Origin of the sequence: Nitrincola tapanii, from assembly GCF_008368715.1 — a bacterium.
GTDB classification, from domain to species: Bacteria; Pseudomonadota; Gammaproteobacteria; order Pseudomonadales; family Balneatricaceae; genus Nitrincola; species Nitrincola tapanii.
This window is the reverse complement of the sequence record NZ_SMRS01000001.1, coordinates 461,372-547,768: the sequence shown is the minus strand read 5'-3', so window position 1 is coordinate 547,768 and position 86,397 is coordinate 461,372. Positions and strand designations below refer to the sequence as shown.

Annotated in this window: 78 protein-coding genes and 1 tRNA gene (1 of these 79 running past the window's edge); 16 read left to right on the top strand and 63 right to left on the bottom strand. The window is 50.4% G+C overall.

What is annotated here, in order from left to right; all coding sequences use genetic code 11:
• Positions 1-388 precede the first annotated feature (388 nt).
• From murI to E1H14_RS02490, 41 genes are all read right to left on the bottom strand, one after another.
• Entirely contained in the window at positions 389-1,294 is a 906-nt protein-coding gene (gene murI / locus E1H14_RS02690) for a glutamate racemase (protein ID WP_235017366.1), read from the bottom strand.
• On the bottom strand, positions 1,287-2,717 hold the full coding sequence (gene der / locus E1H14_RS02685) for a ribosome biogenesis GTPase Der (RefSeq protein ID WP_149389891.1): 1,431 nt from the start codon (positions 2,715-2,717) through the stop codon (positions 1,287-1,289). Before der ends, murI begins: the two co-directional genes overlap by 8 nt.
• 63 nt (positions 2,718-2,780) lie before the next feature.
• Entirely contained in the window at positions 2,781-3,932 is a 1,152-nt protein-coding gene (bamB, locus tag E1H14_RS02680) for an outer membrane protein assembly factor BamB (RefSeq protein WP_149389890.1), read from the bottom strand.
• Positions 3,929-4,579, bottom strand: coding sequence for a YfgM family protein (locus E1H14_RS02675; protein WP_149389889.1), 651 nt, complete (start codon positions 4,577-4,579; stop codon positions 3,929-3,931). The genes bamB and E1H14_RS02675 overlap by 4 nt, the downstream gene beginning before the upstream one ends.
• Positions 4,580-4,596: 17 nt before the next feature.
• Positions 4,597-5,847 (bottom strand): histidine--tRNA ligase, encoded by a 1,251-nt coding sequence (gene hisS / locus E1H14_RS02670; protein ID WP_407670228.1) that lies wholly within the window; start codon positions 5,845-5,847, stop codon positions 4,597-4,599.
• Positions 5,848-5,905: 58 nt separating this feature from the next.
• On the bottom strand, positions 5,906-6,820 hold the full coding sequence (locus E1H14_RS02665) for a RodZ domain-containing protein (protein ID WP_149389887.1): 915 nt from the start codon (positions 6,818-6,820) through the stop codon (positions 5,906-5,908).
• The gene (gene pilW, locus E1H14_RS02660; protein ID WP_149389886.1) at positions 6,817-7,587 is read right to left on the bottom strand and encodes a type IV pilus biogenesis/stability protein PilW; all 771 of its coding nucleotides are present in this window, start codon (positions 7,585-7,587) and stop codon (positions 6,817-6,819) included. The genes E1H14_RS02665 and pilW overlap by 4 nt, the downstream gene beginning before the upstream one ends.
• Positions 7,588-8,730 (bottom strand): 23S rRNA (adenine(2503)-C(2))-methyltransferase RlmN, encoded by a 1,143-nt coding sequence (gene rlmN, locus E1H14_RS02655; RefSeq protein WP_149389885.1) that lies wholly within the window; start codon positions 8,728-8,730, stop codon positions 7,588-7,590.
• Between the two features lie 72 nt (positions 8,731-8,802).
• Positions 8,803-9,210 (bottom strand): nucleoside-diphosphate kinase, encoded by a 408-nt coding sequence (gene ndk / locus E1H14_RS02650; protein WP_149389884.1) that lies wholly within the window; start codon positions 9,208-9,210, stop codon positions 8,803-8,805.
• 93 nt (positions 9,211-9,303) lie between these two features.
• Positions 9,304-9,726 (bottom strand): DUF2802 domain-containing protein, encoded by a 423-nt coding sequence (locus E1H14_RS02645; RefSeq protein ID WP_235017365.1) that lies wholly within the window; start codon positions 9,724-9,726, stop codon positions 9,304-9,306.
• Positions 9,726-10,448, bottom strand: coding sequence for a hypothetical protein (locus tag E1H14_RS02640; RefSeq protein ID WP_149389883.1), 723 nt, complete (start codon positions 10,446-10,448; stop codon positions 9,726-9,728). The genes E1H14_RS02645 and E1H14_RS02640 overlap by 1 nt, the downstream gene beginning before the upstream one ends.
• Complete coding sequence (locus E1H14_RS02635) at positions 10,445-11,230, bottom strand: ParA family protein (RefSeq protein WP_149389882.1); 786 nt, start codon at positions 11,228-11,230, stop codon at positions 10,445-10,447. Before E1H14_RS02635 ends, E1H14_RS02640 begins: the two co-directional genes overlap by 4 nt.
• Positions 11,231-11,264: 34 nt before the next feature.
• Positions 11,265-12,404 (bottom strand): protein-glutamate methylesterase/protein-glutamine glutaminase, encoded by a 1,140-nt coding sequence (locus E1H14_RS02630; protein WP_149389881.1) that lies wholly within the window; start codon positions 12,402-12,404, stop codon positions 11,265-11,267.
• A gap of 24 nt (positions 12,405-12,428) precedes the next feature.
• A complete protein-coding gene (locus E1H14_RS02625) occupies positions 12,429-14,495 on the bottom strand; it encodes a chemotaxis protein CheA (protein WP_149389880.1) in 2,067 nt (688 codons plus the stop codon).
• A gap of 13 nt (positions 14,496-14,508) precedes the next feature.
• Positions 14,509-15,309 (bottom strand): protein phosphatase CheZ, encoded by an 801-nt coding sequence (locus E1H14_RS02620; RefSeq protein ID WP_149389879.1) that lies wholly within the window; start codon positions 15,307-15,309, stop codon positions 14,509-14,511.
• Between the two features lie 24 nt (positions 15,310-15,333).
• Positions 15,334-15,705: a chemotaxis response regulator CheY gene (cheY, locus tag E1H14_RS02615; protein ID WP_235017369.1), complete on the bottom strand. Its 372-nt coding sequence runs from the start codon at positions 15,703-15,705 to the stop codon at positions 15,334-15,336.
• Positions 15,706-15,792: 87 nt separating this feature from the next.
• Positions 15,793-16,503, bottom strand: a complete 711-nt coding sequence (locus E1H14_RS02610) for an RNA polymerase sigma factor FliA (RefSeq protein WP_149389877.1) — start codon at positions 16,501-16,503, stop codon at positions 15,793-15,795.
• 26 nt (positions 16,504-16,529) lie between these two features.
• Positions 16,530-17,348, bottom strand: a complete 819-nt coding sequence (locus E1H14_RS02605; RefSeq protein ID WP_200834005.1) for a MinD/ParA family protein — start codon at positions 17,346-17,348, stop codon at positions 16,530-16,532.
• A gap of 12 nt (positions 17,349-17,360) precedes the next feature.
• On the bottom strand, positions 17,361-18,779 hold the full coding sequence (flhF, locus tag E1H14_RS02600; protein ID WP_149389876.1) for a flagellar biosynthesis protein FlhF: 1,419 nt from the start codon (positions 18,777-18,779) through the stop codon (positions 17,361-17,363).
• Between the two features lie 39 nt (positions 18,780-18,818).
• Positions 18,819-20,924: a flagellar biosynthesis protein FlhA gene (gene flhA / locus E1H14_RS02595; protein ID WP_149389875.1), complete on the bottom strand. Its 2,106-nt coding sequence runs from the start codon at positions 20,922-20,924 to the stop codon at positions 18,819-18,821.
• Positions 20,925-21,101: 177 nt separating this feature from the next.
• The gene (gene flhB, locus E1H14_RS02590; protein WP_149389874.1) at positions 21,102-22,235 is read right to left on the bottom strand and encodes a flagellar biosynthesis protein FlhB; all 1,134 of its coding nucleotides are present in this window, start codon (positions 22,233-22,235) and stop codon (positions 21,102-21,104) included.
• A gap of 2 nt (positions 22,236-22,237) precedes the next feature.
• On the bottom strand, positions 22,238-23,023 hold the full coding sequence (fliR, locus tag E1H14_RS02585) for a flagellar biosynthetic protein FliR (protein ID WP_149389873.1): 786 nt from the start codon (positions 23,021-23,023) through the stop codon (positions 22,238-22,240).
• Positions 23,024-23,027: 4 nt separating this feature from the next.
• Complete coding sequence (gene fliQ, locus E1H14_RS02580) at positions 23,028-23,297, bottom strand: flagellar biosynthesis protein FliQ (protein WP_149389872.1); 270 nt, start codon at positions 23,295-23,297, stop codon at positions 23,028-23,030.
• Positions 23,298-23,311: 14 nt separating this feature from the next.
• Positions 23,312-24,016, bottom strand: coding sequence for a flagellar type III secretion system pore protein FliP (gene fliP, locus E1H14_RS02575; RefSeq protein ID WP_235017364.1), 705 nt, complete (start codon positions 24,014-24,016; stop codon positions 23,312-23,314).
• A gap of 38 nt (positions 24,017-24,054) precedes the next feature.
• On the bottom strand, positions 24,055-24,522 hold the full coding sequence (gene fliO, locus E1H14_RS02570; RefSeq protein WP_149389870.1) for a flagellar biosynthetic protein FliO: 468 nt from the start codon (positions 24,520-24,522) through the stop codon (positions 24,055-24,057).
• 5 nt (positions 24,523-24,527) lie between these two features.
• Positions 24,528-24,926: a flagellar motor switch protein FliN gene (gene fliN, locus E1H14_RS02565; RefSeq protein ID WP_235017363.1), complete on the bottom strand. Its 399-nt coding sequence runs from the start codon at positions 24,924-24,926 to the stop codon at positions 24,528-24,530.
• A 114-nt stretch (positions 24,927-25,040) separates the two neighbouring features.
• On the bottom strand, positions 25,041-26,024 hold the full coding sequence (fliM, locus tag E1H14_RS02560) for a flagellar motor switch protein FliM (RefSeq protein ID WP_200834004.1): 984 nt from the start codon (positions 26,022-26,024) through the stop codon (positions 25,041-25,043).
• Between the two features lie 15 nt (positions 26,025-26,039).
• Positions 26,040-26,555: a flagellar basal body-associated FliL family protein gene (locus E1H14_RS02555; protein ID WP_149389869.1), complete on the bottom strand. Its 516-nt coding sequence runs from the start codon at positions 26,553-26,555 to the stop codon at positions 26,040-26,042.
• A 71-nt stretch (positions 26,556-26,626) separates the two neighbouring features.
• Positions 26,627-28,495, bottom strand: coding sequence for a flagellar hook-length control protein FliK (locus E1H14_RS02550; RefSeq protein WP_160142004.1), 1,869 nt, complete (start codon positions 28,493-28,495; stop codon positions 26,627-26,629).
• A 145-nt stretch (positions 28,496-28,640) separates the two neighbouring features.
• Positions 28,641-29,087, bottom strand: coding sequence for a flagellar export protein FliJ (gene fliJ / locus E1H14_RS02545; protein WP_149389867.1), 447 nt, complete (start codon positions 29,085-29,087; stop codon positions 28,641-28,643).
• Positions 29,084-30,457 (bottom strand): flagellar protein export ATPase FliI, encoded by a 1,374-nt coding sequence (gene fliI, locus E1H14_RS02540; protein WP_149389866.1) that lies wholly within the window; start codon positions 30,455-30,457, stop codon positions 29,084-29,086. Before fliI ends, fliJ begins: the two co-directional genes overlap by 4 nt.
• Positions 30,457-31,224, bottom strand: coding sequence for a FliH/SctL family protein (locus E1H14_RS02535; RefSeq protein ID WP_149389865.1), 768 nt, complete (start codon positions 31,222-31,224; stop codon positions 30,457-30,459). Before E1H14_RS02535 ends, fliI begins: the two co-directional genes overlap by 1 nt.
• Positions 31,225-31,231: 7 nt before the next feature.
• The gene (gene fliG / locus E1H14_RS02530; protein WP_235017362.1) at positions 31,232-32,224 is read right to left on the bottom strand and encodes a flagellar motor switch protein FliG; all 993 of its coding nucleotides are present in this window, start codon (positions 32,222-32,224) and stop codon (positions 31,232-31,234) included.
• Positions 32,217-33,893, bottom strand: coding sequence for a flagellar basal-body MS-ring/collar protein FliF (fliF, locus tag E1H14_RS02525; RefSeq protein ID WP_149389863.1), 1,677 nt, complete (start codon positions 33,891-33,893; stop codon positions 32,217-32,219). Before fliF ends, fliG begins: the two co-directional genes overlap by 8 nt.
• Before the next feature lie 19 nt (positions 33,894-33,912).
• Positions 33,913-34,278, bottom strand: a complete 366-nt coding sequence (gene fliE, locus E1H14_RS02520) for a flagellar hook-basal body complex protein FliE (RefSeq protein WP_149389862.1) — start codon at positions 34,276-34,278, stop codon at positions 33,913-33,915.
• 188 nt (positions 34,279-34,466) lie between these two features.
• Positions 34,467-35,093, bottom strand: a complete 627-nt coding sequence (locus E1H14_RS02515; protein ID WP_149389861.1) for a 3'-5' exonuclease — start codon at positions 35,091-35,093, stop codon at positions 34,467-34,469.
• A 3-nt stretch (positions 35,094-35,096) separates the two neighbouring features.
• Positions 35,097-36,938: a putative nucleotidyltransferase substrate binding domain-containing protein gene (locus E1H14_RS02510; protein ID WP_149389860.1), complete on the bottom strand. Its 1,842-nt coding sequence runs from the start codon at positions 36,936-36,938 to the stop codon at positions 35,097-35,099.
• A gap of 21 nt (positions 36,939-36,959) precedes the next feature.
• Positions 36,960-38,576, bottom strand: coding sequence for a sodium:solute symporter family transporter (locus E1H14_RS02505; protein WP_149389859.1), 1,617 nt, complete (start codon positions 38,574-38,576; stop codon positions 36,960-36,962).
• 28 nt (positions 38,577-38,604) lie between these two features.
• A complete protein-coding gene (locus tag E1H14_RS02500; RefSeq protein ID WP_149389858.1) occupies positions 38,605-39,126 on the bottom strand; it encodes a hypothetical protein in 522 nt (173 codons plus the stop codon).
• A gap of 98 nt (positions 39,127-39,224) precedes the next feature.
• Complete coding sequence (locus tag E1H14_RS02495; protein WP_149389857.1) at positions 39,225-40,994, bottom strand: sodium:solute symporter family protein; 1,770 nt, start codon at positions 40,992-40,994, stop codon at positions 39,225-39,227.
• Between the two features lie 6 nt (positions 40,995-41,000).
• Complete coding sequence (locus E1H14_RS02490; RefSeq protein ID WP_149389856.1) at positions 41,001-41,261, bottom strand: DUF4212 domain-containing protein; 261 nt, start codon at positions 41,259-41,261, stop codon at positions 41,001-41,003.
• Positions 41,262-41,564: 303 nt separating this feature from the next.
• On the opposite strand from E1H14_RS02490, the gene E1H14_RS02485 reads away from it, so the two are divergent.
• Positions 41,565-45,500, top strand: coding sequence for a hybrid sensor histidine kinase/response regulator (locus tag E1H14_RS02485; RefSeq protein ID WP_149389855.1), 3,936 nt, complete (start codon positions 41,565-41,567; stop codon positions 45,498-45,500).
• Positions 45,501-45,649: 149 nt separating this feature from the next.
• Here E1H14_RS02485 and E1H14_RS02480 read toward each other — a convergent pair whose 3' ends face one another.
• From E1H14_RS02480 to E1H14_RS02460, 5 genes are all read right to left on the bottom strand, one after another.
• Positions 45,650-46,309 carry a response regulator transcription factor gene (locus E1H14_RS02480; protein ID WP_149389854.1) on the bottom strand — a complete coding sequence of 220 codons (660 nt, stop codon included), beginning with the start codon at positions 46,307-46,309 and terminating at the stop codon, positions 45,650-45,652.
• Positions 46,310-46,423: 114 nt separating this feature from the next.
• Positions 46,424-48,379 (bottom strand): acetate--CoA ligase, encoded by a 1,956-nt coding sequence (acs, locus tag E1H14_RS02475; protein WP_149389853.1) that lies wholly within the window; start codon positions 48,377-48,379, stop codon positions 46,424-46,426.
• Between the two features lie 192 nt (positions 48,380-48,571).
• Positions 48,572-49,969, bottom strand: a complete 1,398-nt coding sequence (locus E1H14_RS02470) for a sigma-54-dependent transcriptional regulator (RefSeq protein ID WP_149389852.1) — start codon at positions 49,967-49,969, stop codon at positions 48,572-48,574.
• A gap of 8 nt (positions 49,970-49,977) precedes the next feature.
• Positions 49,978-51,003 (bottom strand): sensor histidine kinase, encoded by a 1,026-nt coding sequence (locus E1H14_RS02465; RefSeq protein ID WP_149389851.1) that lies wholly within the window; start codon positions 51,001-51,003, stop codon positions 49,978-49,980.
• A complete protein-coding gene (locus E1H14_RS02460; RefSeq protein ID WP_149389850.1) occupies positions 51,000-52,430 on the bottom strand; it encodes a sigma-54 interaction domain-containing protein in 1,431 nt (476 codons plus the stop codon). Before E1H14_RS02460 ends, E1H14_RS02465 begins: the two co-directional genes overlap by 4 nt.
• Before the next feature lie 395 nt (positions 52,431-52,825).
• On the opposite strand from E1H14_RS02460, the gene E1H14_RS02455 reads away from it, so the two are divergent.
• The 6 genes from E1H14_RS02455 (at position 52,826) to fliW (ending at position 58,382) form a co-directional block, all read left to right on the top strand.
• Entirely contained in the window at positions 52,826-54,424 is a 1,599-nt protein-coding gene (locus E1H14_RS02455) for a P-loop NTPase family protein (RefSeq protein ID WP_149389849.1), read from the top strand.
• A 145-nt stretch (positions 54,425-54,569) separates the two neighbouring features.
• Positions 54,570-56,174: an AAA-like domain-containing protein gene (locus E1H14_RS02450; protein ID WP_149389848.1), complete on the top strand. Its 1,605-nt coding sequence runs from the start codon at positions 54,570-54,572 to the stop codon at positions 56,172-56,174.
• Positions 56,175-56,225: 51 nt separating this feature from the next.
• Positions 56,226-56,609 (top strand): Rpn family recombination-promoting nuclease/putative transposase, encoded by a 384-nt coding sequence (locus tag E1H14_RS13205; RefSeq protein WP_235017361.1) that lies wholly within the window; start codon positions 56,226-56,228, stop codon positions 56,607-56,609.
• A gap of 347 nt (positions 56,610-56,956) precedes the next feature.
• Positions 56,957-57,352, top strand: a complete 396-nt coding sequence (mntA, locus tag E1H14_RS02440; protein ID WP_149389847.1) for a type VII toxin-antitoxin system MntA family adenylyltransferase antitoxin — start codon at positions 56,957-56,959, stop codon at positions 57,350-57,352.
• Positions 57,342-57,770 (top strand): type VII toxin-antitoxin system HepT family RNase toxin, encoded by a 429-nt coding sequence (gene hepT, locus E1H14_RS02435; protein WP_149389846.1) that lies wholly within the window; start codon positions 57,342-57,344, stop codon positions 57,768-57,770. Before mntA ends, hepT begins: the two co-directional genes overlap by 11 nt.
• A 156-nt stretch (positions 57,771-57,926) precedes the next feature.
• The gene (gene fliW, locus E1H14_RS02430; RefSeq protein WP_160142003.1) at positions 57,927-58,382 is read left to right on the top strand and encodes a flagellar assembly protein FliW; all 456 of its coding nucleotides are present in this window, start codon (positions 57,927-57,929) and stop codon (positions 58,380-58,382) included.
• 69 nt (positions 58,383-58,451) lie between these two features.
• Here fliW and fliS read toward each other — a convergent pair whose 3' ends face one another.
• The 4 genes from fliS to E1H14_RS02410 all read right to left on the bottom strand — a co-directional run bounded on the left by fliS (position 58,452) and on the right by E1H14_RS02410 (position 63,445).
• Positions 58,452-58,841, bottom strand: a complete 390-nt coding sequence (gene fliS, locus E1H14_RS02425; protein ID WP_149389844.1) for a flagellar export chaperone FliS — start codon at positions 58,839-58,841, stop codon at positions 58,452-58,454.
• Between the two features lie 30 nt (positions 58,842-58,871).
• On the bottom strand, positions 58,872-60,905 hold the full coding sequence (gene fliD / locus E1H14_RS02420) for a flagellar filament capping protein FliD (protein WP_149389843.1): 2,034 nt from the start codon (positions 60,903-60,905) through the stop codon (positions 58,872-58,874).
• A 34-nt stretch (positions 60,906-60,939) separates the two neighbouring features.
• Complete coding sequence (locus tag E1H14_RS02415; protein ID WP_149389842.1) at positions 60,940-61,326, bottom strand: flagellar protein FlaG; 387 nt, start codon at positions 61,324-61,326, stop codon at positions 60,940-60,942.
• Positions 61,327-61,435: 109 nt separating this feature from the next.
• Positions 61,436-63,445: a flagellin N-terminal helical domain-containing protein gene (locus E1H14_RS02410; protein WP_149389841.1), complete on the bottom strand. Its 2,010-nt coding sequence runs from the start codon at positions 63,443-63,445 to the stop codon at positions 61,436-61,438.
• Between the two features lie 242 nt (positions 63,446-63,687).
• Here E1H14_RS02410 and E1H14_RS02405 point away from each other — a divergent pair, with 242 nt between their 5' ends.
• Complete coding sequence (locus E1H14_RS02405; RefSeq protein ID WP_149389840.1) at positions 63,688-64,014, top strand: hypothetical protein; 327 nt, start codon at positions 63,688-63,690, stop codon at positions 64,012-64,014.
• 16 nt (positions 64,015-64,030) lie between these two features.
• On the opposite strand, the gene flgL is transcribed toward E1H14_RS02405, so the two are convergent.
• The 13 genes from flgL to E1H14_RS02340 all read right to left on the bottom strand — a co-directional run bounded on the left by flgL (position 64,031) and on the right by E1H14_RS02340 (position 78,137).
• Positions 64,031-65,911, bottom strand: a complete 1,881-nt coding sequence (gene flgL / locus E1H14_RS02400; protein ID WP_149389839.1) for a flagellar hook-associated protein FlgL — start codon at positions 65,909-65,911, stop codon at positions 64,031-64,033.
• A 12-nt stretch (positions 65,912-65,923) separates the two neighbouring features.
• Entirely contained in the window at positions 65,924-67,930 is a 2,007-nt protein-coding gene (gene flgK, locus E1H14_RS02395; RefSeq protein WP_149389838.1) for a flagellar hook-associated protein FlgK, read from the bottom strand.
• 64 nt (positions 67,931-67,994) lie between these two features.
• Positions 67,995-69,023, bottom strand: coding sequence for a flagellar assembly peptidoglycan hydrolase FlgJ (gene flgJ / locus E1H14_RS02390; RefSeq protein ID WP_149389837.1), 1,029 nt, complete (start codon positions 69,021-69,023; stop codon positions 67,995-67,997).
• Positions 69,024-70,127, bottom strand: a complete 1,104-nt coding sequence (locus tag E1H14_RS02385; RefSeq protein ID WP_149389836.1) for a flagellar basal body P-ring protein FlgI — start codon at positions 70,125-70,127, stop codon at positions 69,024-69,026.
• A 54-nt stretch (positions 70,128-70,181) separates the two neighbouring features.
• Positions 70,182-70,865: a flagellar basal body L-ring protein FlgH gene (gene flgH / locus E1H14_RS02380; RefSeq protein ID WP_235017360.1), complete on the bottom strand. Its 684-nt coding sequence runs from the start codon at positions 70,863-70,865 to the stop codon at positions 70,182-70,184.
• Positions 70,866-70,907: 42 nt separating this feature from the next.
• A complete protein-coding gene (flgG, locus tag E1H14_RS02375) occupies positions 70,908-71,693 on the bottom strand; it encodes a flagellar basal-body rod protein FlgG (protein WP_149389835.1) in 786 nt (261 codons plus the stop codon).
• 15 nt (positions 71,694-71,708) lie between these two features.
• Positions 71,709-72,452: a flagellar basal body rod protein FlgF gene (locus E1H14_RS02370; RefSeq protein WP_149389834.1), complete on the bottom strand. Its 744-nt coding sequence runs from the start codon at positions 72,450-72,452 to the stop codon at positions 71,709-71,711.
• A gap of 151 nt (positions 72,453-72,603) precedes the next feature.
• Positions 72,604-74,628, bottom strand: coding sequence for a flagellar hook-basal body complex protein (locus E1H14_RS02365; protein WP_149389833.1), 2,025 nt, complete (start codon positions 74,626-74,628; stop codon positions 72,604-72,606).
• Between the two features lie 14 nt (positions 74,629-74,642).
• Complete coding sequence (locus E1H14_RS02360) at positions 74,643-75,314, bottom strand: flagellar hook capping FlgD N-terminal domain-containing protein (RefSeq protein WP_149389832.1); 672 nt, start codon at positions 75,312-75,314, stop codon at positions 74,643-74,645.
• 21 nt (positions 75,315-75,335) lie between these two features.
• Positions 75,336-75,773 (bottom strand): flagellar basal body rod protein FlgC, encoded by a 438-nt coding sequence (gene flgC, locus E1H14_RS02355; protein WP_149389831.1) that lies wholly within the window; start codon positions 75,771-75,773, stop codon positions 75,336-75,338.
• Positions 75,774-75,775: 2 nt separating this feature from the next.
• A complete protein-coding gene (gene flgB / locus E1H14_RS02350) occupies positions 75,776-76,183 on the bottom strand; it encodes a flagellar basal body rod protein FlgB (RefSeq protein WP_149389830.1) in 408 nt (135 codons plus the stop codon).
• A gap of 157 nt (positions 76,184-76,340) precedes the next feature.
• The gene (locus E1H14_RS02345; RefSeq protein ID WP_149389829.1) at positions 76,341-77,180 is read right to left on the bottom strand and encodes a CheR family methyltransferase; all 840 of its coding nucleotides are present in this window, start codon (positions 77,178-77,180) and stop codon (positions 76,341-76,343) included.
• Positions 77,181-77,198: 18 nt separating this feature from the next.
• Positions 77,199-78,137, bottom strand: coding sequence for a chemotaxis protein CheV (locus E1H14_RS02340; protein ID WP_149389828.1), 939 nt, complete (start codon positions 78,135-78,137; stop codon positions 77,199-77,201).
• 63 nt (positions 78,138-78,200) lie between these two features.
• Between E1H14_RS02340 and flgA the strand changes: the two genes are divergently transcribed.
• The 8 genes from flgA to E1H14_RS02300 form a co-directional block, all read left to right on the top strand.
• Positions 78,201-78,896 carry a flagellar basal body P-ring formation chaperone FlgA gene (flgA, locus tag E1H14_RS02335; protein ID WP_160142002.1) on the top strand — a complete coding sequence of 232 codons (696 nt, stop codon included), beginning with the start codon at positions 78,201-78,203 and terminating at the stop codon, positions 78,894-78,896.
• 113 nt (positions 78,897-79,009) lie between these two features.
• Entirely contained in the window at positions 79,010-79,321 is a 312-nt protein-coding gene (flgM, locus tag E1H14_RS02330) for a flagellar biosynthesis anti-sigma factor FlgM (protein WP_149389826.1), read from the top strand.
• A gap of 38 nt (positions 79,322-79,359) precedes the next feature.
• Positions 79,360-79,845, top strand: a complete 486-nt coding sequence (locus E1H14_RS02325; RefSeq protein WP_149389825.1) for a flagella synthesis protein FlgN — start codon at positions 79,360-79,362, stop codon at positions 79,843-79,845.
• A 101-nt stretch (positions 79,846-79,946) separates the two neighbouring features.
• A tRNA-Arg gene (locus E1H14_RS02320) sits at positions 79,947-80,022 on the top strand.
• Positions 80,023-80,273: 251 nt separating this feature from the next.
• Positions 80,274-82,784 carry an EcoAI/FtnUII family type I restriction enzme subunit R gene (hsdR, locus tag E1H14_RS02315; RefSeq protein ID WP_149389824.1) on the top strand — a complete coding sequence of 837 codons (2,511 nt, stop codon included), beginning with the start codon at positions 80,274-80,276 and terminating at the stop codon, positions 82,782-82,784.
• Positions 82,785-82,870: 86 nt separating this feature from the next.
• Positions 82,871-84,343: a type I restriction-modification system subunit M gene (locus tag E1H14_RS02310; RefSeq protein WP_149389823.1), complete on the top strand. Its 1,473-nt coding sequence runs from the start codon at positions 82,871-82,873 to the stop codon at positions 84,341-84,343.
• On the top strand, positions 84,340-86,202 hold the full coding sequence (locus E1H14_RS02305; RefSeq protein WP_149389822.1) for a restriction endonuclease subunit S: 1,863 nt from the start codon (positions 84,340-84,342) through the stop codon (positions 86,200-86,202). The genes E1H14_RS02310 and E1H14_RS02305 overlap by 4 nt, the downstream gene beginning before the upstream one ends.
• A gap of 10 nt (positions 86,203-86,212) precedes the next feature.
• On the top strand, positions 86,213-86,397 hold the start of the coding sequence (locus tag E1H14_RS02300; RefSeq protein ID WP_149389821.1) for an RNA-directed DNA polymerase. The gene runs 3,799 nt beyond the window's last position; the window shows 185 of its 3,984 coding nt (coding positions 1-185); it begins with the start codon at positions 86,213-86,215; the stop codon falls past the right edge of the window.

The following is an 86,397-nucleotide window of genomic DNA, read 5'->3' as shown; positions in this document are numbered from 1 at the left end:
ACCAATTCATGCTCAGGAACTATTACATCTCAATGAATATCATTGGGTTGCTTGTCCTGATTAAGCTGTATGCTCAATCTCAACAAGCGCCCACACGCATTACCTGATCGATTGTTAAAGAGCGGCTTGGCCAACCTCCTCAGCGAGGAGTCGTCTCAAGCGAGGTACGTATTCTAGCGACCTCGTCCGAAGAGTCAAGCTTTATTTTCAATCCCGTGTAAGTTTTTTCTTCACCGCGATTGCGCTTAACACTTCCGAAGCAACTTATTCTTGTTTGAAAACAATGAACTAAACTGCTTCTATCGCTGAGAGAATCTCTGTCTCCAACCGAGGCCGGAAGGCTTCGTCTCAAGCGAGGCGCGAATATTACAGAGACCCTTTAGGTCGGTCAAGTAATATTTTTAACTTTTTTGAAAAGCTTCTTTTCTAGCATAGCCGCGGCATGGTGCTGAATATCAACTAACTCAACGCTGGATGCTTCAATAGCTTCACAATAGAAGTTACGTGCTACACGCACAAAGCGCTCTGGGCCATCTGTGACCAAAAAACGCACTTGACCTATTCCATTGGCATCATTTAACGCATGACGCTGAGCAAGTGCATGATATAGCGCCTCGGCAGCAGTATCCGCCGAGTCCACCAGTCGCACCTGCGCGCCCACCACTTTGCTGATGGCATCCTTCAAAGCAGGAAAGTGTGTACATCCAAGCACCAAGGTATCCAGCGCAGGTTGCGTTCCAAACTCAGTAAATAAAGGCTGCAAGGAGCGCTCAATAATCGCCTCGACCAACTCGCCATCGTGCCAGCCCTCTTCCGCCAGCGCTACAAAAAGCGAGCATGCTGCCGCACGAATATGCGCTTCGGGACGAATTTTAAGAATCGCTTTTTGATAAGCCTGATTATTCACCGTACTTTCAGTGGCAATCACACCAATACGCGCTTCAGAACTGAGCTGACAAGCCGCTTCTGCTCCTGGCTCAATCACACCCAACAAACACAAGCCAGGATACTGAGCACGCAAAGGCTCTAACGCAACAGCCGAAGCCGTATTACACGCGATGACTAAAGCTTTGATGTCATACTCCATCAGAGTATGTAAGGCTTGTTCAGCGTAGCGCACAATTGAGAGCGCACTCTTGGTTCCGTAAGGTACACGTGCCGTATCACCCAAATAGATGACATTCTCATTTGGTAAGCGCTGGCGTATTGCATTCAGCACCGTCAGCCCCCCTACCCCGGAATCAAATAAAGCGATCGGCCGCTGATCGATTTCAGTCAGATCGGGATTAATCACGCTTCTGTGCCCGCTTTTTAGCACGCTTTTTCAGATCGCGAATATGCTCCATATTGCGTTCTTTTTTCGCCTTCTGACGTGCGGTGAGCAGATTCCGTTTACCCGCATAAGGGTTATCACCTGTTTTGAATTCAAAACGTATGGGGGTACCGCGAATTTTGAGTATTTTAGTAAAGCGATTTTCTAGATAACGTTTATAAGACTGCGGCAAAGAATCAGTCTGATTACCATGCACCACAATGATCGGAGGATTAGACCCTCCCTGATGGGCATAACGTAGCTTAATGCGATGATTATTCACGCTCGGGGGTTGGTGATCAGCCACGACATCTTCAAGCAGGCGTGTCAATTTATTGGTTGACCACTTCGCCATGGCACAGTCATAAGCCTCATGAACCGAAGCATAAAGCTCTCCCACACCTGTGCCGTGCAAAGCTGAGATAAAATGCATGCGTGCGAAGGCAACAAACTCAAGGCGGCGGCGTATCTGCTCACGTACCTTTTCTTTGTCATCATGACTCATGCCATCCCATTTATTCAATGCAATGACCAGCGCACGACCGGCATCGATTACAAAGCCTAAAAGATGCAGATCTTGTTCTGTCACACCCTCACGCGCATCAATCACCATTACCACAACATTGGCATCACGTATCGCTTGCAGGGTTTTGACAATCGAAAATTTTTCGACCGCCTCTGTGATATGTTTACGCCGACGAATACCGGCGGTATCAATCAGAGTGTATTTTTGCCCTTCGCGCTCATAAGGGATATAGATACTATCCCGTGTTGTTCCCGCCTGATCGAAGACTACCACACGCTCTTCACCCAAAACTCGATTCACAAGCGTAGACTTGCCAACATTAGGGCGGCCAATGATGGCAATACGCATTGAGCGCTCTTCTTCGAGCGCCTCGTCCTGCTCAGCATCGGTTGGAAAAGGTGCCAACACCTCTTCAATCAGCGATAAAACACCACGACCATGCGCCGCAGCTATTGGTTTCGGGTTCCCCAATCCAAAACCATAGAAATCCGCCATCGCGGTATCTGGATCAATACCATCGGTTTTGTTCACAACTAAATGACAGGGTTTTGCACTCCGACGTAAATGATCGGCAATCATCTCGTCTGCTGGATTTAAACCCGCACGACCATCCACCAAGAAAAACACGATATCGGCTTCTTCAATTGCCATCAGGGATTGGCGAGCCATGACCTGATCGATCCCAGCCTCATCACCACTAATCCCCCCTGTATCGATGACCAAATAACTCTGATCACCTAAACGGCCTTCGCCATATTTACGATCCCGCGTTAAACCGGGCAGATCTGCCACTAAGGCATCACGAGTGCGGGTTAAACGGTTAAAAAGGGTTGATTTCCCAACATTTGGACGCCCTACCAGGGCAATAACGGGTAGCATTGCTTATTTCCAGAATAAAAAGGCGGCTGTCCTAAGGAGAGCCGCCACTGTCACTAAATACAGTTAGTTAAGCCGCAGAGCCATTAAGCGGCCTGCATTACTTAACACATATAGAATGTCATCACGTACGAGCATATCGCCACGCACACCCGATGAATCCACTCGATAACGCGCTACAAAACGACCATCCACCTGAGACATAAAGTGTAGATAACCTTCTTGGTCAGCAACCACCACCGCACTCGCCAGTGTGCTAGGTGTCGATAGCTGACGATTATCTAGCCCTGTTTGTGTCCAGACACTGGCACTTGTTGCCGCATCCAGCGCGTGAACGCGATCATTATCCGCAGCAACGTAGATATTGCCAAACCCTGTCGCCAAACCACGATGGGATGAAATATCTTGAGCCCACAGAATTTGCGAATTAAACGGGTTGATCGCAAGTAAACGTCCTTGATAGCCGACAACATATAATACATTGTTCAAAATCAGAGGGCGGCCATCTATATCTGCCATACGTTCCAGTTCTGAACGGCCTTCTGCCAAAGAAACCCGCTGCTCCCAGATCATCGCTCCGTTTGCATTACTGATAGCAATCAGCTTGCCATTTGCAAAGCCTGCAAAGGTCACATCTGAAGTCAGCAAGGGAGTACCGGTACCCCGCAGCGTCAAGGCAGGCATTTGTGCATCAAAAGTCCAGCGTAGAGCACCTGTTTGACGATCCAACGCGACAATACGTCCACTCACCAACTGCACCACTACCAGTTCACGGTTTAGCTGCGCTTGCGCAGTGACTTCAGACCCGACAGCTGTACGCCATAACACCGAACCATCATTACCACTTAAAGCAATGACATCACCGGAGCGAGAACTCAAAATTACCTGCCCGAATCCAGCACCCACGCCACCGATAATTGGCTCTTTTAGATTTTGCGTCCAAGCACGCGCACCAGTCATACGATCAAAGCCGCTGACCACCCCCTTGCTATCCGCAGCATAAATCCGGTCAGCATCTATTGAGGGCGTCATTTCATGGAAGGCACGACCTGGACCTGAACCGACCTGGGCACTCCAGACGACCTGAACTTGACTTTCTGTTTGAAAATCAACAAGTGGCGCCGGGCGCACCTCGTCTTTTTTTCCACCCCAGAAACCACAACCCGTCAGCAAACTCACCAGAACCAGACTGACTGTCGTTTTAACCAGAGATCTCATGATGCCTCTCCAAGGTTATCGCGTTTCATTTGTAAAATTGGACGCTCCGTTGCAGCCGGTATCGCGAGCGCACGCTCGTAGGCCGTTAATGCCTGAGCTTCATCGCCAAGCTGCAAGTATAGATCCCCCAGCACTTCCTGATACTGCGCTTCGAAAGCACCGGCATCAAACTGGGTTAAGAGTATCAAAGCTTCATCCTGACGCTGTAACTGCATCAAGACACGCGCTTTTCGTAACTGAGCAACACGATGAAGATCCAGCTCAAGCTTCGCACTTAACACCCAATCCAATTCTGTCAAAGCCGCTGCGTAATCCCCTTCTTCTGCCTTCACACGCGCCATCAAAAGGGCCGCATAACCCGCATAGGTAGACTTAGCATGATCTGCCTTCAGCAGATCTGCCATCTGTTGAAGGCCGGTTAAATCACGGGCCGAACCTTCATCTAACTGCATCACCACACTTTGAATCAGATTTTGATAGAGCGCAGAGGCATTCGCCGCTTGATTTGCTTCACGCTTTTGCCAGGTTTGCCACCCAAAAAACAGTACCAGAGCGACCGCCACCCCTAATAACAAAGATTTTCCATACTCATGCCACCAGCGCTTAAGTGCTTCAAGCTGTTCTTCTTCTGTGCGCAATTCCGCCACGGCTCAAACTCCCGCTATTAAGATTTAAATCGATTATTAAGATAACTGCTCAGCGCTTGCCAAGAAATAGCCTGCTGCTCCTCACCTGAGCGCAGAGGCTTAGCGGTCACTCGCTGCTGACTCAGCTCATCTTCGCCGAGCAAGAGTGCAATCTCAGCACCCGATTTATCTGCACGCTTCATCTGGCTCTTAAAACTTCCACCCCCGCAACCCAACAAAACCCTCAAACCCGTTTCGTTGCGTAAACCCTCGGCCAATTGCATTGCGGCCTTAGATGCCTCGGCTCCGAGTGGCAAGAGATAAATATCGGCTTGCTGTAAGCGTTCAGCCGCCAAACCGGCTTCACTTTCCAGCAATAAAATCAGACGCTCGACACCCAAAGCAAAACCCACCGCAGGCGTTGCACGCCCACCTAGCTGCTCAACCAAACCATCGTAACGACCGCCTGCACAGACTGTCCCCTGCGCACCTAAACGATCGGTGACCCATTCAAATACTGTTTTACCGTAATAGTCCAGACCACGTACCAGACGCGGGTTAATCACGTAAGGAATACCCGCTGCATCCAGGTATTCGCAGAGCTGCTGAAAATGCTGACGAGACTCGTCATCTAGGTAAGCATGGAAATCTGGCGCCTGATGCAACAGCGCCTGAGTCTTAGGATCTTTACTGTCTAGAATTCGCAATGGGTTACTCTGCAGACGCCGACGACTATCCGCATCCAGCTCATCCACATGCTTAGACAAAAACGCAACCAAATCTTCTTTATAAGCCTGACGTGCCACGCTGCTACCGAGCGAGTTCAGCTGTAAACTCACGGCTTGATCTACGCCTAATTTTTTCCAGAGTCGTGCACCGATGAGAATTAATTCGGCATCGATATCCGGTCCCTGCATACCGAAAGTTTCCACTCCTATCTGGTGAAACTGACGATAACGCCCTTTCTGTGGACGCTCATAACGGAACATAGGGCCGGCATACCACAACCGCTGCACTTGATTAAACAGCAGGCCGTGCTCTTCACAGGCTCGCACACAGCTCGCCGTACCTTCTGGACGCAGAGTCAAACTTTCATCATTGCGATCGGCAAAGGTGTACATCTCTTTTTCAACGATATCCGTCACTTCACCGATGGAGCGCTTAAATAGATCGGTTTGCTCAACGATAGGTGTACGGATCTCCTGGTAACCATAGGAAGAAAGTACGCTTTGTGTACTTTCTTCTAGAAACTGCCACCAAGGTGTTTGTTCTGGCAGTATGTCATTCATACCGCGAATGGCTTTTATCTTGGCCAAATCAATACCTGCTTAATCAACTACACGAAATTCAAGGGCGTGGGAGGGTAAAACGAGCCACATTACCCGAAGCTAAGGCCTTTAAATCCACCTTCTGTCCGGCGTAAGCCATAAAACTCACCGCTTCAACACGGCCAATCACCAAAGATAGAGGTTCAACCCCTTCAAGCTGAACCACCGCTCCAGGACGTGCCACTTGTGAGTAGAGGGTTTGACCGGAAGCATCGCGTATCTGCACCCAACACTCATCGGTAAACCGCATCTCCAAACCTGCGAAGCTTGAAACCTCTTCAGCTACGTCAGCTTCTGAGATTCGATCTAGAGTTTCAGGTGTCAGTGCTTCGACAGCGGGCTCTTCATTAGCTACAGACGCATCATCATGATTACTGAGCTCCTCTCCATTGTCTGGGTCGGATAAGACTTCAGCAGGTGTGTCCGACTCACCCGACTCGAGCACATCCTCATCAAAAACCTCTGCCGACCTACTTATCTCCTGAGGCGTAAGCGGATTAACAGGTAACGTATCTGTTGTTGTAATACCGTATTGTTGGCGTGACCACCAAATGACAGTCGCCACCAGAGTCAAAACAAAAACCCATGTGATGAGTTTGATCCAGGGCGAGCGCCCGAGTTCAGCATTCGGGATACTGGTTGTTGAGCGAATCTGCGAAGGCGCCAAATGGATTCCAGGCATATGCGCAAACAACTCTACATATTTCTCTGCGCTCAAACCCAAGCGTTTCGAGTAATTACGAATATACCCACGCATAAACACAGGATTGTGGAAGGTTTCAGGCTGACCTGATTCAATCAAACGAATGACTTTAGGCGTAAGATTCAGCTCTTTACAAACTTGATCAATACTTAAACCCAACTCTTCTCTTGCCTTCTGAAATACCTGGCCAGGAAAGGAGACTTGATTAGGATCCAGCGCTTCACTGCTCACAGTGCAGACTCCTTAAACATACGATATTCATCAGAATCCGGATAAAGATTACGCAATAACAACCCGTAGGTCGCCGCTAAACCTGCATTACGCTCCATACGTGCTATACGCACACCGACCCACAAACTACGCGCCGTATGTTGAGCACGTCGCGCATCAACAAGTTCACGAAAACGATTAAACCACTGTGCCGCTTCGGTATTCTTATCTTGCTCCAAGAGCAAGTCCGCTAACTCAGCCATAGCGATAGGTCGATTACGAGACAGATCTAATGCCCGACGATAGGCATGCTCCGCTGCCGTGAGCTGACGAGTTTGTCGATAGCATTGACCTAGGTTTTCAAACGACTGGGCACGTGAAGTGTAGAAAGGATCTTCAGTGGCTTTAGAAAACTGTTTACAGGCCTCTTCAAAACGCGACTGAGCAAATAAAAAGGCACCGTAGTTGTTGTGGATCATTGCGTTACCGCTATCTAACTCGGCCGCTCGCTTAAAGTAACGCTCAGCCAGTGCATCTTCTCGCTCAGACTGAAAGACCAGTGCCATGGCATTATTAGCCGGCGCGTAACGCTCACTCAACGAAAGAGCTCGTTGCAATGAGATTTTTGCATTAGCCGTGTCACCTACCTGTAGATATTGCAGTCCCAACTGAGTATAAGCTTGAAGCGCCGCATCAGGAGACGTTTCTGATACATTGCTGGCTTGCCTTGAGGCACATCCAGTTAGAGTCAACGCCGCAATGATTAGCCAGACCAGGATCGGTTTCACTCAACTCTCCCGATGAATGAGATTCAATGTCGAAAGATCCTGTTGTACCACAGCTTGATATTTTTGACTACGCCGCGTGCGGTCATCAACCTGGCCGACTAACTGACCACAGGCCGCATCCACGTCATCACCCCGAGTCTTGCGGACCGTTGTAACGATATTGGCGTTAATTAAAATCTGCTTAAATGCCTGTATCGCTTCCGCACTAGGCCGCTCATAACCGGAGTTAGGGAAGGGATTAAATGGAATAAGGTTCAGCTTGCTTGGCATTTTACGTAAGAGTTTCACGAGCTGACGTGCGTGTTCAGGTTGATCATTCACACCGGCTAGCAACGTATACTCAACGGTAATCACGCGTCTGTCATTCAAGTGCTTAAGGTAGTTATTACAAGACTCGATCAACTCGGCAATCGGATAACGTGCGTTAACAGGAACTAATTCCGTACGCAAAGCATCATTTGGTGCATGCAAAGAAACCGCTAAGGACACATCCGTTAATCCGGCCATACGATCCAGCGCAGGCACTACACCCGCCGTACTCACGGTGACACGACGCTTAGACAAGCCATAAGCATTGTCATGCATCATCAACTCTGTTGCGTCCATGACATTATCAAAGTTGAGCAACGGCTCACCCATGCCCATAAACACCACGTTAGTCACACGTCGCTCATCTGCGGGGTCAAAAGGCCCAAAAGAGCGTATTGCCACACGCAATTGCCCGATGATTTCTGCAGTGGTGAGATTACGGTTAAATCCTTGCTTGCCCGTCGAACAGAAGCTGCAATCCAAAGCACAACCCACCTGTGAAGAAACACAGAGGGTCTTACGCGATCCTTCTGGAATCAGAACCGCCTCAATACTGGAGCCACCATCCATACGGATGACCCACTTACGTGTTCCATCGGCAGAAAACTTTTCTAAGACGATTTCAGGCTCACGAATATCGGCGACTTCAGCTAAACGCTGACGTAACGCTTTACTGATATCGGTCATTTCATCGAAGCTGCTTGCCCCACGCTGATGCAACCACTTCAACACTTGAGTAGCACGGAAACGCTTTTCACCCAAGGATTCAAAAAAGGCTTCAAGCTTAGAGGGAGAAAGACCGAGAAGATTGATTTTGCGTTCAGTCGCAGACATGTGTGTACCTAAAACTTGGATGTCACTGGATCGGCAGTGAAACACTACCGACCCCATGCTTTCCTGGCTGAATTAACCTGGAAAGAAATATGCAATCTCACGTGCTGCAGACTCTGGGGAATCAGAACCGTGCACAGCATTAGCATCAATAGAGGTGGCAAAGTCACGACGAATGGTGCCTTCAGCCGCTTCTTTAGGGTTAGTCGCCCCCATTAAATCACGGTTCAAACGCACGGCGTTTTCACCTTCCAAAACCTGAACAACCACGGGACCCGAGGTCATGAATGCAACCAGATCTGCGAAGAAAGGACGCTCTTTGTGCTCCGCATAAAAACCTTCAGCTTCCTCTTTGCTGAGGCTCTTCATCTGCATTGCAACCACTTTTAAACCTGCCTGTTCAAAGCGCGACAAAATGGCACCGATTGCATTCTTGGCGACGGCGTCAGGTTTAATGATTGAAAGCGTACGTTCAATTGCCATGTTTACATGTCCTAAATTAAAACTAAGGTCGATAAAAGGGGGCAATTATACGTGATGCACTGCACAGATAACAGCGACTGAAGAAGTGTTCACTTAGGGTTTATGGCTGATTTTATCTTGTGTTTGCAGTTCGCGGTGTAAAAGCGCCATCAATTCTGCTTCAGGCCGCCCGATACCACAGGTTTTGATCAGATCTTCGACCCCTGCACCCATCTCCATGAGACGAGCTGCTTGATTGTAGGCTAAAACACCTGGATCACGATTTTCCAACTCAACCTGCTTTTCAGCCGTTAGATTTAATTTTTCTTCAATCTCTAACAAACGCTTACCCATGCCGATGGAGCTACCGGTAAAGCCCTGTATTTCGTTACGCAAAACATTAATTAACACCTGGTGCTGCTGTTCTTGTTTGCGCAAGCGCAGACGCACCCACCAAGCAAGCGCCACCAGCAGCAATAAAGTGATGACCATCAGGATGATCATCCCGATGGCCAACCCAGGCAGTTCGTTCCACATCAAACAACCATCACCTCAAATTCATCCATTAGCTGGCGCGTATCCATTACAGCACAGCGCTGCGCCAAGCAGGTGCCTTTTAACCAGGCGCGCCGCGACAAATCCTGATTCAAATTAATAGCGGAGCAAGGCAGATCAACTGAAGACAGTATCTCATTACAGGCTAAAGCCCAACGCCCCCCCGACAAAACAATCAGATCATGGTAGCCCGAAGCTTCTAAAGAGTAGGTGTCCGGTATAATCCATAGTCCAGTATCCACGACTCTGACCGCGGCTCCTTGACGCTCAAACTGACCGATAAGCCAGTCGTGTTTGCTATCGATCTCTAAACTGATACTGGAGATGCAGAAGGTCGAGTCTATTTCATCCAATGGAATCGCTAACTTTAACCCCTGTACACTGACCAGCATGCAACGCAAGACGGGCTCAGCACTGGCCGCTATCATACCAACCGGTTGAAGCTCTGGCTCTGGCTCTGGCTCTGGCTCTGGCTCTGGCTCTGGCTCTGGCTCTGGTAGATCGTTAACCATCTCTGCTCTACGCTGCAGCTTAATATCACTCGCCAGCTCTACTGGAGGCTCTTCTGGGGAAGCAACGGCTGGCAACTCGAGAGAATTCTCCTGAGGATCCAGCGGCATCTCTTCTTGATTGACGGCAGAAGTTTCTGGCTCACTCAGTAAGGCTGACAAGTACTCAAAAACAACTTTCTTTTGATCTGTCATCCGCTTTGCCCCGCTTTACGCACTTCTAACAACTGTCTTAGCAAACGCGCATAAGCATGCACACCACGACTTCCGGCATCTAATGAAGAGGGAACTAACCCCTTGATACTCGCATTACGGAATTTAGTATCGACCGGAATGACTGCCCCTGAGACCTGATCAGGATAACGTTGATAAAGCTCACGCAAGCTACTCACCGATGCCTGAGTGCGGCGATCATAAAAAGTCGGGATAATCGTATGCGTCAATTTTTGTCGACGCGCACGATTGACCATTTCAATGGTCCGCACCATCCGCTCTAAACCACGAAGCGCGAGATACTCGGTTTGCACCGGCACGAGCAGATGCTGACAAGCCGCCAGGGCATTCACCATCAAAACACCTAGAACAGGTGGGCTATCGATTAATACAAAATCATAACGATCCTGCAGAAACCTGAGAGCTTTGGCCACTTGCAGCCCCAATCCTTCTTTACCTACTGCCTTACGCTCAAGTGTCGCCAGCGCTGTGGACGCAGGCATCAAATCAATCGATTCATGGGACGTTTTAAGGATTAAAGAATTCACTTGAGGTGCTGTCAGCGCTGGCTGCTCGAAGAGATCATAAACACTGCGCTCAATTTCATCGGGATCAAAGCGAAAATAGCTTGTCAGTGATCCATGCGGATCAAGATCAACCAGCAACACACGGTAACCGACCTCTGTGAGCAAACCCGCCAAGGTCACGACCGTTGTTGTTTTCCCCACGCCACCTTTCTGATTGGCTACAGACCATACCCGCATGCTTATTTCCTAAAATTCATCAAAATCGCATCGTTTATTTACGTGTCGCCAACAGATCCGCGATATCATCTAGATCCAACACAGCATCCGCCAGGCCTGCATTGACAACGGCTTGCGGCATACCATAAATCGTACAAGTTTCTTTACTTTGCGCCCAAATACTCGCACCCGACTGCTTTAATAAGCGCGCACCGTCACAGCCATCTGCACCCATACCCGTTAAAATAATGGCCAAGACTTTAGACTGATAAGTTTTAGCGGCAGAGGCATAAGTCACATCTACGCTCGGCTTATAAATTAAACGCTCATCTCCCGCCATGATGCGTACACGATCCGCCTGACGCGGATCTAGGATCATCTGAAATCCTCCCGGGCACAAAAGCGCCACACCCGGTTGGAGACGATCACCGTCTACGGCTTCTCGCACCTGAATTGCCGCTTGCTGATTTAATCGCTCAGCAAATACCTTGGTAAAGGTGCCCGGCATATGCTGCACCAATAAAATGGGATAAGGAAAACTAGCAGGTAAAGCACAAAGCACTCGCTGTAAAGCAGCGGGTCCGCCGGTTGAAGCTCCAATCACCACTACACGGCAATCCGGAAATTTCGCGCGTGCAGAGCCGGACTTAGACATGGATGCAGAGCTGCTGCGCGCGGCGAGTGTTGAGGGTGTTGCAGAAACCGGAGCAGTCACCGCATCCGGTTTAAAGACATGCATGCTGCCGGTCGACGCCGGGATGGGCCGTGAGTCAAACACTGAGCGCGTAAAACTGCGCTTGGAGCTACCCAATGCCACCACACGATCTATCAGATCCTTACGCAATTGGCTTGAACGATCCATCCAAGCACGAATATCTTTGGGCAGATAATCCGCCGCACCCGCTTCTAACGCTTGTAAGGTAACACGAACACCCTCGTGAGTGAGGGAGGAGAGCATCAATACATTCGTTGGCGCTTCACGCATAATTTGACGTACCGCTTCGATGCCGTTCATCTGTGGCATCTCAACATCCATGGTAATCAAATCCGGTTTGAGTAAACGCGCCTTCTCCACGGCTTCTTTACCATTCACGGCGGTGCCGAGAATTTGAATACGCGGATCACTTTTTAACGCATCTTCAATACGATTACGAAAAAAGCTCGAATCATCTACGATTAATACTTTGACAGTCATACAGCATCCCCTGATCTGTCACGCTCAAGTCGCTGCGTAACGTTTCAACAAATTAGGGATATCAATGATCAAAGCAATTCGACCATCACCGGTTATCGTTGCACCAGATAAACCTGGAGTTCCATGCAGAATCGAGCCTAACGGCTTAATCACCACTTCCTCCTGACCCACCAACTGATCGACGACAAATCCCACCCGCGTTGTACCAACGGACACAATCACGACGTGTCCCTGCTCCGGCAATGGCTCATACTCACAGCCCTTCACCATCCAACGCTTCAGGTGAAACAGAGGCAAAGCCTGATCACGTACAATGATGACCTGCTGTCCATCCACAATATTCGTTTTGGTGAGATCAAGATTGTAAATTTCATTGACATTGACCAACGGCAAGGCAAACGCCTGATCCTCAAGCGTCACCATTAGGGTTGGCATAATCGCTAGGGTCAAGGGCACTTGAATGGCAATTTGTGTTCCCTGCCCCATGACGGAGTCGATCGCCAAGGTACCGTTGAGCTGGGTGATCTTAGTTTTCACCACATCCATACCCACACCACGCCCAGAAACATCTGAGATTTCATTCTTGGTCGAGAAACCGGCATGGAATATCAGATTAAAACACTCATGATCACTGAGTCGCGCAGCCGACTCCGAATCCAACATACCGCGCTGCACCGCAAGACGACGCAGCTTTTCTGGATCCATGCCCGCTCCGTCATCACGAATGATCAGCAGGATATGATCCCCTTCCTGCTCAGCAGAAAGCAGAACATGTCCCTCACGTGGTTTACCCATGCGCTCACGCTCAGCCGGCGACTCAATGCCATGATCCACAGCATTGCGCACCAGGTGAATCAAAGGATCGGCTAAAGCTTCAACTAGGTTCTTATCCAGATCAGTTTCTTCACCGCGTAACTCTAACTGTATCTCTTTGTTTAAGCTGCGGGATAGATCGCGGATCAAGCGCGGGAAGCGGCCAAAGACCTTCTTCACCGGCTGCATGCGTGTTTTCATCACCGACATCTGTAAATCGGCAGTCACCATATCCAAAGTGCCTAAGGCTTTGGACATCTCCTCATCATCACCGGCACCGCCCAAACGCACTAAGCGATTGCGCACCAAAACCAGCTCACCCACCATGTTCATGATTTTGTCCAACAATGCCGTATCCACACGTACATTGCTTTCCTGCACCACTTTTTGAGGCTGCAATCCCGAAACCTTGGGAGTTTCCGGCAGGATCACGGGGTCCAGCTCCTCAGCAGGCTTAACGGTCAACTTAGGCTCCGCAGAAGCGGCCGTTGGAACTTCAGGCTCATGGGGTTTGACATGCGCAAATGCCCCTTGGCCAGCCGCTTGCAACTGGTCCAGCAAGGATTCAAATTCATCTTCGGAGATCTCATCGCCACTGGCAGCCACCGTTTCAGAGGGCATGGCCTGCGATTTACCTGGCGCACCACCGGAACCATGCAACTGATCCAGTAAGGCTTCAAACTCATCTTCCGTGATCAAATCATCATCGCCTGAGGTCACCGAGCTAACGGCTTCTTCTGGTGCCGCCCCTGCCAGTTCACTCAGCAGAAAATCAAACTCATCATTCGGTGTATTAGGATTCACGGGGCGCTCCACGTCAGCCCGCACAGGCTGAGGCGCCGTGGGCGGCTCAATCACAGTTTTTTTAGGGACCACCGGTTCAGGCTCACCTCCTTGGGTGAACGCGACCAAACGTTGCATCAACTCAGGCGAAGCAGGTACGGGCTCCTCTCCGCTGCGCACGTTATCAAACATATGATTCACAGCGTCCAGAGCCTGCAATACCACGTCCATCAAAGTAGCCGAAACCTTAAGCTCACCATTACGCAGCAAGTCAAACAGGTTTTCCGCCTTATGACAGCAGTCCACCATGGCATTCAACTGCAAAAAACCGGCACCACCCTTAACTGTGTGGAATCCACGAAAAATAGCATTGAGCAAATCACGATCATCTGGACGCTGCTCCAGCTCAACCAACTGCTCTGATAGCTGTTCCAGTATTTCACCGGCCTCTACGAGGAAATCTTCTAGAATTTCCTGATCTACATCGAGACTCATAGAGATCTCCTACTTAAAAACCAAGACTGGATAACAATTCGTCCACTTCGTCCTGATCGGACACGGCACTTTTTTGTTTGGTGCGCGCTTGCGGCCCCTGAGCAGCAATATCCTCACTCTGTTGAGATGCTTCCGCATCCTCACCCGCCAGGAGCTCAAAACCGCTCAAGCGCTCAACCTTAGCTGCCATCTCCATCAACTTGACCAGTTGAATTTCGACTTGAGTCATCAGCGTGATGACACGGCGAATCAACTGACCGGTAATGTCCTGAACGCTTTGTGAGACAAGAATATCGGTGAGAACCGAGCGCAACTGCTCAATCGTTTTTTCAGACTCATCCTTGACGGCACAGGTACGATCATAGACACCATCTAACGCTTTAAACTCACCTTCTAACTGCCCCACCAGGAGCAGAAGATCACGAAAGCGTTCCGATTGGTTATCTAGACGATCCACCAGACTTAACGACACATCAACACGATCCATCGTTTCATGAGAAGTCTTTTCGGTGAGTTCAATGACATAAGCCAAACGGTCTGAGGCGTCCGCCATAGCAGGCAAACTGTCATCCGCGTTTGAACTCATTTTTTCATCAATATCTGAGGAAAAGGCCTTAATCGCTTCGTGTAATCCGCGCGTTAAATGACCTACTTCATTATAAAAAACTTGGTGACGTGCTTGTTGCAGCTCATTGATCAGTTCTATTGCACTAGCCAGATTCCCCTGTTCAAGGGTTGTAACCAATGCTCGGGCTTTCTGCTGTAAAAAAGCTTCCAAACCCTCAAACTCTATCGTGGCGACTTTATTATTCATCCTGTCACTCTCTTCAGGCAGGTCTCATTCGAGTCGTTCGAAGATCTTCTCGATTTTTTCCTTGAGCACCACCGCTGTAAAAGGTTTGATTACATATCCATTCACACCCGCCTGAGCCGCAGCAATGATCTGCTCACGCTTCGCTTCAGCCGTAACCATTAACACAGGGATATGTGACAAAGCGGGATCCGCTCGCACCGTCTTTAACAGATCTATGCCGGTCATGCCTGGCATATTCCAGTCGGTGATCAGAAAGTCGATACGACCTTGCTGCAAAATCGGCAATGCCGTTTTGCCATCATCAGCCTCTTCAACATTCGTGAATCCCAGATCACGCAGCAGATTTTTGATGATACGTCGCATGGTCGAAAAATCATCGACCACCAGTATCCGTATGTCTTTTTTCAAGACACTTTCCCCCAGCTTTATAACTCAAAGACACTGATAGACTTACCGATTCAGAATCGGCCTTTATATTTACGTTTACTGCCAGTCCTTCAGCCGGCTACGCAACCTAAGCGCAGCCTGAGAGTGAATCTGACTCACTCTCGACTCGCTGACTCCCAGAATACTACCGATTTCCTTAAGATTCAGCTCTTCATCGTAATAGAGTGCAAGCACTAAGCGCTCACGCTCGGGTAAACTTTCCAAAGCCGCGACCAAGGAAGCACGAAAACCCTGCTGTTGCACAGCAATTGCTGGGCCTTGGTCCTCTGCCTCAAGCTGTAAGGCAGAATGATCTTCATCCTGCTCCGTCAGCTCATCAATACTAAATAGCCGACTTTCCATCGAATCTTGCAGAAAGGCATGATACGACTGAATCGACACCCCCATTTCGGCTGCCACCTCTGCATCGGTCGCATCACGCCCGGTCCGCGCTTCTACGGCCTGGATCGCTTCAGCGACACGTCGACCATTACGATGCACAGAACGCGGCGTCCAATCACCCCGCCGAACCTCATCTATGATAGCCCCACGGATACGGATACCCGCATAGGTCTCAAAGCTGGCCCCTTTGCTCGGATCATACTTACGCGCCGCTTCGAGTAGACCAATCATGCCTGATTGCAAAAGATCATCCAAAGTAACACTAGCCGGCAAGCGCGCCATCAGATGCTGAGCGATACGCTTGACCAGAGGAGCATACTGCGCGATCAAGTCTTGGCTCGAGTTAAATTCAAGCTGGTTATACATGCCGCTTCTTCGTCAGCTGAGAGCGTTTAGGATTGCTGCACTAAACGCTCTACGAAAAATTCCAGATGCCCTCTTGGGCTTTTGAGTACTGGCCAGCCATCGACCCGATTTGCCAACTGCCTATAAGCTAAAGCAGCTCGACTTTTCGGGAAGGCCTTTAAAACAACCGTTTGTTTCTGAACTGCTTTTCGAACCGATTCATCATAAGGGATTGAGCCTACATATTGAAGGGTTACATCTAAAAAGCGATCCGTGACCGTGAGCAATTTGCTGAACATATTGCGCCCTTCTTGGTCAGAATGCACCATATTTGCCAAGACACGGAAACGATTCACTCGATAATCACGGTTCAACAACTTAATCAACGCATAAGCATCGGTGATGGATGTCGGCTCATCACAGACCACCACCAACACCTCTTGAGCCGCACGCACAAAACTCACTACCGAATTTGAGATACCTGCCGCAGTATCTACAACCAAAACATCCATCATATCGGCAATATCATTAAAGGCATGGATCAATTCGGCATGTTGATGTTCAGAAAGCGCCGTCATCTCTTGTGTACCGGAGGATGCAGGGACAATCCACATTTTTTCCGCAGCCTGCACCAACACCTCTTGCAAGCTACAACGCCCCTCCAACACATCCGCTAGGGTTCGCTTAGCGCGCAACCCGAGCAGGACATCGACGTTCGCTAAACCTAAATCGGCATCCATCAAAACCACACGCCGCCCCATTTCACTCAGTGCGACCGATAGATTGACCGAAACGTTAGTCTTGCCAACCCCACCTTTACCTCCGGTCACGGCGATCACTTTTACTGGGTGAGCCTCTTTTATCATCCCTTATCCCTACTAACCGGCTCGATAATTGACAGAGGCCTGGGGCGCACCACTCGCACCTTGCCGTTCAGCAGTGACAACTGCTCGACTGACCAAATCTCCACGTGTGGCCACGACTAGATCATCCGGTATCTTCTGCCCATCTGTGATATAGGCGATAGGCAGCTGCTTTTCAATGGCCAAACTCATCGCCTCACCCAGACTACCGGACTCATCTAATTTACTGAGAATGCAGGCATTCAGTCCCAATTCCTGGTAGTTTTTCCAAGCATTTTCCAAAAGCTGGCGCTGACTGGAACAAGACAACACTAAAAGCTTTTTCAATCGCAGCGATACCGAAGAAAGCATATCCAGCTGCACGCGTCCCATCGGATCCTGAGCGTTCATACCGGCCGTATCAATCAAGACCAAGCGCTTACCACGCAGCGATAAAAGCACCTCTTCGAGATTATGGTTTTCATCCACCACTCGTACAGGCACATCTAAAATTCGACCAAAAGTACGCAACTGCTCATGTGCGGCAATACGAAAACAATCCGTGGTGACCAATGCCAGCCCCGAACTGCCATGCTGCAACACATAGCGCGCCGCCAACTTGCCGATGGTGGTGGTTTTGCCGACACCTGTTGGCCCAACAAATGCGATCATTCCACCACGCGCGATAAACTCTTCACCCACCACTGGAATTGAATCCGTTAAGCGCGCCAGCAAATTGCGCCAGGCTTCCTCGAAGGACAAACCAGTTTCAAGGCTAGCCAACAGCTGTCGAGACAGCGCCTGACTCACGCCCAAACGCTCCAGCTGCTGAGCCAAGTCTCGATGCTGGGGATCACGCCAAATCTCCTGCGAGGCCGCCGGCATCTGCATCTGCTTAAGCTGCTGTTCAAGCAAAGCACGTAGCTGATGTATTTCTTGCTGCATCCCGCGAACCACATCATCCGAAGGCAAATGCACACTCGGCTCCGTACGCCCATCCGGTACAAGGTCCCAGGGGTTTTCGGATAAATCAGGAAGTGGTGGTTTCTGACGACTCTCTTGTCGCGCTTTTAATGACTGTAGAATAAAGCGCAGATCTTCATCATCTTCATCTTCGATCTGACGATTAGCCTGGATGTCCTGCGGTATTTGCGGCTCTTCCGCACGCTGACGCGCCTGCGCAATGCGCAATTGAGCTTTTTGCATTTCGGCAACAAGATCGGCATCTGGCATCTGGCGCTTAGATTCAGGACGCACCATTTTCGCCGCCTGGGCTTGACGATTGCGTCGAATTTCGGCCTGTGCCATCTCATAATCTTCTTCGCGTGCGGCGACTAGCTCAACTCCCCCCGCAACCCGGTGGTTAGAAATAATGACGGCATCTGCGCCTATCTCCTCTCGGACGCGGCGCATTGCTTGACGCATATCTGGAGCGAAGATGCGTTTAACCTTCATATCCTTCCCTTATTCGGCACTCGAGTTGATCTCAGCCATCTAGCCATGATTTCCACCCACTGTTGCAACAATGGTGACACGCTTACTCTCAGGGATCTCTTGATACGAGAGCACATGAATCTGATGATCCCCATAACGCACAAATCTCGCCATCAATGGCCGCACCGGAGCCGCCACGAGCAAAATAGAAGGCTTACCCATCATCTCTTGCTGTTGCGCAGCCTGACCCAAAGAGGTCTGCAAGCGCTCGGCCATGCCCGGCTCAAGCACGAGCGTTTCATCATTTGGCTGACCCTGCTGCATAGAACCCAGTAACATCTGCTCTAGCGCCGGATCCAAAGTAATCACCGGCAGCTCAATATCGGAGCCATTGATACTCTGTACTATAAGCCTAGACAAGGCGACTCGTACAGCCGCTGTCAAAGAGAGCGGATCCTGAGTCCGATCCACTGCATCAGCCAAAGCCTCTGCGATGGTTCGAAAGTCTTTGAGTGAAACCTGTTCCATCAATAGATTTTGCAAAACCTTTAGAAGCGTACTGATCGACAGTCGCTTAGGAACCAGCTCTTCCACCAGTTTAGGACAAGATTTGCCCAGCACATCGAGTAGCTGCTGCACCTCTTCGTGCCCTAACAAACCATGCGCATGACTCTGTAAAATCTGATTTAAATGGGTCGCCACCACCGTACTGGCATCCACCACCGTATAACCCAGCGTTTGCGCATGCTCTTTCTGGCTTTTCTCGATCCAAACGGCATCCAAGCCAAACGCCGGATCCTTAACCGCCACGCCTTTCAAAGAACCAAAAACCTGCCCCGGGTTAATCGCCAACTCACGATCAGGATACACCTCGCCCTCACCGGTAATCACTCCCATCAAGGTAATACGATAAGCGCCTGGCATTAAATCCAAGTTATCCCGAATATGCACCGACGGCACCAGAAAACCTAGATCTTGTGAGAGTTTTTTACGCACGCCTTTGATGCGTCCCAACAACTGCCCACCCTGCATCTTATCTACCATGGGAATCAAGCGATAACCGACTTCCAAGCCGATCATGTCCACCGGCATCACATCATCCCAGTTGAGATCACGCTGTTCTTCTTCAGGTCTCGGCGTGCTCGGCAGATCGGCCTCATCCACCTCCTGTTGCTGCGCCTGTTGCTGACGCCGATAAATCATCCAACCTGCACCCGCTGCCGCCGCTGCCAGACTGATAAAAGCGAAGTGCGGCATCCCCGGCACGATGCCCATAATAAAAATCACCGCCGCCGCCACCATCAAAGCACGCGGCGATGCAAACATCTGACTGAAGACCTGACTGCCCATCGCCTCAGATGAGTTGGCTCGCGTCACCATCACCGCAGCCGCTGTTGAGAGCAACAGAGAAGGCAACTGTGCAACCAGACCATCTCCTATGGTCAAGAGCGAGTAGTTGCGCATCGCCGTATCAAAATCTAAGTCATGCTGCACCATGCCAATGGCTAAACCACCGAGAAGGTTAATCACCAGGATTAAAATCCCCGCGACAGCATCACCTCGAACAAATTTCGAAGCACCGTCCATCGCTCCATAAAAATCGGCTTCCTGGGTGACTTCCTGGCGTCGTGCGCGCGCCTCATCCTGACTGATCAAACCGGCATTCACATCGGCATCTATAGCCATCTGCTTACCCGGCATGGCATCCAGGGTAAAACGCGCACTCACTTCAGAGATACGACCCGCACCCTTGGTTACAACTACAAAGTTGATAATCACCAAGATCAGAAAGACGACTATCCCGACCACATAATTACCGCCGACGACTACATCACCAAAGGCTTGAATCACCTGCCCAGCAGCAGCCCCCCCTTCATGCCCATTCAGCAGCACTACACGTGTTGAAGCGACGTTCAAAGCCAGTCTTAATAAAGTGGCCGCTAACAAAATGGTGGGGAAAACAGCAAAGTCCAAAGGCCGCAGCGCATAAATACAGACCAGCAAAACAACGATCGAAAGGGCAATATTGAACGTAAAAAAAACGTCCAACAGCAGCGTAGGCATAGGTAGCGTAACCATCGCCAAGACAACAAGCAGCAACAGAGGAATACCCAGATTCCCCTGACTGATACTGCGTACGTTACTCAGGATTGCCGCTCGATCCACACCCACCAACCGTCAAAAAAACATCAATTAAGCACAGATCATACCCACCTCAAGACCAAGATGAGGTATTACCTGTTTGAAAAGAAATTAAATCGTCAATTTAATGACGAAATTCCGCACTTTGACTGACTAAAGGTCTGATTTTGCAAGAATTACGCCAACCTTAGCGAATTTTGCCTATTGATCGACTCGCAGCTCATCTGGAATCTCCAGATCGCTTTCGCGTGGGGCTTTGGGGGATTGGGGAAGGAGTGGATCTCGGAGCTGGAACACATAGGCCAGCACTTGTGCCACGGCATTGTATAACCCAGATGGAATCTCATCACCGATACGGGCGTTATAAAAAAGCGAGCGCGCTAACGCAGGCGCTTCAACGATCGGAACCTGATGCTCAGTCGCGATTTCTCGAATTTTCAGCGCCACAAAATCGGCACCTAACGCCAAGACCACAGGTGCATCACTGCTTGCCTGGTCATAACGTATTGCAACCGCATAGTGCGTCGGGTTGGTAATCACAACATCTGCAGTCGGCACATCCTGCATCATTTTGCGTTGCGACATCTCATACTGAAGCTGACGGATACGACGCTTCACTTCCGGCTTCCCTTCCGTGTTCTTCATCTCATCGCGCACTTCCTGCATGGTCATTTTCAATTTTTTTCGATAGTCGTAGAGCTGAAAAGGCACATCCACCAAAACGACAAAAATCATGGTGGCACTGATCACCAGAAACGCCCAGGCAATAATTGTCACCGCATGACCTATCGCCGCCATGACATTTTCGGCCGTGAGCGCCATCAACTCCGGGCGCAGCAGCGTAATGGCCAGTACAGCCACAGCACCGACGATCAGAACCTTGGCTATTGCTTTCAACAGCTCGATTAAGGACTTCAACGAAAACATTCGTTTAATTCCGGCGATCGGGTCCAGACGACTGCCTTTGGGCATTAAAGACTCGCCGCTAAAGTTCCACCCGCCCAATGCAATCGAGGCAAATAAACACGCCAGAGCCACTAAGAGAAAAAACCCCCAAAGGCTTAAAAACGCATTGAGAAGAGAGTGGTATAGATAACTAATCATGTAAGCCGGATCATTGATAACTTCATGACTCAAACTAAAGTTCGTCGCAAAGATATCAGTCATGGTTCTCGCCACCCCACCTCCAAAAAGCAAAGCGGCGGCACCTGCTGCCATCAGCAGAGCTAGAGTCGTCAGCTCCTTGGAGCGCGCGATATCGCCTTTTTTACGCGCATCATCAATACGTTTTTGCGTAGGCTCTTGAGACTTTTCTTGACCCGTTTCTTCAGCCATTCCTAAACTCCGGAGGCATTGGGTAAGAGGTCACGGATAAAATTCAACATAAAATCCGTCATCCGCAAATAATGGTCGTAAAAAATCGGCAAATTCGCCCAGTACATCACCAGTCCCACTAGCATGGTGAAAGGAAAACCTATGGCAAAAATATTTAACTGTGGCGCCGCCTTGGTCATGATGCCAAAAGCGAAGTTAATAATTAACAGAGCTGTGACCGCAGGCAGAGCCATTAAGAGGGCTGCCATAAACAACCAACTTAAAGACAGCACCAACTTTAAATAAACCTCCTGCGAGAAGCCTTCAAAACCAACCGGCAGGACATAAAAGCTTTTGGCAAGAATATCGATCATCACCAGATGGCCGTTCATCGCCAGAAACAGGAGCATCGACAGCATAGAATAGAGCTGCGCTACCACCACCACACTGACACCATTTGCCGGATCGGTCACCATCGCAAAACCCAGGCCTGACTGCATCGCAATCAACTGCGCTCCGGTGACAAAACTCTGAAACAAAATATTCAGCGCAAACCCCAAAATCGTGCCTATCAAGATCTGCTGAATAATGATCAACCAAGCCTCAACTGATAAACCGCTGAAACTGGGCATCTCCGGCAAAACCGGCACGATCAATGCCGTCATCACCAGAGCCAAGCCCAAACGCACACGCATGGGTACCATTTGTGTACCGATAATTGGAATGGCCATAAAAAACGAAGCGATACGGAACAGAGGCCAGAGGAAACTACTGACCATTTGTTCCAATTCAGCTAAAGAGACAAACATCCCCTTAACCTATCATGTGCGGAATATTCATAAATAAGAAGGTAAACAAATCCATAATCTGGGTCACGATCCAGGGACCGGCATACATCAACGCTAGCAAGCTGACGATTAATCGCGGAAGGAAACTTAGCGTCTGCTCGTTAATCTGGGTCGCGGCCTGGAAAACCGAAATGATCAAACCTACTACCAGCGCAGGACCGACAATGATCGCAACGATCTTAATGATCAGCCAGAAGGCTCCGCCATAAAGGTCTAGGGTATTTTCAACCAGCAATCTGACCTCCTTCGCTAAAGCCCAAAACTGGCCGCTAGCGTGCCCACTACCATCGCCCAACCATCTACCAAAACAAACAGCATGATTTTAAACGGCAAAGATACGATGACCGGCGATAACATCATCATACCCATGGCCATCAAGACGCTGGCGACGACCAGATCAATCACAAGAAAGGGGATAAACAGCATAAAACCGATCTGGAAAGCCGTTTTCAGTTCACTAACCACAAAAGCCGGAATCAAAACTCGATAGGGGACATCCGCTTCCGTTTCGACCGGAGGCACCTCCCCTATTCGCATAAACAGCTCAAGATCACTTTCTCGAGTATTGCGAATCATAAACTCATGAAAGGGCACACCCGCAGCAGCCAAAGCATCGGTACTGGAAAGTGTTTCCGCCATATAAGGCTGAACCGCTTCTTGATTCACTCGGTCTAGTACGGGGGTCATGATAAAAAAGGTGAGGAACAGGGCTAAACCCACCAACACCTGATTAGAAGGTGTTTGCTGCAAACCCAAAGCCTGACGCAAAATTGCAAAGACAATGACAATACGGGTAAAGGACGTCATCATCATGACCATGGCCGGCAAGAAAGTCAGCAGGGTCATCAATGCCAGAATCTGGATGGTGATGCTGTACTCAGTTGAGCCGTCTTCTGCCACCTGCATGGTCACCGCAGGGAGACTGATATCCTGCGCCCAAACCCAACTCGGCATCAGGCAAACTAGACACAGTCCTAATAAAGCGAGCCACCTCATGACGGTACATCGCTCTTGCTATTCAATAAGCGCTGCAGACGTTTGGAAAAATCACTCGTCGATGCGATATCCGTCGTGAGAATAGGTTGATCAAAGCTTTTTAAAAGATTGACCTGCCCCGGCGCCACACCCAGCAAAAGCTGCTCATCACCCACCTGAATCAATACTGCCCGTTCACGATGACTCAGCGGAATCGCCGCTAGAATACGCAACTGTGGGTGCTGACCCGGTAGAAAACTCATGCGTTTGAGTAACCAAGCCAAGAAAAAAATGACGCCCAGCACCAACAACAAGCCCAAAGCCAACTGCAAAAAGGCACTGAAACTCAGTGGATCACTTCCCGGATAGCTTGGGCGCGACACCGCACTATTGCCCTCTGCCCAAGCACTGGTGCCCCAGAAATAAAATAGGCCACCGATCAACGGTAAAAGATGTTTTTTTAGGCTAAGCGCTTTGGCAAACATAAGATTTATTTCAACCGCCGAATACGCTCTTGCGGACTGATAACATCCGTCAAACGTATTCCGTATCGATCATTCACCACCACGACTTCACCGTGAGCAATCAAGGTTCCGTTGACCTTAACATCCAGAGGCTCACCGGCAACACGCGCCAGTTCAATGACCGATCCCTGACTCAACTGCAACAGATTACGTATGGCAATCTCAGTTCCACCGACTTCAACGGTCAAGCGCACCGGAATGTCAAGAATCACATCAAGGCGAGGATCGGCTGCGGTCTGAGCTTCATCCTGGAGTTCATTAAACTCAACGCGATGAATATCCTCCGCCAGGGACTGCCCGGTTTGCTCTTCCATGGCAGCCGCCCACTCATCTGCCAGCGCCTGTTGATCTACATCTTCACTCACACTCTAGTCTCCAAAAGAGTCGCACCAGCACCCTACAAGCGATTCACATAAGCCCTTCACACAAGAAGCCAAGCCCTTTACGCGCTCCTTATAGGGAGCAAAAGACATTGACGTTTAATCCACATCCTGTTGAATCGCTTCTCGAATTTTAACCGCTAGATTACCACGTGATGTGCCGAGTTGGCAGGTATACATGGGCACACCGTTGGCAAGCAAAGTCAGCTCTTCAGGAATCTCTAAAGGCACAACATCCCCCACCTCAAACTCCATCACATCACGCAATGTCATGACTCGCTCAGCCACCAACAGATCCAGATCCAGATAGGCATGCACGATATCGCGACGCAAAGAACTTAACCAACGCTCATCTTTCTCATGTTCACTGCTTTGAAAGGCTGAAGTGAGCTGATCACGAATCGGCTCGATCATTGAGTAGGGTAAGGTGACATGAAACTCGCCATTTCCACCTTCAAGATCGACTTGAAAGGTACTGACCACAACCACTTCACTGGGGTTGACAATGTTAGCCATCGCTGGATTCAATTCATGGCCCGTCTGCTCAAAACGCAGTTTGACCAGCGGCAACCAAGCTTCATACATATCCTGAAACAATTGATTGACAGCTTTAAAAACAATGCGTGTTTCAGTCGGGGTAAAATCACGCCCTTCTATTTTGGCATGACGGCCATCGCCACCAAAAAACTGATCAACCAGCTTGAAGACGAGCTTAGCATCCATGATGAATAAACCTGTGCCTCGCCAAGGGTGCACTTTCATCAAGGTCATACTGGTCGGAACATACAGGGTATGGATATAGTCCACATACTTCATCACCTGCACCCCTCCAACCGTCACATCCGCAGGTTTACGAATGAGATTAAACAGGGTGGTGCGGGCTGAACGTGCAAAACGCTCATTAATCATCTCCAGAGTCGGCATACGACCCCGGACAATTCGCTCCTGGCTGGCTAGATCATAGAGACGAACACCCGAGCCATCGTCCTCGGGCTGATCTTCAGCCGTTTCAACATCACCCTCATCAACACCATGCAAAAGCGCATCAATTTCGTCTTGTGACAGCAGGTCTTTCACGGACATAGCGCGCTTTCCCTATTACTGCATCACAATACTGGTGAAGAGCACAATTTCAACGCCCGAGTTGCCAGCCTTATCCGACATCACTTCCTGAACAATTGCAGTGGCTTGCTGTTGCAGCGCTCGCTTACCTTCCACCAGGCGCAAACTCTCAGGATCCGCCGTAGTAAATAGCGTATTGAGTCGGGCGACCACCAGCGGCATGTGTTGATTAAGTGCTTGCTCCACAGCAGGGTCACGCGTTTTGGCTTCAGCATAAATTTGCATCAGATGGCGCTGTCCTGAACTGGATTGCATGGAGGCCACAAACATAGGCCGTCCTTCCAGAGTACGCAATTTGACATAGATCGCCGGACGCTTGACCTCAACCTTAGGCGCATCGGGATCCTCAGAGGATGAACCGCTCAAGAAAAACCAAGCTGCCGCTCCACCACCGGCCAGTACCAGCACAACGGCCAAAGCAATGATGATGATCAGTTTTTTCGAAGAACCCTTACCTTCTGCTGCAGGCTCGACTGCCTCTTTCTCTGCCATGCGCTACCTCTTCGCAAGAATCTGAATGGTTTGATAATATATCACACCCCCCACGGCAGAGGTGAAGAACCTCAAGCGTAATAGTCAACCAACCCAAGAGGTTTGAGCGTTTGTGGCAAACCTTCCAGATCGGCTTCAGCACTCTCACGCCCATAGGACCGCCCCTTGCGCGCAGAGGACGCTTGACGCTCCTGCTCGGGAGACTGATCCGATACCGAAGCATCGGCCAACTGCATCCCTTGCCCTGAAAACATCTCACGCAAACGCGGCAACTGTTGCTCGATCGCTTCACGCACAGCCGCATTCGAGGCGGTAAAACTCAAACTGACTTGATCATTGCCCTGGAGATGAACACGAATGCGCAAAGAACCCAACTCTGGCGGATCCAAACGAATTTCAGCCACACGCGGTCCCTGCTGAACCATCATGAGACTACGCTCACCCAAAATGCGCGCAAAATTTGGATTTAACAACTGGCGCTGAGATTCCAGACTCTCCGAAGCCGTTTTTGCGGTTAATCCCTCTTGCGTGGGTGCAGCCACATTTAAGCTGCTTGCCTGGGCACTTAAGCCTGATACAGATGTTGTCTGAGCCGCTGAATTCGAGGCACTCGCCTCAGCGCGTGCTGATCCAGGCTCCACTTGACGCCCAACCGTTTCCGCTAAAGTCACTTCTCGAAGCACCGCTTTCGGCTCAGGATTCAAGCCCTCAACCTCAGCTTCCGCATCAAGCGTGCCGTTCACCACCTGATTCACCGCTTGTGCTAAGAGAGAGGGCTGGGGTATTTGCGTTTGAGACGCTGTCGCAGCATTCAACATGGATTCAGATGCCGCCAACCTAGGATTCACCAGAGCAGCAAGCGAAGAGGACTCCGGCAAAGCCGCAGTCTCCAAAGGTGTCGAGGTGGCGGCATCACTATTTCTGATGCCATCCGCTTCACCTTTTAGAACCGGATCTGGCCGACCCATGCCCAAGCTTCGCAACGCCTCAGCTAAAGCGGTTAATTGTCCTTTTGCCTGACCTGGCCCCAAGGCCTCAGCACGCGCCTCCTGCCGAGCCAAGAGCTTATCGCGTATCGCTTGCAGTACCTCTTCTGCTGCACGCTGCGAGGCGCGTGCAGTCTCCATTGCCGTTGAACTGGAAGCTACTTCTTGAGGGTCCACCTCATCGGGTTGAGTTAGAGGGGTGGACAGTGCCTCAGCAGGCGATGAAGACTCTAAGGAGGCCTCCATCTGCACTTCAAGGCCTTGCTCACTGACAGCATCGACTTGAGCTGTTTGCGCACTCGAAGCGGCCTGATCGGCTGGAGCCTGAGGATTCAGCATCGACACCAACAGGCGTAGCATAGAATCCAAACTTTCAGCCTCTAAACCTGTCTCAGCTTGGGCGGCGAGTTCCTGAGCCTCACTCAAAGTCTGAGATGACCAAGCCTGCAGGGGCAAACGGCCACTGGATTCCAATTGATCTGACAAAAGTTGCCACTGGTTTTTTAAATTTTCGAGTGCTGGCGACGTTGTCCACTTCTCGTTCTCAGGAACGGCTCCACCTTCCTGATGCAAGTTCGACCAGGCCCGTAAGGTCTGCTGTAACCAAGCCTGCTCTTCATTAGATAAGCCCCGCATCGCAGCCGGCTCACCCTGGAGAATATCCTGCAACCAAGCGGTGAGCTTATCGAGGTCAGCTGAGGACTCAGCGATTTGCGGCAAGGCTCTGCCCTCTGCGGCGAAATCTTGCCCCGTCGATGCATCCATTAAACCCTGAGAGAATATCCTGGCCTCTGCTTGAGGTTGAGATTGCATCGCCTGACCTAACCAGTTTGCAAAAGCCCCCGAAACACCGGCACCCGGCATCCAGGTGCCGCCTTCAAGCCCCAACGCCGAACTGGGCGTGGATAAACTGAGCAAACCGCCAAGCAACTGAATTGAGTTAGGTGAGTTCATACACCGCTCCTGACATACATTCATCTTACTCAGTCTTAGCAATAACCAAGCCAAATCGATCCAGATAGGTTTTGGTGAAAATCAGGTAGGCTTTTGTATGAAACTGCGTGAGAAATTAGATAGAAGTCAGGCTTTAGGAATAAGGTTAAAAGGGCCCAGGGGTTCGATGCTGAGCTCGCTCATCTATCGCCTGCTGCTCTTTTTTATCTTGTTGTCGTTGCTCTTCTTGCAGCACTTTTTGCGTTAACTTATCCACACCTTGAGTTTGTGCGTAGGTTTCTTGCCAATGCCGCGTAACCTGCTCTAATTGCTGTTGCGCTAAATTTAAGGTTTGCGCTTGTTGACGCAAGGCAGTTTGCAAGCGATTGATAAAGGCCTGATGATTTTGCAGCTGCGCCGGACTTAATCCCTGCTGACCCGCTTGGGTAAACTGCATTTGATACTCCAACAGGTACTTTTGCAACTGTTCACGTTGAGCCTCAGCCTGCTGGACACGCTGAGTCGCCTCCGCCAAAAAACGATCGGCTTGCGCTTGCTTACGCTTTGCTAGATCCAGCACCAGATTTAAACGTTGTGAGCGCTTTGCCGTCACCGCCTAACTCCCGACACCATCATATTCCCGACTTGCGGAGATTGCTGAGGCGCACTCATCACCAAAGCCAACTCATCCTGACTGCGTGATAAGGGCATAGATTCTTGCATACCTTGCTGAAGATAGGCGTTAATCAAAGGCAACATTTCAATGGCCCGGTCCGTAAGAGGATCACTCCCCCGCGCATAAGCCCCAACCGATATCAGATCTGCGTTTTGCCGATAACGCGAGTAAAGACGCTTAAACTCCAAAGCACGTTGCAAGTGTTCAGGTAAAGTGACCTGAGGCATCACACGACTGATCGAAGCCTCAATATCTATCGCCGGATAATGCCCTTGCTCGGCCAATCCGCGCGACAAAACAAAGTGTCCATCAAGAATCGCACGCGCCGAATCCGCAATAGGATCTTGCTGATCGTCGCCTTCTGTGAGCACTGTGTAAAATGCCGTAATGGATCCCTGCCCTGCGGCCGCATTGCCCGCACGCTCCACTAATTTAGGCAACTTAGCAAAAACAGACGGTGGATAACCTTTTGTCGCCGGTGGCTCACCGATAGCCAAGGCAATTTCACGTTGTGCCTGAGCATAGCGCGTCAATGAATCCATCAATAGAAGCACACGCTTACCCTGTGCCCGAAAGTATTCGGCGATACGCGTAGTCAACTGCGCTGCACGCAAGCGCATCAAGGGTGAATCATCTGCGGGTGACGCCACAACCACCGAGCGCGCCATCCCTTCAGGGCCCAGGCTATGCTCGATGAACTCACGCACTTCACGGCCACGCTCGCCGATCAAACCTACAATGGTGATATCGGCCTGGGTATAACGCGTCATCATTCCCAATAACACGGACTTACCCACACCACTGCCCGCAAATAAGCCCAAACGCTGACCGCAACCTACAGTCAACAGACCATTAATCGCTCGAATGCCGACATCCAAAGGCTCACTGATAGGATGGCGTTGCAGAGGATTAATTTCCTCTCCAGCCAAGGGCACCCAGTCTTCAGCATCCAGCGGACCTTTGCCATCCAGTGCCTTACCTACACCATTGATCACACGCCCCAATAAACCAAAACCCACCGGCACCAAACTGGCGGCCTCCTGTGGGATCACACGTGCACCCGGGCGCAGACCCTCGATACTATGCAGAGGCATCAGAAAAATACGATCGCCGGAAAACCCCACCACCTCAGCTTCCGCCCAATGCGACGGTGAGACTTCAACCCTACAATTATCGCCCAAGGCCACCTTCAATCCGGCCGCCTCCAACGTTAATCCAATCATACGTGTAATCTGACCACAGACCTGAGGGGTCGGCGAGGTAAAAGGCTTATCCGCCAGTTGCTGAAAACGCGCCAGCAGCGACATTAAGCCTCTCCACTGTTGGGATGGGGATCCGTATAAAGGAGTTGATAACGTTGACGAAACTCTTCCGCCACCTGTGCGAAACGTTTCTCAACATCGAACTCTATGTGCGACCATTCATTCAGCAACACACAACTGCCGGGGGCTAAAGCCAAATCTTCTTGCACAACATAATCATAACGCTCAGCCAGCCAATCCAATCTTTCGACATCATGAGGATGCACACGCAGGGTAAAGGGGCTGGTTTGTTTGGGCAGCTGAGCCAAAGCACTCTCTAGCGTTTGCTGAAACAAAGCTTGGTGTTCGGCCAACTCGGTTTTGACGACCGCTTCACTGATCTTTAACACCAACTCAGTTAGATGTTTTGCCAGAGCCTGCTCTTGCTGGGCTAAGGGCTGTCGAAAAGACTCTGCAATCGCCTGCAATAACTCTAAGCGCTCCTGCGTTTGTTCTTCACCCAAACGCAAAGCCTCAGACTGACCCGCCGCTTGCCCTTCAATATGACCCTGAGCAAACCCCTCCTCACGGCCTTGCGCAAAACCCTCCTGATAAGCCTCTTCACGAATACGCTCTATATCTTCAAGCGATAAGGTCTGAGCGACCACCTCTTCATCGGTGACGAATACCCTATCCTCTTCATGGCGCGGATGGGGTTGCGCAAAGAAGGCCGGAGAGTCGGTCAGAGGCAGCATTTCAGGTAGATGCCAGGATTTTAACTCGGAGAGTTCCGATGCGGGGATACGCGTGGGGGGCTGGAAGTCTTTTTTCATGCTGACATCAAATCATTTCATCGCCGCCACCCAAATTAATCTCGCCCTCATCGGCAAGACGTCGGGCCACTGCCAAAATATCCTTCTGCGCCGCTTCCACTTCACTAATACGTACCGGACCTTTCGCTTCTAGATCATCACGCAAGAGTTCAGCCGCACGCTTGGACATATTCTTGAAGATTTTTTCTTGCAGAGCGGTATCGGCACCTTTCAAAGCGATCACCAGCGCATCGGTTTGCACTTCACGCAGAATCACCTGAATACCCCGATCATCCACATCGATCAGATTATCAAAGACAAACATCAGATCTTGGATCTGTGCAGCCAGCGACTCATCCACTTCTTTAATGCCTTCCATCAACTCCACTTCAATCTGAGTCTCAATGAAGTTCATTATATTCGCTGCCGAACGCACCCCCCCCAACTTGGTCAGCTGAGTTGAGCGTGGGCCTGTAAACTGGCTTTCCAGCATATCATTTAACTCTTGCAGCGCCTGGGGCTGGATCTGATCCAGTGCCGCCACACGCATCAAGACATCCAGTCTGACTTTATCGTCAAAATAACCCAATACATTCGCGGCTTGATCCGCTTCTAAATAAGAAACAATCACCGCCTGAATCTGAGGGTGCTCAAAACGAATAATCTCCGCCACCTGACGAGGATCCATCCAGCGCAGTGTATCCAAGCCGGAGGTATTGGTACTAAATAGAATACGATCGATCAGTGTTTTAGCCTTATCTTCACCCAAGGCTTGATTCAACATCGCGCGTATATAACGATCATTATTAATACCGATACCAGTCTGATCACTCACCACTTCCAAGAAGTCGCTGACCACACCCTCGACCCGAGACTGAGGCACATTATCCAAGCGCGACATCGCCTCACCGATACGCTGCACTTCTTTCGGACCCAAATGCTTGAGAATCTCAGCAGCATCCGCCTCACCTAGGCTGATCAAAAGAACCGCGGCTTTCTCGATATCACTCAGCTCACTCACGCTCAACCACCCATTGCTTTACCGCCTGAGCGACTCGCGCGGGATCTTCCGCTACCAAACTACGGATCGCATTTAACTGATAATCAAAACTTTCATTCGCTCCCCCAGCGAACATTGCAGAGCCTGAACCGCCAAAAGTCACCTTATCATCGGCGATCACACCCGCATCCAAAGATTGCAGCTCGGCGGCAACATCGCCTGCCGCACTTGTGCCACCGGCAATACGACTACCACCCGCCGCCGCAATATTTTTCATAATCGGACGCAAGACACCTAACACCAGAAGCAGCACAAACAGACCCGCTAAAAGTTGCTTGATCAAGCCCCAAAACCAGTCTTGCTGCCAGAAGCCCGGCTCATCAAACTCAAACACCTCGGGAGGAACAAAAGCTGTATTAATAATATCCACTCTATCACCACGCAGAGCAGAATAACCCACCGCGTTTTGTACTAAGAGACGCAGACGCTCAAGATCGGCTTCTGACCAAGGTGTTCGTGTCCGCTCCCCCGTTTCTGGATTCACGCTCATCAAATCATCGACTGCCACCGCCACCGTCAAACGTTTGACACCCCCCGTCTGCTGACGGGTATAACTGATGCTACGATCCAGCTCAAAATTACGCGTCGCCTGATTACGACCACTGCCCGCCGCGGCAGTACCCGCACCACCACTCGCACCGTCCGCCATCACCTCGGGAACCGAATTCGGCCCGGGTGGCTGATTCGACAAAGCACCCGGCACCCCCACTGCCGCATCACTGGCCGCACGACGTTCCTCAAGAGTCTGCTCACTGCGCAGCGCGGGTTGGTCAGGATTGTAGATTTCGCTGGCTTGCTCCACCTGGGTAAAGTCGATATCCGCCGAAACTTCAGCACGGAAATTCCCCAATCCCACTACGGGCTGCAAAATGCTATTGACACGATTGACCAAGGTATCTTCTATCTGGCGTGTATACTCCAGCTGACGAGCAGCCAACACCACATCGGTATCCGCATCCCGCATATTCAGCAGACGACCACGCTGATCCACCAAGGTGACATCTTGCAGATCTAATTCAGGGATGCTTGAAGCAACCAGACTGGCAATCGCAGCAACCTGATCGCGCTCCAACTGTCGACCTGCATGGAGTTCCAGAAACACAGACGCGCGCGGTTTGCGCTGATCACGGATAAACACCGTATCTCTTGGAATCGCCAAATGCACACGCGCCGAACGCACCGCGACCATATTTGAGATAGTGCGCGCTAACTCACCCTCCAAACCACGGCGATAGCGGGTGGTTTCCATAAACTGGCTGGTTCCCAAACCCTGCTCACGATCCATCAGCTCAAAGCCCACGGTTTTATCTGCAGTAAAACCCTCCGAGGCTAAGCGCAAGCGCGCTGTATGGACGTGGGATTCCGGGACAAGAATCGCTCGACCGTCGGCATCAAAACGAAAAGGAATACTGTTGGCACGCAGCTGCTCGATCACCTCATTGGCATCGGCAAAGCTCAGATTAGAATAAAGAACTCGATAGTCTGGTTTCTGCGACCAGAGCACAACCGCCACACCGATCGCCACACTGGCCGCCAAGCCGACCATCAAACCGAGCTGACGCAAGATACCCAGACTGTTGAAGCCTGCCATCAAACCGCCCTTGTTTAAGGTTCCTGCAGCATTGTCCATTTAATAAGCAACCTGATTATTAGATCGGCATTTTAGAAATATCTTCATAGGCACTGACCAAGCGATTACGCACTTGAGTCATCGCCTCGAAAGAAACGGAAGCCTTCTGAGCTTGAATCATCACCTGCGGCAGATCGACACCGGCATCGCCTCGCTCATAAGCCTCTCGCAGATGATTTGCACTTTTTTGCTGTTCATTGACCGAGTTGACTGCGGATTTCAGCAAGGTCGCAAAACTATTTTTATCCGCCTGAGTAATACCACCCGGCCCTGGTAACGCACCCTGTAATGAAGGGAGCTCAACCTGACGCACGCCTGACTGCATTTCCGCACGCAAGCTACGCATCTGCGAAAGAAGGCTGGAGATATCGGCACGTTCAATCATGGTGAAGCCCTACCCTAAATACGGCATTTTTTTGACATTATAGAGAGATACACCTCGGATACAAGCCGAAGCGCCACCATCTGCGACAGATATCCGTCACACTGGCGTCAATATAAATCACTGTAAAGCTGTATAAGCAAAAAGCAGGCCATAAAGCCTGCTTCTTTCTTGACGCCCGAGCTGAAGACTCAAGCTACGGAGGGAGGAGAACCATGACGCAAACGAACGTACATCAAAGCCACCGTGATAGCATCGCCTAGAGCCGTGTGGCGCTGGATAATCGGGATATCCAGTTTTTTCGAGATGGTATCAAAGCGCAGATCAAGATCTCCCCCAACCGTTTTCCACTTAATGATATCGTGATAAACATGAGAAAGCTCAATCGCCTTATTGGGCAAACCAAACCCATATTTAGGGCGGAAATATTTATCTAAAACACGGATATCATAGTTGACGTAATAACCCAAGATAGGGCGATTTCCAACGAAGGCTAACACCTGTTCCAGCGCTTCATCAATGTCTACCCCATCCACCAGATCCGCGGCACGAATCTTATGAATTTTAATCGAATCACCGGTTAATGACGCTGGCGGCTTAAGCTTGATATCTAAGCGCTCACTGGTCATCACCTTGCGACCACGAATACGTACAGCGCCAATCGAGAGAATTTCAGCTTTTTTAACATCCAAGCTCGTGGTTTCACAATCCAGAGACACCACCTCATCACCTTGATAAGGCTCAAATAAGTGGGCATAAGGACCATCGCGATGATCCCTACGCTCCTTCATTCTTCGTATGGTGCGGGGCAAGATCATAATTTATGAACCTATGTGGTAGCGCGTGGATAAGAACTTTTTGAAATCCTTGACGATGCGTAGCGCATCACGCAAAAGATCACGCTCCAGCTTATTCAATCTTTGCAGATCGATTGCATTGGGCGTCTTATCCAAACCATTTTCACTGGCTTCCACACGCTGTATTTGTTGTTTTAATCGTACCTGGATAAAAAGTGATAAGGCCTCCATCAGGTTATCACCTACGATCCTAGGTATCTGTCCCATCTCCACCAACGCCTCGATACGCTTAAAGGTGTTGGTTTCTAAAATGCGCTCTTCCAGCGCCATGGTTCTAATCCCGTGCACTATCGGGAAAATACCACCTTTCTTAATATCTAATTGCCCCTTATCTTTGAGATTTCCAAAGAAGGTTAAGGGGGTATCAAAATTCAGCGCGGCTTTGGCAAAATGCGAAAAGAATATATCGTTATTGCGAATACTGCGTAAAAACGCATTCCTCGCCACTTTGAACAAAGCAATATTACCGGCAATGGGTTTACCATCTACGGCGATCGCCAAATTCATGACCGACACACCATCACAGTTTTGACTCCAACGCGTCAATTTACGTGTCCAGCTATCGATTGAGTTCACCCACTCTGGGTTGGACACCATGATATTACCTGGACAGGGTGGAAAACCGAATGAGATTAAAGTCTCACTAAATAGACGCATGGTTTCTGTCAGCTTCGACCATTCCAAACCATCGCGTACTAAAAGAGCGTTATCCTGATCGGTTTTCATAATCTGCTCACCCCGACCCTCGGAGCCCATCACAATCAAACAGACATGAGGGCGCACATCATTCGGAATAATCAAATCAAATAACTTAGAGATAATACGGCCATTCATTGCCGCCAAAAGTTCCATAGTGAAACGTATTTTTACGCCAGTCGAAATCAAGGCTTTGATCAGATCGGTTAAACCCAAAGCCGCTTCACGCAACTCTTCAATACTCTGCGCACGCTCAACCCGCAAACCTATAACATGAGAATGGCTAGAGAAATGACTTAAAACATCGGTTAACTCGACGATACCGACTAACTCTTCAGGGCCACGCATCACCACAACACGTTCAATCTGTTGACGCGTCATTAAAATCAAAGCGTTAAACAAATAATCGTCTGGCTCGGCAGTGATGAGACGATAGCTGGCAATGTCCGACACATCTGCATCTAAAGACATGCCTTTTAGAACAACGGCATCCAACAAGTCCGTACCTGTGACCATGCCATAACGGTTTTTCTTTTTCGCCAACACACAATCCGCTTTCATCTCACGCATTAAACGCGTGGCCTCATGCAAGTTCGTACCTTCAGGCACAATCAAGGGCTCGCGAATCGTACCATCATTAATACGGGCCAACATGAATTCCGCCATATCCTGGCTTTGCCCATGCTGAGCCACGATTTCACGCTTAGCGGTAAGATTTTGCTGGAAATAATCTGCAAAAAGATGATTACTCGACATCAGTTCCAACAGGACCTTGGTCGGCAACAGATGACAAATGGTTTCTTCAACCGCGATAAAATTATGGATGGCGGTTCCATGCAGCGCCGACCAACCACCAAAATAATCCTCATCTTCGTAATGCACAAAAACATTACTACTTTGTGGAATACCCTTCTCATCAATTTCTGTCACATCGCTTTCCGCAACACGACCTTTAAAGATGATAAACACGCCTTCCGGTGGTTTGCCGGCCTCGATAATGGTTTCTCCCTTTTGGAAGTACGCAATATCAAGATGGTTATTCATCAGCGCCTGTTCACGCTCATCCAACAAGCTAAAAGGCAGGTTATCCATCTTGAAAGAATCGGACATGGCTCACACTCCGTTTGATTATTATTGTTCGCTCGGGATCTTCTCAGCCGGAAAAAATCCTCTTCTCACTATCCTGTACAGACCTAAATGCGTCAACATGACTAAAGCCGCAAACGCCAGAACAGGTAAACTCAAGGCCTGAGGCTCCACAAAATCCCAAAGACCATAACCCAGCGTGATCACTAAACTGACCGACACCAAAGCGACTACCCAAGTCTTCGCCACCTGCCAACCTAACACACGAATCAAAACCGGCGGGAAGAGCGCGGCGGCAGCTAATGCAAAAGCCAAAGCCACCCAATCCAACAAACTACCTACTGGATAAAAAGCCACCCACGCGGCAAGCAGCAAAACACCACAAAGAACCCAACGCGCCAACATCGATTCACGCCGTATCGATAAAGGCCTTTTACGCCAAGCCATGACGGTTTCTCGTGCCAGCGTCGTGGAGACAAGATTCAACATAGTGGCCGCATTCGACAAAGAAGCCAGCAACACCGCTGCGGCAAGCCACGCGATTACCCACGCCGAGATCTGTGCCATCTCGGGTGCCGCCAACAAAAGAATATCTCGATCAATATACAATTTTGGCTGAGGTGGCACTTGCTCAAGATCAAGTTCTGTTAATAAAGCCGCTGCCAGTGCTTGTTTATGCGCCTCTTCACTCAAGGCGATTTCTAAATCGCTGGGCAGCTCCTGTACAACTGGCAAAGGGTCCAACCAGCGAACAAAACCACTTTGCTCCCAAGCCAACAAACTAGGAGGAACAGGCATCTGCGTGCGCTCTATATTTTGCTCTTGCTCCGTTACCTGCCGCAGCTGCCATTCCGCCATGATCGCCAGAAAAGGGATCAAGCTATACAACAAAGCGATCCAGAATAAAGCCCAAGCTGCCGTTTTACGCGCGACTTGTGAATTGGGCATATTAAAAAAGCGTAAACTGGCGTGAGGTAACACCAGTGTGCCAGCCACCAAAGCTAAGAACACCAAAACCGACTCTACCCAAGACCATTGCCCGATAAACCAAACCGATGCTTCCTCAGCCTGCAACTGCTGAAAAAGGCTTAGCAAAGAATGATCCACCCCAGCTAACGCCTGAGGTAAAAAAACACCTAAAGAGAGAAAATGACCATTGAGTTGTTCAGAGATGAAAAGAACGGCCAGAAGCATCGCCGTCAGAATAAAGCCGTATTGCAAGATACGCGGCAAGGCAAAGCCTTTCACCTGACCAAACAGGGTATAAAACCCCAGCAGCAAAACACCCACCCAGATCCCTGCAGTACGGGGCAATTCAAGATAGCGTGAAAACAGAATCCCCAACCCGCGTAACTGAGCAACTAGGTAAATAAAGGTAATCAAGAGCACAGCCAGCAGACTGCAAAGGCCCAAGGCTCGGGAAGCAAAGTGCTCGCGCAGCACACCCGATATCGTCATCTGCCCCGGAGCGCGCAGATGAGGCGCGAACCAAACGGCTAACAGCAAATAGCCGATTAACCAAGCGAAAATAAAAAGCGAAGCGTCCCGTGGCCAATGACTCATGAGCCCGACTAAAGCCAAAACAGAGGCCGCCGACAACCAATCGGCGGCACTGGCCATTCCCAGTGCTCGTGTCGAGAAAGCGTTATGGACAGCTGACATGCCTTCTCAAACCCTGTTTAAGAAAAATTTACCGCCCCGAGTCTGAGCACAAGGCCTGATACAGAGGATCATTAAATTCCAACTCTGTGAGGGTATTAAACTGCGCCAAACCTTCTTCATTTAAACGAAACATCACCTGCTCGGTACAGAGCAGCTGATGCGCACTGCTGGTCACCGTCGATAATAGATGCTGCTTCTCAAAGCGATAGAGTACAAAACGCGCCACACGCCCCTGATCCGTATCCGTCACCTGAGCGTTCGCACCGTCCAGAACGGTATACACAAGCGCCATCGGAAACTGAAGTGTCCAAGGACGCCAAAACATTGCCCCCTTTTCACTCGCCACAACCACAGAGCCTTGCGGCAAACGCGCTTCTTTATAGTCAAACCAGGTGTATTCATAGTGAATGGTATAGGCGAGCATCCCTAAACCCGCAAAGACTGGAATAATCCATTTCGGCAAGAGCTTACGCGTCAGCGCACGTAATAAGAGCGCAACACCGGCGCCACCTACAGCAGCAATAATGGCGGCAATCAGATGCCAAAACATAGTTGTATCCTCAAAAAAATCGGGCTTCCAGTTGGAAGCCCGATGTCTACTTCAACCTTGGGTCAGATACGGGATCTGGCTTCGGGCCGTATTATTACTTAGTGATCCAACGCAGCGCCAGCACCTTTTGGAGTACGTACGCTCTCAACCAGATCCTGAATCTCCTGTGGAGGTTCTTCAGTCATCAGAGAGACGCCGTAAGCCACTGCAAAGTTGATCACCGCACCCACAGCACCGAAGGACAGTGGGGAGATACCAAACAACCAGTTATCCGGAGTGTTAGCGAAGGTTGCCGTACCAGGGATGAAGAACCAACCCAAGAACAGGAAGATATAGATCACAGTCGACAACAGACCCGCAACCATACCTGCAATCGCACCCTTGTCGTTCACACGCTTAGAGAAGATACCCATCATCAGCGCAGGGAACAGAGACGCCGCCGCAATACCGAAGGCCAGTGCCACAACCTGAGCCGCGAAGCCCGGTGGATTCAGACCCAACCATGTTGCCAGCAGAATCGCACCGGCCATGGAGATACGCGCCGCCATCATTTCACCCTTCTCACTGATGTTCGGGTTGATGATGTTTTTGATCAAGTCATGACTGATCGCCGAAGAGATCGCCAACAACAGACCCGCCGCGGTTGACAGTGCCGCCGCAATACCACCCGCTGCAATCAAACCGATAACCCAACCTGGCAGATTCGCAATCTCTGGGTTAGCCAATACCAGGATATCGTTGTTTACAGTCAACTCGTTACCAGACCAGCCACGCGCTTCAGCTGTTGGAGCGAAAGCCGCATTAGCATCGTTGTACAACTGGATACGACCATCTTCGTTCTTATCTTCCCAACGGATCAGACCAGTCTGTTCCCAGGTTTTCACCCAGTCAGGACGTGCTTCATAATCCAGAGCTGGAGCCTGTGGGCCATCTGGGTAGATAGTAGTCAACAGGTTCAAACGCGCCATAGACGCAACAGCAGGCGCTGTCAGGTACAACAGAGCGATGAAGACCAGTGTCCAACCTGCAGACCAACGCGCATCAGCAACTTTAGGCACTGTGAAGAAACGGATGATTACGTGTGGCAGACCCGCAGTACCGATCATCAGAGACAGTGTAAACAGAACCATGTTCAATTTATTGTCTACATCAGCGGTGTAATCACGGAAGCCCAGTTCACGAACAACTTCGTCCAGCTTTTCCAGAAGCGGAATACCGGATTCAACATGCGTACCAAACAGACCCAAAGGAGGAATTGGGTTGCCGGTCAGCTGCAGAGAGATGAACACAGCAGGAATGGTGTAAGCGATGATCAGTACAACGTACTGAGCCACCTGGGTGTAAGTGATACCCTTCATACCGCCGAATACGGCATAGAGGAATACGATTGCCGCTGCAATCCAGATACCCGCAGCACTGCTCACTTCCAAGAAGCGCGAGAAGGCTACACCAGCACCTGTCATCTGACCGATTACGTAAGTCACTGACATCACAATCAAACAGATAACCGCTGTCAGACGTGCACCACGGCTGTAGAAACGGTCACCGATGAAGTCAGGTACAGTGAACTTACCAAACTTACGCAGGTAAGGTGCCAACAGCATCGCCAGCAGTACATAACCCCCTGTCCAGCCCATCAAGAAGGTAGAGTTCGCATAACCACCGGCTGCGATCAAACCCGCCATAGAGATGAAGGAAGCTGCAGACATCCAGTCCGCTGCGGTCGCCATACCGTTGGTGATCGGGTTTACACCCCCGCCCGCAACGTAGAATTCCTTAGTAGATCCGGCGCGAGCCCAGATCGCGATACCGATATAAAGGGCGAAGGATGCACCCACGAATATCAGGTTGATTGCAAATTGACTCATTCTGCCTTACTCCTCAACACCGAATTCTTTGTCCAGCTTGTTCAGTCTCCACGCATAATGGAAAATGATCGCGATGAACGTGAGGATTGATCCCTGCTGAGCAAACCAGAAACCCAAGTCGGTACCACCGATTGGAATGCCTGCCAGCATTGGACGTAAAAGTATGGCAAAACCATAAGAGACCAGAGCCCAAACCACCAGGCTCCATGTTATGAGGCGAACGTTCGCCTTCCAGTACGCAGCAGCATTTGCTTTATCATCTGCCATTGCCGTTCTCCGTTTTGTTGTTATTGGGAGTTAAGAAAATTACAGGGTCAATCTAACAAAGAGACAATGTAAAAGAAAAGCCCCGACTTTAGTCTGAAGCCTCTGATTTTATTACTGAAATATGGCGAGAAGCGGAAAAGAGCAGCACAAAACGGGGGCTTTAGGCCAATCCCTCTCAATCCGCTAGTGATAAAAAAACCGACACACCCGACAATGGTATTATAAGAAAATCGTCTGAGCGCTGCGCTCAAGCGACCTAAGCAGTACACTATAGCAAATTCTTTCACCTAGATGAGTCCTATCATGCTTTCCGGCTGGCTGATCATCCTCATTTCCATCGCCTACCTCATCCTCCTTTTTGCGATTGCCTACTATGGTGACAAAAGCGCGACAGGACAACGCTGGGCAAGCCACCCGGTCATCTACTCTTTATCCTTGGCCGTTTATTGTTCCTCCTGGACTTTTTACGGTGCTGTCGGCCGTGCTTCAACAACGGGCTGGGAGTTTATGGCCACCTATCTTGGCCCGATACTGGTCTTTATTTTGGGCTGGCGCATGATCGAGAAAATCATCTTGGTCAGCAAACAGCAGAACATCACCACCATTGCGGACTTTATCTCTTCACGCTACGGCAAAAGCCAGAGCCTTGCGGTACTTGTCACCATTATTGCCGTGCTGGGCACCATGCCCTATATCGCCCTACAACTCAAAGCCGTCGCCATCAGCTATAACGCTATCGCGCCCGGCGCAACAGAAGCTTTAAGCAAAGGCAGCGATACCGCGCTGTTTGTCGCGCTCTTAATGGCGATCTTCAGCATTTTGTTTGGTACACGCCACATCGATGCGACCGAGCACCATCCTGGGTTGGTGCTCGCGGTAGCTTTTGAGTCGATGGTCAAGCTCACCGCGTTTCTTGCCGTGGGTTTCTTTGTGATTTTTTTCCTCTTCGAGAGCCCAGGCCAAGCTTTAGGGTTGGTGGCACATCAACTTCAGGTCAATCCGAATTTCCAGAGTCCTTTTGGCAAGAGCTTTTTAACTGAAATCTTACTCGCTTGTGCAGCCGTCATCTGCTTACCGCGTCAATTTCATGTCACCGTCGTCGAAAATACCAACCCCCGTAATCTATTAATGGCGCGCTGGCTTTTCCCACTTTACCTCTTTCTACTCGGTCTCTTTGTGTTACCCATTGCCGTGGCAGGATTGGATATTTTCGCAGGCACCCGTACAGATGCCGACTCCTATGTGTTAATGCTTCCCTTGATAGCAGGCTGGGATTATTTGGCCATTTTTGCCTTTATCGGCGGACTCTCGGCTGCCACCAGTATGGTCATTGTGGCCAGCATCACCCTCTCCACCATGGTCTGCAACGATATCATCATGCCGCTGCTCTTCCGCATTCGCTGGTTACGCTTATCTCAAGCCAGCGACCTCGGTGCCTTATTGTTGCGTGTCCGTCGAATCACCATCTTATGCTTGATGCTATTGGCGTACTTTTACTATCGTATTTTCGGGGATCATGGCCCACTCGCCTCGTTCGGGCTCTTGGCTTTTGTCGCGGCAGTGCAGTTTCTACCGGCCATCATCGGCGGCATCTACTGGCAGCACGGCACTCGCCAGGGCGTACTCGCCGGCATGATCATTGGTATGTTACTTTGGACATACACACTGGTTCTCCCCACCATGCGTGCCGCAGGTGTGATTCCCGGGGGTATCGATGCGCTCCTCCCCCCCACAGAAGGGATGGCGCTTTGGCTGCAACCGACTTCATTATTTGGCCTAAGTGGACTGGATCCGCTAACCCACGGTGTTCTCTGGAGCCTTAGCCTGAATATTTTCTTTTATATTCTGGTGTCACGTTGGTCTCGCAGCCGTTTAGTCGATCGCATTCAGGCGAGTGCTTTCCTGAATGTGTATAACAAAGATCTGTCCGACCAATCCCGGCTATTTGGCCAAGTCTCAGTAGGCGATCTGCAAACTCTGACCGAACGCTTCCTTGGAAGTAGCCGTACTCAACATGCCTTTACCGGCTTCGCCCTCAAACGTGGCGAGACCTATCCTTTGTCCGGCGACAAAGCGAGCCCTGAGCTCATCCAATACACGGAACGTTTACTGGCCGGCGTGATCGGCGCTTCCTCTGCACGCATTGTGATGGACTCCACTCTACGCGGTAAGGAGATGCAAATCGGAGATGTGGTGGCCATCGTAGACGAAGCCTCACAAGCCTTAAGATTCAACCGTTCACTCCTGCAGTCCACGATTGAAAATATCGGCATGGGTATTAGCGTGGTAGACCAGCAGATGCGCCTAGTAGCCTGGAACCGCAAATACGTTGAGATGTTTAACTATCCTGATGGACTCATCTGTGTTGGCCGACCCATCGAAGATATTTTCCGCCACAACGCACGCAAAGGCGAATATGGCCCAGGCGCGGTGGAAGAACATGTCAAAGCGCGCTTGAGCCTACTGCAAGACAGCCTGCCACACTCCTATGAACGCCAGCGCCCCGACGGGAGTGTCTTGGTGATACGTGGCAACCCCATGCCAAATGGTGGTTACGTCAACACCTACATGGATGTCACAGAACAAAAGCGCATTGAAGAAGCCTTGCGTGAAAGCGAGCAAAACATTCGTATCTACACGGACAATGTTCCGGTGTTAATCGCTTACCTTGATCCACAGATGAACTATTTATTTGTGAACAAGGCCTATGCCGATACTTTTAATGTCGATCGCCACAAGATCGCCGGTCTTCCTTGCTACAAGGTTTTACCTCCACATGAGTACGAATACCGGCGTCAATATATTGACAAGGCCTTAAAGGGGGAGCGCCAGCGTTTTGAGACGCGCTTGCCAACTAAGGATGGCAGCATACGTTTTGCTGAAGTGACCTACATTCCCCACATGGGTGAGCACGGTGATCTACTGGGATATTTCACCCTGTACCAAGACATCACCGAGCGCCGCAAAGCGGAACAAGCGCTACAAGAAACCAACGAGAACCTTGAGCAACGCGTCCGCGAACGCACCCACGCGCTGTCCGTGGTGAATAAAGAGCTGCGTAAAGAAAACACCATCCGCGCCTTGATTGAGGATGAGCTGCGCCAAGCTAAGTCGGAAGCAGAGGCCGCCAACCTAGGTAAAACTCGCTTTTTAGCCGCAGCCAGCCATGATCTGCTGCAGCCTTTAAATGCTGCGCGTTTGTTTACTTCAGCTCTGGCGCAGCATAGCTATGCACCCGAAGTGAATCAGCTCGTTGAAAACCTGGATGGCTCACTGCGCGCGGCAGAGGAGCTGATTACCACCATTCTCGACATCTCGAAATTGGATGCCGGTGCCTTAGAGCCAGCGCCCTGCCATTTTGCCTTGGAAACTCTGTTTAATAATCTTAGCGCCGAATTCACCGTGCTTGCCGCTGAACGTAAACTGACCTTTCGCCACGTCAATTGCCATCAGGTGGTTTACTCCGATCCCGCGCTCCTGCGTCGTATCCTACAAAACTTCCTTTCCAATGCCATGCGCTATACCCAACAAGGCAAAGTCTTGTTGGGCGCACGTCGTCAGGGACCGTTTCTAACGCTAGAGGTATGGGATACGGGGGTAGGCATTCCAGAACATAAACTCGGTGAAATTTTCGAAGAGTTTAAACGCATCGATAATCCGCGCCATACTCAGGTAAAAGGCTTAGGTTTGGGCTTAGCCATCACTGAGCGTATCGCCCGCATGCTCGGCCATGAGATTCAGGTACGCTCTTGGCAAGGTAAGGGATCGGTATTCAGTATCCGCGTACCCTTAGGTGATGCCAACCTAGCAGTCCGCAACAAACCTGAACAGCGCGGTTGGATTCGCAGTAAAGGCTTGAACGGCATCAAGGTCTTGGTCATAGATAACGAACCCAAAATTCTCGAAGGCATGAGCGCACTCTTGAGGGGATGGTCATGTGAGGTGGTGACGGCCTTAAGTGCGGATGAGGCCGAAAGCCAAGTTCGTGAACAGAGTTTCACACCCGACATCATTCTAGCGGACTATCATCTCAGTGAGGTCAACACGGGCATCATGGCCCTAACCCAGTTGAACGAACTTTGGAAACGCCCGATACCCGCGATCGTCATTACCGCAGATCGCACTGATGAGGTCAAAGAGGAGATTGAAAATTTTGGTGCGCATCTACTGACAAAACCCGTACGACCCGCAGCGCTGAGAGCGATGATTAACAAGGTGATTGCTTTAGCTCGCGAGTAAGTGAACAGGCTCAATTCACGCAAAAAAACGGCGGATGCAAAAGATTGCATCCGCCGCCTCTTCAAATTCTCTATTCTTTGTACAGAACTGATCGCCCTATCTAAGCCCCACTTAAGCTCGATCCCTTGAACCGATTAAAGTTCAGTTTTTTAGAGTTCAGTTTTTGCCGGCTCAACGCCTAAACGCTGAGCCGCAATGACCGCCTGAGTCCGACTATGCACACCGAGCTTACGCAAAATCGCGGTAACATGGGCTTTAATGGTCGCTTCCGAGACATTCAATTCATAAGCAATCTGCTTGTTCAACAAGCCTTCCGTCAACATCGTCAGTACTCGGAACTGCTGCGGCGTCAAGGAAGCCAGCGCTGAAGCGAATTGATAATCCTCTTCTGGCAGATCTTCCACACCTTCTACATCATGCGGCAACCACTCTTCACCCTGAAGCACCAGCGTGATGGCTTCGGCGATCACCTCTAGGGGCGCAGACTTCGGAATAAAGCCCGATGCACCATAATCCATCGCCCGCTTCATGACATGCGGCTCTTCACTGCCCGACACAACAATAACGGGGATAGACGGATGCTGGCCACGTAAAAAAACCAATCCAGAGAAACCATGCGCACCGGGCATGTGGATATCAAGCAATATCAGATCAGCGTCCGCGTGCTGTTCAGCGGCACCCTGAACAGCAGATAAGGAATCAGCTTCAACAATTTCTACGCCAGGAACGGATTGCATCACTGCCTGCTTTAACGCTGCCCGAAACAAGGGATGATCGTCAGCAATAATAACCTTTTGCGCCAGTTGCATAATCTTCCTCATATACGCCCACATTGTTACAGGCTGCATGATAGCATCTCTTAAAACGCAAAACTCCCCCCTGACCTGCGCCAGGGGGGAGTTTTATTAAATCAACCGGCTTTTTTAGCCTTTGCGATTCAGACGATGCTCAATCAGATCATCTACTACGGATGGATCTGCCAGAGTCGAGGTGTCGCCCAGTGCACTGAAATCATCTTCAGCAATCTTACGCAGAATACGGCGCATGATCTTACCGGAACGTGTTTTTGGCATCCCCGGAGCGAACTGGATCAAATCAGGTGATGCGATCGGACCGATTTCAGAACGCACCCAGTTACGCAGCTCTTTCATCAACTCATCTGACTGATCGTATCCAGATTTCAGCGTCACATAAACGTAGATACCCTGACCTTTCAGCTCATGTGGATAACCTACCACAGCCGCTTCAGCAACTGCGGGATGCGCAACCAGTGCAGATTCAACTTCAGCCGTTCCCATACGGTGACCGGATACGTTGATAACGTCATCGACACGACCGGTAATCCAGTAGTAACCATCTTCATCACGACGCGCACCGTCACCGGTGGTGTAGTAACCCTTGAAGGTTGAGAAATAGGTCTGAACAAAGCGCTCATGATCGCCAAAGATTGAGCGGCTCTGACCTGGCCAAGAATCTCCGATCACCAGATTACCTTCACCGGCACCTTCAATCACGTTGCCTTCGTTGTCCACCAGCGCAGGCTGCACACCAAAGAATGGGCGTGTCGCTGAACCCGGTTTAGTTGGGGTCGCACCCGGCAGTGGTACAATCATGATGCCGCCCGTCTCAGTCTGCCACCAGGTATCTACGATTGGGCACTTACCTTTACCGAAAATACGGTGGTACCAAGTCCAGGCTTCTGGGTTGATCGGCTCACCCACTGAGCCCAAAAGTTTCAGGCTAGACAGATCTGAATCACCCAGTACATCTTCACCCTGCTGCATCAAAGCACGAATGGCAGTCGGTGCGGTGTAGAACTGGTTAACCTTGTGTTTCTCAATCACACGACCGAAACGGCTGTTATCGGGATAGCTTGGCACACCTTCAAACATCAGCGTTGTGGCACCATTCGCCAGAGGGCCGTAAACGATGTAAGAGTGGCCAGTTACCCAACCCACATCCGCTGTACACCAATACACATCTCCTTCGTGGTAATCGAAGATGTATTCGTGCGTCATGGATGCATAAACAAGATAACCACCGGTTGTATGCTGCAGACCTTTTGGCTGTCCGGTAGAGCCAGAAGTGTAAAGAATGAACATCGGATCTTCAGCGTTCATCTCTTCAGGCTCACAATCTGCAGAAGCAGCGGCGCAGACTTCGTGATACCACACATCACGATCCGCATCCCAGGCAACATCTTTTGTCGTACGCTGAACTACCACAACTGTTTTCGCAAACTCACCGGCACCGTGCTCAGTAATCGCTTCATCAACGTTGGCTTTCAGAGGAACCTGCTTACCACCACGCAGTGAGTAGTTAGAGGTCACTACCAGCTTAGATTTCGCACCGATGATACGGCTAGAGAGTGCTTCAGGTGAGAAGCCACCGAATACGATGGAGTGAATTGCACCAATACGTGTACAAGCTAGCATCGCGACAGCAGCTTCAGGGATCATGGGCAGATACAGAGTGACGACATCACCCTTCTGGATACCCTGAGCTTTCAGCGCATTGGCAAAACGGCACACACGCTCATGCAGTTCACGGTAGGTAATTTTTTCATCTTCTTCTGGGTTATCACCTTCCCAGATAATCGCAACCTGATCACCACGGGTCGCCAGATGACGATCCAAACAGTTTGCAGAAACGTTCAACGTACCGTCTTCGTACCACTTGATCGAAACATTGTGCGGGTCAAAGGAGGTGTTTTTGACTCGGGTGTAAGGCTTGATCCAATCAATACGCTTACCCTGCTCACCCCAAAACGCATCCGGATCTTTGATCGACTGCTCATACATGGCCAGATACTTGGCGTTATCGATGTGAGCCTGTGCCGCAAAAGCCGGATCGACGGGAAATACGTTTTCTTCACTCATGGAGATGCCCTTAGCTTAGGATTTGTTGTTATGCGACCCTTGGCGCCCTTTAGGATTCTTATTATTCAGTTGCATACCGGCGCACTACAAACGGGTTATGATGTTTATACAGAAGCCGGTGCAGCCCCTTAATTAGACATTGGTCTGATCAAGGGGGCTACGTTAGTCCTAGAGATCAAAAGAAGTGAGCCATCACTTACCTTCTAGCAGCCGATCCAGATCAATTCCTTCTTCACGCATACGCGCCAACTTATAACGCAGAGTACGCGGGCTAATCCCTAGCTGCTCAGCCGCCGTCTTACGACTCCCGCGACAGCTGCGCAGCACATCCAGGATCAATTGATACTCATGTTGACGTAAATCTTGGTCCAACAAATTACCCGCGCCTTGGATCAAGACCTCATCCTCAACCGTCTTCGACGGCATGGGTGCTTGCGCTTCCCGCTCGCAGGACAAATCCAAGGCTAGACTGGATAAATGCAGATCGGCCAACTGAATTTCCGATCCGGTCTGGAGAATCAAGGCACGCTGCACCACATTATCGAGTTCACGTACATTCCCCGGCCAATCATAGGCCTGTAAACAGGCACGCGCCTGATCTGAGAAATGAGGGGCTGCACGCTTCATCTTGCTGGCATGGGTTAGCAATAAACGCTGCGCCAAAGGAAGTATATCCTCACGCCGCTCGCGCAAAGCTGGCCACTGCAATGGAAACACATTCAAGCGGTAATAAAGATCTTCACGAAAGCGCTGCTGTTTAACCGCCTCAACCAGATCACGGTTACTCGTGGCCAACACACGCACATCTAACTGAATTAAGCGCCGCCCGCCGATACGCTCGACCTCTTGCTCCTGGAGCACGCGCAGAAGCTTGGCCTGCAAGCCTACATCCATCTCACTGATTTCATCCAGCAAAAGAGTACCGCCATTGGCTTGCTCAAATTTGCCGGGTACCGCCTGCAAAGCCCCGGTAAACGCCCCTTTCTCATGGCCAAACAGCGTGGCTTCAAGCATGTTTTCAGGAATTGCGGCACAGTTAATGGCAATAAACGGTGCCTGGGCACGACAAGAATGCTGATGTATATAACGCGCCAGCACCTCCTTGCCGGTACCGGATTCCCCAGTAATCAAAACAGTAGAATCCGTTTGCGCCACTCGCCGTGCCAACTGCAATAATTGCCGACTGGCCGGTGCTTCGGCGATTGGCGCCGCCTGATCGACTTCGCCCATTAGCCCCTGAGTATGACGCTTCACCAAAGCCACCAACTGCTGCGGCTCAAAGGGTTTCATCAAATAATCCACGGCGCCTTGCTGGATCGCCTCAACCGCTTTATGCACCTGACCATAGGCGGTAATCAACGCAACAGGCATCCCAGGATAAAGCTGACGCAGATGCCCTAATAATGCATGCCCATCCATACCTGGCATATTGACATCACTCACCACCATATCCACCGACTGCTTTTCCAGCAGACACAGCGCCGTTTCAGCATCCGCCGCGTCCAACCAATCGATCGCCGCCAAACTCAGCGTGTCGCACAGGGCTTCGCGCAGATCCTGATCATCTTCCACTATTAATACTTGTGCCATCTGACGCACTACTCTTCTATGCAAGGCAGGGATAGACAGGCTTGAGTGCCTAAGCCTGGCGTGGAGTTTAGATAAAAATCGCCATGATGAGCCTGCGCGACCACCTGAGCGATGGCCAGACCTAAACCCGTGCCGTGGGATTTTGTCGTGTAAAAAGGCTCTTGGGCTTTTTGTAAAGCCTGAGCATCCATGCCAGGACCTCGATCTTCAACACAGATATGCAGCCGATCTTCTGCACAAAACAGCCGTATCTGTATCTGTGCACCCTGGCCGCTGGCTTGCAAGGCATTATTCACAAGATTGAGAATAGCCCCTAATAGCGCTTCCAGATTGCATTGAATCAGACAGTTTTCTGTGGCCGGGATAAAATCACAATCCGCATCATGCTGCACTAAAGGCTGATCTAATAGATCTTCGATACGCAGAAGAAGCGTATCGGCATGCACACGATCTTCTAAGCGCGTTTCGCCGCGTGCAAAAATCAACATATCACGCACCTGTTGCTCAAGATGCGTCAGACGTGATTTAACCTTGCCCGCAAAGCGTACACGCTGTTCATCGTTGAGTTCATCGGACATCAAATGGGTGGCATAAATCAGCGCCGCCGATAAGGGGGTTCGGATCTGATGGGCTAAGGACGCCATCATGCGCCCCATCTCTGACAAGCGTTGATACTGTGCCAAGCGTGCTTGCAGGTCGCGCGTTTGGGTTTGGTCTGTAATAAAGACAACCTGACCTGGCTCATCCGGTAAAGCCTGAGTCGCCAAACTGACACGCCGCCCATTTTTTAACGAAACCTCATGACCGTCATCCGGTCGCGGCGCGAAACAACTTTGAATAATATCCAGCCAGGGGCGATTCAAAAGCTCCGTCCCTAACACTTCCTGCGCCGCCGGATTCGCATCAATCACCCGCCCACGATTATCGATCACCAAAAAGCCCGTTGGCATCATTTGCGTCAAGGTGCGTAAACGTCCTTGATGTACCGCTCCGGCAGGGTCCCAAGTTTGGGCATCCAGTTGTGGATCGATCATGCTCGCTCTATCCCATATTTGCGCATCTTCTCCACCAAAGTGGTACGGCGGATCTGTAGCTGACGTGCCGCTTGTGCCACAACTTGACCCGTTGTATCCAAAGCCTGCTCAATCAACAACCGCTCCTGCTCCTCGAGATGCGCCTTTAAGTCAATCCCTTCACGTGGCAGCTGAATCCTTACTAGGCCTGAAACAGCCTCAATCGGCGGCGTATCAAGTGATGGCACATCACCAAGAAGAGAGTGGTAGCGCGCAGGATCAGGTTCTTCCAGATGCCGAAACTTTGCCGGTAACTCAGACACCCCAACGATGACATCGGGATAAACAATGGCCAAGCGCTCCAACAGATTCACCAGTTCACGCACATTTCCAGGCCAAGGATGCAAGCGTAAAGAGCTTAAAGCCTGTGGATGCAACTGCACCGCACTTAAACCCTGAGCCTGCATGCGCTGATTACACTCATGAATGAGCAAAGGCAGATCATCTACCCGTTCACGCAAAGGCGGCATTTCAATAGGAAAAACATTCAAGCGATAATAAAGATCTTCACGAAAATCTCCCGCCGCCATCATCGCTTCCAGATTTTTATGCGTGGCCGTAATAATACGCACATCAGCTTGCAATGTTTTTGTACCACCAACACGTTCAAATTGCCGTTCTTGCAAAACGCGTAACAATTTCACCTGCATCGGCAGAGGCATATCGCCAATTTCATCTAAAAAGAGCGTACCGCCCATCGCCAGCTCAAAGCGTCCGGCACGACTCGAAATCGCGCCGGTAAAGGCACCTTTTTCATGCCCAAAGAGTTCACTTTCCAACAACTCGGCGGGAATGGCACCACAATTCACGGGCACAAACGGCCCCTGATTGCGCGCTGAGTGCTGATGCAACGCACGCGCCACTAACTCCTTACCGGTACCCGACTCGCCCGTAATCAAGACACTGGCATCACGCGCAGCGACCTGAGCGATCAATTGACGAATTTTTAAAATGCCTGGACTCTGGCCGACAAAACCCCGCACCTCCGCCAAGGCTTGTGGCCGCAAACCGGAGCGATAGGTGGTGCATAAATGTAGGTAATCTTGCATTTGCACCCAGCGATAGGGCGGCGTGAGCTCGCCTAACACCCCCAAACTCAAACGTTCTTCCGCGGGAAGATCTGCCTGCGTGTCTAATAAAAGCTTGGGCAAAGGCTGATCCGCATACTGCAACTGCGCCAACAATCGGCTCAAAGCGATGGGTAACTGGCTGGTACCAACCAACACAACCCCGATACGGCTCAAATCAAAGTGAGCGCTCGCCTGTAACCAGCCCACAAAGTCAAAAATATGACAGCTCAATCCGCTATATTCGAGACAAGTGCGCAGTTGCGCGGCACGATCTTCACGATCATCCAGAATCAAAGCGTCAAAATTATAGTCATTCATACCCAGATGGCCTGCATTTCCCTTGTCGGAACACTACCTTGCTGAGCCAATTTGTCAATAGTTTGACACTAATCAAAAGGAATTAGCGCCAATTTACAGGGCATTTTCACCCTTTTTGAGAAAAATTTTTATGGCAATTTTGTTGCGATGCAGTAATCTAAAACTAGGCAATCACACAGGGATGTGATCAGAGTCAGGACGATTCAGATTGCCGAATAAGCCCAATCTTCTACTGAAGATTGGCGGCTGACAAGGAAGGTCAGCGACGAGAGGGGATCTAGCAGGGATGCGCTTGTGAACCTCTCACCTCCTCTTACCGCTCCTGCCCGCCTTCGCGTTATTCTTTTCCCACTTACTGTATACTCAGTGCATTCATGTTCAACACGAGAGTTGCCATGTCGCGTTTTTTTAACACCGCCGGCCCAACCATCATCGAAGATCACTACCATATCGATCCGCTGCAGCGTGTTGACTGGGAAGAGATTCAGGTTCTCATTCAGCAGAAGCGTTATTTTGTCCTGCATGCACCGCGCCAGACGGGTAAAACCAGCTCTTTACTGGCGATGATGAAAGAACTCAACAACTCCGGCCGTTATGCCTGCGCCTATGCCAACATTGAAGGCGCACAAGCCGCACGCGGGGATGAAACCCAAGGGATTCCGGCTGCCTGTGATGCTATTGTGAATGCCATTCAGTTACATACTAAACAGCCCGCTCTGTTTGACTGGTATCAAAAGCACAAAGAATCATTCAGCCCACAACATCGTTTAACGCAAACACTACAACAATGGGCACAGCTCTCCCCTCTACCCACCATCTTATTACTCGATGAAGTCGATGCCCTGGTGGGTGATACCCTCATCTCTTTGCTGCGCCAAATTCGCGCCGGTTATGCACAACGCCCCAGTGCTTTTCCTCAGGCGATTATTCTGTGTGGCGTGCGCGATGTACGGGATTATCGAATGCAACAGGAGGGCGCAGAAATCATCACCGGTGGCAGCGCTTTTAATATCAAAGCCGCTTCATTGCGCATGGGCAACTTCAGTTATCAGGAGTGTGAAGCCCTATGGTTGCAGCATACCGAAGAGACGGGTCAACTCTTTGAGCCGGCCATCTTTCCAGAGCTTTGGGCCGATACCCAAGGCCAGCCCTGGTTAGTCAACGCGCTCGGGCATGAACTCACCTGGCATGATCGTAAAGCACGTGATCGCACCTACGCCCTGACACTGGAAGATTACAAAGCCGCACGGCAAAGGTTGATCTACTCCCGTGCCACCCATCTCGATCAATTGGCCGATAAATTAAGGGAGCCACGTGTTTATCGCCTGATCAGCGCGCTGCTCAATACTGAACAGAGCAGTCTTAACCTCCCAGAAGATGATCTGCTCTATGTCGAAGATTTAGGGCTGGTAACAACCTATCCTAGCGTGCAGATCAGCAATAAGATCTATCAGGAAGTCATTCCGCGTGAGCTGACTTGGTCAACACAATCTACCATCGCCAATCAGGAACAAAGCTGGTACATCAACGCTGATCATTCGCTCAACACCCACAAACTCCTCAAAGCTTTCCAACAGTTCTTCCGTGAACACAGCGACAGCTGGAGTGAAGGCTTTGATTATAAAGAGGCCGCCCCGCAACTGCTGATGCAGGCGTTTTTACAGCGCATCATCAATGGGGGTGGACGTATCAGTCGTGAGTATGGCCTCGGGCGCAAACGTACCGACCTCTTGATTGAATGGCCGCTGGATAAACAGCAAGGTTTTTATGGCCCGATGCAGCGCATCGTCATTGAACTCAAAATCCTACGCGGGGCTTTAGACACCACCCTGAGCAAAGGCTTAGAACAAACGACTGATTACGCCCAACAGGTCGGAGCCGATGAAGCGCATCTAGTGATTTTTAATCGTGATGCAAAAGTCGCTTGGGATGAGCGTATTTGGCAAGACGAGAGCACCTGGAAAGAGCAGAGCGTGTCTGTTTGGGGTGCCTAACTAGGAAGGTCAGCGACGAGAGGGGATCTAGCAGGGATGCGCTTGTGAACCTCTCACCTCCTCTTACCGCTCCTGCCCACCTTCGCGTTATTCTTTTCCCACTTACTGTATACTCAGTGCATTCATGTTCAACACGAGAGTTGCCATGTCGCGTTTTTTTAACACCGCCGGCCCAACCATCATCGAAGATCACTACCATATCGATCCGCTGCAGCGTGTTGACTGGGAAGAGATTCAGGTTCTCATTCAGCAGAAGCGTTATTTTGTCCTGCATGCACCGCGCCAGACGGGTAAAACCAGCTCTTTACTGGCGATGATGAAAGAACTCAATAACTCCGGCCGTTATGCCTGCGCCTATGCCAACATTGAAGGCGCACAAGCCGCACGCGGGGATGAAACCCAAGGGATTCCGGCTGTTTGTAGTGCGATTACCCGGTCGATCAGCCTGCATTTGAACCATCCCGAGCTCGCACTCTGGTATCAAACCGATGGCAAAGCCCTGCCTGCGCAAGATCAGCTCTCTTCACTCCTTGAGCGCTGGGCGCAATCGAGTGAAAAACCCACCATCTTATTACTCGATGAAGTCGATGCCCTGGTGGGTGATACCCTCATCTCTTTGCTGCGCCAAATTCGCGCCGGTTATGCACAACGCCCCAGTGCTTTTCCTCAGGCGATTATTCTGTGTGGCGTGCGCGATGTACGGGATTATCGAATGCAACAGGAGGGCGCAGAAATCATCACCGGTGGCAGCGCTTTTAATATCAAAGCCGCTTCATTGCGCATGGGCAACTTCAGTTATCAGGAGTGTGAAGCCCTATGGTTGCAGCATACCGAAGAGACGGGTCAACTCTTTGATCCTGCTATATTTCCAGAGCTTTGGGCCGATACCCAAGGCCAACCCTGGTTAGTCAACGCGCTCGGGCATGAACTCACCTGGCATGATCGTCAAGCACGTGATCGCACCTACGCCCTGACACTGGAAGATTACAAAGCCGCACGGCAAAGGTTGATCTACTCCCGTGCCACCCATCTCGATCAACTGGCCGATAAACTACGTGAGCCGAGAGTTCACCGTGTACTCAGCGCCCTGCTCAGCAGTGAGGAGGATCTTTCCATCAGCCAAATCATCGCAGATGATCAACAATATGTTGAAGATCTTGGCATCATCACCACCCACCCCCAGGTGGCGATCAGTAATCGTATCTATCAAGAGATTATTCCTCGCGAACTCAGCTGGATTGCCCAAACCCGCATCCCTGAGCAGGAACAAAGCTGGTACATCAACGCTGATCATTCGCTCAACACCCACAAACTCCTCAAAGCCTTCCAACAGTTCTTTCGTGAACACAGCGACAGCTGGAGTGAAGGCTTTGATTATAAAGAAGCCGCCCCACAACTGCTGATGCAGGCGTTTTTACAGCGCATTATCAATGGGGGTGGACGTATCAGTCGTGAGTATGGCCTCGGGCGCAAACGTACCGATCTCTTGATTGAATGGCCGCTGGATAAACAGCAAGGTTTTTATGGCCCAATGCAGCGCATCGTCATTGAACTCAAAATCCTACGCGGGGCTTTAGACACCACCCTGAGCAAAGGCTTAGAACAAACCACCGATTACGCCCAACAGGTCGGAGCCGATGAAGCACATCTAGTGATTTTTAATCGTGATGCAAAAGTCACTTGGGATGAGCGTATTTGGCAACACCAAGAGGACTATCAAGGCTTCCCTATTGCTACCTGGGGTGCCTGATCTACTCTCTAAAAGACCTAATTAAACAGGTCCCATACGGCAGGCATAAGCATGGCAACTCCTGACGACAACAACTACAAACTGCTCTTCTCTGATCCTGAAATGGTCAAGGATTTGCTAACGGGGTTTGTTAAAGAAGCCTGGGAGGCCCTGACTCCGAATGAAAAACGCCCACCCGTGCTACCCCTAGTACTCTATAACGGCGAATCTCGCTGGAGTACGGCACAAAATATCTCTGAACTGGTCGAACTAGTGCCGGGTGAACTAGAACACTACTGCCCTAACCTTTCCTATTTACTTCCAGACGAAGGCGCGATCGTCAATCAGCCGGAATGGTCGAAAACCATGCGAAATTTGGTTGCAGCCCTATTTCGATTCGAGCATAACCGCGATGAACAGGATATGCTTGAAGTACTAGGCTCTCTGATTGAATGACTACAAGCCTCTGAGCAGCGAGGACTGCGACGGGTTTTTGTCGTTTGGATACACCGAGTATTAGTAGCTAATCGCGCCCTAGGAATGGAATTACCAGAATTTAATGATCTACAAGATTTACATGAGGTGCCTGATATGTGGTCTGAACGCATCAAAAAATGGCCTGAGCCGTAGGCAGAACGCGGCATTCAACAAGGCCGCATGGAAGCCAAGCGCGAGATGGCACGCAATCTGATTAACATAAACCTACTTAACGATATTCAGATCGTACAAGCCTCGGGCCTGACAGGAGATAAAGTCAAAGCCCTCAGGCTTGATCAGAAGAACTGATCCAGTCAAGGTATGGCATGAAACAAAAAGAGATCATCACCCAACTCCAACTTAAACTTCCGCGCTTATTGGGTATTTATGCCTTTGGCAGTCGCATCCAAGGTACCGTCCATGCAAACAGTGATCTCGATCTGGCCGTGCTGGTCGAAGGTTATGCCGATCCCGTTCAGCTCTGGCAACTCGCACAAACCTTAGTGGATCTGGCTGGATGTGAGGTCGATCTTTTAGACTTACGGGCAGCCAGCACAGTGATGCAATATCAAGTCATCACCACCGGTGAGCTTTGGTGGTCACGCGACAGCCAAGCCGAACTCTATGAAACCTTTATCATCAGTGAAAAGATGCGGCTCGATGAAGCACGCGCTCCACTTCTAGAAGACATCTACCGCCAAGGGCGCATCTATGGTCAATGACGTTTTATTGAACAAATCAGCCAGCATCGAACGCTGTGTAGCGCGGGCTCAAGAAGAATATTACAAAGACCCCGAAACCTTCAGCGCAGACTTCACACGCCAGGACGCTGCAATTCTAAACATTCAACGCGCCTGTGAAGCCGCTCTCGATCTCGGCAATCACTTAATACGCCAGCATAAACTCGGATTACCTCAAAGCTCACGTGAAGTATTCTGTGTATTGGCTCAAGCAAATATCATCCCTAAAAAATTAGCAGAGCGTCTAAAAAACATGGTTGGGTTTCGCAACATTGCCGTACATGACTACCAAACCCTGCAACTTCCGATCACCATCGCCATTATCGAACATCACTTATCAGACTTCCTTGAATTCAGTGCCCTACTCCTGCGTCATGAGAAGGCCAGCCACACGGCATAAACCAACACAGAGACTGCATACTCAAGCCTCGAATCAACTCCCACGCAAAAACCTGCTGTAAATCATGGCAATCTTGCGCAATTAAGTTAAGCTGAGTCGAAGAAGTTATCAGCCGCTAGCATTCCCACTTTTAACAACATCTGATAAGGAATGAACATGCAAATCAACACCGCGCTCTTTGGTCCCCAAGAGATTCAAGACGATGAGATTATTACCTTCCCTCAAGGGCTTCCGGGGTTTGAATCCAGCAAGGGGTTTAAAGTTTTCCATGAAGAAGGCAAACCCACCGTGCACTGGTTACAGTCTATTGAAGATGAAGAACTGTGCTTTTCCGTGATGGAGCCACAACTGCTAAATTTGGGTTATGAATTTATTCTGTCCGACGAGCAATGCCAACTCATTGACTTACAAGAGCAAGATGAATTTGCTGTGGTGGTACTCCTTTACAAAAACGGTAACACAACACCCTCTGAAGCCGAAAGTATTCCTGCTCATCAAACGATCCAAGCGAACCTCGCAGCGCCCGTGGTCATTAACGTGCGCAGTCGCAAAGCCATACAAGTTCTCCTCCCGAAGACCGAACGCATCACACTGATTCGCTCTATCGCCTAAGAAACACTAGCGTATAAGAAAAAAGGGACTGCAAATGAGTCCCTTTTTTAACAATCAATCTTCTAATCTCTATTGCCTAAACTCTAAAGGCATTTCATCCCAGCCCTCTTTTACTTCTAGAAGCAAACCGATTAACTCCTGAATCAACTCCGCATCATTATTTCGACTGGCTGTCAGCGTATTCATCAGAATATAGTCATAGAGGCGATCCAGATTCTCAGATACCTCACCCCCCTGATCCATATCCAAGCAGCTTTTCAAGCCTAAGACGATTTCCATCGCCTTATTTAAGTGGTTGGCACGGGCTTCAAAATCCTTGCGCTCAGCTGCGCCCTTACCCTTTGCATAGGCCTCAAGCGCACCCGCCAGTAGCATGGAAATCAACTTATGCGGTGACGCGGTCTGAACAGTTGCCTGCAAATCCACCGATTTATACTGTTTTAGTGCGTTCGCTATCATTACAAACCTCTGGGCATTGACCCGACTGCGTTATCGCTTACTCGCCGTAAATGGAAGGCGATCTAAAATACCATCTAACTGATCACCCGTTGCCTGAAAGCTGGAGATTATACGCTCCATCGCCTGGAACTGTGCTTGTAATTGCAACAGACGTTTATCCATGCGGGCATCCAAACGCTCTCGATCCGTTGAAATCGCTTCTAGCTGATTATTAATACTCGCTTCACGGGTACTCACCGCGCCATCTTTGGATAAGAAATCGAGGATCAATCTATCCAGCTCGCCCGACAACCCACGTGAATAATCCACTCTCGCTTCACTCACACCCGGCGCAACCGTAAAGTTCAAACCGAAAGCCGGCGTACCTAAGGCCGGCAGCAGCACATTACCGGCACCAAAACCGGCAACACCATTAATGGTACCCGCAACATCTCGACCCGCGACACCATTGCGCTGACCTAACCCCAAAGCCTCCATCGCCGTACTAGCCTCGGTAATCCCGACGTTTGAAATCGCGCCAAATTCACGCGACACAAACTCAAATCGATTTTCTGCAGCATTAAAACTGACATCCACCTGAGCACGGCCTTGCTGTATCTTGGCATCACTATTGATCAAGGTTTGTAACTCGGTCGCCAACGCCTCTGCAGAGCTGTATTCCTGATTCTCGGGCAAAGTGATTAAACCTGACACCACACCATTAATACGCACCTTGAAACTGTACTCATCCGTACCGGTATTGAGTGGAAAGGTATCGATGGGATCAAACACACCTGCCATTAAACTGCCCTTGGCGGGCTGTGTGGTTATTCGAATATCGTACTGGCCTGGCTGCGCGGATGCACCCGATGTGCCTAACTTGGCCTCCAGCAGGGGGGATGATGAGTTCACCTGCGGTGAGAAAATGTTGCCAAACATCGCAAAGTTATCATTCATTGCCCGGCTAAATTCGGTCTCATTGATCGACAAAGTGCCATCCAACTCCGTCCGAATGCCGATCATGGCAAGCGATGCCTGGTTATTCTGCAGGCCCGGCACAGCCGCCACCAAAATTTCACGCATCCGGCTGACCATGGTTTTGGCAATCGAGTCGGTGGCTAAATCACCCCGTACCAGCTGATTATCCTCATCACGGGAGTAGCCGGTTAGCGTCGAGGCAAACTTAAAGAAGTCGTTAAACCCCTCGACAAAATCGCGCACGGCCTGCTCGCCGGTAGCCTTATCTTCACTGATGGAAAAGTTAATAATCTCATTCGGGCTGGCACGATTCAGCGTAAACTCCAAACCTGGAATCACATCCTTGACATCATTGGAAGCACGGCTGACCTCTAGACCATTGATTCTAACACGTGCATCCTGCGCCGCTTGATTTTGCGTTAACGCCTGAGCGCCTTGATTAAACTCAAACATCGATAGGCTCAAGCCAGTCGCACCCGCATCCTCATCGACCGAAATTTCTAAAGCCTGGGTTTCACCTGTCGGAGAGGCAATCAATAAACGAAACTGTCCCCCATCGGCAATGATGGACGCCTGAACCCCCACCTTCGCGCCATTAATGGCATCTCGAATGCCTTCTAAGGTATTGTTAGTGCTATCAATTTTAATCTGCACCCCTTCTTTCTGCGCATTGGGGTTAAAACTGGTGAGATCACCGTTCCAAGTACCAAAACGAATATTTAAGGTTCCGGTGGCCATCTCCGCTTTGGTATCCGAAACAACCGCGGTCGATAACGACTGCACCCGCGCTAACTGCATCACCTCAACTTGATAATTACCGGTGACGGCATTGGCATCGATTTTGGTCGGGGTGACCGTATTACTTTCGGTAAAGGAAACATTACGCGCAGCAAAGGTTTCAGGATTGTTCAGGGGTTTAAGCAAGGCTTGAAAATCACTCAAACCGCCTTTTAAAGCCCCGTAGCCGGAAATCTGAGCTTGAAGAGTTGCCTGTTTTTTATCGAGACGCTGCTCAACGGGTTGACGCTCTATCTCAACCAGGTCTTTGACCAGCTTGACAGTATCAATACCCGAACCGCCCCCGAGTGAAGAGATTATATTAGTCATAACAGCACCTCATAAAAAACACGCCTCACAGGATCTAGGCTTTTTCGTTAAACAGCAGCCCCATCATCCCTTCCAAGTGCTTGGCAAACTTTAACGCTTGTTCATCTGGAAACTGGCGAATCACCTCTTCCGTCTCAACATCCATGACTTTCACAACAACCTTATTGATATCTCTTTCCACACTGAAGTTCAAAGCGCGTTGACCATCCCGCATCAAGCTATTGAGCTGATCGATCGCTTCCTCAAGCTTCTCGACAGTTTCATCAATCTGCTCGGGTGAAAGCTGAACGGATTCTTCAGCAGAGCGGCTCGTCACCGGTACGCCGGTTGATGAAGCTGAAGCCGGGGGTGTTTGCACTTCAGGTAGTTTAGCGGCTTCGGGTGAAACCGATAGCGCCATTCCAAGGCTTTCAACTGACATTTGACACCTCCTAGTGATGCATAAAACACACGATCATTCATCGCCTTTACATAAAAAATGCCGCCCGGGGGAGCGGGCGGCATTTCCGGGTTCATCACCTCAGTTTAGCTTACTGAAGCAGTGACAGCACCTGCTGTGGCTGCGCATTGGCCTGAGCCAACATCGCGGTACCGGCCTGCTGCAGTACCTGTGAACGGGACAGGTTAGCCGATTCTTGAGCAAAGTCGGCATCTTCGATACGTGAGCGGGCAGCCGACACGTTCTGAGAGATACTGGACAGGTTGTTGATGGTGAATTCCAGACGGTTATTCACCGCACCCAAGTCACCACGCAGGTTGTTGATGGTATCCAGCGCGTTGTCGATGATACCAATCGCCTTCTGCGCACCTGCAGCTGTGGAGATATCGATGCTGTTGACTGCGGCACCAAATTTGCCATCAGCAGAGGCATTACTCTCCAACAAGCCAGAGCGTGCGGCCCCAGCAGAAGAAAGCTGAACACTAATCGGAGATCCATTGTCCGAGATAAGTTTTATACCGCCAGCAACGGAGTCGCCATCTGCCACATCATTACCTGCAAACTGGGCAACATTAGTACCATCTCCGAAAACATCTCCTACTGCATCTCCACCACCTGTTTCATCTCCAAAGGTGATCGATGATACGTCCCCTTCAAATATTAAACGAGTACCCAATACAAAGGCTGTCACTCCAGTAGCATCTTTCTCAGCATTAATCTCATCAGCAACAGCCTGGAGATTAGCCGGAGACGCTGTAATCGCCACATCAACCCCATTCAGTGAGAATGTACCACCGGTTAAGGCGGTCACATCAACACTTCCGAAATCCAACTCGGTGCCACTAAAAGCAACCGCTCTTACGCCTGTGTCAGCTGATACGGAGTTGATCGCATTAATTTTATCTTGTAGACCACCGCTGTCACTCTTGCCTACATCAACCCCGTTGATTTTTACATCACCGGCAACAAAAGCATCCCCATTAACTGCTTCACCCTCGATGACGCCAGGTTTATTACTTTCACGGAAACCCAAGTTTTCCAGATCGCTAAGCGTACCACTTGAACCACGCTCAATGACAATTCCATCACCAGAATTAGAGTTCAACATCAGGGAAGCATCTTTAGCACTTAAGGTACCTGTTGCATTAGCACTGTCAGTAAATGTAAGACCTTGTACATTCTCAGCACTGATTGTCAACTTACCATCTTGATTAAGTGCAGCTGAAATTAAGCCACCACCCTCAGCATTTAATTTATCTACCAACTGATTCAAATTCTGTGTATCTGTTACAGTTATAGCTGTTGTAGTTCCATCCAACTTATTAACAGTAACTGTTAAATTGGTACCGTCCAATACACCATCACCAATACTGTCTGCGGTCACGCCTACATAAGTAGAAGCTGTTACACCCTTCACGTTGGTATTGATTTTCTCAATCAGTTCCGCAGCTGTATCAGGAGGCGCTGCACTACCATCCCAAGTTTCTCCAATAGCCATGATGGATTGACCATTAATCAGCACCTGGTTGTGACCAAAGCTAGCAGTCCAATCAACTTCTGCGCCCATTACGTCTGCACTAGTCGATCCCATACCCAAGGACTTGGCATCCATTTTACCAATACTAAATTCAATAGTCTGATTCGATTCAGAGCCAACCTGCAATGAGGTTTTACCCAAGGAACCATCAAGAATATTCTGGCCGTTAAAAGAAGTAGTCTGAGCAATACGATCTAACTCAGCCACCAGCTGCTTAACTTCCGCATTTAAGGTCTGACGGTTACCCTGTGAGTAGGTTCCGTTGGCAGACTGGATGGACAGTTCACGCATACGCTGCAGGATGTTGGTAGACTCTTCCAGTGCACCTTCCGCGGTCTGGATCATGGAGATACCGTCGTTGGCGTTACGAACAGCCTGGTTCAGACCCCGAATCTGTGAGCTCATGCGGTTAGAAATAGCAAGACCTGCGGCATCGTCTTTGGCACCGTTGATGCGTTTACCACTGGTCAAGCGCTCCATCGCAGATTGCATAGACGACTGTGACTTGGACAGCTGATTCTGCGCATTCAGCGACATAATGTTTGAATTGATTACCATAGCCATGACTGTATCTCCTGAGTTAAGAGCAGTGGTAACATGCCACTGACCCTGGAAACTGAAACAACGGCTTAGATGCAGTTGTTTGGTTTGATTAGGTTATCGTCCACTTCGACCAGAGCTTGAGTAGTTTTTTATACTTTTTTCTATTTTTGCGCAGCATGTTTATAAAGAGTGGCGATAAACACTGGCGATAAAGAGGGTCACTAAACAGTACCCATAAGCGCGTTGCAGATGAGAGCTTGCCGATGAAAAACTTAATGCAATTAACCCATGAACTTGGCCAACTCACTTCCGCAGCAGTTAAATGCTGCGAAGATGAAGATTGGCAAAGCCTGGAGCTTTACCAGGAGCAACGGGCCGTGGTGTTACAAGCCTTGAAAGAACAGTTAGAGCAAGCGCCCTTGGTGGAGCGTGATACTGCAGAGGCGTTTCGTGAAGTCATTGAAGCGACGCGCTTGGCCGATCAACGTATCGAAGCGGAGGTGCGTGCCAAGCGCCAGCAATTGATGGAAGAGCACTCCGAATTACAAAAAACGGATAAGGCACGGCGCGCCTATACCCGTTTCGATTAGTGCTTACCCGTGGCTGTTAGCGCAAGTAATCAAATAAACTCAAATTCTGTACGCGTGCAAAGGTGGCCTGCGCCGCCTGCAAGGCCAGTTCCGTTAATTTGAACTGACTGATGGCCTCGGCGTAATCCAGATCTTGAATCGATGACAGGGCTCTTTCGGTAAAAAGTTTAAAGTCCTGGTTCGATGCATCTACACTGTCGAGCGCATTAATCCGTGAACCTATCGTTGTCCGTGCCTCCAGGTTGCGCTCCGCCGCACGGATAAAATCGTCCAAAGCACGTGCCGTAAACTGATTGAATTCCGTTTTTGTTGCCGCCGTTAACGGCTTTTCCAACAACTCCGCTAAATCCAAAGCGATATCCAGCATGTTCTGCTTAACATCTTCCACCTGGAGGAGCGTTGAAGCGTGCGGCTCATTACCCAATTGAATGGTGAGTTTTTCACCATTTTTGAGCTGATTGAGATTCAGATCCAGCGTGATACCCGTTGAGAGGGTATTGGTGCCATCATTACTATAATTCAGCGCTAAAGGTGAGCTAAAAGGAAGTGAGACCGTTTGCGTAAAGGTTTCACTGCCAAAGTTCACGATGACATCGAAATAAGCTGGAAGACTTTCAAGCTCTGTGGTATCGAACACCAACTCCAACTCACTCACGCCCTGTAACGCCGCTTCTGCCAAGAAGTCACTTAATTCCAGCGCATCCCCCACCTGAGTCGAACGCACAGCTGACAGGGGTTGAAGAGGCGCACCACTGTTTTGAGGATCCAGTGTATAGCGATCCCCCATTTGTGGGGTGCCGAGATCAAAACGATAACCCGCCACCTGAATAGACTGACCGGGCGCATAGGGGAAGTCCGTGAGTCCATTGAGTAAGATCGGCTGATTATTCGCATCCTGCAAACTATAGGTGAGGTTTACGGCATCAAAAGTCAGCGTAATCGCGTCGTACAACTGATCAAAACGCTGAGCAACTTCCGCATCTTCAAGGTGAATCGCACGAATACCCGCCACTTCCGGTTGAGTGTTAAAACCCAATTGAGCTGGGGCCGGCGCTGAGGCCAACAGAAACTGTGCGCCCTCGATATTGAGAGTTTGCGGGAAATCCGCTGCCTCGCCCAAAGGAATATTTGCAGGTAAGACATTTTGACCGCTCGAGTCGAGCAAGCGAAAAGCGTAACGCCCCGCCTCTTCTAGAAAGACCTCAGCACTCAACACACCTAGATTACGCGTAAAATCCGCAAAACGTTTTTCCGCCTCACGATCCGGAAAGCTGACCTCCAGATTAAGTGGCTCTAGGCCTCGCTCGGGTTCGAGCTGTGTAACACGAGTGGCTTGACTCACCGCTTCAAACAGATATTGGCCCGAGTCGTTGGAGGGGACGTATAAAACAGGTGCCACCTGTATATTACGTTGACCATCATCCCCCTGATACACATAACGCCCATTCGCGAGTTTTTCATAGGGCAGGGTCAGGCCTTTACTGCCTGAAAACAGGTATTCCCCCTGTGAATCCTTGGTATTCATTAAACCGGCGGCAAAATCGGCCATCTGCCTGAGTTCGGTGGCGATGGATTTACGATCCGCATCCGATAAGGCCCCATTACCGGCCTGAATGGTCAGCTCACGCATGCGATCGATGACGCTGTGAATATCGGTCAGGATGGTTTCTTCTAACTCCAGACGGCGCCGAGTCACATCAACATTCATCTTAAATTTTTCAAACTGCGCCAGTTCACGCTCAAGCTTGACGATTTGTGATGAGGCGACCGGATCATCAGACGGTTTAAGAATTTTCTTGCCTGATGAGATCTGCTCCTGCAGCTTGGCCATCTGCGTCTGCTGACGCTGCATGTTATTTACAGAGTTGAGGAACTGTTGTTGAGTTGAAATGCGCATCACTCATTCCTCCTATATCGCTGCCAACAGACTATCAAAAATAGTCTGAGAGGCTCGAATCAATTGAGATGAGGCTTGATAGGCTTGTTGGAACTGCACTAAACGTGCGGCCTCCTCATCCATATTCACACCACTGACACTGGCCTTGGCATTGGCCGTCGCTTCACGCACGGAACGGTTAGCTTCAAGATTGATCTGTGCGACCGAAGTCCGTGTACCCACGGAGGACACTAAACTGCCGTAAGCGTCTTGGTAAGAACCGCCATCAATCAATTTTTTTTGTTGAAGATCACTTAAACGCAGGGCATTGCGGTTATCGGATACGCCATCAGTATTGTAAGACAGCGAGAATCGGTCACCCGGTGCCGGCTGATTCACTATTTTCAGTGAATAACCGTCCAATTGTATCGGCTGTCCGGCTTTAAATAGCTGATTTTCCAGAGGCCCCAAGCCCAGATCCAAAACCTTAGGCTGGCTGGGGTTGCTGATATCATAGAGCGTATAGGTCATCTGCTGACTATTGTTAAATAGAATCTGCACAGGGGGTTTCAGGACGCCCGAATCACTAAAGGCCTTAGCGCTGATATTGGTAATTTCAACGCTGGCGACACCGGTGCCGGTGTTATCCGGTGCACCGCTGATACGTATCGGGGAAGCTAAAGCCAGTTGACGACCATTGGTCAGCGACACCCCGATATTTTCCGCCGCATTACGATTAGGTTGTATACGAAACGTATCGTTAGGGAAGAAGCCCGAGCGCGTATCCAGAGTGATCTGCATCCCCTGGTATCCGATAATGACCTTGCCACTGGTGGCATCTCGATAGACCGAGCCATCGACGACCTGATCGGGAGAGGAAACCGTTTGCATCTGTGCAGAGGAAAGATTACGACCATCATCACGCACCAGCGTAAAATGTTCAGCGTTTGAAAACACAATATTAAAATCAAACGCCGGCAGTTTGCTGGCATCGGTGATACGCACACCGGCACTTTCCAGGCTGGATGAATTGGTGCTTTTCGCCGAGACTCGCTGCTGCATAGCCGTGCTGGTGTTAATATCAGTAAAGAAGCGATCTCCAAGCCGACCGTCCAGATCCATCCCTTCACGATGCACTTGGTTCATCGAATCCTGAAATGCGAGAGCGATTCGACCTAACTCATTAATGGCGGGATTCAACATCTTTTCCCGAAATTCGAATAGGCCACCGATTTTTCCGCCACTGATCTGGTTGGTCACTTCGGTCACCCGACCGGCGATCACCACGGCGATGCCGGGCTGTGTATTGTCGGGATCCCCCATTTTTACTGCCAGGGTATTCGCATTCATACCCACCACAAGCGGCTGACCATTACCCACGAAGATGCTGTACTCACCCGCCCCCTGATCCACCACGGTGATATCCAAATAACCTGAAAGCTGATCCACCAATTGATCACGTTGATCACGCAGCTCATTCGCAGGCTTGTTCGCTGCCACGGCTAAGCGAATTTTGTTATTCAAATCGGCAATATTTGAGGAGAGCGAACTCACTTCTTGCGAAAAAATACTGAGCTGATCGTTGAGTGTTAGATTCTGCCGCGCTAGGGATGAGCCTAAATCATTAAATCGCCGTGTCAGGGCGTTGGCCTCGGCAATCATCAATTCACGGTTAGGAAGTGAGGTGGGATCATCCACTGCGTTTTGCATGGCCAGGAAAAAGTTATCCATTGCTGTAGACACACTGGTGGTGTTTGAAGCGAGGAGATCATCGAGGCGGTTGGCAAACTCGGTATAGACCTGAGCTTTGTTAAAGGTCGAGTTGTCTGACCAGTATTGACGTGTCAGAAAATCATCGGCAATACGCTGAATATTGGTGACTTCAACCCCAAAAGGGGTATCACGGGAGATAAAATTCGGAATCTGGCGGCTATAGCCAGGCGTATTGACGTTGGCAATATTTTGACCGACCACACCGAGCGCGGCTTGATTCGCCGTTAAGCTTTGCACGCCAATGTTTAACAGATTAAAACTAGACATTTTCCTCTCCCGCCAGTGTGATTCAACGCTAACTGGCTGTATTCATCTGTTTATCGGCCAAATCTCAACCTTCTTGAGACTCAGAGCCACCGGCACGCGCTAAAATTGTGCCGGTAAAAATTCGTTCGATCTTCTGTGCATAGGCAGGGTCTGTAGCATACCCCGCCGCCTGGAGCTCACGCAGATAAACACTTGGATTCCCGGTGTGTTGCAGAGCTTGGCTGTAGCGCGGATTGTTGCGCAAGAACTCCACATAATCACGGAAGCTCTCACGATAGTCACTGTAGGCACGAAAACTAGCCATTTCCCTTTGCGCCACACCGTTACGATATTCCAGAGTGGACACACTCACGCGCTCCCCACCCCAGCGTGAATCGGCCTTGATATTAAACAGGTTGTGGCTGCCCTCAATAATAAAACGCCCCCAACCCGTCTCCAGCGCGGCCTGTGCCAGCAGCACTTTGGGATCCACACCCAGTTCACCGGCCACCTCTTCAGCCAAGGGCAGTAAAGCGCTGACAAATTCATCGGGTGAGTTAAAACGACTCGGCAGAGGTGCCTCATCTTTTGCTTGCAAGGCGCTGATCGCCTCAACCACTTCATCAGGTGCCTCTTCCGGCGTGGGTGAAGTGGCAGCGTTCAGTGTATGTGCACGCCCTAACACCGCCGAAGCCGCCAAGGAGCCGGTGCTATCCAACATGCGGCTGAGCATCACTTCCGCATCACTGAGATTCTCTGTTTTCTCTTCATCGCCAAAGGGCTTGAGTGCGGCCGTGGGGGTTTGACTCAGCTGACGCACTAAGACTTCCGCTAAGCCAAAGCTGCCGGTACGCGAGAGTTCCATACCCAACTGTTGATCGTGCATATCCTGGAAAAAACGGGTGTTCTGGCTGTTAAACGGATTGTCTTGAGCAAACACGTCATTCGCATCACGCATACTTTTCAGCATCATGCTGATAAAAATCTGCTCAAACTGCTGTGCCACTTCCTTGAGTGCGGCCTGCTCATCACTCGTTGCTTTACGGCGCAGGTCGTTGAGCTGATTCAGCTCGGTATACAAACCCGCACTTGAGGAAGGAAAACGGCTGTCCATTTAAATCACCACTAACTCTGCTCTCAGGGCACCGGCCTGCTTCAAGGCTTCCAAAATCGCCATCAGATCACCTGGTGCCGCGCCAACATTATTCACTGCTTCGACAATATCTTGCAGCGAAGCACCCGGTGCAAACTCAAACATCCGGCCAGAACCTTCATCGATTTCAATACCCGTCCGTGGCGTGACCACTGTCCGCCCACGCGCTAACGGATCCGGCTGATTCACATCCAACTCTTCCGTGATGGTGACGGTTAAGCCCCCATGGGTAATCGCCACCGGCGAAACACGCACATTCTGTCCGATCACGATGGTGCCCGTGCGTGAGTTGATAATCACCTTTGCGGTTTCCTGTGCGGATTCAATCGGTAGATTTTCCAACACGGAGAGGAAACTGACACGCTGTGACGGATCACGCGGTGCACGCACTCGGATGGATGCCGAATCCAACGCCGAAGCCACATCTGGGCCGAGCAATCCATTGATCTGGTCAGCCACCGTGCGTGCCGTGGTGAAATCAGGATTATTGAGGTTCAACATCAAGCTGTCCCCCTGTGCAAATCCGCTCGGCACTTCACGCTCAACCGTTGCCCCATTCGGAATACGCCCAACGCTCGGCACATTCACGGACAAACGCGAACCATCACGCCCTTCTGCACCAAAACCCGCAACGATCAGGTTGCCTTGAGCAATCGCATACACCTGTCCATCGGCCCCCTTCATCGGCGCCATGAGCAGTGAACCGCCACGCAAACTTTTGGCATCGCCAATCGTGGAAACGGTGATATCGATCGTTTGTCCAGGCTTGGCAAAAGGTGGAAGATCCGCATGAATCGCGACAGCGGCGATATTTTTTGAATTCGGGTTAATGTTCGGAGGAATCGCCACACCAAAGTTGTTCAACATATTCCGAAAGGTTTGTGAGGTAAAATTTGTCTTATCCCCGGTGCCATCCAAACCCACCACTAAACCATAGCCCACCAGCTGGTTAGAGCGCACGCCGGAAACGGAAACCAAATCCTTCAAACGCGAGGTATTGGCCAAAGCACTCTGTACGCTCAGAGTTAAGAGCAACAGCAAACTGGTTAGAAATAGGCGTTTCATTCTTAGATTCTCCAATCTTAGGCTTACGCCAAGATCCTCTAAAGGGGCGACAAATTAAAAAGGCATCAAGGCGCTGATAAAGAAGCGCGACACCCAGCCCATCACATTCGCATCCGCCGTCGCACCGGTACCGCTATAGGTGATCCGGGCATCGGCTAAACGTGTTGAGTCAATGGTATTGTCCGGTTTGATATCTTGCGGACGCACCAAACCACTGACTCGGATATACTCATCCCCTTGATTGAGCGTGAGCCACTTTTCACCGCGCACCAGCATCACTCCATTCGGATACATTTCGTGAATCGTCACCGTAATATTACCACTTAAACGATTGCTCATATCGGATGAAGAATCGCCATCAAAGCTGCTGCTCCCTCCCACCGAGGCGCTCAAGGGCCGACCAAAAACCGTGACCGGTTCACCCATCACCGTGGCATTCGGCAGATTGACATTACTGCTTTTATCGATGCTGGTAGAGGAGCTTTTCGAGGACTGGGTACGCTCAGTCAAGTTAATGGTCAAAATATCACCGACTCTGTGCGCACGCCCATCGCCATAAAGATTCACACTGGTACCGGCATGATAGATGGCACCATTGACCGGCCTCGGTGTATCAAAAGACGGCATCTGCACCGGCGCATAATAAGGATTATCAGGCTTAGGTGCTTTATTCACACACGCGCTGAGAAGTAGACTCATGACAAGTAACATCATCAACTTGGGCAGGTGCGGAGACATTTTTGACCTCTCTAATTGACCACTCAAACTAAGCGCCCAGCCTTAAAGCTGCTGAGTTGCGAAGGACAGCATCTGATCCGCTGTCGAAATCACTTTCGAGTTAATTTCATAGGCCCGTTGTGTGGTGATCATATTCACCAGCTCTTCCACCGCGTTCACGTTCGAGCCTTCTAACATCCCTTGCTTCAGAATACCGGTTCCTTCTTCCCCAGGATTCACCACTATCGGTGCGCCACTGGCCGCGGTTTCAATAAAAAGATTCTGACCTATCGCCTGTAAGCCTTGCGGGTTCACAAAATCCGCCAACTCAATCTGGGCAATCTCCTGTGGGTTAGGGTCGCCCGCGACCACCACCGTCACCAAACCATCTTGCCCAACACTAAAGTTCACCACCTCCCCGGGCAGTACAATCGCCGGCTCGATTGGAAAACCTTCCGCTGTGACCACCTGATTCTCGCCATTCAGATGCAACTGACCGTTACGGGTATAAGCAATATCACCGTTCGGCTGCAGCACCTGCAAGAAGCCTTTACCATTAATCGCCAAATCAAAAGGCTGGTCGGTGATCTGCAGATCACCGGTGAAAAACTGTTTCTGAGTACTGACGGTACGGACACCATGCCCCAGTTGCAAACCTGAGGGCAGCTGAGCATCAGCCGCGTTCTGCGCACCGGGCTGACGACGAATCTGATAGAGCAGATCTTCAAAAACCGCGCGATCTTTTTTAAAGCCAACGGTACTAATGTTGGCCAGGTTGTTGGAGATGACGCGCAGGTTTGTATCCTGAGCACTCAAACCGGTTTTTGCGACATGAAGGGCGCCGTGCATGGTAATTTCTCCTTATCAGCTCAACTGCAGAATACGAGCTGCAGCGCTAGAATTTTCTTCTGCGGTTTTCATCATCTTGACCTGTATCTCATACTGACGCGACAGACCAATGATCGCGGTTAACTCTTCCACCGCATTCACATTACTGGTTTCCAAATAACCGGAGCGAACGCTGGCATTCAGCAAGGGTGGCAAAGGAACACGATCATCGGTACGCATCAGACCATCTGGGCCTTTGAAAGAGGTCGCCGGATCTAACTCCACCACTTTGATCACGTCTACCAGCGCCAGCTCAACGGCGTTATCTCCCATGGGGCGGATAGAAATAGCGCCATCGTTAGCAATCTCGATCTTCTGGGCGGGTGGAATCACAATCGGAATACCTCCGGCACCCATGACCGGCAAACCACTGCCCGTCACCAACTGATTCGCGGCATTGATTTGCAGCTCTCCGGCACGGGTATAAGCTTCATTGCCATCCGGCCCCTGCACTGCAATCCAGCCGTTACCCACCACCGACACATCTAAGTCTCGTCCGGTTTCTTGCAAGGTCCCCGTGGCACGATTGGTGCCTGGAGTTTCCGCCATGGAGTAGACGCGTGAGGTATAACCCTCGCCCAAGACACGCATGGCACGCGCCTGCTCAAAATCCTGTTTGAAACCGGTGGTGGTGACATTCGCCAAATTATTGGCACGAATCTGCTGCGCGTTCATATTTTCCCGCGCGCCCGTCATTGCCACATACAAGACTTTATCCATAACAACTCCTACAACCTGCGGTGGAAATTTGCCGCTTTAGGTGTCTTTACATAGGTAACTGCAATAGATGTGCCATAATTTAAAACATAAAAAAACCGCCCTTTCTGACCGAATTGTCAGAAAGGGCGGTTTAGGTGCTTAAGCTTTTTGATTAAGTCCGAATATTTAGAATATTCTGCGTGATGTTATTCGCAGTCTCTAATGTTTTAGAGTTCGCCTGGAAGTTACGCTGTGCCTGTATCAGATTGACCAACTCAGTCGACAAATCAACATTGGATTGCTCCAGTGCAGCTGAACGCAAGGTACCGTTCAAACCTGTACCCGGTGGATTCAAGATCGCATTCCCCGATGCCAAAGTTGCAATCCATTCAGTACTTCCGACCGGCTGTAAACCATCTTGGTTCTCAAAGGTCGCAAAAGCAACAACTCCTAAACGTTTATCCGTACCATTACTAAAAGATGCGATCATCTCTCCTGTCGGAGCAAAAGTCACGCCTATCAAATCACCTTTAGTATAACCATTTTGCTGTTGATTTTTTACGATAGAAGCCGATGCAAACTGGGTTGTGTTACCCAAATTCAGACTCAACTCCGTAGTTTCATCCGCAGGATCAGCATTTTTAATGACAATGCTTGGAACAACACCACTTGGAGGAAATTCTTGGCCATTAATAGACTTTAACAGACCATTAGATGGATTAAATTTGATAATAACCGGGCCAGTTTCAGTTTCATTATTTGCAAAACCAGACTCTCCAGGATCTTGAATCTTTCCCAAATCCAAAATTTGTTCGTTATTCAAGTATCCATACATCCGATAAACACCCTGAAAAGAGTTATCTCCTTGAATTGTTGAATCAAGTTCGAAGGTCAACACGGCTGTTGCAGGAGGTGTAGGAGCATTCGCTATAATTGTAGGTGTCAGAAAATCATCCGGTATATTGCCCTCATCCGCTTTAAAGCGAATGATGATATTACCAGACTCAGCAGTTACAGATTCAACAGCTGGATTACGATCGAGAATAAGCGCCTGTCGAGCGGCTATCGCCTGCGCCGCTTGCTGTGGTGTCAAATTCGGTTCAATGATAGTCGTGACACCGCCTATTTCTATATTTCCACCAGCACCCGGCGCAATCGCATAAGTTCGGATCTCATTTGCATCACGATATGGATTTCTAACATTTGCCGGTGTTTGAGGGATATCCACTCCTGCACCCGTCCTAACTAGCATAGAACCTGAATCAGTAAACTCGGAAGCCCATTCAAATCTCAATAATTCATTGGGAATTAGCACAGGATTTCCTGCTCCATCAACCACTGGCTGACCAGATGCATCCAACTGCGGAACCTGCACGGTATCAACACGGACTGAATAGATATCTATTCTTGGATCTATCTCTTGAAGCTCAATCGCCCATTGCGGTAAGGCAACAGTTGGATCAGTGCTTAAGGGTGTCGTTCCATCTAAGATAGCTTTAGTAACCTGTATGGTAGAAATATTTAAATCTGTAATATCTGTAACGTTATATGCAAAAACATTACGAACAGGACGCTGTTCGGCAAAGTTAAATTTGATGGTTTGCTCATTACCCAAACTATCAAAAGTGCGCACAGTTGTAGTGTACGTAAAGGAGCCAGGCACGTCTTTATCATAGGTTGGAATCAACTTAGATGCATCAGCCCGCGCATCTATATTAAAAGACAAGAGTATATTATCCGTCGCTTTAGGTGGACTCTCTTTTTCACTCACCGCTAAAGGCCCAACCGGTAATTGGTTGCCCTGCTCATCCAGCCCATAACCCTGCAAAAACTTTCCGCTCTGGGAAACGATAAAACCATCTTTATTCAGCTCAAAAGCGCCAGCACGCGTGTAAGTCACACTGCCACGACCGTCATCGAGCTGGAAGAAACCAGAACCGTTAATCGCCAAATCCAGGTTATTGTTGGTAAATTCAATGGTACCGGCACTAAAATCCTGAGAAATACCGGAAACCGTCACACCGGTACCCGGTGTATTACTGGAACCGGCACCGACCACTGCGGTGGAATATAAGTCTGCAAACTGAGTGCGTGAGGATTTAAAACCCGTGGTACTCACGTTGGCGATATTGTTACCGGTCACATCCAGCATCGTGGAGGCTGCTTTCAGACCGGTGATTGCAGTATTAAATGACATGGCTCTACCCTCACTTACCCAATTTGTTTCACATCTTTAAAGTCGATGGTACCGATCGCGGTATTCACCTTCATACCGATACCATTTTGACCGAGCGTGACGCTATTCACGGTAAACGGCATAAAGGTATCGACTTGCTGATATTCTGTGCCATTAAAGGCTTCTGCGACGATGCGATAGTTACCCGCGGGCACTTCATCACCGGCATTCCAAACAAAACTGCGCTCACCGGCAGGCACCTGCCCCATATTGACTCGATCCACCAGATTGCCGCCCTGATCGTAAATCGATACCCGCAGATCAGTTGTTGAGCTTTCTAAACTCACGGTACCGGGTAAACCGCCCCCCGTTTGGGTGAGCTGCGCGATATCGGTATTGATAAAGACTCTTTGCCCGACCATAGAGGAGGCTTGCAGTGCGCTTTGGCTACTCAGCAGACTGTTACTCATGGTTTCAAAGGTTTTGGCCATGGTGGTCATGGACTCCACCATGGTCATGCTGGAGATCTGCTGCATAAAATCGTTGGTGTCGGCCGGACTGGTCGGATCCTGATTTTGCAGCTGGGCAATCAGCAGTTTCATAAACATCTGATTGTCACCGGCACTATCGGAGCCCGTGGTACGCTGCTCACGATTCTGCTGGTTGATCATCTCGAAGATGTTGTTATTGCCGTTAATGGTGCTCATGGCTCTATCCTCTGCTCAACCTTAGCTCTGCCCTAAGGACAAAGTACGCTGCAGCATCTGTTTTGCGGTATTCATCACATCAGCATTGATCTGAAATGAACGTGAGGCGGAAATCATATCGGCCATCTCCTCCATCACATTGACGTTAGGGTAAAACACATAACCTTCTTCATTCGCTGCAGGATGATCGGGTTCATACGCCATGCGCAGCTGAGCATCACTCTCGACGATCTCCAGCACCTTCACGCCCTGCCCCGGTACCAGTGCGGCATCCTGCGCCAACAACTGTGAAGCCTCAGGCGCTTGCAAGGCGAACACCGGTCTGCGTGCGCGGTAAGTTTCCCCTTCACTGGAGCTGACGCTTTCAGCATTGGCCATGTTACTGGCCGTAGTGTTGAGACGGATGGTCTGAGCCGTCATGGCTGAACCTGCAATCCCGAAAACATTAGACAGAGACATGATTATTCACCCTTAATCGCTTTTTTCAGACCACTGAACTTACTATCCAAAAACTCAAAACTGGCTTGGTAACGCAAGGCGTTATCGGTAAAACGCGCCATCTCTTCCTGCACCTCAACCGTATTACCATCCACTGCCGGCTGCTGCGGAATCCGATAGAGCAGATCGGCAGCAAAATCCGGATTTACAAAAGCGGGCTGATGGCCGGATTGTGTCCGCACTAAAGAAACAGTTTCGATACCTGAGCTGGACATACGCCCCTCTAAGGCCGCCTTAAAATCCAGATCGCGGGCTTTAAAATTAGGTGTATCGGCATTGGCAATATTGTTGGAAATCACTTCGGCACGACGTGCACGCAAGGTCAAAGCCTCTGCATGTGTTCCGAGCGCCGATTTGAAATTAATTGCCATGATTTGCCTCCTAAGCCCTTTGCCTAGTTAATTAGCAAACCCTATGCCACACAATCTACTTGTTTGATTTATATGGATTATATTGGGGATTTCGAGAGCAGAGCTTGAAGAAAAGGCCGGAAGCGGCAATTCCCTTCCGGCGAAGCGGCAAAGTGCGTTAGATGGCTTGATAGATGATGCCGGGGCGGCAGTGAATCATGCGGTAAAGATCAGCCAGCCCATTTAAGGATTCGGATGCACCGAGAATAAGATAGCCTCCCGGTTTCAGCTGACGATGCATCTTACGCAAAATCTCTGTTTTGACTTCAGAGGAGAAGTAGATCAAGACGTTACGACAGAAGATAATATCGAACTGCCCAAGAATGGAATATTGACCAAGCAGGTTCAGGCTCTGAAAACGCACACGCTGACTGATTTCAGGTCGGATTTTCCAACTGCCTTCCGCACTGGAGGTGAAGAAACGTGTTAAGCGCTCTTGCGATAAGCCTCGCCCAAGAGCCAGCATTTCATATTCACCGCGACGCGCCTGCTCCAACACACTCGAGGAGATATCGGTCGCAACGATCTCCTGCCCGCTGGCAAAGCTACCCGGTTTGGATTGCCGAAACTCCTCAAGAATCATACTGATGGAATAGGGTTCCTGACCGGTTGAACAGGCCGCTGACCAGATACGCAGTTTGCCAAAACTACTGGCACTGGCCAATTCAGGCAGCAGGCGCTCTTTCAGAATCTCATAGGGATGCACATCACGAAACCAAAGAGTCTCATTTGTGGTCATGGCATCGATGACCTGCTCCTTCAGACTCAAGCCACGCGCTTGATTTAACCGCTCAATCAACTCCGACAGACTGGAAAAACCTTCCTGCTGCATAATCCGACTTAAGCGGCTTTGCACCAGATACTGTTTATGCTCCGCCAAGAGAATGCCACAGCTCTTTTCCAAAAACTGGCTGAACTGACGAAACTCGTCGGCACTGATAGAGAATCCGTTTTTCAACTCTGTCGCCCTGGGTAATTAGTGTTTTTCTAGGGATTGCATGCGCTTGACCACCACAGAGGCCAGATCATCCGCATTAAATTTGGCCAGGAAACCGTCGGCACCCACTTTTTTCACCATCGAGACGTTAAAGCCGCCACTGAGCGAAGTGTGCAAAATCACATGCATATTTTGCATACGGGTATCACTTTTAATCATAGACGTCAGGGTATAACCATCCATTTCCGGCATCTCGATATCTGAGATCAGCATCAAGAAATACTCGGTCACATCCACACCTCGATCCGCCATATCTTTCAGCAGATTCCAGGCCTGACGGCCATTTTTAGCCACGGTGACACGCAAGCCTAAACTTTCCAGACTGCGCTGCATCTGATGACGCGCGACCTGAGAGTCATCACAGATCATGATGTGATGCTGACGCGCAACCTGGCGCACATCTTCATTCGCAACTTCCGTGCTGACCTCGGTCGGCGTCGGATAGATATCGGCCAGGATCTGCTCAACATCAATAATTTCGATCAGCTTATTTTCATACTCAAAAACCGCCGTCAGATAGTTGTCTGAGCCTATCTCGGCCGGTGGCGCCATGATCTGATCCCAGTTGGTGTTCAGAATACGATCCACTTTACGCACTAAAAACGCCAGGGTGCGCTTGTTGTATTCAGCCACAATCAGAAAACAACTACGCTCTTCATCGGCAGGAACAGGGTTACGCCCGATCGCTTCGGAGAGATCTAAAACAGGAATGGTTTCACCACGAATATGTGCCATACCCTTGATGACGCTGGTTTTGCGTGGCACCTCAGTGAGCTCAGGACACTGCAAGACTTCACGCACCTTAAACACGTTAATGCCATAGCGCTGGGATGTTTCAAGACTGAAAAGCAACAGCTCAAGGCGGTTTTGGCCTACCATCTGAGTACGCAGGTTTACACTATCCAATATACCTGACATGATTCGATCTTATCCCATTTGGGTTGAACATAAGTGGCGCTAGCTTGGGTCTGCATAACGCACGTGAATACCTTTAATTTAACACTAGTTGCAGGGTTTTGGGCGTTTTTTTTATTTGCGCCCCTGAGCCAGGCAAACACCACCGCCGTCGAGATAGAACAAAGCGTCGAGCGCGCCATCTCGGAAGCCTATCTCCAGCGCCTGCCCGAAAGTCGGCTAGAGATTCAAGTCAGCCCCGTGAATCCGCAACTGCAACTCGCGCCTTGCCAAGCCCCTTTAGAGATTCAATTACCCTTTAGCACAGGCCAAAGAGTCACCGCGCGCGTCAACTGCGCCCAGCCTCAATGGAGTCTATTCGTCAGCGCACAGATACGCCAATTTCTACCCGTGGTCGTGAGCACTCGTCCCCTTGCTCGTAACAGCCGTGTACAGAGCAGCGATCTACGCTTGCTGGAACAAGACATTACGCGCTTGGGCAACGACTATTACACACAGCTCGATGATCTGGTGGGCATGCAAGTGCGCCGCCCCATCGGCAGTGATCAGGTGATCAGCCCACGTCAGCTGGAAGCCGCGCTGGCGGTTTCTCGCGGCGAGCGTGTCGCCCTCGAAGCACAGCGCGGAGGCCTGACCATTCGCACACTCGGGGTAGCCCTTGAAGATGGGCGTTTAGGGCAGCAGATTCGGGTACGCAATGAAAGCTCCGGCAATGAAGTGCATGCTATGATCATTGCGCCAGGTGTGGTGCGCGTCCCCTAAGGGATCTGAACAGCCGTTTTAGAACAGCAGGCTATAAAAAGTGAAAAAAAGATTAAAGATCTATGTCGCTTGACCGATAACCTGAGCAGACACAGATTACGAGGTATTTTAGGATGGCTATTGAATTCAACAGTCTGTCCTCAAATCAGACCGCCAATGCTAAGCCGAAAGCTACTGACTCACCCGCTTCGGGGTCAGTCGCAGGTAAGAAAGCCGCTCAAGCTTATGCATCACAGGATACCGTGCGTCTAAGTGACGCTGTGCAAGCCATGTCCAGCGTAGGGAAACAAACCCTAGCCGCTACACCTGATGTAGACGCTGACAAGGTTGCCAGCTTACGTGCCGCGATTCTAGAGGGTCGATATGAGGTTAACAGCGAGCGGCTTGCCGATAAAATGATGCGTTTTGATGCATTGTTTGACTAAGCTATTGAGATGACGCCCTGTCGCCACGAGGTTTTGTGATGTCTTCAGATCTACTCCCGACTTTTTTTACCCTGGTTCGCCAGGGTTCTGCGTTATTTGCAGAGCTCTTGGCACAACTAGAGAGCGAGCGCCAAGCCCTGGAAAGTCGCGACCTGGATCAACTGACGCAGACTACCGAGGCCAAAAAACAGCTTCTACTCAAAATTGAGCGTAATGTTTTAGAGCGTAATCAAACCTTGACCCTGCTGGGTTTTACTCCGGCACGTGAAGGGGTTGAAGCCTTAACACAACAACTTCCCCCACAACAAGCGATCGAGCTTCAGCAAGATTGGACAGAGTTAGCACTCAACCTAGAGCAGGTGCAAACCGCTAATCAACGTAACGAACAGATCCTGAGCCGCAGCAAACAAAGCATCGACCAGCTGATTAGCCTGCTGCAAGGGCAGCATAAAGCGAATGTTATCTATGATCCCCAAGGCAGCAAAGGCAACTACGAAGCTCAACGCAGCCTAGGTAAAGCCTGATCTGGCGATAGAGCACTGGATCTCTGCTTTTTTTCTCCGTAGAATCCCGCAGCTGATAGCAACTGGCACCAAATAAATAGAAGCTGGCGCTAGCAGTTCAACTCCCTATAGTTCAACCGGATAGAACGGGCCCCTCCTAAGGGCCAGATCGGGGTTCGAGTCCCTGTGGGGAGGCCAGCCCTCTTTTCAAATCCATCCAGAAACATTCAAAAAAACGCCACAACCCGCACAAATACTGGGTTTCTTACTACATACTAACCAGTATCTGCTTATCCACCCCAACGGCTCAAAGTATTGGCGTGAACGCTACAATCTGACTAAAGAGGAAAACCCGTCACAGCAACCCGCCCACAGGCTTTAGCGCTCCGGCAAACTCCAGTACACTCCTGATAACTAAATTCTCAGCGACCGGAGTCGATCCCATCAGCATGGACAAGCGCAGCCTGACCGAGACGGATATCCGCACCAAATACATCACACCGGCCATCATCCAGGCGGGTTGGAATATCCAGACACAAGTATTGGAAGAGTACACCATCGGTGCAGGCCGCATTCAGGTACGCGGGCGCTTATCCAGTCGCGGTGCACCCAGGCGAGCCGACTACGTACTGAACTACCAGCCCAATAAACCCATTGCCGTTATCGAAGCCAAAGACAACAAACACCGGCTGGGCGATGGCATGCAACAAGCGCTGGATTACGCCGAAAAGCTCGACGTCCCCTTTGCCATTAGCAGCAACGGTGACGGTTTCTTGTTTCACGACCGTTCCGGCCTACTGTTCAGCCAACCTGAAACCGAGCTGGCGCTGGATGAATTGCCCGGCCCGGACACCCTCTGGCCGCTGTTCCTGCAATGGAAAGGCATTGGCAAGGCTCAGCAATCCACCATCGAAGAACCCTATTACGACGACGGCAACGGCCGCACACCCCGTTATTACCAGATGGTTGCGGTCAACCGTGCCGTGGAAGCCGTGGCCAAAGGTCAGAATCGCATTCTGCTGGTGATGGCCACTGGCACTGGCAAAACCTACACCGCTTTCCAGATTATCTGGCGACTGTGGAAGTCAAAACAAAAGAGGCGCATTTTGTTTCTGGCCGACCGTAACATCCTGGTCGATCAGACCATGAACAACGATTTCAAACCCTTTGCCGGTGCCATGGCCAAGCTCTCACCGAATGCCGCAGGCATGGAGCGCAACGGTAAAAAAATCGAGCAACAACTGGCGGTGGAGCGCGGCAAAGATCGAGTCAACAAAGTCGACACGTCCTACGAAATCTATCTGGGCCTGTATCAGGCACTCAGCGGCACCGATGAGGCACGCAATGTTTACAAGCAATTCAGCCCGGACTTTTTCGACCTCATTGTGATCGACGAATGCCACCGTGGCAGCGCCGCTGATGATTCTGCCTGGCGCGCCATCCTGGACTACTTCAGCGCTGCCACGCATATTGGCTTGACCGCCACCCCCAAAGAAACCGACGAAGTATCCAACATTCACTACTTTGGCGAACCCGTTTACACCTACTCGCTGAAGCAGGGCATCGACGACGGTTATCTGGCACCCTACAAAGTCATCCGGGTCGATCTGGACAAAGACGTGCAAGGCTGGCGTCCCAGCAAAGGCCAGCGCGACATGCTGGGCCAGTTGATTGACGACCGCATCTATAACCAGCGTGACTTTGACCGCAACATCGTGATGATGCACCGCAGCGAGCTGGTGGCCAGCATCATCACCGAATACCTGCAAGAAACCGACCCCATGCAGAAAACCATCGTCTTCTGCGAAAACATCGACCACGCCGAGCGCATGCGCCAGCTGCTGGTCAATCTGAACCCGGAGCAGGTACGCAAAAATCGCAAATACGTGATGCGCATCACCGGTGATGAGCAAGAAGGCAAAGCGGAACTCGACCACTTCATCGACCCGGAAGAACCCTATCCGGTGATCGCTGTGACCAGCAAACTCATGACCACCGGCGTTGATGCCAAAACCTGCAAACTGGTGGTACTGGATCAACGCATCCAGTCCATGACCGAGTTCAAACAAATCATTGGCCGTGGCACCCGGATTGATGAAGACTACGGCAAAACCTGGTTCACCATTCTCGACTTCAAAAAAGCCACCGAACTTTTCGCCGACGAACAATTTGATGGCGACCCGGTGATGGTGTACTCCCCTGGCCCCGGTGAATCAGCCGTGCCGCCAGACCAGCAAGCCGAGCAGGATGAAAACGGCGACAACACCTACCCAACCGGTGATGCCAGCAGCAATCCAACCCTGCCCAACACCCAGTTGGGTGAACCCCATCCCGGCTACCACCCTGACAACACCAGCGGTGAAAACGGTGACGCACCACGTACAAAATTCATCGTGAATAACGTCACCTTCACCATCACAGGGCGACGTGTTCAATACCTGGATAGCGATGGCAAACTGATTACCGAAGAGCTCACCGACTACACCCGCAAAACCGTGCAGGAGCAGTACGCCACCCTGAAAGACTTCCTGAAACGCTGGCACGATGCTGAACGTAAACAAGTCATCATCGACGAACTGGCCAGCCAGGGCGTGATCTGGGATGACATTACCGCCGAGGTTCGCAAAAAGCTGGGTGACGAACCCGATCCGTTCGATGTCATTACCCACATAGTTTACGGCCAGCCAGCCCTGACACGTAAACAACGTGCTGCCAAAGCCAGTCGTCGCAATTACTTCGACAAATACCAGGGGCAAGCCCGCGCTGTGCTTGATGCCCTGCTGCAGAAATACGCCGACACCGGCATCGGCACCATTGAAGACACCAAAGTGCTGCAACTGCCGCCCTTTAACGAATTGGGCACCGCCATGGAACTGGTAAAAGCCTTTGGCAGCAAAGCCGGCTACCAACAAGCCCTGCGCGAACTGGAAGACAACCTGTACAACGACGAAGCCGGCTAACCCGACCCCCCTGAATTAAACACAGTGCCGCCCGCCCCCATCCATCATCGGGCGGTGCGGCCAAACGACAGAACCCAGAGAACACCATGAGCATCAGCAGCGTTATTAAATCCATCCAAGACATCATGCGTAAAGACGTCGGCGTCGACGGCGACGCCCAGCGCATCGGCCAGTTAGTGTGGATGCTGTTCCTGAAAATTTACGACGACCGCGAACAGGAATGGGAACTGCTGAACGACGACTACCAAAGCCCCATTCCCAACGGTTTGCGCTGGCGTAACTGGGCCGCCGACCCCGAAGGCATGACCGGCGACGACCTGAAAAACTTCATCGACAACATCCTGTTCCCCGGTCTGCAACAGCTGCACACCAGCGGCGATGCCCGCGCCGTGGTTATTCGTAACGTCTTTGAAGACGCCTACAACTACATGAAATCGGGCCAGCTGATTCGCCAGGTCATTAACAAAATTCAGGAAGGCATCGACTACAACAACTCCAAAGAGCGCCACGCCTTTGGCGATATGTACGAACAAATTCTGCGCGACCTGCAAAGCGCCGGTAACGCCGGCGAGTTTTATACCCCGCGCGCCGTGACCGAATTTATGGTGAACCGTGTCGACCCCAAACTGGCCGACAGCGTGATGGACCCGGCTTGTGGCACCGGTGGATTTTTAACCTGCACCATCGAACACAAACGCCGTCACTACGTACAAACCCCCGACGACGAACAGGTACTGCAACGCAGCATTCACGGCTGGGAGAAAAAACCCCTGCCACACCTGCTGGCCACCACCAACATGATTCTGCACGGCATCGACACCCCCAACCAGATTCGCCACGACAACACATTGAAACGCGCTTACCGCGACTGGGGTAAAAACGAACGGGTGGACGTGATTGTGGCCAACCCACCCTTCGGCGGCACCGAGGAAGACGGCATTGAAAACAACTTCCCGGCCGAATTCCGCACCCGCGAAACCGCCGATTTATTCATGGCGCTGTTTATCCGCCTGCTGAAAGACGGTGGCCGCGCCGCCGTGGTACTGCCCGACGGCTTTTTATTCGGCGAAGGCATGAAAACCCGCCTGAAAGAAAAACTGCTGACCGAGTGCAACCTGCACACCATCGTACGCTTACCCAACGGCGTGTTTAACCCCTACACCGGCATTAAAACCAACCTGCTGTTCTTCACCAAAGGCCAGCCAACCGAACACATCTGGTACTACGAACACCCCTACCCGGCCGGGGTAAAAAGCTACAGCAAAACCAAACCGATGAAGTTCAGCGAGTTTGAAACCGAAATTGCCTGGTGGGGCAACGAAGCCGACGGCTTTGCCGCGCGTGAAGAAACCGAACAAGCGTGGAAAGTGAGCATCGCCGATATTCAGGCGCGCAACTACAACCTAGATATTAAAAACCCCCACGTGGGCGAACAAATCAGCCACGACCCGGACGAACTGCTGGCCCAATACGCCCAACAGCAACAGGAGATACAGCAACTGCGTGACCAGCTGAAAGGCATTCTGGCGGCAGCCCTGGGCGGAGCTAACGCCAAATGACCCAGCACATTCACGAAGGCGCAGCGCGCTACCAGCCCGGCCACCATGGCAACAATTCACCAGCGCCTTCGGCCACCCAAGCGCTGGCAAACCCGCAGCAACTGCTGACCGAGCATATCGACCTGTGGACCAGCGCCGTGCGCCACAAATCCACGGCAGGCCGTGGCAGCAACCGTAAAATCGAACTAGCTGGTATTAACAAACTGCGCGAGCTGATTTTAGAACTGGCCGTGCGTGGAAAACTGGTGCCACAAAATCCGGACGACGAACCGGCTTCGGAACTGCTGAAACGCATCGAAGCGGAAAAAGCGCAGCTGGTTAAAGACGGCAAACTGAAAAAGCAGAAGCCGCTGCCGGCGGTGACGGATGAAGAAAAGCCGTTTGAACTGCCGGAGGGGTGGGAGTGGGTAAGGCTAGGTACTTTTTTTAACTCAATTATCAGTGGTGGTACACCAAGCAAGCGTAATGCTGACTACTGGAATGGGGATATACCTTGGGCGAGCGTCAAAGATTTGGGTAAATCTAAATATATCCACGCAACACAGGATTACATAACCGCCGATGCTCTAGAATCTGGAAGCAAACTTGTTGATAAGGGTGACATATTAATCTGCACCCGGATGGGTCTGGGAAAAATTGGGGTTGCCCAAGTCCCCATAGCTATCAATCAAGATTTAAAAGGGGTCAAACTGTCCTCTCAGATTGAACTTGAGTACTTTCTGAACACGTATAGCCGAATTAAAATTGAGGGAACAGGCACTACAGTTGCGGGAATTACACAAGATCAACTATTAGGTTACGTGGTAGCCCTCCCCCCACTCACCGAACAACAACGCATCGTCGCCAAAGTCGATGAACTGATGGCCCTCTGCGACCAGCTGGAACAGCAAAGCGAACACCAGCTCGACGCCCACCAGCAGCTCACCGACACCCTGCTGTCTGCTTTATTAACCCCAGCCGCAGGCGCTCTCACCGACGCCACCAGCGCTCAGGAACTCAGCGACAACTGGCAACGCCTCGCCCAACACTTCGACCTGCTGTTCTCCGGCCCCATGGGCGCCTGGGCCATCGATCGCTTAAAAGACACCATCCTCCAGCTCGCCGTCATGGGCAAACTCGTTCCACAAAACCCAGACGACGAACCGGCCTCCGAACTGCTCAAACGCATCGACGCCGAAAAAGCCCGACTGGTTAAAGAAGGCAAAATCAAAAAACAAAAACCACTGCCGCCCGTCAACGACGACGAAAAACCGTTTGAACTGCCGCAGGGGTGGGTGTGGTCTTGTATCAGTGCTATCTTTCATTTAGAAAATGGCGATAGAAGCAAAAACTATCCAAACAAAGCAGCGCTTGTAGAGAAAGGAATTCCCTTTGTAAATGCAGGCCAACTAGAGAATGGGGGTGTTTCAACGGAAGACTTGAGTTTCATCTCTGAGGAACATTTCTCAAGATTAAGCGGTGGAAAATTCTTGGATGGAGACATTTTATTCTGTCTACGGGGTTCTCTGGGTAAGAATGCTCTGGTCAAAAACTTTGGTATAGGTGCCATTGCATCCTCACTTGTCATTCTTAAAACAGCTATGAATGGCCTTCAAAATTTTGCCATGGTGTACCTAAACTCAAACTTGGCAAATATACAGATTAAAACTTATGACAACGGAACTGCACAACCAAACCTATCTGCTGCGGATTTAGGTAAATTTCTAGTTCCTCTCCCCCCACTCGCTGAACAACAGCGTATCGTCGCCAAAGTTGACGAACTCTTTGCCCTCTGCGACCAGCTGAAAGAACGCCTGCAACACGCCAGCGACACCCAGCTAAACCTCACCGACGCCATTGTCGAGCAGGCGCTAAGTTAAGGAAAACCCCATGCCGCAAATCCCAGAAAAATATGATCGCCTTCGGCTGACCGATTTATATCTAGCCGACAAGATGCTGATGGCTTTGGCATGGAAAAAAGCGCATGACTATATCCGCAACACCAACTGGTATGCCGATAACTTTGAGCTGGATAAATCGGCACTCCACCTCGCAGAGCATTGCCAAGCATGGGT

Coding starts and splice junctions, on each gene's coding strand:
- der (WP_149389891.1), bottom strand. CDS start 2,717: ATGCTACCCGTTATTGCCCTGGTAGGGCGTCCAAATGTTGGGAAATCA.
- bamB (WP_149389890.1), bottom strand. CDS start 3,932: ATGAGATCTCTGGTTAAAACGACAGTCAGTCTGGTTCTGGTGAGTTTG.
- hisS (WP_407670228.1), bottom strand. CDS start 5,847: ATGAATGACATACTGCCAGAACAAACACCTTGGTGGCAGTTTCTAGAA.
- rlmN (WP_149389885.1), bottom strand. CDS start 8,730: ATGTCTGCGACTGAACGCAAAATCAATCTTCTCGGTCTTTCTCCCTCT.
- ndk (WP_149389884.1), bottom strand. CDS start 9,210: ATGGCAATTGAACGTACGCTTTCAATCATTAAACCTGACGCCGTCGCC.
- E1H14_RS02645 (WP_235017365.1), bottom strand. CDS start 9,726: ATGTGGAACGAACTGCCTGGGTTGGCCATCGGGATGATCATCCTGATG.
- E1H14_RS02640 (WP_149389883.1), bottom strand. CDS start 10,448: ATGACAGATCAAAAGAAAGTTGTTTTTGAGTACTTGTCAGCCTTACTG.
- E1H14_RS02635 (WP_149389882.1), bottom strand. CDS start 11,230: ATGCGGGTATGGTCTGTAGCCAATCAGAAAGGTGGCGTGGGGAAAACA.
- E1H14_RS02630 (WP_149389881.1), bottom strand. CDS start 12,404: ATGACTGTCAAAGTATTAATCGTAGATGATTCGAGCTTTTTTCGTAAT.
- E1H14_RS02625 (WP_149389880.1), bottom strand. CDS start 14,495: ATGAGTCTCGATGTAGATCAGGAAATTCTAGAAGATTTCCTCGTAGAG.
- E1H14_RS02620 (WP_149389879.1), bottom strand. CDS start 15,309: ATGAATAATAAAGTCGCCACGATAGAGTTTGAGGGTTTGGAAGCTTTT.
- E1H14_RS02610 (WP_149389877.1), bottom strand. CDS start 16,503: ATGTATAACCAGCTTGAATTTAACTCGAGCCAAGACTTGATCGCGCAG.
- E1H14_RS02605 (WP_200834005.1), bottom strand. CDS start 17,348: ATGATAAAAGAGGCTCACCCAGTAAAAGTGATCGCCGTGACCGGAGGT.
- flhF (WP_149389876.1), bottom strand. CDS start 18,779: ATGAAGGTTAAACGCATCTTCGCTCCAGATATGCGTCAAGCAATGCGC.
- flhB (WP_149389874.1), bottom strand. CDS start 22,235: ATGGCTGAAGAAACGGGTCAAGAAAAGTCTCAAGAGCCTACGCAAAAA.
- fliR (WP_149389873.1), bottom strand. CDS start 23,023: ATGTTTGTCTCTTTAGCTGAATTGGAACAAATGGTCAGTAGTTTCCTC.
- fliP (WP_235017364.1), bottom strand. CDS start 24,016: ATGCCGAGTTGGGTTTGGGCGCAGGATATCAGTCTCCCTGCGGTGACC.
- fliO (WP_149389870.1), bottom strand. CDS start 24,522: ATGTTTGCCAAAGCGCTTAGCCTAAAAAAACATCTTTTACCGTTGATC.
- fliM (WP_200834004.1), bottom strand. CDS start 26,024: ATGTCCGTGAAAGACCTGCTGTCACAAGACGAAATTGATGCGCTTTTG.
- E1H14_RS02555 (WP_149389869.1), bottom strand. CDS start 26,555: ATGGCAGAGAAAGAGGCAGTCGAGCCTGCAGCAGAAGGTAAGGGTTCT.
- E1H14_RS02550 (WP_160142004.1), bottom strand. CDS start 28,495: ATGAACTCACCTAACTCAATTCAGTTGCTTGGCGGTTTGCTCAGTTTA.
- fliI (WP_149389866.1), bottom strand. CDS start 30,457: ATGTCGCTGCTGGCGCGTTTTCAGCAACTGGCGGATAAGCCTTTTACC.
- E1H14_RS02535 (WP_149389865.1), bottom strand. CDS start 31,224: ATGAAAAAAGACTTCCAGCCCCCCACGCGTATCCCCGCATCGGAACTC.
- fliF (WP_149389863.1), bottom strand. CDS start 33,893: ATGGACAATGCTGCAGGAACCTTAAACAAGGGCGGTTTGATGGCAGGC.
- fliE (WP_149389862.1), bottom strand. CDS start 34,278: ATGATTGAACGTGCCGATATCTCCAGCCTTCTTTCGCAGATGCGTAGC.
- E1H14_RS02515 (WP_149389861.1), bottom strand. CDS start 35,093: ATGATCTTGCCCCGCACCATACGAAGAATGAAGGAGCGTAGGGATCAT.
- E1H14_RS02510 (WP_149389860.1), bottom strand. CDS start 36,938: ATGTCCGATTCTTTCAAGATGGATAACCTGCCTTTTAGCTTGTTGGAT.
- E1H14_RS02505 (WP_149389859.1), bottom strand. CDS start 38,576: ATGTCAGCTGTCCATAACGCTTTCTCGACACGAGCACTGGGAATGGCC.
- E1H14_RS02500 (WP_149389858.1), bottom strand. CDS start 39,126: ATGTTTTGGCATCTGATTGCCGCCATTATTGCTGCTGTAGGTGGCGCC.
- E1H14_RS02495 (WP_149389857.1), bottom strand. CDS start 40,994: ATGAGTCAATTTGCAATCAACCTGATATTCGTGGGTGCATCCTTCGCC.
- E1H14_RS02490 (WP_149389856.1), bottom strand. CDS start 41,261: ATGGCAGATGATAAAGCAAATGCTGCTGCGTACTGGAAGGCGAACGTT.
- E1H14_RS02485 (WP_149389855.1), top strand. CDS start 41,565: ATGCTTTCCGGCTGGCTGATCATCCTCATTTCCATCGCCTACCTCATC.
- E1H14_RS02480 (WP_149389854.1), bottom strand. CDS start 46,309: ATGCAACTGGCGCAAAAGGTTATTATTGCTGACGATCATCCCTTGTTT.
- acs (WP_149389853.1), bottom strand. CDS start 48,379: ATGAGTGAAGAAAACGTATTTCCCGTCGATCCGGCTTTTGCGGCACAG.
- E1H14_RS02470 (WP_149389852.1), bottom strand. CDS start 49,969: ATGGCACAAGTATTAATAGTGGAAGATGATCAGGATCTGCGCGAAGCC.
- E1H14_RS02465 (WP_149389851.1), bottom strand. CDS start 51,003: ATGATCGATCCACAACTGGATGCCCAAACTTGGGACCCTGCCGGAGCG.
- E1H14_RS02460 (WP_149389850.1), bottom strand. CDS start 52,430: ATGAATGACTATAATTTTGACGCTTTGATTCTGGATGATCGTGAAGAT.
- E1H14_RS02455 (WP_149389849.1), top strand. CDS start 52,826: ATGTCGCGTTTTTTTAACACCGCCGGCCCAACCATCATCGAAGATCAC.
- E1H14_RS02450 (WP_149389848.1), top strand. CDS start 54,570: ATGTCGCGTTTTTTTAACACCGCCGGCCCAACCATCATCGAAGATCAC.
- E1H14_RS13205 (WP_235017361.1), top strand. CDS start 56,226: ATGGCAACTCCTGACGACAACAACTACAAACTGCTCTTCTCTGATCCT.
- mntA (WP_149389847.1), top strand. CDS start 56,957: ATGAAACAAAAAGAGATCATCACCCAACTCCAACTTAAACTTCCGCGC.
- hepT (WP_149389846.1), top strand. CDS start 57,342: ATGGTCAATGACGTTTTATTGAACAAATCAGCCAGCATCGAACGCTGT.
- fliW (WP_160142003.1), top strand. CDS start 57,927: ATGCAAATCAACACCGCGCTCTTTGGTCCCCAAGAGATTCAAGACGAT.
- fliS (WP_149389844.1), bottom strand. CDS start 58,841: ATGATAGCGAACGCACTAAAACAGTATAAATCGGTGGATTTGCAGGCA.
- fliD (WP_149389843.1), bottom strand. CDS start 60,905: ATGACTAATATAATCTCTTCACTCGGGGGCGGTTCGGGTATTGATACT.
- E1H14_RS02415 (WP_149389842.1), bottom strand. CDS start 61,326: ATGTCAGTTGAAAGCCTTGGAATGGCGCTATCGGTTTCACCCGAAGCC.
- E1H14_RS02410 (WP_149389841.1), bottom strand. CDS start 63,445: ATGGCTATGGTAATCAATTCAAACATTATGTCGCTGAATGCGCAGAAT.
- E1H14_RS02405 (WP_149389840.1), top strand. CDS start 63,688: ATGAAAAACTTAATGCAATTAACCCATGAACTTGGCCAACTCACTTCC.
- flgL (WP_149389839.1), bottom strand. CDS start 65,911: ATGCGCATTTCAACTCAACAACAGTTCCTCAACTCTGTAAATAACATG.
- flgK (WP_149389838.1), bottom strand. CDS start 67,930: ATGTCTAGTTTTAATCTGTTAAACATTGGCGTGCAAAGCTTAACGGCG.
- flgJ (WP_149389837.1), bottom strand. CDS start 69,023: ATGGACAGCCGTTTTCCTTCCTCAAGTGCGGGTTTGTATACCGAGCTG.
- E1H14_RS02385 (WP_149389836.1), bottom strand. CDS start 70,127: ATGAAACGCCTATTTCTAACCAGTTTGCTGTTGCTCTTAACTCTGAGC.
- flgH (WP_235017360.1), bottom strand. CDS start 70,865: ATGTCTCCGCACCTGCCCAAGTTGATGATGTTACTTGTCATGAGTCTA.
- flgG (WP_149389835.1), bottom strand. CDS start 71,693: ATGCACGGCGCCCTTCATGTCGCAAAAACCGGTTTGAGTGCTCAGGAT.
- E1H14_RS02370 (WP_149389834.1), bottom strand. CDS start 72,452: ATGGATAAAGTCTTGTATGTGGCAATGACGGGCGCGCGGGAAAATATG.
- E1H14_RS02365 (WP_149389833.1), bottom strand. CDS start 74,628: ATGTCATTTAATACTGCAATCACCGGTCTGAAAGCAGCCTCCACGATG.
- E1H14_RS02360 (WP_149389832.1), bottom strand. CDS start 75,314: ATGAGCACCATTAACGGCAATAACAACATCTTCGAGATGATCAACCAG.
- flgC (WP_149389831.1), bottom strand. CDS start 75,773: ATGTCTCTGTCTAATGTTTTCGGGATTGCAGGTTCAGCCATGACGGCT.
- flgB (WP_149389830.1), bottom strand. CDS start 76,183: ATGGCAATTAATTTCAAATCGGCGCTCGGAACACATGCAGAGGCTTTG.
- E1H14_RS02340 (WP_149389828.1), bottom strand. CDS start 78,137: ATGTCAGGTATATTGGATAGTGTAAACCTGCGTACTCAGATGGTAGGC.
- flgM (WP_149389826.1), top strand. CDS start 79,010: ATGGCTATTGAATTCAACAGTCTGTCCTCAAATCAGACCGCCAATGCT.
- E1H14_RS02325 (WP_149389825.1), top strand. CDS start 79,360: ATGTCTTCAGATCTACTCCCGACTTTTTTTACCCTGGTTCGCCAGGGT.
- hsdR (WP_149389824.1), top strand. CDS start 80,274: ATGGACAAGCGCAGCCTGACCGAGACGGATATCCGCACCAAATACATC.
- E1H14_RS02310 (WP_149389823.1), top strand. CDS start 82,871: ATGAGCATCAGCAGCGTTATTAAATCCATCCAAGACATCATGCGTAAA.
- E1H14_RS02305 (WP_149389822.1), top strand. CDS start 84,340: ATGACCCAGCACATTCACGAAGGCGCAGCGCGCTACCAGCCCGGCCAC.